We start from the raw sequence: 113,858 nt of genomic DNA on the forward strand, positions 1-113,858 counted from the left end.
CCCAGTCGGGCTCCTGCCCCTGGTTCCTGGCGTTCCTCGCAAGCGCGTCGGGCATCTCCTTCTGCATGTTCTCGTTCTTCTGCTGTTCTTTCCTGAGGCTGAGCTCGTTGTTCTCCTTACGCAGCTCGTTCAGCCGGAAGGAGTCCTTGGAGAGGACGACGTTCAGCAGCAGCAGGCTGACCAGGCCCCCGCACAGCAGGCCCACCACGAGCAGCACGAAGGGAGCGCGGGGTGCCCGCCCCTGCCGCGCCGCCGAACGCGTGGCCCTGGTGACGGGCGTGGCCCTGGTGGCGGATGCGGGCTTGGCGGCGGATGCGGGCTTGGTGCCAGGCGCGGGCTTGGTGACGGTCGCGGCCGCCGTGGCCGGCCTGGGCTTGTGCGCCTGCGACGCCGCGCGGGGGACGCGCACCGGTCGTCCGCCGCGGCTGGGCGCGGTACGGACGTTCGACTCACTCCTCGTCAACTGCCTCACGGATCCTCTCTGCCGCCCGGCACCGGGCAGAGGCCGCCCGCGGGTTGCGGGCCACCTCCTCTTCGCTCGGAAGTTCGGCCCCCCTTGTCAGGAGGGTGAACCGCGGCTGGTGAGCCGGCAAAGGGACAGGCAGCCCCGGCGGGCTGGTGTCCCTGGTTCGCTCCGCGAGGACCTGCTTGGTCAGCCGGTCCTCAAGGGAGTGGTATGCGAGCACGACCACGCGCCCGCCAAGCGTCAGTGCGTCGAGCGCGGCGGGGAGCGCGCGTTCCAGCGCCGTCAACTCCGCATTCACCTCGATTCGCAACGCCTGAAAAGTCCTTTTTGCGGGGTTTCCCCCGGTTCGTCGGGTAGCGGCAGGGATCGCCGTACGGACAATCTCCGCAAGCCGCTTGGTCGACGTTATGGCCTCGTTGCCCCGTTCCTTGACAATTAGGCGCGCGACACGCGGAGCAAATCGCTCTTCGCCGTAATCACGGAGGATCCGGACGAGTTCAGCGGCCGAGTAGGTGTTCACGACGATCTCGGCCGTCAGCTCCTGCTCCCGGTCCATGCGCATGTCCAGGGGCGCGTCATAGGAGTAGGCGAAACCGCGCTCGGCCTCGTCCAGCTGGGGTGAGGAGACGCCCAGGTCGAACAGGACGGCGTTGACGCGAGGACGGCCGGCCCGCGCCAGCACCTCGGCCAGCTCGTCGGAGACCGCCCGGACCAGCGTGATCCGGTCGGCGTACGGCGCCAGCCGGGCCGTGGAGCGCTCGATCGCGGTGGGATCACGGTCGATCCCGATCAGATGCAGCGAGGGGTGGGCGGCCAGCAGCGCCTCGGCATGGCCGCCGAGGCCGAGGTTGGCGTCGACCGCGACGGGGGCGGGCCCTGACAGCGCGGGGGCCAGGAGCTCAAGCACGCGGTCGAGCATCACGGGCACGTGACCGCCCGAAGCCTGAAGATCAGTCATATCGTTCTCGGCACGCATGAAGCGCGACCCCCCTCTCGCCGCCTCGCTCGCGAATGTGCGGCGGACGCTCATCGGTGTCTTTACTGGCCCCCACCCCGGGCCGCCCGGCCAGGTCCCCATCCGCACCCGCGTATCCGCTCGCCACCTGACACCGGGGAAGGTGCATCAGCTGACGGGCATGTGGTTGCGGGTGGAGACCTCGCCGAACGACTTTTTCACCGATGAGTCGACCGTGGAGTTACAGAATCCCTGGCAGCACCTCCTCCGACAGATCAGCAAAAACCTGTTCTTGGTCGGCCAGATAGGTGTCCCAGGCGTGTGCGTCCCAGATCTCCAGCCGGGTGTTGGCTCCGATGACCACGCAGTCACGGCGCAAGCTGGCGTATTCCCGCAGAGCCTGCGGGATGGTGACCCGGCCTTGTTTATCGGCGACCTCGTCAGAAGCACTGGCGAAGAAGACGCGGCTGTAGTCACGGACCGCCTTGGCGGTCACCGGCGCGGTGCGCAGAGCCTCGGTGATGCGCTGAAACTCCTCTACGGGAAACACGTAGAGGCAGCGCTCCTGGCCTTTGGTGATCACCAGACCCTCCGCCAGCTCCTCGCGGTACTTCGCCGGCAGGAACAGCCGTCCCTTGTCGTCGAGGCGCGGATGATGAGTGCCGAGAAACATCGGCTCCCCCTCCCGTGCCTAGCGGAGCGCCTGGCGCTTTCGTCCCTGCCCTCCACTGCGCACCACCATACTCCACTTCTCTCCACCGTCAACCGATTCCGCGCGTCCCAGCGATCGGTATCGCGGATATTTCCCCAGCTCAATAGGGGTGGGGCGGAGTGGAGGGGGGAGGGCGCCCCCGGCATGCCACGGGCGTGTCGACAAGGCGGCCGATAGCCGGGCGATCGACGAAATCGGCGGACCGGCGGCGGTGGGGGGTGGAAAGTGGAGCGCCCGGCGTCCTTGTCACGAGATCCGTACTTCTATCGCACGAAAACACCACGATTAGGGCACACACTATGGCTGTTCACCCGAAAACAGCCTTAATGCCCGCATAGAGTCGCCCGGGAACTCGCCTCGCCGTAGTGTCGGTACCCACAATGGAAAGGGGCCACAAAGGCCCCGGAATTACAACCCCTCCGGCGCGAAACCGCCGAACCCTCATGGAGGCCTGGTGGCAGTAACCCATGACGTCTCACCTCGGCTTGATGATCTGGTCGCCACCGCGCACCGGATCCGCCAGGCGATCGAGTCGGTGATCGAGGGCAAAAGCGACGTCGTCCGCCTGACCTTGACTGTCCTTCTCGCCGAGGGCCACCTGCTCATCGAGGATGTGCCCGGGGTCGGCAAGACCATGCTCGCCAAGGCATTGGCGCGATCCATCGACTGCCCGGTGCGCCGTGTCCAGTTCACTCCCGACCTGCTGCCCAGCGACATCACCGGGGTGAGCGCCTACAACCAGCAGACCCGGGAGTTCGAATTCAAGCCCGGCCCGGTGTTCGCCAACATCGTGGTGGGTGACGAGATCAACCGGGCCTCGCCGAAGACGCAGTCGGCGCTTTTGGAATGCATGGAGGAGCACCAGGTCACCGTCGACGGCACGACCTATCGGCTTGAAAGCCCGTTCATGGTGATCGCCACCCAGAACCCCATCGAGATGGAGGGCACCTATCCCCTGCCCGAGGCGCAACGCGACCGCTTCACCGCCCGGATCGCGATGGGCTATCCCGAGCCCTCCGCCGAGCTGGAGATGCTGGACGTGCACGGCGCCACCTCCCCGCTGGACAAGCTGGAGCCGGTGGCCACCACCGCCGAGGTCCAGGCGCTGATCGAGGCGGTACGCGCGGTATACGTCTCACAGCCGATCAAGAAGTACGCCATCGACCTGGTGACCGCCACCCGTCACTCCCCCGACCTGCGGCTCGGCGCCTCCCCGCGTTCGACCCTGCAGCTGGTCCGGGCCGCCCGCGCGCACGCGGCGCTCGCCGGCCGCGACTACGTCATCCCCGACGACCTGCAGGAGTTGTGCGTTCCCGTCCTCGCCCACCGGTTGCTGCCCAGCGTCGAGGCGCACGGCCAGCGCCGCACGCCCGAGCAGGTGATGACCGACCTCATCCGCCGCGTTCCCGTGCCCGAGGCCCAGGCGAAGTGACCTCAGGACTAAAGGCGCTCACCGCCCGCGGCCGGTCCTTCCTCGCATCCGGCGTCGCGGCGCTGCTGTGCGCCTTCATCCTCGGGGAACACGATCTTCTCAGGATCGGGGTGCTGATCGTCTCCATGCCGCTGCTGGCGGCCATGGTTGTGGCTCGCACCCGCTACCGGCTGAGCTGCGCGCGGCGCCTGGACCCGCCCAGGGCGGAGGTGGGCAGCGAGGCCACCGTGACGCTCCGGCTGGAGAACGTCACCCGGCTGCCGACCGGCCTGCTGATGATCGAGGACACCGTCCCCTACGCGCTCGGGGCACGCCCCAGGTTCATCCTGGACCAGGTGGAGCCAAACGGCGTCCGGGAGATCGACTACCGGGTCCGGTCCGACCTGCGCGGCCGCTTCGACATCGGCCCGCTCTCCGTCCGGATCAGCGACCCGTTCGGTCTGGTCGAGCTGACCAGGTCGTTCACCATCAGCGACACGCTCGTGGTGACCCCCCAGGTCGTGGCGCTGCCGCACGTCCGTCTCTCCGGAGAGTGGAGCGGCGGGGGCGACAGCCGTACCAGAAGTGTGGCGGCCGCGGGTGACGACGACATCGCGCCACGCGAGTACAGGCAGGGCGACGACCTGCGGCGGGTGCACTGGCGCTCGACGGCGAGGTACGGCGAGCTGATGGTGCGGCGCGAGGAGCAGCAGTGGCAGAGCCGGGGGGCACTGCTGCTGGACACCCGCCGGTACGCGCACCGGGGTGAGGGACCTCGTTCGTCGTTCGAGGTGGCGGTCTCCGCCGCGGCCTCCATCGGCGTGCATCTGGCTCACGAGGGACTCGGCCTGCGCCTGGTCACCGACCAGGGTGCCGAGCATCTCACCGACAGCGGGGTGAGCTGGTCGCTGCTGGACACCCTCGCCGTGGTGCGGCCCAGCTCGGCGCGATCGCTTGAGTACGGCATAAGCGCGCTGCGGCAGGGCGGCGGCGACGGCCTGATCGTGGCCGTGCTGGGCGGGATCGACGTGGAGCAGGCTCAGGCGCTGGCCAGGCTCAGACACGGCAGCGTGACCGGCGTGGCCGTGATGCTCGACGTGGCCGGCTGGGATCGGCCCGAACTCGGCCAGAACGAGGAGTACCAGGCGGTGCAGGCGATTCTCGCCGGGACGGGCTGGCGCACCCTGCGGCTGCCCCCGGGCACCTCGATCGCGAGCGTGTGGCCGGACGCCGCGCAGCGCGGGCGATTCGCACTCAACGGGGGTGGCGCATGAAACTTCCCATGGCGGCGGGCGCGGCCACGGGAGCGGCCGCGATCACGCTCTACCCGCTTTTCCAGGGCGGCGCCTGGTTCTGGACGAGCTTCGGGATCATCCTGGTGGTGACCGGCGTCGGCGTGCTGGCCAGCCGCTACACCCTGCCGAACTGGCTGGTGCCGCTGGCCCAGCTTCTCGCGGTGTGGATCTACCTGACGGCGGTGTTCACCGGCGGCAAGGCTTGGATCAGGGTGGTGCCCACCAAGGACTCGGTCAGCGGGCTGGCCAAGCTGCTGATCACCGGTTTCGCCGACATCCAGCGGTTCGCGGCGCCGGTGCCGGCCAGCGCCGGGATCGTCCTGCTGACCTGCGGCGGTGTCGGCCTGATCGCGATCCTCGTCGATCTGCTGGCCGCCCGGCTGCGCCGGGCCGCCCTCACCGGCCTGCCGCTGCTGGCGCTGTTCACCGTTCCCGCGGCGGTGCTGGCCGAGCCGGTCAGCTGGCCGGCCTTCATCATCGCGGCCCTGGGCTACATGGGACTGCTGGCCGCCGACGGACGGGAGCGGATCAGCCATTGGGGCCGGGCGGTGCTGGTGCGGCGGACCCCGTCCTTCATCGCCCCGAAGCCCACCTCCGACGCCGGGGTCCTGCACCTGTCGGGCAAGCGCATCGGCGTCACCGCGATCGTGCTGGCCATCCTGCTTCCCTCGCTGCTGCCCCCGCTGGAGCCGAACCCGCTGTTCGGGTTCGGCGTCGGCAACGGCAAGGGCCGCGGCGGCAACTCGATCAGCATCCCGAACCCGATGGTCAGTCTGCGGGGCCAGCTCTCGCTGCCGGCCAACTCCACCGTCCTGACCTACAACACGAGTGACAGCTCTTCGCGCTACCTGCGGATGTACTCGATGGACATCTTCGACGGCGAGCAGTGGACGATGTCGAACCTGGAGGGCCTCGCCAAGGACCTGGTCTCCGAGGCGCCGATGCCGCCGGCCCCCGGCCAGAACACGAGCGTGCCGACCACGCGGGCGACCCTCACGATCAAGGTGAGCGAAGAGGTCAGAAATCTGACATTCCTGCCGTTGCCGTACCCCGCCGGCCAGGTGGAGGCCGAGGGAGACTGGCGGCCCGACAGGGACACGCTCATGGTGTTCTCCGCCCGGGACACCGCCGGAGGACTGACCTACCGGGTCGTCACCAACGAGCCCAATCTCACCGCGGAGATGCTCAAGACGGCGCCGCCCCCGTCCGCGCAGATCAGCGAACGTTACCTGAAGCTGCCGGACGGCCTGCCGCGGGAGGTCAGGGAACTGGCCCGGCGGGTGACGAAGGAAGGCGCCAGCCAGTACGAGCAGGCGATCCAGCTCCAGGAGTTCTTCACCAAGAAGGGCGGATTCGTCTACAGCCTGTCCACCCAGGGGCACAGCGGCCAGGCGCTCACGGACTTCCTGATCCGGAACCGGGCGGGATACTGCGAGCAGTTCGCCTCCTCGATGGCGGTGCTGGCACGCATTCTGGGCATTCCCGCCCGGGTGGCCGTCGGCTACACGGGCGGCATCAACTCCGCCGACGAGTGGCAGGTGCGCACGCATGATTCGCATGCCTGGCCCGAGCTCTACTTCGAGGGCGCGGGATGGCTGCGGTTCGAGCCCACCCCGGCCGGTGGCGCCGGGCAGAGCACCGCGACGGTGCCCTCCTACAGCCGGCCGGAGACCACGACGACCGGCAACGACGAACCGGCCGTGTCCCCGAGCAGGGGATCCTCCGGCGCCGATCTGCCCAACCGGCCGGCGGGCAACCGCCGTGACCAGCTGCCCGACCGCGACTTCGGCGGAGCGTCGGTCGCGGTGGACGAGGGCATGCCGCTGGCCGCGCAGATCGGCATCGGACTCGCGGCCGTGTTGCTGGTCGCGCTGATCCCGGCGATGTTCCGCTGGAAGCTTCGTGCACGCCGGCGCAGGTCCTACTCCCGCGGGATCGAGGCCGCGGACGAGTCCGCCGTCACGGAGTCCACCGGCGTGGTGACGGTCAGGACCAACCGGCGGGAGGTGGCGGTGACGTCGGCCTGGGCCGAGCTCGACGACGCGTTGTGCGACTACGGCATGTCCCGGCAGCCGAGCGAGAGCCCCCGGGCGCTGGCGCGGCGGCTCAGCGGGCAGTACGAGTTCGACGAGGAGGCCACCGCCGCGATCACCAGGATCGCCACGGCGGTGGAGCGAATGCTCTTCGCCCGGACCCCCGGTGAGATCGGCTCGCTGCGTGAGGACCTCCGGCGGGTACGGCGGGCCCTGGCCGCCACCGTGACCCGGGGCCGGCGGATCCGCGCGGTGCTGCTGCCGCCCTCCACCCTCCTGCGGATGCGGGCCGCGGGCGGACGCGCGCTGGACGGCTTCGACCGGCTGGAGAACATCCTGCTCCGCAGGCCCGCCAGGAAGAACGCCTGACCGCCGTACGACCCGGCGGAAGAAAACCCCGACCGACTCATGTGGGTCGCCTCCGATGGAGGCGACCCACGATCGTCAGAAGATGCGGCTGGGGAGCGTCACGTCAGCGGTCGTCATGGCGACGACGCCAGCGCTCCTCCATCCGCTCCATGAAGCTGGGCCGGGGACCCGCACGGCGCCCGGTCTTACCCGGCGTCTGCCCGGACGGTGAGGCGTCACCGAATCCGTTCATCCGCTTCCAACTGGACAGACCCCACAAACACGCGGCGAGCATGACCACGAAACCGCCGACGCCGAGCGGGATGACCTGGATCACGACGCCGACCATCAGCAGGACGACACCCAGGACGAAGCCGATGGAGGCTTTCACCAGGCGGCGCTTGTAGTGGCTGCGCGGATCACTGATCCTGACGGTATTGGCCCACTTCGGGTCCTCGGCGTAGAGGGCCTGCTCGATCTGGTCGAGCAAGCGCTGCTCGTGCTCAGAGAGCGGCACGGCGCCTCCCAAGGACGGCCCCAAGACGGGGAAGACGGTGACGGACGACACGGGGTGTCCGAACCTCGCGGTCGGTTATCCCCAGAATACGAGGCTGTAGACGTAGACGAAAGAAAACGTCCAACGTAGTCCAAACCGGAGGCGGCGTCATGGGTCCATTCCATCAAACGGCGGGCGAACAAGCGACGCCGGGAGCACCGCATTACGACCGAATCTGCGGATCGCCTTGTCCATCGCCTGCTCGGCCTCCCGCCGGCCCGTCTCCCGCTCTCCGAGACTGAGCTGCCGGGTCGCCTCGCCGGCCGGGCTGAGGTTCTCCACCCGCACCCCGACCAGGCGGAGCCGCACTTCTTCCAGGCCGGCGGCGGCGTACAGGTCGCAGGCGGTCGTGTAGAGCACCTGGGCGACGTCTGTGGGCTCCCTGAGGGTCCGGGACCGGGAGATCGTGGTGAAGTCGGCACGGCGCAGCTTGACGCTGACGGTGCGGCCGACGTGGCCGCCCTCCCTGAGCCTGGCGGCGACCCGTTCCGAGAGGCGGAGCAACTCCCTGCGGATCTCCACCGGGTCGCCGACGTCTGTGGCGAAAGTCTCTTCGGCGCCGATGCTCTTGTCGGGCACGTGCGGCTGAACCGGGCGCTCGTCGCGCCCCCAGGCGAGCGCGGCCAGATGGGCGCCCGCGGCCTGTCCCAGCTCGCGCTGCAAGGTGGCGACCGGGATCCTGGCGAGATCGCCGACCGTCTTGACGCCGAACCGCACGAGGGACCGCTCCGTACGCTCTCCCACGCCCCACAGGGCCCCCACGGGGAGCGGATGGAGAAAATCAACCACTTTGTCCACGGGCACGACCAGAAGGCCGTCAGGCTTGCAATGCTGCGACGCGAGCTTTGCCACGAATTTACTGCTGGCCACCCCGACGGAGCAGGTGATCCCGTGTTCGCGCGCGACCCGCTCGCGGATCATCGCGGCGATCGCGGCCGGCGGGCCGAGGCGCTTGCGCGCCCCACCGACGTCGAGAAACGCCTCGTCGGAGGCGATCGGCTCCACCTCAGGGGTGAACGTGCCGAAGATCTCCATAATGCCCCGGGACACCTCCGAGTATTTCCTGCGGCTTGGCGGGATGACCACCGCCTGCGGGCACAGCCGGCGGGCCCTGGTCATCGGCATCGCCGAGTGCACCCCGAACCTCCTGGCCTCATAGGTGGCGCTGAGCACGACGCCCCGTGCGCCGGGATCGCCGATGATGACGGGCACGCCCTTGAGCTCCGGGCGCTCGCGCAACTCGACGCTGGCGTAGAAGGCGTCCATGTCCACGTGGAGGATCGGACAGCCGGTGTCATCGGTGCCCAGATCCGAACCCGGACGCGACAACTGCTGTTTTCTCGACACAACGCCATCCTATGGGAACGCGTGTTCGATTCAAGCCTCATCGATGGCCGAGAACGTGCAGTTGGGTGGCGATGTCGCGGAGCACCGGATGAGAGGCCGCCGCCTGCTCCAGGGCGACCAGTGCGCGCGCGGCCCCCGGCTCACCGTCGAGCAACCGGCTGGGCACCAGGTCGGCGAAGATCCGCACACCGTGGACCTCTCCGGGCTCGAACCCGGCCCCGGCGAGCAGCCGCGACAGGGTCTCACGGGTGAAGCGCCGAGGCGTGGGGTCGCGATCGCCCCAGCGGCCCTCGGGATCCTCAAGCACCTGGCGGGCCTCGTCGAAGCGGCCCGCGACCGAACGGTGCAGCGCGGCGGCGAGCGGGTTGGCGGCCAGCACGCTGATCACGCCGCCCTGGCGCAGCAGGCCGGCCATGGCCGCCAGCGCGCCGGCCGGATCTTCCACGTACTCCAGCACACTGTGGCACAGCACCAGGTCGGCGCCGTCGGCGGGAAGCAGCTCCCCCAGGTCGGCGGCGTCACCCTGGAGGGCGCGCACGCCCACCCCCGCCTCCGCGGCGCGGCGTTCCAGCGCGGCCAGAGAGTCGGGGCTGGGGTCGACGACCGTGACGGCATGCCCGAGGCCAGCCAGCGGTACGGCGAAGCCCCCCGTGCCGCCTCCGGCGTCGACGATGTCGAGTCGATCCCGACCGGTCGCGGACACCCGGTCGGCCAGCACCGCCCGCAGGACGTCCCAGACGACGGCGGTGCGGACCGCCGGGGTGCCTGCCTGCCGCGAGATGCCTACGGCGTGCAACTTCAGATCGCCTCCTTTTGCCGGTGACGAGCCCAGCCTACGCCGGACGGTCCGCGGGGCGCTCCAGGGGCGATCCGTACTCACGTTTGATCGAGTCTTTCCGTGCGGGCGGAGCACGACGCCCAGGAAGGCCGCGCCGTCCGCGGAAGGCCGGCGCCCGGCCCCCGCGGGACGCGTTACAGCGCCAGGGACGGCTTGAGCTGCTTGAAGCGGGCCATCAGGCCGTTGACGAACTGCGGCGACTCGTCGGTCGACAGCTCGGAGGCCAGACCCACCCACTCGCTGATGACGACGCCCTCGGGGACGTCGGGCATCCAGAGGAGCTCGTAGGTGCCACCACGCAGCAGGTTGCGGTCGACCGCGGGCATGCGGTCGAGCGTCCAGCCCTCGGCGTAGGTGGTGATCAGCTCGTCGATGCGCGCCCGGTGCCGGCACACGCCTTCGACGATCGTCGCGGTGTATTCGTTGACGGGCGGCTCGGCCCGCTCCAGACGCTCGGCGAGGACGCTCAGCGGATCCTGACCGCGCGCCTCCGCCTCGAACAGGATGTCCAGCGCGCGCCTGCGCGCCTTACCGCGTGCCGACATCAGGCCCGGCCGAGGTAATCGCCGGTGCGGGTGTCGACCTTGACCTTCTCGCCGGTCGTGATGAACAGCGGCACCTTGATCTCGGCGCCGGTCTCCAGCTTGGCGGGCTTGGTGCCGCCGGTGGAGCGGTCGCCCTGGAGGCCGGGCTCGGTCTCGGCGATGATCAGCTCCACGGCCGCGGGCAGCTCGACGTAGAGCACGTTGCCCTCGTTGATCGCCACGGTGGCGAGCATGTTCTCCAGCAGGTAGTTCGCGGCGTCACCGACGGCGACCCGGGAGACGTGAAGCATGTCGTAGGTCTCGGTGTCCATGAAGACGAAGTCGTCGCCGTCCATGTACGAGAACTGCATCTCGCGCTTGTCGACGTTGGCCACCTCGACCTTGACGCCCGCGTTGAAGGTCTTGTCCACGACCTTGCCCGACATGACGTTCTTCAGCTTGGTGCGGACGAACGCACCACCCTTGCCGGGCTTGACGTGCTGGAACTCCACAACCGTCCAGAGCTCACCGCCGTCGAGCTTGAGCACCAGGCCGTTCTTGAGGTCGTTCGTCGTCGCCACTAGTTTCTCCTGCGTACGGCCGCTCTTAAAGGACAAGCAGCTCTTTGGTCGTCCGTGTGAGAAGTTCCGATCCGTCATCACGGGTCACGAGCGTGTCCTCGATGCGGACACCGCCCCTGCCCGGCAGGTAAACCCCGGGCTCAATGGTGACCGGAACTCGATCCTCTAGTCTAGCGTGCTCGTGATGGGGCTCCGGCTTCGCCGGAGACAGGAACGGCACCTCGTGAATCTCCAGTCCGACGCCGTGGCCGAGCCCGTGCCCGAAGTAGTCTCCGTAGCCCATCTCCGCGATGAGGTCGCGGGCCGCGGCGTCCACCTCGTGGGTGGGCGCGCCGGGCCGTACGGCGTGCCGGCCGGCGCGCTGGGCCGCGCGGACCAGGTCGTACAGCTCGCGCTGCCACGAGGCGGGCTCGCCGATCGCCACCGTCCGGGTCATGTCGGCGTGGTAGCCCTCATAGAGCGCGCCGAAGTCCATGGTGACCAGGTCGCCGCGCTCGAACGGCCGGTCCGAGGGCGAGTGGTGGGGAACCGAACCGTTGGGGCCGCTCGCCACGATCGAGTCGAAGGCGGGTTTCTCCGCGCCCAGCTCGACCATCCGGCGCTCCAGCGCCCTGGCGACCTCCTTCTCGGTCAGCCCGGGGCGCAGCGTCGGCAGCACGTCGGCGAAGGCCTGATCGGTGAGCGCGCACGCGGTGCGGAGGAGGTCGATCTCCGCCTCGTCCTTGATCCGGCGCACCGACTCCACCAGCCCGGCCAGGCGCAGCAGGTTCTCGCCCAGACGGAAGTAGTCGGCCACGGGCATGTGGTGAGCCTCGACGGCCACCCTGTCGGCCATCGCGACCAGGCATCCGGCGACGTCGCGCTCCTGGACCACCTCGATGTCGGCGCAGACCCGCCGGGCGGTCTCGACGTAGCGGGAGTCGGTGGCCAGCGTGGCGCGGGCGTCGGCCCGGACCAGCACGGCCGCGTTGGAGCTGTCCAGGCCGGTCAGGTAGCGCACGTTGACGCCGCGGGTCACCAGGATCGCGTCCGCCTCGTGGGCGGGGAGCAGTGCGGCCAGGCGTTCGCGGCGCCGGGCATGGGTGTCGGTCATGCCCTGCATGCTACGGAAAAGGGCCCCGGCGAAACCGGGACCCTCCTCACCCCTCGACCGGAGATCGTCAGGACGCGAGGTCCCTGACCTTCTCGATGAGCCGGATGCGCTCGTCGTGCGTACGGCCCAGCGGGGTGACGTTGACGGTCGTGACGCCCGACTCCCTCATCGCCTGGAGCCGCTCGCGGACGTGGCCCTCGGAGCCGATCAGGGACATCTTCTCCAGGAGCTCCTGCGGGACGAGCGCGGCGGCCTCGTCCTTCTTGCCGTCGAGATAGAGGTTTTGGATCTGCTCGGCCTCCTTCTCGTAGCCGTAGCGGCGGGCGAGGTCGTTGTAGAAGTTCTTGCCCTTGGCGCCCATGCCCCCGATGTAGAGGGCCGCCATCGGACGGCCCAGCTCCATCAGGTACGACACGTCGTCGCCGATGGCCAGCGCCGCCTGGCCGATGACGTCCAGCTCGCCCAGAGCCGGGTCGCGCTTGGCCCTGCCCGCCGCCAGGGAGGCGCCCCAGACGTCGGCGGCCTTCTCCGGCATGTAGAAGATCGGCTCCCAGCCCTCGGCCACCTCCGCGGCGAGCTCCACGTTCTTGGGACCGATGGCGGCGATCACGATGGGGATGCGCTCGCGGACCGGGTGGTTGATGAGCTTCAGGGGCTTGCCCAGGCCGGTGCCCCGGTCGGCGGGGAGCGGGATCGTGTGGTGCTTGCCCTCGTAGGTCAGGCGCTCGCGCCTCCAGACCTGGCGGCAGATCTCGACGACCTCGCGTGTGCGGCCCAGCGGGGCGGTGTACGGCACGCCGTGGAAGCCCTCGATGACCTGCGGGCCCGAGGCGCCCAGGCCGAGGGTGAAGCGGCCGTCGGAGACGTAGTCCATGCCCGCGGCGGTCATGGCCAGCAGGGCGGGAGTCCGGGAGTAGATCGGCAGGATGCCGGAGGCGATCTGCAGGCGCTCGGTCTTGGCCGCGATGTAGCCCATCTGGCTGACCGCGTCGAAGCTGTAGGCCTCGGCGACGAAGACGATGTCGAGACCGGCCTTCTCGTAGTCGGCCAGTTCGGCCACCGTCTCCTTGAAGCCCCCCGAGTAGTTCAGGGCCATACCGATACGCATCCTGGGGTCGTCCTTCCGCACGCGCCTACGAAACCGAATGATGTTCCGTTACTTATGGGTAAAGGCTATCGACTCACCGCCGAAGCACCAAGCCCCGCACCTGCCGCCCGAGGCCGGTAGCGTACGCATTCCGGGACAGGAGAGGCCCTGGGAATCCGAGCGGGCGAGGAGCGGCGTGCTGAGACGAGTGATCATCGTGGTGGCGGGGGCACTGGCTCTGATCCTGGGCGGGCACCGGCTCCTGCCGGAGCTGGGCGGGTTCACACCCGTGCTGGAGAGCCTGCTCCCCTGGCTCGGTGCCGCCATACCGATCCTGCTCGTCGGCGCGCTGTTCACCCGCTCGTGGCGGGTGATCGTCGCGGCTCTGCTCCCGGCCGTCGTGTGGGGGGTCATGTTCGGCCCCGCGCTGCTGAACGCCCCGCCGGGCGGGCCGAGTGACATATCGGTCGCCACGATCAACGTGGGGGTGGCCAACTCCGCCTCGGGGCAGGCCGTGATGGCAGTCGCCAAGGACCGGGACCTGATCGCCGCGCAGGAGCTGACCGGCGGCGGCCCGGCGGCGAAGGCCCTCGACCAGCACTTCCCGTACCACTACCAGGTCTCCACGGTGGGCCTGTGGAGCCGGTTCCCGCTCGTCGGCGCCCGCAAGGTGGACATCGGCCTGGCCTGGACGCGGGCGTTGCGTGCCGTGGTCAAGACCCCCAAGGGGGAGCTGACCGTCTACGTCATGCATCTGGCCTCGGCCCGGCCCGGCCAGACGGCCCAGCGCGACGAGACCCTGAGGCACGCCCGGAAGATCATCGACAGGGACGACAGCGAGAACCTGCTCCTGCTCGGCGACCTCAACACCGCCACCACCGACCGCAAGCGCTCCGGCCTGGTCCCGCCGCTGTCCGACGCCCAGCAGGAGGCCGGCACCGGCTTCGGCTTCACGTGGCCGTCGTCCTTCCCCGTCACGCGTCCCGACCACATCCTCTACCGCGGCCTCACCGCCACCAGCGCCGGTGTCGAGCAGGCCACCGGCAGCGACCACCGCGCCGCAGTCGCCTCGCTGCGCCTCTGAGAGAACTCTGAGAGGCCTCTGAGAGGACCTCGGCGGGCAAGCCCTCATCGGCCGCGAGGACCTCAGCGCGCCCGCAGCGCCGACAGGTCCGCCGGGGTGTCGATGTCAGCGGGGTCGCCGATGTCGTCGCAGGGCACCTCGACAACCAGCTCGGGATGGGCTCGCAGGAACGGCCGGGCGCCGACGTCGCCGGTCGCGAGCGCGGCGACCTCCTCGAAGTGCTCCCTGCCGATCAGCACCGGGTTCCTCCGTTCCCCGTCATAGGTGGCGACGGCGACCGAGGCGCCGTCCCGGGCCGCCCCGATCAGCCGCTCCACCACCTGCGGGCCGATGAGCGGCTGGTCCACCAGGGCGATCACGACACGCTCCACGTCGTCCGGCAGCGCCCGCAGGCCGACGCGGAGCGAGGAGCCCATCCCGGTGCGCCACCGCGGGTTCCGCACGGCCACCGCCCCGCGCACCTGCACGGTCACGGCCCCGAGCACGACGACCACGGGATGGCAGCCGCCGTCGTGGAGAAGCCGGATCCCGCGGTCCACCAGCCGCTCCCCGTGGAAGTCCACCAGCGCCTTCGGCGTGCCGAGCCGCGAGCCCGATCCGGCCGCGAGCAGCAGCCCCGCGCTTGCCGATCTCATCGAGGCGTCCTTCCTGCGATCATCTCTGGGGCCCGTCCCCGTGAATCCGGCCGGAGCCGTCGGTGAGCGGCCGTCCGGAACCGCCCCAGCGGAGCTGGATCAGCTCGGCGGCGATGGAGACCGCGGTCTCCTCGGGGGTCCGCGCGCCAAGGTCCAGCCCGATCGGCGAGCGGAGCCGCTTCAGCTCGGCCTCCCCCAGGCCCGCCTCGCGCAGCCGTGCCAGCCGGTCCTCGTGCGTGCGGCGCGAGCCCATCGCGCCGACGTAGCCCGCCGGGGTGCGCAGGGCCACCTCCAGCAGCGGGACGTCGAACTTGGGGTCGTGGGTGAGCACGCAGATCGCGGTCCGCTCGTCCACGACGGTCGAGGTCAGATAGTCGTGCGGCCATTTGACGATCACCTCGTCGGCCTCCGGGAAACGCTTGGCCGTGGTGAAGACCGGCCGGGCGTCGCACACGACCACGTGGTAGCCGAGGAACTTGCCGATCCTGGCCACCGCGGCGGCGAAGTCGATCGCGCCGAAGACCAGCATCCGTGGCGGCGGGGCGAAGGAATGAACGAAGACCGACAGCTCGTCGAGCCGCCGCTCGCCGTGCGCGCCGTACCGCCTGACGCCGGTGAGTCCCTGCGCGAGCATGCCCCGCGCGTCGTCGTCCACCGCGTCGTCCAGCCGGGCCACACCCAGCGAGCCAGAGGAACGATCCGGCCAGACCACCCTCCGGGCGCCGATCGCGCCGGGGCCGGACAGCACGGTCGCCACCGCCACGGGCTCCCGCCTGTCCACCGACTCGGCGATCGCCCCCAGCTCGGGAAACGTCTCGCGCGACACCGGCTCGACGAACACGTCCAGGATGCCACCGCAGGTGAGGCCGACCGAGAAGGCGTCGTCGTCGCTCACGCCGTACCGCTGCAGGACCGGCGTGCCGGAGGCGGCCACCTCGCGGGCCAGTTCGTAGACGGCGCCCTCGACACAGCCGCCCGAAACGCTGCCCTCCGCCTCCTCGTCGAGCACGGCCATGGACGCGCCGGGCGGGCGCGGCGCGCTGCGGAAGGTGTTCACCACCGTGGCCAGGCCGAACGTCCGCCCGGACTCCCACCACCGCACGATCTGTGACAGCACGTCACGCATGTGCCCCTCCCAGCAATCCGGCAAGATTCTCGAAGGCGGCCAGGCTGTGCCCGGCCACGAAGTCGTCGATGTACGGCCAGGCCGCGCGCATCCCGCCGGTGAGCGGCTGATAGCCCTCCTGCCCCTTGTGCGGGTTCATCCAGACCACGCGGTTCGCCATCCGGGACAGCCGGGCCATCTGCGCGCCCAGCAGGGAGACGTCGCCGCGCTCCCACCCGTCGGAGGCGATCACCACCACCGCGCCCCGGGCGTCGTTGAACGCGAGGAACCTCCTGAGCTCTTCGCCCAGCCGGGTGCCGCCCTTCCAGTCGGGGATGGCCCGGGAGACGGCGTCCATCGCGGTGGCCGGGTCACGGTGGCGCAGTTCGGCGGTGAGCCGGGTGAGCCTGGTGCCCACGCTGAACACCTCGGTGGCCCGGGGCTCGGACCTGACCAGCGCGTGGGCGAGGCGGAGCAGGGTGTCGGCGTAGGCAGCCATGGAACCGCTGACGTCCACCAGCAGCACGACCCTGCGAGGCCTGGTCCGATGCAGGCGGTAACGGAGGCGGGCGGTCTCCCCGCCGCGCCGCAGGGTCTCCCGGATCGTCGCCCTGCTGTCCAGCCGTCCCCGGTGCGACGGCTGGAACCGCCGCGACCTGCGCTGCTCGCGCCCCGCCCGGAGCAGGGAGAGCAACCGGTGCACTTCGGCCAGCTCGGCCCGGGTCATCGTGGCCACGTCCCGGTTGCGCAGCACCTCCACCGCGCTCGCCCCGGCCGGTCGCACCGGGCCGTCGTCGCCGTCACCGGGTGCGCCGGAGGCGGTGGCGACATGCCGGGTGACGGTGACCACTGCGGGCTGCGCGCGGCCCGCGCGCAGCCCGCCGAAGTAGGCCTGGAAGACCCGGTCGTAGCGCGGCAGGTCGTCGGCCGAGGCGCACAGGGTGAACCGGCCGGCCCAGTAGACGTCCCGCGGCCTGGCCGCGTCCAGGTGAGACAGCGCGAGCAGCAGGCCCCGGGTCCTCTCGTGGTCGGCGGGGACCCCGGCGGCGCGCAGCGTCCTGGCGAACCCCGTCATGACGGCGACCAGGTCCTGTGCCGTCCCCGCACCGGGGGAACCGGACAGCCCCTCGGGCGCCGTCACGCCGGGCGGATCCTCCGGAGGCCGGTCGTGACCGTCAGTCGCGGAGGCCACCGAAGAACCCGTTCCCGAGTACGGCCTCGTGGTCCTCGCGGTGCTTGAGCAGGGCGCCCAGCGTGGCCGCGGCCAGGTCGGGGTCGAGCTCGCGCGCTCCGAGGGCCAGCAGGGCCTCGGCCCAGTCGATGCTCTCGGCGATCCCGGGCGGCTTGACCAGGCCGGCCTGGCGGAGCCGTCCGGTCGCCTTGGCCACCTGCTCGGCGAGCGTCTCGGAGCAGGCGGGCAGCCGCCGCAGCAGGATCGCGACCTCCCGCTCGAAGGAGGGGTGCTCCAGCCAGTGGTAGAGGCAGCGCCGCTTCAGCGCGTCGTGCACCTCGCGGGTGCGGTTGGAGGTCAGCACGACCACCGGAGGCTCCTCGGCTCGGATCGTGCCGAGTTCCGGAATGGAGATCGCGAAATCCGAGAGCACCTCCAGCAGGATCGCCTCGAACTCCACGTCGGCCCGGTCGATCTCGTCGACGAGCAGCACGCTGGGCTGGGTCTCCAGCGCCTTCAGCAGCGGCCGGGCGATCAGGAAGCGCCGGTCGTAGACCTCGCCCTCCAGCCGCGCCGGATCGGTGACCCCACCGGCCTCGGCCGCCTTGAGGTGCAGGAGCTGGCGGGCGAAGTCCCAGTCGTAGAGCACCTGGGGGCCGTCGAGTCCCTCGTAGCACTGCAGCCGGATCAGAGGAGCCTCCAGCACGGCCGCCAGCGTCCTGGCCAGCTCGGTCTTGCCGACCCCGGCCTCACCTTCGAGGAACAGCGGGCGGCCCATTCTCAGGGCGAGGAACGCCGCCGTGACCAGCCCTTCGTCGGCGAGATAGGCATGCCGGTCGAGCAGCTCCGCCAGCTGCCCCGGCGATTCCACATCCGATGCCTTGGTTGTCCGCCTCAACACCATCTCAGGCTACGCCCGGACGGCCGATCAGGGATTCGGTCAACAGTGACATGGGATCGGGCGTCGGCTGGCAACGACCACCCTGTTCACCATCGGTCACCGCCGGTCACCGCCGTCCCGGGACGGCACCGCTAGCGGGTCTCCTCGGCCTCGCCGCGCTCCCGGATGAGCGCGGAGAGCTCAAGGACCTGCCGGACGGTCCGTTCCTTCTCCGACCCCTGCAGTCCCACGGCTCCGATGGTGGCGCCGTCCGTGAAGTCGATCTTCGCCCAGGGCTCGTGCGGGGTCAGCGTGACCCCGAGCACCTCGGGCCACTCGTAACGGTGCACCCGCAGCGGGTTGACCACGGTGATCCCCTGCTCGTCCGCCTCCACCCGGCAGCGCCCCAGCAGGTGCAGCACCCCGGCGATCGCCCCGCCGAGCGCGACCATCGCGACCCGGTCGGCCAGGCCGAACGGGGGCGGCAGCAGGAACGCCATCAGCAGTGCCCCCAGCACGACCACCCCGGCGAAGCCGTACGGCACGATCCGCCCCTTCTTCGGCCGCCACACGACGGGCAGCTTGGGCGCGGGCACGCTCTCGGGGCTCACTGGAGATCACGATCCTTCGGGAAAACCGCCGGTCACAACGATTGCGACTGCCGACCACAACGCCCACGCAATCTACCCCACCACCGGGTCGGTCCCGATTCCACACAAGAGTCGCAAACTCCCCCTCGATCCGTCGCGGCACGCGATGGTCGTCGCGCGCCGCGACCGGAAGGATCGAAGCCCCGCGCTCCCCTAACCCTGGAGGTCCCGCAGCAGCAGAGCGGTCTCCAGGGCTGCGACGGTGGCCTCGTAGCCCTTGTCCTCGTGACTGCCGGGCAGCCCCGACCTGTCGAGGGCCTGGTCGAGGGAGTCGCAGGTCAGCACGCCGTTGCCGACCGGAGTCCGCTCGTCGAGGGAGACCCTGGTCAGACCCGAGGTCACCGAGTCGCAGACGTAGTCGAAGTGGGCGGTCTCCCCGCGGATCACGGCTCCCAGGGCGACGACCGCGTCGCACCGCCTGGCCAGGGCCTGGGCCACGACCGGGATCTCCAGGGACCCGGCCACGCGGACCACGGTCGCGGTGGCGCCGCTGTCCTGGCTGGCCTGTACGGCCCGGGCCACGAGCTGGTCGGTGATCTTCTCGTGCCAGCGGGCGGCCACGATGCCGACGGTCAGTCCTCCGGCCTCGACGGCCTCGGCCGTTGGGCGTCCGTCACCGCTCATGTGTTCTCCTCCTCGATGGCGTGACCCAGGCGGTCACGCTTGGCCGTCAGGTATTTCTCGTTGTGGGGGTTGATCGCCACCGGCATCGGCTCGCGGCCGAGCACCTTGATGCCGTATCCGTCCATACCCCGCAGCTTGGCCGGGTTGTTGGTCAGCAACCGGACCGACTTGACGCCGAGGTCGGCGAGGATCTGCCCGGCGTTGGAGAACTCCCGGGCGTCCACCGGCAGCCCGAGCTCCAGGTTGGCGTCCACGGTGTCGCTGCCGTTGTCCTGCAGGCTGTAGGCCTTGAGCTTGGCCATCAGCCCGATTCCGCGTCCCTCGTGCCCGCGCAGGTAGACGACCACGCCCCGGCCCTCAGCGGCGATCTCCGCCATCGCGTGCTCCAGCTGCACCCCGCAGTCGCACCGCAGCGACCCGAGCACGTCCCCGGTCAGGCACTCGGAGTGCGCCCGGACCAGGATGTTCTCCCCGTCTTCCAGGTCACCGTAGACCAGGGCCAGGTGCTCGCCCCCGTCCAGCGCGCTCACGTAGCCGTAGGCACGCCACATGCCGTGCTTGTTCGGCAGGCGCGTCTCGGCGGCCCGGGTCACCATCTGCTCGGTCCGCCGCCGGAACTCCACGAGCTGCTCGATCGAGACCAGCGCCAGGTCGTGCTCGTCGCAGAACTCGCGCAGCTCCGGCAGCCGCTTCATGCTCCCGTCGTCGTTGACGACCTCGGCGAGCGCCCCCGCCGGGCTCAGCCCGGCGAGCCTGGCCAGGTCCACGGCAGCCTCGGTGTGGCCGCGCCGGACCAGCACGCCGCCGTCGCGGTAGCGGAGCGGGAACACGTGGCCGGGCCGTACCAGCTCGAACGGCTCGGTCGCCGAGTCGCACAGGGTGCGGATGGTCTTGGCCCGGTCCGAGGCCGAGATGCCGGTGGTCACGCCGTCGCGGGCGTCCACACTGATCGTGTAGGCGGTGCGGAGGCGTTCCTTGTTGTCGTTCACCATCAGCGGCAGGCCGAGCCTGTCGAGGTCCTCACCGCGCATCGACACGCAGATCACGCCGCTGGTGTGCCGGATGGTGAAGGCGAGCAGCTGCGCCGTGGCCTTGGAGGCGGCGAAGATGATGTCACCTTCGTTCTCGCGGTTCTCGTCGTCCACGACCACCACGGGCTTGCCCTCGCGAATGTCAGCGATCGCCCGCTCGATCGGATCCAGCTTGATCACACCGCCTCCTTGGGGACGAGCACGGCCCGGGAGCGGTACTCCCTGAGCCAGTTGAAGAATCCGACCAGGACGAGCAGGAAGAACACCCCGTACACCGCCCCGGAGACGACGAGCCCCGAGCTGAAGGCCAGCGGCACGCCGACCAGGTCCACCGCCACCCAGATCAGCCAGAAGTCGACCAGCGCCCGGCCCTGGGCCCAGGTGGCGACCGCGCTGCCGACGAAGATGTAGGCGTCGGCGGCGACCAGCAGGTAGCCCTTGGGCGGCGGGACGAGCGCGCCCCAGGAGAGCTTGGTGACGAAGAAGAGGACGCCGACCGCGATCGTGCCCACGACCATGACTCCGACCAGCGTGAGCCGTTCGCGGCTCGTCGCGGGGCGCACGGCCAGCTCCTGGCCGTTCTGGGTGCCGCGCGACCACTTCCACCAGCCGTAGACGGCCAGCCCGGCGAACATGACCTGCTTGAGCGCGTTGCCGGTGATGTGCGCCCCGATGGAGGCGACGAACAGCAGCACGGAGCCGGTGAGCTGCACCGGCCAGGTCCAGACCGACTTGCGGATCGCCAGCAGCACGGTGGCCAGGGCCGCCACGTTTCCGATCAGGTCGGTCCACAGAACCTTGGTGCCGAAGACCTCGAATCCCACCTGAGCCCAGTTCACGACCCGGCCCCCGGAACGTAGGCGCCGACGAGCTTCTCGACGTGCTTGGCGATCACGTCGACCTCGAGGTTCACCGGGTCGCCCGGCTGCTTCGCGCCGAGGGTGGTGAGCCGCAGGGTGGTCGGGATCAGGCTGACGGCGAACCCCTCGCCGTCCACACCGGCCACGGTCAGGCTGACGCCGTCCACCGCGATCGAGCCCTTCTCGACCACGTAGCGGTTCAGCTCGGCCGGGAGCGAGATCCTGACGATCTCCCAGTGCTCGTCGGGCTCCCGCGAAAGCAGCACGCCGGTCCCGTCCACGTGACCCTGGACGATGTGGCCGCCCAGTCGCTGGTCGGCGCGGACCGCACGCTCAAGGTTGACCGGGGAGCCGGGCCTCAGCGCCCCGAGGCAACTGCGGTCCAAGGTCTCCTTCATCACGTCGGCGGTGAAAACCTCGTCGTTCACATCCACAACGGTCAGGCAGACGCCGTTGACGGCGATCGAGTCGCCGTGCCTGGCGTCGGCGGTGACGACCTTGCCGCGGATCGACATCCGGGCCGCCTCATGCAATGGCTCGATCTCCGCGATCTCGCCCAGTTCCTCAACGATTCCGGTAAACACTCACAGCTCCTTCACAGGTATCGGCCGGGCGGTCAGTCGCAGGTCCGGGCCGGTGGGGGTGACATCCTCGAATTCCAGGCGGTGGGTCTCGGCGATCGTGGTGACGCCCGCCGGGCCGAGCGCGGCGGCTCCCCCGCCCAGCAGCGCCGGGGCGAGGTAGCCGACGACCCGGTCGATCAGGCCCTCGTTCAGGAACGAGCCCGCGAGGGTCGGGCCGCCTTCCAGCAGCACGCTGACGATCTGGCGGCGGTGCAACTCGGCCAGGAGCGCGGCCAGGTCGACGCCGTACGGCTTCCGCCGCGGCAGCCGTACCACCTCGGTCCTGCCGGCGAGCGCACCGGCGTCGGCGTCGGCGGCGACCGCCACCAGCGTCGGCGCCTGGTCGTCCAGGACCCGGGCGGTGAGCGGGGTGCGGGCGTCGCTGTCCACGATCACGCGGAGCGGGGGCCTCACGGCGGGGGCCGCGGAAGGCGGGTGACCGCCGGCGGAGTCACGGACGGCGAGACGGGGACCGTCGGCAGGGTCGCGGACGGCGAGACGGGGATCGTCTCCGGCCGGCGAGGCGTCCGCGGGGGGACGGCGGACGGTGAGGCGGGGGTCGTCGGCGAGGACGGTGCCGATGCCCGCGACGATCGCGTCGACCTCGCCGCGCAGGCGGTGCACGTCGGCGCGGGACTCGGGTGAGGTGATCCACTGGCTGGTGCCGTCCGCGGCGGCCGAGCGGCCGTCCAGCGTCGCGGCGTACTTCCAGGTGACGTGCGGCCGGCCGAGCCGGACGAAGGTCAGCCACTCGGCGTTGCCCCGCTCGGCCTCCTCGGCGAGCACGCCGGTCTCGACGGCGACGCCGTGCCGCCTGAGCCGGTCGGCGCCTCCGGCCGCCGTGGGGTTGGGGTCGCTCACCGCGACGACGACGCGGGCGATCCCGGCCTCCAGCAGGGCGTCCGTGCAGGGGCCGGTGCGGCCGGTGTGGGCGCAGGGTTCGAGGGTCACGTACGCGGTGCCGCCCCTGGCCCGTTCTCCGGCGGCGCGTAGTGCGACCACCTCGGCGTGCGGGCCGCCGGCGTAGGCGTGGAAGCCCTCTCCCGCGACCTGGCCGGAGGCGTCGAGAACGACGCAGCCGACGACGGGGTTGGGGCTGGTGGTGCCGCGCCCGTGCGCGGCGAGCTCGATCGCCCGGCGCATGTGCACCCGATCCGTCACCCAGGGCCTCCTACTCGCCAGTAGCTTCTTGCCACGGCGGGCCCCGGGGGATCACAGGTGCGTGCACCCTCTTCAGCAGAGGGTGCCCGAAGACACTCTCCGCTCGCGCGCTTCCTCCCATCCGGACTTTAACCGTCGGTCCCGGAATTTCACCGGGTCAACCGGTCGATGGATTCGACCGGGTCGCGGACTGTAACCGCCGGTTCGGACTTTCACCGACCCCGGAGCACGCTGCTTTCACTTGGTGGGTCGCTCACCGCATCCGGCTCGCTCCCCATACATCAGTGTGCCATGCAAGACAAACCGAACGGAACACCCCTTCAGCATATGAACCAAGCGAGCGCTTGGTCAAGTCACGCGGCCCGCCCGACTGTCAGCTCAGCCGTCACCTTTCGCGCCCTGCGCGCGTCGGGGCCGTACCGGACCGGTGCGGGGACCAGGCTGATCCCGGCCTGCAGGGTTCTCAGCGTGGTCGTCGCCCACAGGTCCCCGAGTGGCGTCGCGGGCAGGCCGTACAGCCTCCGCGCCCAGCGCGGCAGGGTGGCGAAGGCCAGCACGGTGAGCATGGGAAGCACCGGTTTGAGCGGGATGAGGTACGGCGGCAGCGGCGCGTTGAGGGACTGGCGGAGCGGGTGGGGCACCTCGGGGGCGAGATAGAGGCCGGGACGGCAGCTCTCGATGTAGTCGCGCATCTCGCCGACCGAGCCGGGCACGTCGTCCGGGCACAGGCCGACGACCTCGGCGGCGCGCCGCCACTCGGCCACGAACCGGTCGGCGTCCTCCTCCGTCAGGCCCACCCCGGCCCGCCGGGCGACCGAAAGATAGGAATCGACCTCCCCGACGTGGACCCAGCGCAACGCGTCGGGATCGTCGAGGCGGAACCGCTCCCCGGTGTCGGGGTCGAACGCGGTGAGCCGCGAGTGGATCTTCCTGACCCGGGCGCCGGCGCGGGCGACCTCGGCACTCGTGCCGTAGGTGCGCACGCGGACGAACTCGGTGGTGCGCGTGAAACGCGACCACGCCTCGGACGGGTCCATCAACGCGGAGTTCTGCGCGACCCCCCGCATCGCCCGGGGATGCAGCCCCTGCATGAGCAACGCCCGGAAGCCCCCCACCAACAGGATCGGCTCCCCCATCACCCGCCAGGTCACCGAGCCCGGCCCGAACAGTCCGTGGTCCACGGGCCACCTCCCTTGTAAGTGACTGGTTACCCCATTAGCCCGGAACGACACGTATCAGGACCATGACATCACCGGAACGGCTCCGTGTCGCCACCGACGGTGCGCATCATCAGCGCGGGAATCGCCACGGCGCCGGACGGCCCAGCCGGCGGCGAGGAGGAGATCGGACGCGTCAACTCTGCGGCATGCCGTTCGGGCTGTTCAGTAAGGCGATGCCGAGGGGGGTGGTGCTGTGGAGCGCGGTGTTGCGGTACCGGGTGGTGAGAACGAGCCCGGCCTGCCGCAGAACCGCGGCGTGCTGGCTGGCGCCCGGCGACGTGGTGCCGGCCAACCTGGCGAGCTCTCTGGTCGTGCAGCCGGGATGTTCGGCGATGGCGTTCAACACGGCCGCGCGGGTGGTGCCCAGCAGCGCGGCCAGGGCCGCCATCGAGTCCGGCACCTGCTCGGGCACCAGGGCGGTCAATCGGTCGAGCGGCCGGGTCTGGCCGACCGGGTAGGTGACGGTGGGCTGCGGCCGGCAGGTGGCATCGGCATCGGACGGGCAGGGCATGGTGACCACGGACCGGGTGGCGAAGAGGGACGGCGTCAGCAGGATGCCCTGCCCCTCCAGGTACAGATCGCGGTCGAGATCGGTGACCGTCTGCACCTCCAGCACCGGCGGGTCCCAGCGCATCCACCGGGGGTTGGCCAACGTGAGCAGACGCTCGACCCCACCGGCGAGCAGGTGCCGCGTCCGAACGGCGCGATCGGCGGTGAAACAGGTGGCCAGCCGCTGCCAGTACGGGCTCAGCAGCTGGGCGTACAGGCACTCGAGCCCGTCGTAGAGGTGCCCGCGCAGCTGCGCGTCGTCGCCCAGGTGGCCGGCCCAGGCGGGCAGGGCCTGCTGGTGCGCGATGTAGGCCAGTTGCGCGCTCACTGTTGTGGATGGTGTCGCCCTGACCCGCTCAAACAGCTCCTGTGGCGTACCGGCCCGCGCGGGGCTGAGGAAGGTCGGTGCCCAGCCGGTCGTGGGGATCAGAGACAGCACCATGCGCGCGTGCTGGGGCAGCCGGGGCAGAACCCGTTGCCGCCAGCCGTCCAGCCATGCCGATTGGCCGCCGCTCTGCACCGTTCGTATCGCCAGTTGCAGTTCTGACAATGGCATCGGCGCCTCGGCCACCCGGGTACGGGCGAGGTCCTGGCTGGTGAAGTGAATGCGGTAAACCATGCTCTCCCCCGTAACTTGTCGCCCTGGGGAATTCTCCCCGAATGTCGTTGTTCAAGCCAGCCTGAATCAGCTGGAGAGGAGAGGCGCCAGTCGTAGACCCTGGGTCCCAGGTCGAAGCACACCCTGCGGAAACCGCCTTGCCGCCCGCTTCAGGCAGGCCGGCTCGACAAAGCCGTTTTCGTTCTTCACGCCCGCAGAGCGGAGCGAAACCGGCATCTGAAGAAAGGAAACCGTCAGAATGGTTCGCGCAGTTCAGAAAATGAGCGACAAACTTCTTTCCCTCTTCCTCCCCAGCTCGACCGCAGAAGCGGGATGCCCGCACATCTGTGAATGCGTTTCGGGTTGCGGAGCCGACGGTTGCATGCCCTGCCTCTACCGCTGCTGCCTGGTGCAGGACGGTGCCGGCGGTACGTGCCACTGGACCTGCTAGGAGACGCTTCGTGAACGGACTCCGCCCGCCCTAGGCGACCGGTCCGTCGACGCTCCATCGGTTCTGAGGGGCCTCGCATGCCTCCAGAACCGGTGGAGCCCCTTTCCTCCGATCCACCGTCCTGTGCATGGAGACCTCGAAATGCCTTACCTGGCAGCGGCAACGGCTCTTCTCGGCGTGCTCTGCGTCTTCAATCTCGTCCTTCTCCTCGGAGTGATCCGGCGCGTCCGGCAGCAGTCCGTCCCTTCCCGGCCGATTCCAGGGCCCGGCGTAGGGGACAAGATAGATCAGTTCTCGGCACTGACCACCAAGGACGAGAAGGTGACGGAGAACACCATTCAGGACGGCACCGTCGTCGCATTCTTCGCACCAGGCTGCGGGCCGTGCAAGGAGATCATGCCGCGCTTCATCGAGTACGCGAGGGATCCCGGCGTCTCCACCCTCACGGTGATGCTGGCGGCGGACAAGCACTCGATCGACAATCTCCCGCAACTCGAGTCGGTGACCGACGTGGTCGTCGAATCCGTCCTGGGACCGACCGCGACGGCCTTCAAGGTGAAGAGCACGCCCACATTCGTGACCGTCGCGGGCGGAAAGGTCGAGCGACTCGGCCTCCCCGAAATCAACGAGAACGTCCCCGCGTGATCCCATGGGGAAAAAGACTCGATACCGGCAGCGCGCCCTGGGATCTTTCCGTAACCTTCTGCCGGCCGCCCTGCTGGCGTGGCGCTCGGCATCGGGCTGGGCCACGGCGATCGTCGGCATCGCCATGGTCTCGGCACTCATACCGATCTCCACGGCCTGGCTGACCAAGTTCCTCCTCGATCACCTGAGTCGCAAAGCCGACCCGGCAACGGTGATCCTGCTCGCGGCGACGCTCGCGCTGCTGGGATTGCTGACGGCCGCATGCTCCGCCACCCGGCGTTACTGCGACGCGGAACTCGCCAGAAGAACAAGCCTCTTCGCCCAGGACACCATCTATCGCGCCGTCAACAAGATATCGGGGCTGTCGAAATTCGAAGACCCGACATTCATCGATCGGCTCCGCATCGCCGCGCAGACCGGCGGGACCACGCCGAGCCAGGTGTTCCAAGCCATGCTCGGACTGGCGGCCGGTGTTCTCACCATCGGCGGCTTCCTCGTCTCCCTGCTCGTCATCAATCCCGTCATGGCCATGGCCATGGTGCTGGGAGCCGTCCCGACGCTGGCAGCGGAAATAGCGCTGTCCAAGCGCCGCGCCCTCACGATCTGGCGGATGAGTCCCAGCGAGAGACGGGAGATGGCCTACAGCCAGCTGATCTCCAGCGCGACCGCCGCCAAGGAGGTGCGGCTGTTCGGCCTGGGAGATTTCTTCCACACGCGAATGCTTGACGAGCGCCGGGCGATCGACGACGAGAAACGCCGGATCGATCGCAGGACGCTGAAAGTCCAGTTCGGTCCGGGCGTCCTCTCGGCCCTGGTGTCCGGAGGCGGGCTGGTATGGGCGGCGATGCAGGCGCTCAACGGCCGCCTGACGGTCGGAGACGTCGCCATGTTCGTCGCCGCCGTCGCCGGCGCGCAGGGAGGCCTCACCGTCCTGGTGTCGCTGATCGCGTCCACGTCCCAGCAGCTCTCGCTCTTCGCGCACTACCAGGAGATCGTCGCCATTCCGGCGGCCCCTCCGGCCGGTGTACGGAGCCTGCCGACCACGCTGGGGCGGATCGAGCTCAAAAACGTGTGGTTCCGATATGGGCCGGATCACCCATGGGTTCTCCGCGGTGTCAACCTGACCATCCCGCTCGGCAAAAGCGTGGGGCTCGTCGGTGCGAACGGATCGGGGAAGAGCACGCTCGTCAAGCTGCTCTGCAGGTTCTACGATCCGACCGAAGGAAGCATCCTCTGGGACGGCGTGGACCTCCGGGACATCGATCCCGGCCTGCTGCGGTCACGGATCAGCGCGGTCTTCCAGGACTTCATGCAATACGACCTTTCTGCCGCCGAGAACATCGGCCTGGGAGACCTCGCCAAACTCGAAGACCGTGAGGCGATAGAGGAGTCCGCCGAGCGGGCGGGCATCCATCAGGCGCTGAGCGCCCTCCCCCAGGGATACGACACCCTGATCACGCGTTTCTTCCTGGCGGCCGACGACACCGAGGGCGTGATGCTCTCGGGCGGGCAGGCGCAACGGGTCGCGATCGCGCGGGGGCTGCTCCGGGACGACAGGGACCTGCTCATTCTGGACGAGCCGAGTTCGGGCCTGGACGCGGAGGCCGAACACGAGATCCACTCCAGCCTGCGAAACCTCCGCCGGGGACGGACGAGCGTCCTGATCTCCCACCGGCTGAGCGCCGTCCGCGACGCGGACATCCTCGTGGTGCTCGACGACGGCGTCATAGCCGAGCGGGGAGACCATGCCGAGCTGATGGGCTCGGGCGGAATCTACGCGCGGCTTTTCAACCTTCAGGCCTCCGGCTATCAGGAGACGGCCGCCCGATGATCATCCTGTTGGCCGCCGGGCTGGCGGCGCTCTCCCTGGCCCTGTGCACCGTGTATCTGCAACGGCGCATGGTCATCGCCGAGGTCTCCGGAACGAGCATGTTGCCCACCTACCGTGCCGGTGAGCGCTTACTCGCGCATCGGCGCAAGCCGCAGGAGCCTCTCCAGGTGGGCCAGGTCGTGCTCCTTCGGCATCCACGCCCGCAAGGGAGGATGAGCTGGCTGGTCAAGCGTGTCGTCGCCGTCGAGGGCGATGTCGTGCCCGACGGGATGCGGTGCGATGTCAGGCCTACAAGGCAGGTCATACTCCCGGGCGAGGTGGTGCCCGAGGGATACGCGCTCATTCTGGGTGACAACCCGGCGCACAGCATGGATTCACGGCAGCTCGGGTTCATTCCGGTGGAGAGCATGGCGGCGGTGGTGATCAGGCGGCTGGGATCATGACCGGTTATCTGTCCGCGTGCTTCGTGACGTTGCTGGTCGGCGTGTTCGGCATGTCGCTGGTGGGAAAGCTCCGCGGCTTCTCGGGGTTCGCTCGCACATTGGAACCGCTGTTCCATGTCTCCGGGCGACGTGCCCGGCTGCTGACCGTCGCCCTCCTGCTGAGCGAAGGGGGGACCGTGGCCCTCCTGACCGTCGGGTGGATCGCCTCACGGGGCCTGGCCACCGCCGGCTTCCTGATGGCGCTGGGCCTCCTCATCGTTTTCGAGCTGGTGATCCTCATCGAAATCGGCCGGGGGCGGCGGATGCGCTGTCTCTGCTTCGGCCGCGAGGAGGCCCCGTTCGGCCTGCGGCATGTTGCAAGGAATGCGATTCTCGGCGTCGCCTGCGGCGTGGGAATCGTCGGGCTGGAGGTGGCTCCCGATCTACATCCGGCCGGGATGGTCATATCGGTGCTCTGCGGCGTCGTCCTTACTTTGATCGTGGTGGCGATGGACGATCTGATCGCGCTCGTCCGCGAACCGAGCGACGCCTGATCCGCATATCCGAAGAAAACCTCCGGAAAAACATCCCCTTGACCGGGGACCTCATTTCCCTGGAGGAAGAATTCGCCCGCCTCGTCCCCGAAAAGGAGGGAACAAAAATTCATCGCGCATCAGCGACACTCTTTCAGCACTGGAGAAGGTGTGGCCCGCCAGAGTTCGGCGGGCGCCCGCTCTCCTCCGCTTTCCGGCCGCCCGCACGTGGTCACAGGCCGACTCGGCCGTCCCAGAGCGACGATCGCTCTCATGGCCGCGAAGGGAGATCCGTCGACGTCATGGCCGATCGCTCCAGTTCGTTCTTCGCCGGGATCGGCCACGAAAAGCGAGAAAACATTCGACCACCCCGCGGAAATGAATCGATAAATTCTCGGACCGAAATCAACCCTCAACCCCTTGACGCGAATACACATTCCCGGGAAGCCTTTCGAGGGCAAGGAACAAGAAAAGGAGAAACAATGGATCTCGCGACCGATCGCTCAGCCGAGCTCTATCGAATCCTCACGGAAATGTCCGCGGCGGAGAGCCCGGAGATGGCCTCATACGACGCGTTCCCCTACGACGTCCTCAACGGAGGGGTGAGCCGCATGACGTACAACATCATGTGGGGCACGGGCCATCCAGCCGTGGAGCACTGACCCAGGCCGGGTGGGACGGCGCGGAGTTCGACCGGCCGCGCCGCCCCGCTCGCGGGATCGTCCCGGCTGACGGTGGCGTCCCGCCACGGCGAACTCCGCCAACGAAAAACCGCATCAACGGAACAACTCTCGTTCGCGTTTATTTCACAGGCGTTTATTTCACAGGCGGCGTGGCGGCGGGTGACCCGTTCGCCTCCGCACGCCCGCTCATTCCGGCGACGTTTCCGGTTCGGCGGTCCGTTCATTTCCGCGAAGGCCCCCCGGACAGCGCCGTGGACGTCGGTGGGCACCGAGTCGCGCCGCCGTCTTCAAGCCCCTTCCGAGCCGATTCGGTTTCCGATGACAAGAGGTTTTCATGCCCGCTGAAGTTCGCGAGGACATATGGTCCGGCGTGTCGACGCTCCTCGACTCCTATCTGCATCTGTCCGGCGGCGACCGCCTGGCGATCCTCTACACGCCGGACTGCCGGGAACCGGCCGCCTGGGTGGCGACGGTCGCCGCCGAGCGGGGCGTCCATCCGACGATCGTCGCCATGGCCCCCATAGAGGACGACGAACTGCCCGCCCGGCTGGACGAGGCACTGCATCCGGCCGCGGTGGGGACGGGCCGGTTCGTCGTGCTCACGATCGAACGCCACAGCATGTCCCACTTCGCAGTGCTGCGTGATCTCCAGAACCGGATCGGCAGGGAACGCTGCGACGTCGCCCGCATCATCGGCGGCGGGGCCGACTTCTTCGCCATCGGGATGAACGCCACACCGGACGAGCTGTCCGGGTACAACGCCTCGATCCTCTCGCGCCTGCGGTCGAGCAAACGGATCACCGTGTCGACCGAACTCGGCACGTATCTGGAGATCGAATTCGATCACGACCGGTACACCTGGACCAGCAACCGCGGGAAACTGCGTAAGGGGTCCTTCCTCGTCCTGCCTGCGGGAGAGGTGGCGACCTACCCCGCGCGGATCAACGGCCGTCTGGTCGCCGATGCGGCCTTCAACGCCAACATCTACACGGAGATCGACGCGCGACTGGCCCGCAGCCCCGTCACCGTGGACGTCTCGGACAACGAGGCGGTCGACTATCACTGCGCGGACCCGCAGGTGAGCCGCCTCATCGAGCTGTGCTGGAGTGTTCCGAACGCGCGGCGGGTCGGGGAACTCGGATTCGGCACGAACGCCGGGGTGAACCGCCTTGTCGCCATGAACTCCCACATAAACGAGCGGGTCCCAGGCGTGCATCTCGGTTTCGGCCAGCACAACCAGCCCGTCAACCTGGTCGACTACTTCTGCGACATCCATCTGGATCTCATCGCCCAGGGCGGGACGATCAGCTCCACCGAATGGCTCGGGGAGACCATCGACCTGTCGCAGCCGGTGGACGACGGCACCCCTCATCCCGACGGGGTCAACGACGAGGACATCGACGGCGACTGCTGTTCGCTGAGCTTCGAGCAGTGCGCGTTTCTCGCGAACCCGGAAGGATGACGTCCCGGGGAGCCGGCGGAGCGGAGTCGCCTCCCTCCCGGGGGCTGCTCGGGAACCCGGGCTTTCTGAGGTTCCTCATCGCCCGGGCCCAGTCACACCTGGGCTCCGCGATGACGACGGCGACCGTTCCGCTCATCGCCGCCGTCTGGCTTCGCGCCACACCGGGCGAGGTGGCCCTGCTCGTCTCCGCCTCCTTCTCGTGCCTGACGGCCGGCCGTACGGTGACCGCCCTCGTGGCCGAACGCACGGGCATGCGGGTGAGGGCGATGATCACCATCGACGCGGCCTTGGCGGTCACCGTCGGAGCGATTCCCGTGCTCGCCGCCACGGGCATCCTCACAATGGGCCGGCTCACCGTCCTGACCGCGCTGTCGGCCCTGCTCGCGGGTGCCTACGGATCATTCTCCGGGCCGTTCATGTTCGACTTGATAGCGCCGGACCAGGTGACGAAGGCGAACAGCGCGATCAGCTTCATCGGCAGCGCGGCCGGCATCGCCGGTCCGGGGCTGGCCGGCGTGCTCATCCAACTGCTGAGCATGCCCCTCGTCTTGGTCGCCGACGCCTCGAGTTACCTGATCTCCATCGCCCTCACGCTGCCGTTCCGTGGCCGGGGCGCCTCTCGACCGCGGGACGGCGGCCCGGACGTCTCTCCCGTGGGGGGCGTCCGGGGTTTCCTTGTCGTGTTCGGCCGTGGTTCGCGAACGTTCGTGCTCAGTGGCGGCGTCGTGAGCCTGGTCAACGGCATGGCCCTCGCGCTGCTGCCGGTTTACGCCATCCGCGAGCTCGGCCTGCCGGCGAACGTGTACGCGGGCGTGCTCGGTGTCGGCGCGGTCGGAGGCCTGCTGGGCGCGGTCGCGGCGCCGTTCCTGGAGTCCAGGTTCGGGCGCGGGCAGGGCGCCGCCCTCTCCGGCGCCCTGGCATTGGGGGCGCTCTGCGCGCTGCCCGCCGCCCGGCCGGGCTGGGGCGCCGCGGCCGGGTGCCTGGCGTACGAACTGGTCGGCAGCTTCGGCGGCGCCGTCTACGTGGTCTTGATGATGTCCTCCGTCGCCTCCTCGGTGCCCCGTCGAGCACTGGCGAGATCCATCGCGTCCGCGGCTCTGGTGCTGGATCTCGGGACCGCCGTGGGCGCGGCCGCCGGAGGCTTCGTGGCGGGCTTCACGGGCGTCCGCGGGGCGTTGACCGCCGGCCTGCTCGCGGGGGCGACCGTCATCGCCGCCCTGTGCGCTCCACCCTTCCTCCGGCGGTAGCGGCGCGCCTGACCGCCTGCCACTTCCCCCAGCAGCCGACCGTTCACGGCGGGGACGTGGTGCTGGACCCCGCCCCGCGCCCCTGACCTGGCTCGACTCAAATCTGGCTGTTGATCTCGCTCGCTACCCGAAGTCCGGAGGCCACCGCGGCGTTCAGGGTGGAGTTGTCGACGTCGGTGTGTTCACCGGCGAAGTGGATGCGGCCTTCCTGGACCGCTTCGTATCCGGCGATCGAGGTGTACTGACCGACCTTGTAGTAGTGGTAGGCACCGAAGTGCCGGGGGTCGAGGGACCAGCGATCCTCGTACGCCTTGCCGGTGTAGGCGGCCGTGGTGCCCGGGTAGAGGTGCTCGATCTGGGAGAGGAAGGAGTTCACGTCGGCGGTCGGCGCCGGGCCGTGCGCCGCTCCGGTGAGAGCGTCGCGGGCGGTGTTCCCGCCGGGGAAGTTGACGAGCAGGGCCGGTGCTCCGTTCGCGCCTGAGGGGACCGAGCCGTCCCAGGCCGTCTGATAGCCGAGTGGCCCGGTGTTGGTGACGCCGTTGTACCCGAGTGCGGGCCAGGTCTTCTTCGAGAGCTGGGTGACGAGCTTCGCGTTCTGGCCGATCCCCTGCTGCGTGATCGCCTTGAGCTTCAGCGCGGACAGGTTGGCTCGGGAGAGATCGACGTTGCGGAGTGTGCTGAACGGCAGGGCCAGCACCACGTGGTCTGCCGGGACGGAGACTGTGCTGCCGGAGTGGTTGAAGGTGCAGGTGTAGCTGCCGTCGCCGTTCTGGCACAGGGCTATGAGCTCGTACCCCTGCCGAACGGTCCCGGCTGGAAGCTGTCCGATCATCCCGCTGACGAGCTGGTCGTTGCCGCCGACGATGTGGTACTTCTCGTCGAAGCCGCGCGCGCCGACGAAGGTGGAGGACGCGCCGAGGAAACCGATCATGCCCAGCGCGGAGGACTCGGCGGGTTCACCGCCCGACTGTAGCTGGATGGACTGGATCAGCTGACCGAGCGGCGAGCCGGAGGAGAGGCCGATCTCGGCGAGATAGTCCAGGCAGGACAGTTGGTCGAGCCGGTATGCCTCGGCGGTGTAGCTGTTGTACCGCGGCGTACCCATGGCCTGATATGAGGCATGGAAGGCGTCGTACGCCTCGGCGACCCAGTCGGCCTGCTGCTGGGTGCCGTTGTACACGGTGCTGTTGACCCAGGCGGTGTAGTCGCCGGAGGTGAGTTCCCCACCGTTCGCGAACTCGCGCTTGAGGCCCAAGCTGGTCGCCAGGTTGAGGATCTCGGAGTCGGACGAGCTGATGAAGGACCCGCCGTGCTCGCTGACCTGGCCATTGTCGAAGAAGCCGCGCAAGGACCAGCAACGGCCGCCGACGTGGCTGGTGTCCGCCTCATAGACCGTTGCGGCGACCGGCTTGCTCTGAGTCCACAGCCGGTGGGCGCAGCGGAGCCCCGCGAGGCCCGCCCCGATGATCACGATGCGGGGCGCGGTCGCCGCGGCGGCCCGGGATGGGGCGAGCAGTCCTGCGGGCAGGCTGGTGGCGGCGATCGCGCCCGCGGCGCCGAGGACCTGGCGGCGACTGAATACGCGTTCGGCGCGCTCACCGACGACCTCTTCGACGGGAATCCTGCGGCGTCGCGCCTCGGCATGGGCGGAGAACACGGCGCGCAGCGGATCGGGGATGCCCGCTCGGTTGACGGAGTTGGACGGGGACTGGGCTGAGCGCTGGCCGGGGGGGTTGTTGTGCACGGAGTTCCTCTTCTCGGGATGGTGGCAGCTGGTTCCCTCGCGGCCGTCCCGCAGGGGAAATGCGCATGCTCCCGCGCGGCTGACGGCAGGTCAGACAGGCTCGAGCGGCGGCATTGATGCCCGACGCCTTTTTCCGAGTTGGTGGGAGTGAAACCCTTGCGCATCGCTGTTGTCAACAGTGATGCGCAATGAGTGTGCCGATACCGTGCCCGGTGCTCCGTGGCCTCGCGCGGGGTCAGGCCCCGCGAACGGCCTCGGCTCGCCGCTCGATCGCGGTGATCAGAGCCTCGACCCTGGCGTGGAAGATCTGGTCGTGCGTCACCTCGGCCAGCTGCGCGCTCAGGCGGGTGATGTTGGGGAAACCTTGGGCGTCGACCAGCCGGTACTCACGACTCCACGAGGATTCGTCGCCGGCCCGGACGTCCGGATCGAAGAGCAGGTAGGCGGCGCGCTGGCCGACGTAGGCCAGCAGCGAGTCGCCGACCATACGGTAGTGGACGGCCGCCTCCGCGCCGTCGAGTCCGGCCTCCGTAACGGCTCCGAGGATGAGTTCGACGATGCGGAACTCGTTGGCGCGCCTGGTGGTCCGGCTGGCCATGGTCGAGCTGACCACCGGGTACTTGAGCGCGACCGCCAGCGAGGCGGCGGCGAGCGCCCGCAGCCGCCCCTTCCAGTCAAGGCCGTCGGGGATGCTGTCGAGCACCTCGCCCAAGGTCCGGTCCGCGACGGACAGCAGCAGCTCGTCCTTGTCGCGGAAGTGTCGGTAGATCGCGGTCGGGTCGGCGCCCAGCTCCTCGCCGAGGCGTCGGACCGTGAAAGCGTCCGCGCTGCCGCGGGCCGCGATGCACAGGCTCGCTTCGATGATCGCGTCGGGCGTCAGCTGGGTGCCGACGCGCTTCCTTCGGGCGGGGGTGACGGGTGGTTTCGACATGGTGTCACCAGTGTATCGATGTGAGAGCGAGATGGCGCAACACTGTTGACAACAGCGATGCGCTGACGTTCACTCCTCTTCAACAACACGCCGTGCGGGCCCGCCCGCCGAGTCGAGGGATGCGTCGATGGCAAACAGCAGGCAGCGAGCCGACATCGTCTTCGTGGGGGGCCGGGTCTTCACCGGCACCTCGTCGGAGCCGATCGAAGCCGCCGTCGCGACCGGCGGCGGCCGGATCCTTGCGGTCGGCGATGAGACGTCGGTTCGCTCGCTGACGGACGGTGCCAGCGAGGTGGTCGACCTCGCGGGCGGCCTGCTCGTCCCCGGTTTCCAGGACGCCCACGTCCACCCGGCGGTGGCCGGCGTCCAGATGCTGCGCTGCGACCTGTCCGGGCAGCGCTCCGTCGACGGCTACCTCACGGTGATCGCCGAATACGCCAAGGCCAACCCCGACGCGGCCTGGATCAGCGGCGGCGGCTGGTCGATGGACGTCTTCCCCGACGGCACCCCGACCCGCGCCATGCTCGACGTGGTGGTACCGGACCGGCCCGTGCTGCTCACCAACCGGGACGGCCACGGGGCCTGGGTGAACTCGCTGGCGCTCCGGCTGTCGGGCGTCGACCGGGACACCCCCGACCCGGCGGACGGAAGGATCGAGAGGGAGCCGGACGGCAGCCCGGCCGGCACCCTCCACGAGGGGGCGATGGACCTGGTCGGTGTCCATGTGCCCGTCGCGACACCGGACGAGGCGCACGCCGGTCTACTCGTGGCACAGCAGCACCTGTTCTCGCTCGGGGTGACCAGTTGGCAGGACGCCATGATCGGCGCCTTCCCCGGCAACCCCGACAACTTCGACGTCTACCTGCGCGCGGCAGGCGACGGCTCGCTCCAGGCCCGCGTCGTCGGCGCGCTGTGGTGGGACCGCGAACGCGGCCTGGAGCAGCTCCCCGAGTTGGAGGAGCGCCGCCGTACCGGACAGGTGGGCCGGTTCAAGGCCACCACGGTGAAGATCATGCAGGACGGTATCGCGGAGAACTTCACCGCGAGCATGCTGGAGCCCTACCTCGACCGCTGCGGCTGCCCCACCGGCAACTCCGGGCTCACCTTCGTCGCTCCTCAGCTGCTGACCGAGGCGGTGTGCGCGCTGGACCGGTCGGGCTTCCAGGTCCATTTCCACGCGCTGGGGGACCGCGCGGTCCGCGAGGCGCTCGACGCGCTGGCCGCAGCCCGCGCGGCCAACGGGACCAACGACAACCGCCACCATCTGGCCCATCTGCAGGTGGTCCACCCCGACGACCTCGGGCGCTTCGCTCAGCTGGGGGCCGCCGCGAACATCCAGGCGTTGTGGGCCGCGCACGAGCCGCAGATGGACGAACTGACGATCCCCTTCCTCGGGCCCGAGCGCTCCGCCCTGCAGTATCCGTTCGGGGATCTTCAGCGTGCCGGCGCGCGACTGGTCGCCGGCAGCGATTGGTCGGTGAGCAGCCCCAACCCGCTGTGGGGCATCCATGTCGCCGTCAACCGGGCCGTGCCCGTGGACGCGCCCAATGCCTCGGCCACCGGCAAGCCGCGCGAACCGTTCTACCCGGAGCAGGCGCTCACGCTGGCTCAGGCCGTCACCGCGTACACCGCTGGAAGCGCGTGGGTGAACCACCTCGACGACGTCACCGGGACCGTCGAGGTGGGCAAGTACGCGGACCTCGTCGTGCTGGACCGGGACCCGTTCGAGCGTCCGGCCGAAGAGATCGGCGAGACCCGGGTGCGCCGGACCTATGTCGACGGACGGCTGGTCTTCGCCTCGACCGATTGAGCAAGAACACGCACGACCTGGCGGTCATCCGCTACGTCTGCGACGAGGCCCTGGTGATGTACCGGGGACGAACCATAGAACACCAGCCCGTCGCGGATCTCCTCGCCGCGCCCCGACATCCCTGTACACGGCTGCTGCTCGCGTCCGTGCCACGCCCGGGATGAGACCCCGACGCCATCGGCCGCCAACGCCGCGAACTCGGGGCGCTCTCGACCGGCGGGCGGCCTACGCCCGCCCGCACGGGGTCCGGCATCTGTTCGCCGCCTCGCGAAACCCGGCCTGGCGCCGCCGCACCGGTCATGCGAACGGCGCCGCCACAAGTCTCACGCACGCCGGAAGAACGCTCCCGAAGGGTGACCGGCGCGGGCGGCCCACCCTGAAGAGATCAGTACTTCTCGGCCAGGGCCCGCAGGGCGTCCACCGCACGGGCCGGGTCGTCGGCGCCGTAGACGGCGTTACCCGCCACGAAGACGTCGGCCCCGGCCTCGGCGCAGCGCTCGATCGTCTGGTCCGACACCCCGCCGTCCACCTGCAGCCAGATCTGGCCGCCGTGCTTGTCGATCAGCGTGCGGGCCCGGCGGACCTTGGGCAGCACCATGTCGAGGAACTTCTGCCCGCCGAAACCGGGCTCGACCGTCATCAGCAGCAGCATGTCGATATCGCCGAGCAGGTCCTCGTACGGTTCGACGGGGGTCGCCGGGTTCAGCGCGAAGCCGGAGCGGGAGCCGAGCGCGCGGATCTGGCGCAGGGTCCGGACCGGCGCCTTGGCCGCCTCGGCGTGGATGGTCACGCTGCCCGCCCCGGCCTCGGCGTAAGCCGGGGCCCAGCGGTCCGGGTCTTCGATCATGAGATGGCAGTCGAGCGGCGTCGAGGTTGCCTTGAGCAGGGACTCCACGACAGGCAACCCGAGCGTCAGGTTGGGCACGAAGTGGTTGTCCATGACGTCGACGTGCAGCCAGTCGGCGTTGGGGACCGCCGCGGCCGCCTCTGCGAGGCGGGCGAAGTCGGCGGACAGGATGCTGGGCGAGATCTGTACGGCCATGATGCGGCCGAGTCTATTGTGCGGCCTCCGGCCGTCCGTCACCGGTGGGCGCTTCCACAGCCGGGTCCGGTCCCGGGAACGCGGCCACACACCGGACACCTGCCTGGCTGGTCCGGGCGGCCGCCCCGAGGCGCGGCCGCCTATCGGACGTGTGCCTGGCTGGTCCGGGCGGCCGCTCCGGAGACGCGGCCGCCCAGCGGAGAGGCCTGGGTTTCACCCCCGTCGGCGGCTCACCGAGGACGCTCCGGGTGCCTGCTCAGCGGCGGCGCAGCAGGGCCAGGAACATGGCGTCGGTGCCGTGACGGTGGGGCCAGAACTGGACGTAGGGGCCCTCCCCGAGGCCGTCGACCTCGGGGAGGTAGGAACGGGCGTCGAGGGTTTCCACGTCGTCACGGTCGCGCAGGACGTCGCCGATCACGGTGACGGTCTCGGCCAGGTGAGGCGAGCAGGTCACGTAGGCGACGACTCCCCCGGGGCGGACGGCCGCGAGGGCAGAGGACAACAGGTCACGCTGGAGCCTGCCCAGCTGGGGGAGGCTGCGGGGGTCACGCCGCCAGCGGGCTTCCGGGCGGCGGCGCAGCGCGCCCAGGCCGGTGCAGGGGGCGTCGACCATGACCCGGTCGAAGACCCCGGGCCGCCAGGCGGGGACCGTGCCGTCAGCGGTGATCACCGCGGCCTGGCGGGTGGCCTGCCGGACCAGGCGGGCGCGGTGATACTGGAGCTCGGCGGCGAGGAGGTTGGCCCCACCGGGGAAGCGCACCGGACCGGGCGCGCCGGACCGGGCGTCAGCAGACCGGGCGTCAGCAGACCGGGCGTCAGCGGACCCGGCATCGGCAGACCGGGCGTCAGCAGGCCCGGCGTCGGCGAAGGCGGCCGTGTCGCCGTGGGTGGCGATGGCGTCGAGCAGGCCCGCCTTGCCGCCGGGGCCCGCGCACAGGTCGAGCCAGCGCGAGTCGCCGCCGGTCACCGGAACGCGGGTCAGGGCCAGGGCGACGAGCTGGCTGGCCTCGTCCTGGACGGCGGCGCGCGCCTCGGCCACGGCCCGGATGGAGCCCGGGTCGCCCTCGGGCAGATAGGCCGCGTAGGGGGAGTATTCGGCGGGCTGGGCACCGGAGGCGAGAAGCTCCTCGACCGACGCGCGGCCCGGACGGGCGACCAGGGTGACCCGGGGGCGCTCGTTGTCGGCGGCCAGCAGGGCGGCGGCCTCGTCGAAGTCGCCGCCCACGGCGTCGCGCAGCGCGGTGACGATCCACCGGGGGTGGCTGTGCGCCACGGCCAGATGGCCGACCGGGTCGTCGGCGGGGTCGGGGGCCACGATCGGAAGCCACTCCTCCATGGAGCGGGTCGCGACCTTGCGCAGCACGGCGTTGGCGTACTTCGACGCGCCGGTTCCCACCCGCAGCCGTGCCAGGTCGACGGTCGTTCCCACGGCGGCGTGCGGAGGAATCCGGGTCTTGAGCAGCTGGTGCACGCCGAGGCGGATGACGTCGAGCAGCGGCGGGTCCAGGTCTTCGGGCGCCCGGTCGCTGCAGGCGGCGATGACCTCGTCGTAGGTGCCGAGGCCACGCAGGGTGCCGTAGGCGAGCTCGGTGGCCAGGCCCGCGTCACGCCCCGACAGGCGGCGCTCGCGCAGCAGCGCGGGCATCAGCAGGTTGGCGTAGGCGTCTCGCTCGTCCACCGCGCGCAGCAGGTCGTAGGCGGCGTTGCGCGCCTCGTCGCGGACCGGCTTGGGCACGACACGGCGGCCCCTGCCGCCTCCTCGGCCCCCGCCGGGCCTGCCCCCGCCGGACCCCTGACCCCGGCCGCCGGGCGCACCCGCCTGACCGCCGCGTGAGTGGCCGGAGCCACCGGCGCCACGACCTCCACGCGGAGCACCTCCGCCGCTCCCCCGATCACCCATGATCCCTAACCCAGCCGATCTTCGTCTGTGAGACGCACACCACGGGCCCACTCTCCCGCGCTCATCAGGCGCTTGCCCTGGGGCTGGACCTCACCCAGCTCGACCGGGTGCGTGGCCGTGCCGACCATGACGGAGTTCTTGGACGCCGCGATCTGTCCGGGGGCCAGCCCCGGGGCGTCGGGTGCGAGCCGTACGGGGCCGACCTTGACCCGCTGGCCGCGGAACTCCGTCCACGTGCCCGGGGCGGGGGTGCAGGCGCGGATCAGCCGGTCCACCCGCATGGCGGGCGCGGACCAGTCGATTCTGGCGTCATCCACATTGATCTTCGAGGTGTGGCTCACCCCGTCGGCGGACTGCGGCACGGCCTCCAGCTTGCCGTCCTCGATGCCGTCCATGGTCGCCAGCAGCAGCTCGGCGCCGGACTCCGCCAGCCGGGTGAGCAGGTCGCCGCTGGTGTCGGCGGGCCGGATCTCCTCGGTCACCATGCCGTAGACCGGGCCCGCGTCCAGCTCCTTGATGATCTGGAAAGTGGTCGCACCGGTGATCTCGTCACCGTGCAGCACGGCGTACTGCACCGGGGCGGCACCGCGCCAGGCGGGCAGCAGCGAGAAGTGGAGGTTGACCCAGCCGTGGCGCGGGATGTCCAGGGCGGCCTGCGGCAGGAGCGCGCCGTACGCCACCACCGGACAGCAGTCGGGGTCGATCTGCCGCAACCGCTCCAGGAACTCCGGGTCACCCGCCTTCTGCGGGCGGAGCACCTCGATGCCCGCCTCCTCGGCGAGCTCGGCGACGGGGCTCGGGTGGACCTTGCGGCCCCGGCCCGAGTGGGCGTCCGGCCGCGTGACGACGGCGACGACCTCGTGGCGCGGCGAGTCGAGCATGGCCCGCAGCGAGGGCAGAGCGGTGTCCGGAGTTCCGGCGAAGACCAGGCGCAAGGTTCCTACAGAGCCTTCCCGTGGGTGGCGTGCGGGGAGAACTTGAACGCGGGGGCCGACAGCCCGCTCCACTCGGCCTCGCGGATCTCCTTCATGGCGAGCTTGCGCTGCTTGGGGTCCATCCGGTCGATGAACAGCACCCCGTCCAGATGGTCGGTCTCGTGCTGGAAGCAGCGGGCCATCAGGTCGGTGCCCTCAAGGGTGACCGGCTCGCCGTACATGTTGAACCCCTTGGCCACGGCCCGGATGGCCCGGGGCGTGGGGAACGACAGGCCGGGGAAGGACAGGCAGCCCTCCTCGCCCTCCTCGTCCTTCTCCTCCGAGAGGTCGAGGTCGGGGTTGATCAGGTGGCCGAGCTGGTCGTCCACGTAGTAGGTGAAGACGCGGAGTCCCACCCCGATCTGCGGCGCGGCCAGTCCGGCCCCGGGGGCGTCCATCATCGTGTCGGTGAGGTCTTTGACGAGCTTGCGCAGCTCCTTGTCGAAGTCCTTCACCGGCACCGCTGGGGTGCGCAGCACCGGGTCGCCGAAAAGGCGGATCGGCTGAATGGACAACGGGGCTCTCCTCACGTCTTCGGGGATCCCCCCAGTCTAAGGGCCACGGGGAGTGACCCTCAGATCTTCCGCTCGCCCGTGGCGGGAGGCCCCTATCGGGACCGGACCTTCATGGCGGCTTTCCGCGCGGCCTTGGCCACCGCCGCGTCCCCGTGGCGGGCGCCCAGCAGGTCCAGCACGGCGATCGTGTCGGGGTGGTCCACCTGGGCCATCTCCTCGACCACGCGGACCAGGTCGTCGCCGGGTTCGAGCATGTCGAACTCGCACATCGCCCCGGGGGCGTTGCCGAGGTGGATCAGCGAGGCGAGCGTGTCGATCGCGATCCAGGTGCTGTCGGCGGGGGTGAGGGCGGGCGCGGGCAGGTCGCGGATGTGCAGCCAGGACGCGGCGTAGCGCCACATGGCGGGCTCGGCGAGCGCCTCCCTGAGCGGTTCCTCGGCTTCGGGGCCGAGCTCCTCCAAGATCTTGCCGACGGTGCCGCGCTGGCCGGCCGTACCGGATGCGGCGATCTTGACCAGCTCGCGGGCGGCGAATTCGGGGGGGCGGGACTCCAGCCAGACGGTGACGGCGCTGGGCGCGGCGGAGCGCTTCATGATCGCGTCGACCAACTCGGCCGCGTCGAGGCCGGCGAAGACGGCGACCTCGTCCTGGGTGGGCGCGTCGTGGCCCTCGCGTAACAGGTCCTGGCGGACCGCCCACATGCCGAGCGGGGTCAGCCTGGGCCGGCCCGCCTCTGACGGCTCGATGAGCCCGCAGTAGCCGAGAAGCGCGAGCGCCTCGTCCAGCTCTCCCGGGAGGGCGGCGGTCAGCGCCCTCATGTCGGCCGGGCGGGCCTCACAGGCCACCTCATGCGACTGGAGGATCCCCTTGACCAGGGTGGCGGTGGAGAGGCCCTCGCGCACGGCGTACATCGTGGCGAGCATCTCGGCGAGGTGATCGTCCACCACCGCCGAGCCGGTCAGGCTCTCGTCGGCGCGGTCGAGGACGTCCATGACCACGCCGTCCCAGAACTCCAGCAGCGCCCGCGGGGGGAGCTCGGCGGAGAGCGCCAGCGGACCGGCCGTCGCCGTGCCCCGGGAGATGCGGAGCATGCCGGTGTTGACCGCCACGACCCAGAGCAGGTGCAGCCGCGCCGGGCCGGGCAGCCCGAGCTCGGCGCACGGCAGGAAGGGGTCGGGCAGCAGGCCCTCCGGGGTCACCTGGCGGGTGCCGGTCCACGCGGCCAGCCTCTGGGCGTCGAGCACCAGCGGAACCTCGAGCACCGCCGCCGCGAGCTGCCCGTCCGGGGCGAGCGTGACCGGCGGGAAGCTCAGCACGTCGGTGTCGCAGCCAGGGCGTTCGCCGCTTTCGTCGGCGGCGCGGATCTCGTCGAGGAGTGCCGCGCGCGCCTCCTGAGCTCCCGATCCGAGGTCGTCCACGAGCCTGCGCAGCTCGCCGAGATCGAAGACGTTGCCGGTGTTCCCGCTCTTTGCCACCCGTGAAACTTACTCCACTCAAGCCCCACGGGTGTACGGCTAGCCGATAGCGCGGGAGCGTGCTTTGAAGGCGGCCTTGCGCGCCGCCTTGGCCACGTTCTGGTCGTGCAGGGAACGGCCGAGCAGCTCAAGAACCTCGACGACCTCCGGATGGTCCACCCGCCACATCTCCTCGATCACGTGCGCGGGCGGGCCGGAGGCCGCCATGTTCTCGGCGAACTCGTCCGGGTCGTTCTCGGCGGCGGAGATGGCCAGGGCGAGCATGTCCACGCTCATCCAGAGCACCTCCTCCTGGGTGAGCGCCGGGGCGGCCAGACCGCGCGAGGAGAGCCAGTGGATGGCGTGCGGGCGCAGTTCGGTCTCCTCCAGGTAGCGGCGGACCGCGTCCGCGGCGTCCGGGCCGAGCCGGTCGACGATCGTCACCGCGATGCCCCGCACGGCCGAGGGCGCTCCGGAGGCGGCGCCCAGCAGGTCGGTGGCGGCATCCTCGGGGGTCCGGTTGCGCAACCAGCCCTCGATGTCGGCCTCGGCCATCTCGGTGGGCATCCCGGACAGCAGGCCCTCGATGAGATCGGGCGCGTCCGCGGTGGTCAGGTCGGCGGCTTCCGGAGCCTCGATGCCCAGGCCGGTGTAGAGCTCCCGGAGACCCCAGACGGCCAGGTGGGTCAGCTCCAGCGTCTCCTCGCCGGGCTCGGCCATCCCGCAGTAGACCAGCCGTCGCAGGACCTCACCGATGTCGACCTCGCCCTCGTCCATCAGCCCGATCTCCTCCAGGTATTCCACGACCAGGGGGATCGGCACCGGCGCCTGCAGCCGGTACAGCATGTCGCACAGGCCGTAGAGCTCCTCGTCGAGAGCCCGGTTGCCGGTGACGGCGCCGTCGGTCTCCTTCTCCACGAGGAACTCCACCACGGCCGCCCACGTGTCGAGCGGGTCGAGGTCCTCGCCGTCGAAGATGGCGGTGCCCTCGACCGCGACCAGGCCGGTGTGCACCGCCAGGTTCCACAGGAGGCCGGGGTCGGCGACCGCGAGCTGGGCGGTGGCCTCGGCGGCGTCGCGGACCCTGAGCCGTCCTTTGACGGTCGGCGTGCGGCCTCCGGCCAGCATCCACTGGACCAGCCGGCGGACGTCGGTCACCAGGGGCACCCGCAGGGCGCCGTCGGCCAGCACCGCGCGGGGTGCGAGCCGTACGGCGGGAAGGGGGGCGCAGGCGGGGCAGTCGCAGAACTCGGCCGGCTCCTCGACCTCCTCGACCGTCGACAGCGCCAGGTCGTCCTGCTCCAGCGAGTCGGCGCCCATGGCGCTGAACAGGCTCTTGGCCATGCCGAACCGGGAGGTGTCGGCGAGCGCGATCGGCATCTCGGGTTCGATCCGGTCCAGGGTGGCTCGCATGCGGGCGGCCATCTTGCCGCCGATCTCTTCGGTCGCGAGCAGGAAGTCAACGAGAGTGCGGGCGGCGGCGACGGTTTCGGGGGCGCTTTCCGGTGGGGCGATGACCTTGCGCGGATAGATGTTGAGCAGCAGTTCCTCGAAAGTGACCTGGGTGAAATCCCCCAGCTCGTGCACGTCCAGGTAGTCGCTCGCGTAGTCGCAGAGCAGCCGCACCTCGTCCGCGTCAACGTCCAGGCCGTGCGCACGCCCCCAGGCACGCAGATCGTCCACGGCCCGATTCACCCATTCGATCGACACAGGGGAAAATTAACGGCTTATTGTCGGCACCGCGAATCGGGGAAACAACTCAAATCACATCCAGGGGGTCAATGCAGACTCTGACCACCTCAGGGATCTTGCGTGCGGATCTTACGCCGACGGCCCCTTTCAACGCGGCGGCCAGCGCCGGCCCCGCCCCCCACGGGACGCGCACCATGGCGCGTTCCCGCACCTGGTCGCCTCTGGAACCCTCGATCGGGACCGGCCCGAGAACCTGCGCCCCGTCCGGCAGCGCCGCTTCCCCGATCATTTCCCTGACCGCCGAGGGAGAGCCGGTCAGCGTGGCCATTCTTACCGCCGGGGGGAAACCGAGTTCTGTCCTGTCGGCCAGTTCACGCTCGGCGTGGGTGACGGGATCCCAGCGCAGCAGCGCCTGCACGGCGGGCACCGAGGAGTCGGCCAGCACGACCAGTTCGGCCTGGGGGCGCAGCAACGCCGCGGCGTTCATCCACCGGCGCAGCGTCTCCTCGGCGGCCCGCAGATCCGGTCTGCCGAGCAGGGCCCACCCGTCCAGCAGCACGCCGGCCGCGTAACCACCCTCCGCCACCGGTTCGGCGCCGGGAGTGGCCACGACCAGGACGGGGGCGGCACCCACCGTGGCGAGCACCCCGTCCTTGCCCGAGGTCTCGACCCGGACCGACGGGAAGGCCCGCCCCAGCTCCTCCGCCGTGCGGCGGGCCCCGATCACCTGCGCCCGCATCCGGAGGCCGCCGCAGGCCGGGCAGCGCCACTGCCCCGCGATCCGGCCGCACCAGCGGCAGTACGGCGCGGCGTGTCCGCTCCGCAGCGCGAGCGACCCGGCGCAGTGCCCGCAGCGGGCCGGTGCCCGGCAGGCCTGGCAGGCCAGCGCGGGCAGGTAACCCCGCCGGGGGACCTGCACCAGCACCGGTCCGGTCGTGAGCCCGGCCCGCAGCGCCCGCCAGGCGAGGCTCGGCAGCCGGGCCGCCCTCGCCGCCTCGTCCCTGGCCAGTTCGGAATCCTCCCCCGCCGGGCGGACCCGGGGGGCCCAGGCCCTGACCGTCTCGCGCGCGGCGGTGATCGCACCGGCCCAGCCGGTGGCCACGAGCCGGGTGGCCTCGGCCGTGCGCGCGTATCCCCCGATCAGCAGGCCCGCGCCGCCCTGGTGGGCGCGCAGCGCGAGGATCTCACGGGTGTGCGGGTACGGCGCGAGCCGCTCGGCGTGCAGGTCGTCCCCGTCGTCCCAGACGATCGCGAGCCCGAGGTCTTTGACCGGCGCGAACGCCGCCCCCCTGGTGCCGACGACGGCGCGCGCCCGCCCCCGGGCCACTCGCAGCCATCGCCGGTAGCGCTCGGCGGGTCCCAGGTCGGCGGTGAGCGCCACGTGCGTCCCGGGCCCCAGGACGGCCTTCAACGCCGCGTCGGCCAGCGTCACGTCCTTCCCGTCGGGAAGCACCACGAGCGCGCCCCTGCCGCCGCGGAGGGTCTCCCGTACGGCCACCGCCACCGCCGTCGCCCACCGTGGCCCGCCCTCCCCCGCCCCGGGCAGCGCGGTCCACACGGCGCGCGGCGAGCGTCCCTCCGCGAGAGCCCTCAGGAACGACTCACCGTCCGGATAGTCCGCCCACGGCCCCGGATCGTGCCCCCCGGTCCCCGGCCCCGGCGCGAGGTCGCCCGCCTCTCCCGCCGCCGCGTCCTGGGGGTCTTCGGCGTTTTCCGCCTCCACCTTGGCGTGGCGGGGCGGGACGGCCAGGCGGAGGACGTCGGCCAGGGTTCCGGCGTAGCGGTCGGCCACGGCGCGGGCCAGCCGGGCGATCTCGGGTTTGAGCACCGGCTCGGGAGAGACGACTCTCTCCAGCCGGGCCAGCCTGCCCTGGTGCTCGCTGGTCTCCAGCCGCTCCAGCAGGAAGCCGTCGACGAGTTTCCCCGCGAACCGGACGCGAACCCTGGATCCCGGCACCGCGTCGGCGTCCAGGGGGGCCGGGACGAGATAGTCGAACGGCCGGTCGAGATGGGGCAGCGGGGTGTCCACCGCGATACGGGCGACCGGAAGCACGGCCGCAGGTTCGGGCACCCCCCTGGCGGGAACGGGCACGGGCCGCTCACGCACGGCGTCGAGCGGGAGCAAGGCGTCGTCGTCAGGTGAGGGGCTCGCGTGAGTCACCCACTTGTCCTACCAGATGCGCGGGCTCCTCCTGCCAGAGGCGGAACGCCGAAGGTCGTCGGCCAGTGGGTCACGCCCGACACAGGCAGCACCCCGGCATCTGTTCGGGCAAGAGGGGACCCCTTCCCTCGGAACTGCCCAACGCTGCGGAAGCCGGAGTAATCGGTGTCCCCACTGGCCGCCTCCATCATGGCCGCCATTCCGGTCCTCCGCATCGGGTGATTTACCTACTCCAGGCCGACATTAATGATCTATATGGACGTCCGCGGATCGCTCTCCGCGACCCATGAGGCCACCTGGGTGCGGGAGACCAGGCCACCCTTGGCGAGAATGTTGCGGACATGCGCGTCCACGGTCCGTTTGGCGATGTCCAGCCTCGCGGCGATCTCCGGATTCGACAGGCCCTCGGTGATGAGCTCGGCCACCTGAAGCTCCCTGGCGCTCAGAGCGCCGGTGACCGCCCGCGCCTGGTGGCCGGCCTGGCGCGTGCCGGACGGCCGCCCCGCGCCTCCCAGCAGCCCCTGTACGGCCGGCCGCCACCGGCCCCCGGACGGTTCGAGGCCGACCTCCCGATAGGCCTCCAGCATCCGGTGGCGGCCCCCGGGCTCGCGGAGCACGACCGATCGTTCGACCAGCTCGGCCAGGACGGGCGCGACCCGCTCCGCCGCGAACGCGGTGCCGCAGGCCCGCTCGGCGCCCGCCAGGTCGAAGGATCCGGGCAACGCCGACAGCAGTGCCCACAGCTCGCGCTGCTCGTCATCGCAGAGCCGGTAGCTCCACTGGACGGACGCCCGCAGGTCACGGTGGCGCGGCAGCACGCTCCTGCTGACGCCGGTCAGCACCGTGAGCCGGTGCCGCAGCCGCTCCAGCAGGTCCCTGGCCGACATGGAGCGCATCCGGGCGGCGGCGAGCTCGATCGCCAGCGGCAGCCCGTCCAGCCTGCCGCAGATCTCGGCGACCACCGGCGAGAGGGCGGCGGTCAGCGTGAACCCGGGGTCGGCGGCCACGGCCCGATCCTCGAACAGCCGCACGGCCGACGGAAGCGGCAGCGGCGCGAGCTCCAGCACCCGCTCCCCCGGCAGGCCCAGCCGCCGCCGGCTGGTGGCCACCACCACGATCTCCGGCGCCCCGCCGAGCAGGGCACGCACCAGTTCGGCGACCTCGCCGAGAAGATGCTCGCAGGTGTCGAGCACGACCAGCAGCCGCCTGCCACGCAGCGTCGAGGCGATCTCCGAGGCCGAGGACGCCCCGCGCAGTTCGAGCGCGTCGGCGAGAGCGGCCACGGGGTCGGCCGTACCGGACAGTTCGGCCCGCCAGACCCCGTCGCCGAAACGGCGGCGCAACCTGTCGGCCAGACGCAGGACCAGGCGGGTCTTGCCCACACCGCCGGGGCCGGTGACGGTCAGGAACCTGGTGCCGATGAGGTGGCGCAGGCCCTCGGCCAGTTCGTCGGTCCGTCCCACAAAGCTGGACAGGTCCACCGGCAGATTCCCCGGCCGCCGTACCATCTCGTCCTCCGTCTCGTCCTCCGTGTCCGCCGGAACGCCGGCAGGTGATCCTCATCGACCCTCACGCGATCCCCGCCCCGCTGTTTCCCCGGCGCCGCCGGATCACCCATGCCGCGATCTGGGCGCGCGCCGAGAAGCCGAGTTTGGCCAGGATGTGCTCGACGTGGGAGTCGGCGGTCCGCTGGACGATCACCAGCCGGTGGGCGATCTGCCGGTTGGTCAGCCCTTCGGCGACCAGTTCGGCGACCTCCCGCTCCCTGCGGGTGAGCGGCGCCCAGTCAAGGCCGGGCCGCACGGCCAGGCCGTCGTCCGCCTCGTCCTCGCCGAGTGCGTAGGCGATCGCCTCCTTCAGGCCGAACGCGGCGCCCTCCCTGGCCACCTGCTCGAACTCCCGGAGCGGCAGGCCTCGCCTGACCAACTCGGCGCAGCGGGCGCCCTGCTCGGTCATGACCGGGTAGCCGCGCCCCACCAGGCCCTTGTCACGCCGTTCGGCGCGGGCCGCGACGAGCAGCCGCCCCGCCCTGGCCAGGTCGCCCTCGTCCGCCGCGGCGCAGGCCAGCAACTCCAGGCAGAAGATGATCCCCTTGACGTCGGAGAACTCCCTCTTGACCCGCAGGGAGTCCCTCGCGTGCGCGACCGCCCGGGCCATGTCGCCCTCCGCCCGGGCGACCAGGCCCAGCCCATAGTCGGCCTGGGCGCTCGCCCAGGCCTCCCCCAGCTCGTCGCAGAGCCGCCGGCAGTCCTTGAAGACCTGCCCCGCCGCCGCTGTGTCGCCGAGCCACACCAGGCTCGTCCCCAGCTCGGTCATCGCCGGCATGAGCACCTCGGGCAGCTCCCTGCCGGGGCTCAACCGCTCCACCACCTCGCGCAGCATGTGCTCCGCGCGGTGCGGCTCCCCCTCGACGAAAGCCAGTGTGCCGCTCATCTTGAGCAGCACGAGACGGATCAGATCACTGCCGGGCGAATCGGGCGGGGAACGGCGCTCGCAGCGCTCCAGCAGCAGCCGCGCCTGGTCCAGGTCACCCCGGGTGTTGGCGATGTGGACCAGCGTGAGCATCCCCCACGACCAGGCCGGCCTCCATGGCCCGGGACGCGCGAGCAGCCGCTCCAGGTGGTGGCGGCCCTCCCGGTGCATTCCGCAGGCGACCCAGAGGTACCACAGCGCCGCGGCCATCATCAGGCCCGTCTCCCGCAGGGCCGGGTCCTCGGCGCACAGGTCGAGGGCCGCCCGGATGTTGGGCCAGTCGCGCCGGACGCGTCTCCAGGTCTCCAGCTGGTCACCGTGCCGGCCGGACTCCTTGCCCCTGCGTGCCAGCTCGTAGTAGTGGCTCAGATGGCGGCGGCGCAGCCGTTCCCGGTCTCCGGTCTCCGCCAGTTTGGCGGCACCGTACTCCCGGATGATGTCCAGCAGCCGGTAGACCGTGCCCTCGTCCCGTTTGACCGGGATCACGATTGACTTGTCCACCAGGCCGAGAAGCGCGGGGAGGACCCGCTCGGCGGGCAGGGCCGCGTCGGCGCAGACGCCCTCGGCCGCGGCGGCGTCGAAGGAGGAGACGAAGACGGGCAGCCGCGACCAGAGCACCCGTTCGTCGGGGGTGCACAGCTCATGGCTCCATTCGAGGGTGGCGCCGACGGTCGGGTGCCGCCCGCCCGCCGTACGGCCCGACAGCAGCCAGAGGCGGTCGTCGAGGAGTCCGAGAACCTTGCTGAACGGAAGCGTGCGCATCCGGACGGCGACCAGCTCGATGGCCAGCGGTATGCCGTCGAGCCTGGCGCAGATCTCGGCGACCTGCGCCGCGTTCTCACCGGTGAGCGTGTAGTCCGGGTCGACGGCGGTGACCCGTTCCAGGAACAGCGCCACCGAGTCGCATCGGGCGAGTGCGGCCGTGGAGGTCACGGCGCGCGGGTCGGGCAGCACCATCGGGGGCAGGGCCACGATGTGCTCGCCCGGCACGCCGAGCGACTGCCTGCTGGTGGCCAGGATGCGCAACCCCGGGCTGCTCTCCAGCAGGGTCTGCGCCAGCCGCGCACAGGCGTCCACGAGATGTTCGCAGGTGTCGAGGATCAGCAGGGTCCGCCGGTCGCGCAGATGCTCGGCCAGGGCCTCGGCGTCCGGCCGGGTGGACAGGTCCGTCAGGTCCAGCGCGTGGGCCACGGCCTGCTCCAGACGGCCGGGGCCGCTCACCCCGGCCAGTTCCACGAACCTGACGTCGTCGGCGACGGCCCGGCGCACGCCCGAGGCGGCCTTGACCGCCACCCTGGACTTGCCGATGCCGGCGACGCCGGTGACGGTGACCAGCCTGGCCACCTGAAGCAGGCGCCTGATCTGGCGGACCTCCTCCTTACGCCCCACGAAGCTTGTGATCTCCTCGGGCAGCCCGCCCGCCCCCGACCGCCCGTCCACGTCTCTCCTTCAAGATCTCAAAAGAGAAGCTACACAGAGATTGACGTTTCAGGGACGGCGGATGGGGGTCAAGACCCTGGAACGGACAACCTGTATCCGGATATTCGGCCCGGGGCTCAGCCGAGGTCGAGGCGAGTGAGCTCGTGCCGGGACCTGATCCCGAGTTTGGGACAGGCCTTGCACAGCTCACACCGACCACCCTCATTGATCGCCGCACAACGATGATGGTCTGATCGGAAATCTTGGGCGCAGCCCCCCGGCTTCAGCCGTGGGATCAGCCCATCCCTCTCGATTCTCGATCATTAGCCAGCCCCTAGCCGTATATTGCAGTCGTGGCCGTGACCCTGCGGTCGCACAGCAACGTTGTCTTCCCGTGCGCGTTCCACGTCGTGTGGTGCCCGAAGTACCGAAGGCGCGAGCTGGGCGGCCCGATCGAAGAACGCTTGAAAGGCCTCATCCGTGAGGTGGTGAACGACAAGGGCGCGTGGCTGGTGGAGATGGACGTCATGCCCGACCACGTCCACCTGCTGGTCGAAGTCGACCCGCAGTACGGAGTTCACCGCCTGGTGAAGGCGATCAAGGGCCATTCCTCCCGCGTGCTGCGCGAGGAGTTCCCGCACCTGAAGTCCCGGCTCCCGACGTTGTGGACGAACTCCTCCTTCGTGGCCACGGCCGGCGGCGCGCCGCTTGCCGTGGTCAAGCGGTACGTGGAGCAGCAGAAGGGACGCTGAATGCTGACCGGCCGCCGCTACCTGCTGGCGTTCACCCCCGAGCAGGAGGAACTCGCCGAACTCATCGGCGACGCCTGCCGGATGGTGTGGAACATCGGCCTGGAGCAGCGGCGCGCCTACCGGCGGCGCGGCGCATACATCGGCTACGTGGAGCAGGCCCGGCAGATGGCCGAAGCCAAGAAGGACTTCCCGTGGCTGGCTGAAGCCCCCTCGCACACACTCCAGCAAACGCTCCGCGACCTGGAGCGGGCCTGCAAGACGCATGGCACGTTCAAGGTCCGCTGGCGGTCCAAGCGCAAGACTCGGCCGTCGTTCCGCTTCCCCGACCCCAAGCACATCGCCATGGAGCGCGTTTCGCGCCGGTGGGGCCGGGTGAGACTGCCCAAGCTGGGCTGGGTGCGGTTTCGCTGGACGCGACCGCTCGGTGGCCAGATGCGTAACGCGACGGTGCGCAAGGACGGCGGACGCTGGTATGTGTCGTTCTGTGTTGAGGACGGCCTGGTGGATTCGGTGCCGAACGGCAAGCCCCCGGTGGGGGTCGACCGTGGTGTGGCCGTCGCCGTGGCCACCTCCGGCGGGTGGCTGCGCGACCGCGAGTTCGTCACCCCTGGTGAGGCGGCCCGGCTGAAGCGGCTGCAGCAGAAGCTCGCCCGGCAGCGCAAGGGCTCCAACCGGCGCGCCGCCACCACGGCGAGGATCGGCAGGCTGAACGCCCGCGTCCGCCACCGGCGTACGGACTTTTTGGCGTGGACCGCGAACCGGCTCACCCGTGACCACGGCCTGGTCGTGGTGGAGGATCTGCAGGTCCGCACCATGACCGCCTCCGCCAGGGGCACGGTCGAGGTGCCCGGAACCAACGTGCGGGCCAAGGCCGGGCTGAACCGGGCGATCCTCGCCAAGGGCTGGGGCGGCCTCACGGTCGGCCTGGAACATAAGGCTCGTTACAACGGCTCCCGTATCGTGCGGGTGCCTGCCGCGTACACCTCGCAGCGTTGTTCGGCGTGCGGGCTGGTGGATGCGAAGTCCCGCGAGAGTCAAGCGGTCTTCGCCTGCACCTCCTGCGCCTATGCCGGCAACGCCGACGTGAACGCCGCGAAGAACATCCTCGCCGCGGGGCTTGCGGTGACAGGGCGTGGAGACCTCGCCGCTGGGCGGTCCGTGAAGCGCCAACCACCCGAGACGGAGGTCGTGTGAACGCGCCTCAGCCACGGGAATCCCCCGCCGTGAGGCGTGGGGAGGAAGTCAAGAAGCATCCCTTGCACCAGACCCTGGAGACGAGCGCCGGGTTCGCCCCGCTCCTGCTCGCCGGCCTGCCCACCGACGTCGCCACCGCCGCCGCCGTGGCCGCCGCCGTCCAGCTGCTGCTGCAGCACTCCAACGCCGACTACCGTATCGGCGCTCTGAAGTACGTGCTCGCCCTGAACGAGGGGCACCGCTTCCACCACCTCAAATGGGCGGGCATCGGCGACGTCAACTTCGGCCTGTTCACCCTCATCTGGGACCACCTGCTCGGCACCTTCTCCTACGACCCGGCCCGCCGCTTCACCTCCGACGACCTCGGCATGGCCGCCAAACCCCACTACCCCACCGCCTACCTCGCCCAGCTCGCCGAACCCTTCAAGGCCTCCGGCTCCTGCCACATCACCTCACCCGCGGCCGACGACACTCCCGCCGTCGGCGCCCGCGGCTAGCGGCTCCCCGGCCCTGACCCGCGGCTTATGGGGTGGGCAACGATCTGCACTCGCTGGAGGGTGGCTCGGTCTGGAGCGACTCGCCCGGGATGGCGAGGTTGTGCTCGGCTGGTTGCGGTTATCGCAAGCTCCCTGACAAAACACCTCAGGCCGGCCACAGCTGCGACTGTGCGGCCGCCCGGCGCAGGCTGCGCCGGATCCACGGCGGGCAGTCGGCGGCGCCTTCCGCCTCGTCCGCGGTCATCCAGACCAACGCCGCCACCTCCGTGGGAGAGACCGCGCCCGGCTGCCCGTCGACGGGCAGCCGGGCGGCGAACACCATGTTGATCGTCGGATCACCGTCATCGGTGACGAAGAACGCACTCTCCACATAGGACAGCGTCACACCGGACAGATCAACGCCGATCTCCTCGGCGACCTCCCGCCGCGCCGTCTCTTCCAGCACATCGATGTCGGCACCATCGAGTTCGACCACCCCGCCGACACCGCCCAGAGCACCCGGGGCGTGCTCCTCTCCGGCACCCCGCTGGATGAGCAGCCATCGCCCCTCACGCTCAAGGAAAACCTCGACATTCACCACGAAAGCCGGCCGGCCTGTCCCGGTCGCACGAACCGTGGTGCCGGAGATGTGCTCACTCGTCATACCCCGGAACTATAGGTGCTGATCACTCAAGCATGATCATCCACTGACTCCGGCCATGCGGGCCGGCCATGCGGGCCGGGCATGCGGGCCGGGCATGCGGGCCGGGCATGCGGGCCGGGCATGCGGGCCGGGCATGCGCTGCCCGCAGCCGCCTGCTGATGTCCGTCGCCTACGCCGGGCGATCAACGGCTCGGGACGCCTCCGCCCTGCCGTACCGGACCCGGCGAGCTCGAGCCCTGGCACCCCGGCTCGGCGACATGTGGAATACGGCGAAAGAACGGCACAGCCCCCGTGAGACATCTCACGGGGGCTGTGCCGTGATCGATCAGAGGCCGGCGGCGGCGCGCAGGGCCTCGGCGCGGCTGGTGGACTCCCAGGAGAAGTCCTCCCGGCCGAAGTGACCGTAGGCGGAGGTCGCCGAGTAGATCGGGCGCAGCAGGTCCAGGTCGCGGATGATCGCGGCCGGACGCAGGTCGAAGACCTGGAGCACGGCCTTCTGAATCATGGCGACCTCGACCTTCTCGGTGCCGAAGGTCTCGACGAACACGCCGACCGGGTGAGCCTTGCCGATGGCGTAGGCGACCTGGACCTCGGCGCGGTCGGCCAGACCGGCGGCCACGATGTTCTTGGCGACCCAGCGCATGGCGTAGGCGGCCGAGCGGTCCACCTTGGACGGGTCCTTGCCGGAGAAGGCGCCACCGCCGTGGCGGGCCATGCCACCGTAGGTGTCGACGATGATCTTGCGGCCGGTCAGTCCGGCGTCGCCCATCGGGCCGCCGATCTCGAATCGGCCGGTCGGGTTGACCAGCAGGCGGTAGCCGTCGGTGTCGATGTCCAGGCCGGCGATGACCGGGTCGACCACGTGCTCCTTGATGTCGGGCGCGAGCATCTCCTTGAGGTCGATCTCGGCCGCGTGCTGGGTGGAGACCACCACGGTGTCGAGGCGGACCGGACGGTCGCCGTCGTATTCGATGGTGACCTGGGTCTTGCCGTCGGGGCGCAGGTAGGGCACGGTGCCGTCCTTGCGGACCTGCGACAGGCGCTGGGCCAGGCGGTGCGCCAGCTGGATCGGCAGCGGCATCAGCTCAGGAGTCTCGCGGCAGGCGTAACCGAACATGAGGCCCTGGTCACCGGCGCCCTGGCGGTCGAACTCGTCGGCGCTCTCGCCCTCACGGTTCTCGTAGGCGTCGTCGACGCCCTGGGCGATGTCGGGCGACTGCGCGCCGATGGACACCGACACGCCACAGGAGGCGCCGTCGAAGCCCTTGTGCGAGGCGTCGTAGCCGATCTCGAGGATCTTCTCTCGGATGAGACCGGGAATGTCGACGTAGGTTTCCGTCGTCACCTCTCCGGCGACGTGGACCTGACCGGTGGTGATCAGCGTCTCGACCGCGACACGGCTCTTGGGGTCACCCTTGAGCATGGCGTCGAGAATCGCGTCACTGATCTGGTCGGCGATCTTGTCCGGGTGGCCCTCGGTGACCGACTCGGAGGTGAACAGGCGACGGGACAAGTCAGTGGCTCCTCATGCAGCGGCTGCTGGCGTCTGGGGGCTCTGGCGTCGGTATGACACCAGTAGCGCTCCGCCGAAGTCTAGCCGCACCAGGGGCAGAGCCGCGAAACCACATCACATACCGTCACGTCGCGTCGCTCTGGCGGGACCTGGCACTCGTTTCGATCAGGCGTGAGGTCAGAGGTCGGGAACGTGAGGTCAGAGGTCGGGAAGCGGGTCAGGAGGCAGCGTCTCAGGCGCGAAGACCTCGGCGTCGGCGGCGCGCACCACCGCCGCGTACTCCTCGTCGATCTCGAACACCATTCCGCCGAGCTCGATGGCCGAACCCGCGGCGAACTCCACCGGGCCGAGCCTGGTCCGGCGCGCGTGCGTGGCGTGGACCGAGGTCGGCATGTCCCGATCGAAGAACCTGGTGGACAGCACGAAGATCGACCGATCGGTGATCACGATCAGGAAGATCGCCGTTCCCGGCGAATCCGCCGACAGCGCGGGTAGGACATAACGTATGTCCTCTCCCGGAGGGAGCAGCGCCCGGCAGCGGGCTCTGACAGCGCCGGACACCGGCATGGCCGCACCCCTCCCTGACACAGCGTTCCAGCTCACCCCGGATGCAGTATCCGCCGGGAGAGGATCTCCGGCAAGCAGGTCAGGCAAGACGCTCGGCGACGAGGTCCCAGACCACGCCGGCCAGATCCTCCTTGGGACCGCGCGGGATCTCCACCGCCTCCCCGCCCGCGACCAGGACCACCGCCGCGTTGTCCGGCGTGCCGAAGGCGAGGTTCTCGCCCACCTGGTTGACGACGAGCAGATCGCAGCCCTTGCGGGCGAGCTTGGCCTGCCCGTTGGCGAGGACGTCGTCGGTCTCGGCCGCGAAGCCCACGATCACCTGCGGGTACGGCTTGAGCCCCTCACGGCGGCGCTCACCCAGCTCAGCGAGAATGTCTGGATTTTTCACCAGATGGATGGGGTCGGGCTCGGCCGAGGTTTTCTTGATCTTCGAGCCGCTCTGCGCCGAAGGCCGGAAGTCGGCGACGGCCGCGGCCATGACCACGGCGTCGGCGCCCTCCAGCGCGCCCAGCACGGCCTCACGCAGTTCCAGGGCCGACTCCACCCGGACCACTGTGACTCCGACGGGATCGGGCAGGGCGACGTTGGCCGCCACCAGGGTGACCCTGGCGCCCCTTGCGACAGCCGTGCGCGCCAGCGCGTAACCCTGCAGGCCCGAGGAGCGGTTGCCGATGAAACGGACCGGGTCGATGGCCTCGCGGGTGCCTCCCGCCGAGATCACCAGATGGCGGCCCGCCAGGTCGGCGGGGCGTCCGGCCAGGACCCCGCGGCAGATCTCGAAGATCTCTCCGGGGTCGGGCAACCGGCCACGGCCGGTGTCGGCGCCGGTCAGACGGCCCACGGCGGGGTCGATGACGATCGCGCCACGCTCACGGAGAATGGCCACGTTGGCCTGCGTCGCGGGGTGCTCCCACATCTCGGTGTGCATCGCGGGAGCGAACACCACCGGGCAGCGTGCGGTGAGCAGGGTGTTGGTGAGCAGGTCACCGGCCAGCCCGTGGGCGGCCCTGGCGAGCACGTCGGCGGTGGCCGGGGCGACCACCACCAGATCGGCGCCCTGCCCGATCCGGACGTGGGGCACCTCGTGCACGGAGTCCCAGACGTCGACGGTCACCGGGTTGCCCGACAGGGCCGCCCAGGTCGGCTCGCCGACGAAACGGAGCGCGTCCTTGGTCGGGACGACACGGACGTCGTGACCGGACTCGGTGAACAGGCGGAGCAACTCACAGGCCTTGTACGCGGCGATCCCCGCGCTCACGCCGAGAACGACGGAGGGCTTGCGACGATGCCCCTCCTCGCGCGGCTCGGCCGCCCGGAGCCGGTGGCTTTCCTCGTCGCCCGGTGTCGCTCGTCCCTCAGGCCTATCGGCGGCCTCGTCCTCGCCAGCCGTCCGCATCGACGGGACTAACCCTCGATCGGCTCGGAGGTGAGCAGACCCTCGCTGACCTCGCGCAGCGCGATGGACAGCGGCTTCTCCTGCGCGTGGGTCTCCACCAGCGGGCCGACGTACTCCAGCAGGCCCTCGCCGAGCTGGGAGTAGTAGGCGTTGATCTGGCGCGCCCGCTTCGAGCCGAAGATCACGAGGCTGTACTTGCTGTCGACGATGTCGAGCAGGGCGTCGATCGACGGGTTGGTGATGCCTTCGGAGTAGGCGGCGTTGGTTGCCACGTTGTGATTTCCCCTAGCTAGGTGAACGTCCGGGGCTCGAAGCCTCGGGAGCATCAGCCAACAAGGCTATCAGCCGATGGCATACGTCCTGGACCGACGTGTTCACCAGGGTCAGGTCGAATTCCTGCTCCGCCGCCATCTCGATCCGGCCGGCGGCGAGGCGGCGGGCGATGACGTCCTCCGGCTCGGTGCCCCGGCCGCGCAGGCGCTTTTCCAGCTCCTCCCAGCTCGGGGGGGCCAGGAAGATCAGCATGGCCTCGGGCATGGACTCCCGGACCTGACGCGCGCCCTGGAGGTCGATCTCCAGCAGCGTGGGCACCCCGGCGGCGAGTTTTTCGAGAACCGGGCCACGCGGCGTGCCGTACCTGTTGCCGGCGAACTCGGCCCACTCCAGCAACTCACCGGAGGCGGCGAGACGGTCGAACTCGTCATCGGCGGCGAAAAAGTATTCCACCCCGTGGGTCTCCCCCGGACGGGGCTTCCTGGTGGTCACCGAGACCGACAGCCACACCTCCGGGTGTGCCCGCCGAAGCTCGGCGACGACCGTGGACTTGCCGACGCCTGACGGCCCTGAGAGAACCGTCAGGCGGTTGCCGGCCGACTTGGCGAAGGCTCGCGCCCCCTGGCGGCCCGCAAGCGGGAATGCGGAGCCACCGGACCCGCTCTCAGCGGTTTCTTCCGAGGCCCGACTCTCGTCGGACCACGATGTTCCGGTCACTCCAACCCCCCGTAATGCGTTTCCCGCGGATGCGGGACGAACGTGTTCGTGTTGAACCGAGATTAGCTCTCGGCTCCGCCGAACTCGCGCTCAAGCGAAGCGCGCTGGTTGGCGCCGAGACCCCGCACGCGGCGGGATTCTGCGATGCCAAGCCGCTCCATCAGCTGCTTGGCGCGGACCTTGCCCACGCCGGGGAGCGACTCCAGAAGAGCCGACACCTTCATCTTGCCGATGACGTCGTCGACCTGCCCGTCTTTGAGCACCTCAGCCAGAGAGATCCCGCCGTGCTTCAGGCGGTTCTTAACCTCGGCACGCTCTCGGCGGGCCTTGGCAGCCTTCTCTAGGGCTGCGGCGCGCTGCTCAGGGGTAAGGGGAGGAAGAGCCACGCCGGGTCACCTCGAATTTCCTGTCGATGTACTCGGACGGGAAGGGAAACTAGCTGGTCATGACGCTCCAAGCAACGTCAAGACCAGTTTCTTCCCTTAGAAAATCTACTTTGTCACTTTGTGTAGCGCCAATGTCGCCGAACGTCGATGAAACTGCGCCCCACCCCGCGTTTTCAAGCGACGTAGATCACACACCCTGTCCGCCGCCCGCGACGGTGCGCCGAAGCGCCGCCGCGATTCCCGCGGCGGTCGCGCCGGGGTCGGCCGAGCCGGTGATCGGACGGCCGATCACCAGAAGATCGGCCCCGTCGGCGAAAGCCTGCTCGGGAGTCGCTACTCTGGCTTGATCCTGACTCTCGGCACCGGCGGGGCGGACGCCGGGAGTGATCAGGGTGATGTCCGGCCCGACCTCTGCCCGCACCGCGGCGACCTCGCGCGGCGAGCACACGAGGGCCTGGGCGCCCGCGCCGACGGCCATGACCGCCAGGCGGCGCACGGCGTCATCGGGGGAGCCGGCGATGCCGATCTGCTCCAGATCGGCCTCCGAGAGCGACGTGAGCAGCGTCACGGCCGCGATCTGGGTGTTCGGCAGGGCCTCCACGGCCGCTCTGATCATCGCGGGGCCACCGGCCGCGTGAACGGTCAGGATGGCCGGCTTGAGCCGCGCCACGGCCTTCGCGGCACCGGCGACGGTGTTCGGGATGTCGTGGAGCTTGAGGTCGAGGAACACCTGCACGCCGCTCGCCCCGCGAACCGAGGCGATCACCTCGGGGCCGTAGCGGAGGTAGAGTTCGAGGCCGACCTTGACCGTGCTGACATGTGGCGTCACCAGACTCGCCCAGTGGGCCGCGGTCTCCAGGTCGGGTGCGTCCAGGGCGACGGCGATGGGTGCGGGCGTCACAGGGAACTTTCCTCCAGATCTATCCGATGCCGGGTGGACGCCCCCGGCGGGCGATGGGCCAGCCCGACCGCGTCGGCGAGCCGGTGGAACCCCCGGGCCGCCAGGAGCTCCTCCAGCTCACGCAGGATGCGCAGGCAGGCGTAGGGGTCGTGGAACACCGCCGTGCCGACGGCGACGACGCAGGCCCCGGCAAGGATGAGCTCGAAGGCGTCCCTGCCCGTCAGCACGCCGCCCATGCCGATGATGGGCACGCTGGGCAACGCGGAGTGGACCTGCCATACGCAGCGTACGGCCAGCGGCCGGATGGCCGGGCCGGACAGCCCGCCGGTGACCGCCGCGAGCGAGGGGCGCATGGCCTCGGTGTCGATGCTCATGCCGAGCGGGTTGTTGATCATCGAGAGCGCGTCGGCGCCGCCGTCCACGCAGGCGCGGGCGATGCCCACGATGTCCACCACGTCCGGGGAGAGCTTGGCCACCACGGGCACGTCGTAGCGCATCACCGAGCGCACCGAGGCGATCACTTCGGCCGAGGCGGCACCGTCGCGGGCGAAGACCCGGCCCCGGTCCTCGATGTTGGGGCAGGACAGGTTGACCTCCACGGCGCTCACTCCCGGGGCGTCGGTGAGCCTGCGGGCCAGCGCGGTGTATTCGGCCACGGTGCCGCCTCCGATGGACACCACGGTCCTGACGCTGCGCTGGGCCAGCCAGGGCAGCTCACGCTCCAGGAAGGCGTCCACGCCTGGCCCCTGGAGGCCGACGGCGTTGAGCATGCCCGAGGGCGTCTCGGCCATCCTGGGGGACGGACGGCCCGCTCTGGGGGCCATCGTGATCGACCGCGTGGTCAGCGCGCCGATCCGGCTCAGGTCGAAGAACTGGGCGAGCTCGGAGCCCGACGCGGCGCACCCGGCGGCCGTGGTGATCGGATTGACCAGTTCCACGTGCCCCAGGTACGTCCGCATGTCAACCGGCATTCCGCGATCCCCCACCGGGCGCTCCCAGCGCGTCGAACGGGATCGTCCCCACGTCGTCGAAGCGGACACGCTCGCCCCGGAAGACCGGCCCTTCGACGCACGAGCGCACCATCCGGGTGACGCCATCGTCTCCGATGACCGGCAGCACGCACGTCATGCACACGCCGATCCCGCACGCCATCCGCTCCTCCACCGCCACCTGGACCGGGATGTCGAACTCGACCGCCACGGCGGTGACGCCGCGCAGCATCGGCATCGGGCCGCAAGCATAGACCGCGTCGGCCCGCACGTCGGCGATCACGCCGGGCAGCACGTCGGTCACCTTGCCCCGCAGGCCCAGGGAACCGTCCTCGGTGGTCAGCGTGGTGGTCTCGCCCATCCTGCGGGCGCGCAGGGCGCCGAACACCCGGTCGGCCGAGGCCGCGCCGAGCACGAAGTCGACACGGCAGCCGCGCTGCTGGAGGGCGTCGGCCACGGCGAACAGCGTCGCCGAGCCGTACTCTCCGCCGGCCAGGACACAGGTGACCGGGTCGCGCGGCAGCGGGAACGGGCGGCCGAGCGGCCCGACCAGGTCGAGCGTGTCGCGGGCGCGGCGCTCGGCCAGCCACGCCGTACCCGGGCCGCGCACGGTGAAGACGAACTCCACCGTGCCTCCGTAGTCGGGCTTGACGTCGTGGATGGAGAAGGCACGGCGGGTCAGCGTCGACGTCCGGGGCCCGCCGACGGCCACCGTCACGAAGTGGCCGGGCCGGAACCGCTCGGCGATGCCGGGCGCGACCACGGTCAGCGCATGGTAGGCGTCGACGCGGCGCGTCGTCAGCACCGTGCCCGTCACCTGTACCGGAGTAACAGGCGTCTCTCTCACCTCCGCTTAAGGCGTCAACCCCGCGGGCGCGCTGTCCCGGCGGACGCCTCCGGCTCCCTGCTCGCCACGCGGACGGCTCATCCCTCACCGGCCGCTTCGCTCACTCGTCCCCTCAACCGCACGTACCCATGGTCGCGCCCGGCTCCTCGCTCCCTACGCGGACGGCTCATCCCTCACCGGCCGCTTCGCTCACTCGTCCCCTCAACCGCTCCGCATGCTCCTGGAGCGACCGTACGCCGATGTCACCGCGGACGATCGCCTGGATGCCCTGTACGGCCGCGGCCAGGCCCTGGACGGTCGTGATGCAGGGGATGCCCCGCAGCACGGCCGCGGTGCGGATCTCGTAGCCGTCCAGCCGCGGCCCGGCCTGGCCGGGGCTGCCGAAGGGCGTGTTCACGATGAGATCCACCTCGCCGTCCAGAATGCGTCGGCCGATGGTCGGCTCGCCCTTGGGCCCCGGTCCATCGCTCTGCTTTCGCACGATCTTGGCATGGACGCCGTTGCGGCGCAGCACCTCGGCCGTGCCCTCTGTGGCCAGGATCTCGAAGCCGAGATCCGCGAGCGCCTTGACCGGGAAGACCATCGCGCGCTTGTCCCGGTTGGCCACCGAGACGAACGCCCGCCCCTTGACCGGCAGCGACCCGTAGGCGGCGGCCTGCGACTTGGCGTAGGCCGTACCGAAGAACTCGTCGATGCCCATGACCTCGCCGGTGGAGCGCATCTCCGGGCCCAGCACCGTGTCCACCGCGTCGTCCACGCTGCGTATGAACCGGTTGAACGGCAGCACCGCTTCCTTGACCGCGATCGGCGCGTCCAGCGGCAGGGTGCCGCCGTCGCCCTCGGCCGGAAGCATTCCCTCGGCGCGCAGCTCCGCCACCGTGGCGCCCATCATCACCCGGGCCGCCGCCTTGGCCAGCGGCACCGCCGTCGCCTTGGAGACGAACGGCACCGTACGGCTGGCACGCGGGTTGGCCTCCAGCACGTAGAGGATGTTGGCCGACATGGCGTACTGCACGTTGAGCAGGCCGCGCACGCCCACCCCTCGGGCGATGGCCTCGGTGGCGGTGCGGATGCGCTTGATGTCGTGGCTGCCGAGCGTCATCGGGGGCAGCGAGCACGCCGAGTCGCCGGAGTGGATGCCGGCCTCCTCGATGTGCTCCATCACGCCGCCGAGGTAGAGCTCCTCGCCGTCGAACAGGGCGTCCACGTCGATCTCGACGGCCTCGTCGAGGAACTTGTCCACCAGCACCGGATGGTCGCTGGCCGCGCCCGCCTTGGACATGTAGGTGATGAGCGTCTCGTCGTCGTAGACGATGGCCATGCCGGCGCCGCCGAGGACGTAGGAGGGCCGGACGAGGACCGGGTAGCCGATCTCCTCGGCGATCGCCAGGGCCTCGTCCACGGTCACCGCGGTGCCGTGCTTGGGCGCGGGAAGCCCCGCCTCGGCGAGGACCCGGCCGAACGCGCCCCGCTCCTCGGCGAGGTGGATCGACTCCGGCGAGGTGCCGACGATCGGGACCCCCGCGTCCTTGAGCGCCTGGGCCAGGCCGAGCGGGGTCTGGCCGCCGAGCTGGACGATGACGCCCGCGACCGGACCGGTCTGCTGCTCGGCGTGAACGACCTCCAGGACGTCCTCCAGGGTGAGCGGCTCGAAGTAGAGCCGGTCGGAGGTGTCGTAGTCGGTGGAGACCGTCTCCGGGTTGCAGTTGACCATGACGGTCTCGTAACCCGCCTTGGAGAGCTCGAAGGAGGCGTGCACGCACGCGTAGTCGAACTCGATGCCCTGGCCGATCCGGTTCGGCCCCGAGCCGAGGATGAGGACCTTGGGGCGCTCGCCGTACGGGACCTCGGTCTCCTCGTCATAGGTGGAGTAGAGGTAGGGCGTCTGGGCGGCGAACTCGGCGGCGCAGGTGTCCACGGTGTTGTAGACCGGCCGGACGCCGAGCGCGTGGCGCAGGTCGCGCACCCGGGGCTCGGTCATGCCGCGCAGTTCGGCGATCTGCACGTCGCTGAAGCCGTACCGCTTGGCCTTCGTCAGCACCTCGGCGGTGAGCTGGGGGGCCTCACGCAGCTCGGCGGCGACCTCGTCGATCGCGAACAGCTGGTCCAGGAACCACGGGTCCACCGCGGTGGCCTCGAAGAGCTCCTCGGCGGTGGCTCCGGCGCGGATGGCCTGCTGCATGGTGCGCAGGCGGCCGTCGTGCGGGACGCGGCAGGCCTCGAGCAGTTCGTTCTTGTCGCCCGGCTCCCCCGCCCAGGTGAAGGCGGCGCCCTTCTTCTCCAGCGAGCGCAGCGCCTTCTGCAGCGCCTCGGGGAAGGACCGGCCGATGGCCATGGCCTCGCCGACCGACTTCATGTGGGTCGTCAGGGTGTGGTCGGCTCCGGCGAACTTCTCGAAGGCGAAGCGCGGCACCTTGACCACGATGTAGTCGAGCGACGGCTCGAACGACGCCGGGGTCTCCCTGGTGATGTCGTTGGGGATCTCGTCCAGGGTGTAGCCGATGGCCAGCTTGGCGGCGATCTTCGCGATCGGGAACCCCGTGGCCTTGGAGGCGAGGGCGCTGGAGCGGGACACGCGCGGGTTCATCTCGATGACGACCATGCGGCCGGTGCGCGGGTCGACCGCGAACTGGATGTTGCAGCCGCCGGTGTCCACGCCGACCTCGCGGATGACCGCGATGGCGACGTCGCGCATGTTCTGGTATTCGCGGTCGGTGAGGGTCAGCGCGGGGGCCACGGTGACGCTGTCGCCGGTGTGCACGCCCATCGGGTCGAGGTTCTCGATGGAGCAGACGATGACGACGTTGTCGGCCTTGTCGCGCATGACCTCCAGCTCGTACTCCTTCCAGCCGAGGATCGACTCCTCCAGGAGCACCTCGGTGGTCGGCGAGGCGTCGAGGCCCGCTCCGGCGATGCGGCGCAGGTCGTCCTCGTCGTGGGCGAAACCGGAGCCGACGCCGCCCATGGTGAAGGAGGGCCGCACGACCAGCGGGTAGCCCAGCTCGCCCGCGGCGGCCAGGCATTCGTCCATGGTGTGGCAGACGAACGAGCGGGCCGACTCGGCGTTGAGGCCGTGCTCGGCGGCGACCTTGGCCACGATGTCCTTGAACAGCTCGCGGTTCTCGCCGGCCTGGATGGCGTCCACGTCGGCGCCGATCAGCTCGACGCCGTACTTCGCCAGGACCCCGGCCTCGTGCATGGCGATCGCGGTGTTGAGCGCGGTCTGGCCGCCGAGGGTGGGCAGCAGGGCGTCGGGACGCTCCTTGGCGATGATCTTCTCGACGATGTCCGGGGTGATCGGCTCGACGTAGGTGGCGTCGGCGAACTCGGGGTCCGTCATGATCGTCGCCGGGTTGCTGTTGACGAGGATCACGCGGAAGCCCTCGGCGCGCAGCACGCGGCAGGCCTGGGTGCCGGAGTAGTCGAACTCGCAGGCCTGTCCGATCACGATCGGCCCGGAGCCGATCACCATGACCGACTGGATATCCGTACGCTTAGGCACCGTCGTTCCCCCTCGTGCTCGTGCCCACGCTCTCTCGTCCCTTCGCCGATTCCGCGCCCATGGTCACGCTCGGCTCCTCGTTCGCTCCGCGGACGGCTGTCGTGCCGGAGGCGCGCCCGGCAAGAGGAGTCTCGCCGGCCACTGCGCTCACTCGTCCCCTCGCCGATTCCATCAGGGCGCAGAAATCGTCGAACAGGCCGGCGGAGTCGTGCGGGCCCGCCGCGGCCTCGGGGTGGTACTGAACGCTGAAGGCCGGCAGGTCGACCAGTCGCAGGCCCTCGACGCAGTCGTCGTTGAGGTTGACGTGGCTGACCTCCGCCGGGCCGTACGGCGTGTCGAAGCGCCCCTCCAGGGGGGCCTGTACGGCGAAGCCGTGGTTGTGCGCGGAGATCTCCACCTTGCCGGTCCGGCGGTCCTGGACCGGCTGGTTGACCCCGCGGTGACCGTAGCGCAGCTTGTAGGTGCCGAGCCCGAGGGCCCGGCCGAAGATCTGGTTGCCGAAGCAGATGCCGAAGAACGGCTTGCCCGCCGCCAGGATCCCGCGCAGCGCCTCGACCGGGCCGTCGGCGGTCGCCGGGTCACCGGGGCCGTTGGAGAAGAACACGCCGTCCGGGTTCAGCGCGAGGATGTCCTCGGCGGTGCTGAAGGCCGGCAGGACGTGCACCTCGCAGCCGCGCTCGGCCATCCGGTGCGGGGTCATCGCCTTGATCCCGAGATCCACGGCCGCCACGGTGAACCGCTTGCCGCCGATCGCCGGGATGACGTACGGCTCGGCGGCCGAGACCTGCTCGGCCAGGTCGGCCCCCTCCATCCGGGGGCTGCGCCGCACGCGCTCCAGGAGCTCCTCGACCGGGGCGAGGGCCTCGCCCGAGAAGACCCCGGCGCGCATGGCGCCGCGCTCGCGCAGGTGACGGGTGAGGGCGCGGGTGCCCGCGATGGCGATGCCGACGACGCCCTGCTCCTTGAGGTAGTCGTCGAGGGATCGGTTGGCGCGCCAGTTGGAGGAGACGCGCGCGGGCTCGCGGACCACGTAACCGGCGACCCAGACGCGCGAGGACTCGGGGTCCTCGTCGTTGACCCCGGTGTTGCCGATGTGCGGCGCGGTCATCGCGACGATCTGACGGTGGTACGAGGGGTCGGTGAGTGTCTCCTGGTAGCCGGTCATCCCGGTGTTGAAGACCATTTCGCCGAAGGTCTCGCCCTCGGCACCATAGGGGATCCCGTGGAAGACGCGACCGTCTTCCAGCACTAGCACAGCGGTCACTCGAACACCCCGATCATATCGGTCATTGCTCCGCAAAGTATGAAAAATCCGGCGCGCTGGAAGGGCGACGTCGTCACGCGAGCTTTCCGTCCAGGACGGTCGGCCTGCCGCGCAGGAAGGTGGCCACGACGCGACCGGGCAGGGTTCTGCCCTCGTACGGCGTGTTGCGGCTCTTGGAGGCGTAACCGGCCGGGTCCACCTCGGCGCGCACCGAGGCGTCGTAGAGGGTGATGTTGGCCGGGGCGCCGACCTCGATCGGCTGTCCGTGCCCCTGGAGGCGGCCGATCCTGGCCGGGGCGCAGGACATGCGCTCGGCGACGCCCGCCCAGTCGAGCAGCCCGGTGTCCACCATGGCCTCCTGCACCACCGACAGCGCCGTCTCCAGGCCGATCATGCCCATGGCCGCGGCGGCCCACTCGGTCTCCTTGTCCTCGACCGGGTGGGGGGCGTGGTCGGTGGCGACGCAGTCGATCGTGCCGTCGGCCAGGGCCGCGCGCAGCGCCTCGACGTCCGCGCGGGTGCGCAGCGGCGGGTTCACCTTGTAGATCGGGTTGTAGGAGCCCACCGGGGAGTCCTCGACGAGGTCGTCGGTGAGGAGCAGGTGGTGCGGGGTCACCTCGGCGGTGACGTCCCAGCCCTTCGACTTGGCCCAGCGGATGATCTCCACGGAGCCCGCGGTGGACACGTGGCAGATGTGCAGGCGGGAGCCGACGTGCGCGGCGAGGAGGCAGTCACGGGCGATGATCGCCTCTTCGGCGACCGCGGGCCAGCCGGTCAGGCCGAGCCTGCCGGAGACCGCGCCCTCGTTCATCTGCGCGTCCTTGGTCAGGCGCGGCTCCTGGGCGTGCTGGGCGACCACGCCGTCGAAGGCCTTGACGTACTCCAGCGCGCGGCGCATGAGCACCGCGTCGGAGACGCACTTGCCGTCGTCGGAGAAGACGCGGACCCGCGCGGCGGAGTCGGCCATCGCGCCGAGCTCGGCCAGCCGCTCACCCTCAAGGCCGACGGTGACGGCGCCGACCGGCCGCACGTCGCAGTGGCCGGCCTCCTGGCCGAGGCGCCAGACCTGCTCGACGACACCGGCGGTGTCGGCGACCGGGTCGGTGTTGGCCATGGCGTGCACGGCGGTGTAACCGCCCAGCGCGGCGGCGCGGGTGCCGCTGCCGACGGTCTCGGCGTCCTCGCGGCCGGGCTCGCGCAGGTGGGTGTGGAGGTCCACCAGGCCGGGCAGGGCGACGAGGCCCTGCGCGTCGACCGTCTGGTCGCCGCTCAGCCCCTGGCCCAGCTCGGCGACCACGCCGTCGCGGATGAGGATGTCGCACGGCTCGCCGCCGAGAATCCTCGCGCCCTTGATGACGACGGTGCCCTTGCCGGCGGTCGTGTCACGCTCGTTCATCAGATCTCTCCCCCGAGGTCGGCGCCGCCGAGCAGCAGGTACAGGACGGCCATGCGGGTGGTCACGCCATTGGCGACCTGCTCGACGATCGTCGAGCGTGACGAGTCGGCGACTTCCGCCGCGATCTCCATGCCCCGGTTCATCGGGCCGGGGTGCATCACGATGGCGTTGTCGTGCATCTTGGCGACGCGGTCGCGGTCGAGGCCGTAGCGGCGGCTGTATTCCCGCTCGGTGGGGAAGAAGGCGGCGTTCATCCGCTCGCGCTGCACGCGCAGCATCATCACCACGTCCGACTTGGGCAGCACGGCGTCGAGGTCGTAGGAGACCTCGCACGGCCAGGAGTCCACGTTCACCGGCAGCAGCGTCGGCGGGGCGACCAGGGTCACCTCGGCGCCGAGGGTGGCCAGCAGCAGCACGTTGGAGCGGGCCACCCGGCTGTGCAGCACGTCGCCGACGATGGTGATCTTCTTGCCGTCCAGCGGGCCGAGACGGCGGCGCATGGTGAAGGCGTCGAGCAGGGCCTGGGTGGGGTGCTCGTGAGTGCCGTCGCCGGCGTTGACGACGCTGCCGCGCACCCAGCCGGCCAGACGGTGCGGCGCACCGGAGGCGCCGTGCCTGATGACGACGGCGTCGGCGCCCATCGCCTCCAGGGTGAGCGCGGTGTCCTTGAGCGACTCGCCCTTGGAGACGCTGGAGCCCTTGGCGGAGAAGTTGATGACGTCGGCCGACAGGCGCTTGGCCGCGGCCTCGAAGGAGATCCGGGTCCGGGTGGAGTCTTCGAAGAAGAGGTTCACCACGGTACGGCCGCGCAGGGTCGGGAGCTTCTTGATGGATCGTTCCGAGATCTTCGCCAGCTCGTCGGCGGTGTCCAGGATGAGCAGGGCGTCGTCACGGCTCAGGTCTGCCGCCGAGATCAGGTGCCGCTTCACTTGTCGTCCTCCTTCAGGAGCAGGACCGCGTCGCGGCCGTCGTTCTCCTCCAGATAGACCCTGACGATCTCGGATTTGGAGGTCGGGAGATTCTTGCCCACGTAGTCGGCCCGGATGGGAAGCTCGCGGTGGCCGCGGTCGACCAGGGCGGCGAGCTGGACGGCCTGCGGACGGCCCAGGTCGTTGAGCGCGTCGAGCGCGGAGCGGACGGTGCGGCCGGAGTAGAGGACGTCGTCGACGAGGACGACGATCTTGCCGTCTATGCCGTCGGCCGGCAGCTCGGTGCGGCCCAGCGCGCGGGCGGGGCGCAGGCGGAGGTCGTCGCGGTACATCGTCACGTCGAGAGAGCCGACGGGCACCGAGCGGCCCTCGAACTGCCTGATGTGCTCGGCCAGACGACGGGCCAGGTGGACGCCCCGCGTGGGAATTCCCAGCAGAACGATGTCCTCGGCGCCCTTGGTGCGCTCAAGGATCTCGTGAGAGATGCGGATCAGCGCGCGATTGATGTCGGGTCCTTCGAGGACCGCGCGCGCGCCGTTGCGGGCATGCGGAACGGCATCAGCCAAAGAAAACACCACCTTTCCCGCCTCACAGGACGGGTCTTAAAGGAAGGCAACGCTCTCACGTTAGCAGCCGTGAGGCTCTTCGCAGAATCACCCCCTTGATCATCTAACATGCACAAAACATCAAATCTCCTGCTAGACAGCACTTTGACGCCTATATAGGCAGATTGATCGACAAACTTCCTTTACCACGGCCACGACGACGCGTCCCCCGCCGGACCGGCCGCCGCGGCCACGGCGGCCCCGGCCACCACGCCTTCCGCCACCACGCCTCCCGCCGTCGCGGGAACGGCTGCCCGGCCCCCTCCCGCCGAGCGCGCCCCGCCCTCAACAGAACCACGTCCACGCAGGTCACACGGGTTTTATCCGTTCACCCTTGGGGATCTCTTTTGATACCGCTCTTGAACTTGAGTGAGACGGGGATCTGCGCCGGGGGGCGCGGGCATGGAAACGGTCTTCACCGGCTTCCCGGTGCCGCTCGCGGGTATCCCGGTCTACATCCGGACCGCGGCGAGACACGGCGAGCGCGGCCCCGGAGGCGAGACCCCCACGGCGCCCTCCGGACGACCTCGCCGGCAACGACGAAGGGAAAGAGATGACCTTTCATGTCGATTCCGAGGTAGGCCGGCTCCACCGAGTCCTGCTGCACAAGCCCGACCTGGCCCTGAAGCGGCTCACCCCGTCGAACAAGGACGACTTCCTCTTCGACGACGTGCTGTGGGTGCAGCGCGCGCTGGAGGAGCACGAGCAGTTCCAGCAGGTGCTGCGCGACCGCGGCGTCACCGTCCACCTGCTGGCCGACCTGCTGCGCGAGACGATCGACATCCCCGAGGCGCGCAAGCACATCCTGGACGGCATCATCGACGAGCGATACTTCGGGCCGATGGCCATCGACGCCCTCCGTAACACGCTGGACGCGATGGACTCCAGCGAGCTCCAGCCGTACCTCACCGGCGGCATCACCAAACGCGAGCTGGTGGACAGGGGGACCGATCCCAAGAGCCTCGCCTTCCACACACTGGGTCCGGACGACTTCGTCCTGCCGCCGCTGCCCAACCACCTGTTCGCCCGCGACACCTCCTGCTGGATCTACGACGGCGTCTCCATCAACACCATGAAGAAGAAGGCCCGCCAGCGCGAGACCGTGAACTACGAGGCCATCTACCGCTACCACCCGATGTTCGCCTCCGGCTACGACAGGCCGGACCAGGGCGGCTACAACGTCTGGCTGCCGGGCATGGCCATCGCGCCGGCCACCATCGAGGGCGGCGACGTGCTCGCCATCGGCCGGGGTGCGGTGCTGGTCGGGATGAGCGAGCGCACCCAGCCGCAGGCGGTGGAGATGCTCGCGCGGAGCCTGTTCAGCAAGGGCTCAGCGAAGAAGATCGTCGCGCTGAACATGCCGAAGGCCCGGGCGTTCATGCATCTGGACACGGTGATGACGAACGTGGACGTCGGCGTGTTCACCAAGTACGCGGGCCTGGGCATGCTGCCCTCCTACACGGTCGAGCCCGGCGACACCGACAAGGAACTCAAAATCACCGACCATCCCCCGGAGGACATGCACAAGGCCATCGCCCGAGCCCTCGACCTGGACGACATCAAGATCCTCACCGCCACGCAGGACGTCTACGCCGCCGAACGCGAGCAGTGGGACGACGGCTGCAACGTGCTGGCCGTCGAACCCGGCGTCGTCATCGCCTACGAGCGCAACACCACCACCAACAACCACCTGCGCGACAACGGCATCGAGGTGATCACGACTCCGGGCAGCGAGCTGGGCCGCGGCCGTGGTGGCCCGCGCTGTATGAGCTGCCCGCTCGAACGCGAGGGCATCTGATCCGCGCGATCGTCACGGAGGACATCAATGGCACCCGACCTGCGCAACCGCAGCTTCCTCAGGGAGCTCGACCTCACTCCGGGCGAGTTCATGTTCCTGATCGAGCTGTCGGCCGACCTCAAGGCCGCCAAGTACGCCGGGAACGAGAGGCAGCGGCTCAGGGGCAAGAACATCGCCCTGATCTTCGAGAAGACCTCGACCCGCACCCGGTGCGCGTTCGAGGTCGGCGCCCACGACCAGGGGGCCCACGTCACCTACCTCGACCCCGGCGGCTCCCAGCTGGGCCACAAGGAATCGGTGAAGGACACCGCGCGGGTGCTGGGCCGGATGTTCGACGGCATCGAATACCGCGGAGGCGAGCAGGCCCGCGTCGAAGAGCTCGCCGCCCACTCCGGCGTGCCGGTCTGGAACGGCCTCACCGACCAGTGGCACCCGACACAGATGCTCGCCGACATGCTCACCATGCGGGAGCACGGCGGCAGGCCGTTGCGCGAGGTCTCCTACGCCTACCTCGGCGACGCCCGCAACAACATGGGCAACTCCCTGCTGGTCACCGGCGCGATGCTCGGCATGGACGTGCGGATCGTGGCGCCCGGGGACCTCTGGCCGGACGGGGAGACGGTCGTCAGGCCCGCCAGGGACCTCGCCGGGCGGACCGGCGCCAGGATCACCATCACCGACGACGTGGCCGATGGCGTCAAAGACGCCGACTTCCTCTACACCGACGTGTGGGTGTCCATGGGCGAGCCCGAGGAGGTGTGGGAGGAGCGCATCAAGCTGCTCATGCCGTACCAGGTCAACGCGGAGGTGGTGGAGGCCACCGGGAACCCGGGCGTGAAGTTCATGCACTGCCTGCCGGCGTTCCACAACCGGGAGACCGAAATCGGCGAGGAGCTGTTCCGCAAGACCGGCCACGAGGCGCTGGAGGTCACCGACGAGGTCTTCGAGTCGCCGCGCTCCATCGTCTTCGACCAGGCCGAGAACCGGCTCCACACCATCAAGGCCCTCATGGTCGCCACCCTGGGAGACTGACGCCGCCTGGCCGCCGGCCAGCACGCTCCGATCGAAGGTCCCGCCCGCTCCCGGTCGCGGGCAGGACCCGGTCAGCCCCCCGGCACAACGGATCATCACCACACAGACCCAGTCGAGGGGGACAACACATGGTTTCCGTGGTGCATCAACTGTTCCGCACCAAACCCGCTGAGGAGATCGTCGCCGAGGGCGGTCACGGCGTGGGCGGCGATCTGCGCCGGACTATGACCCTGTGGCAGCTCACCCTTTTCAGCGTCGGCGCCACGCTCGGCACCGGCATCTTCGTCATCCTGGGCCAGGCCGTCCCCAAGGCGGGCCCGGCGGTGGTGGCCGCGTTCCTGCTGGCGGCGCTCACGGCCCTGTTCTCGGCCCTGTCCTACGCCGAACTGGCCGGCACGATCCCGGTCTCCGGCTCGTCCTACTCCTACGCCTACGCGACGCTGGGCGAGCTCGTGGCCTGGGTGTGCGGCTGGTGCCTGATGCTGGAGTACGCCGTCTCCGTGGCGGCGGTCGCCGTCGGCTGGGGCGAGTACCTCAACCACTTCCTGCACGACCTGTTCGGCTGGACGCTGCCGGCGGCCATCATCCACTCCCCCGGCGACCAGGGCGGCGTGATCAACCTCACCGCGATCCTGATCGTCGTGCTGGCCACCTGGCTGCTGCTGCGGGGCGCCTCCGAGAGCGCCACCGCCAACGCGATCTTCGTGATGATCAAGATCGTGGTGCTGCTGTTCTTCTGCGTCGTCGCCTTCACCGCGTTCAACGCGGGCAACCTGACCCCGTTCGCCCCGCTGGGCGTCGCCGGCATCACCGCGGCCGCCTCGCAGGTGTTCTTCTCCTACATCGGCTTCGACGCGGCCTCCACCGCCGGCGAGGAGGCCAAGAACCCCAGGCGGGACCTCCCCCTGGCGATCATCCTGTCCCTCGGCATCGTCACCGTCCTCTACGTGCTCGTGGCGCTGGCCGCCGTGGGAGCCATGCCGTGGCAGGAGTTCGACCCGGAGAGGACCGAGGCCAGCCTCGCGATAATCGCCAACCGGGCCCTCGGCTCCACCTGGCCGGGCCTCATCATCTCCTTCGGCGCGGCCATCGCCATCGCCAGCGTGGTCCTCACCGTGCTGTACGGCCAGACCCGCATCCTGTTCGCGATGGCACGGGACGGCCTCATCCCGAAGATCTTCGAGAAGGTCGACCCGCGCCGCCAGGTCCCGGTGGCCAACACGCTCATCGTGTCCGTGTTCGTCTCCCTGCTCGCCGGTTTCATCCAGCTCGGCCAGCTCGCCGAGGCCACCAGCATCGGCACCCTGTTCGCCTTCGCCATCGTCAACCTCGGCGTGCTCGTGCTGCGCTACACCAAGCCCGACCTGCCGCGCAGCTTCAGGACACCGCTCTTCCCGATCACTCCGATCCTCGGCGTGATCTTCTGCGTCATCGTGATGCTCGGACTGGCCGGGATCACCTGGCTGGCCTTCATCCTCTGGTTGCTGGTCGGCCTGCTCGCCTACTTCCTGTACGGCTTTCGCCATTCCCGCCTCCACCGGAGAGTCCCATGAAGATCGAGCATGTTCTCGTCGGGTTCATCCCCGAGCCGCGCGGTAAGGACGCGCTGACGCTGGCCGCGACGGCGGCCAGGCAGGCCGGGGCCCGGCTGACGGTGGCCTACGTGCACGTGCCCGCCTGGACCACGCCGGGCCCCGGCAAGATCGACGCCGAGTGGCAGGCCTATGTGCTCGAACAGAGCGACCGGGCGCTCAACCAGGCACGGCGGCTGCTGGCGGACGTGCAGGACGTGCCGATCGACTACGTCACGAGCGGCAACCGGGGCAGCGGGCGCGGCCTGGCCCAGCTCGCCGTCAAGGCCAAGGCCGACGTGGTGGTCATCGGCTCGGCCCCCGGAGGCGGCCGGGGCCGCATCAGCCTCGGCAGCACGGCCGACCAGCTCCTGCACGCCTCCCCCGTGCCCGTCGTCCTCGTCCCCAAGGGATATGCCGACGAGCACCCGTTCAGGATCCAGCAGCTGATCGTGACCTACCGGCGTGATCCCGCCTCCGACGACGCGGTGAAGCAGTCCGCCGCGCTCGCCGCGCAAACGGGCGTGCCGCTGCGCCTGATCACCCTGGTCGTGAGCGGCGGGCGGGGGGCGAAGATGGCGGAGGAGATGCTCGACCGGCTGCGCGAGAAGGTCGCGGCCGACCTGGAGGTCGCCGCACGCGGGCACGGGCGCGTCCAGGTGGAGATGGAGGTTCTGGAGGGCAAGGACGTGGCCAGGGCGCTCGGCGGCGCCGACTGCGAGGGCGCGCTGTTGATCTGCGCTTCCAGCGAAACCGGGCCTCTGCGCCGGGTTTTCCTCGGCGACACCTCGCTGAAGATCATACGCTCAGCATCATGCCCGGTGATGATGTTGCCCAGAAACCCGGCAAAGAAGCCGTAATCACGCAGCAAAGCATGAGAAATCATGACGATTCACCGCGCATGGCGGGACAAGTGCGGCGTTTGAGGCGGACCACATCGGATCGGATTCGGCATCTTTTTTCCAATCAGCTTGACCTTAGGCGCCCACAGCTTTACCGTCACTGTCCGTAACCACACCTCGCGGCGTTATCGGGTAAACCCTGACGCTCCGGTCACCGAAGGTGCTACCCCAGGCACCAACCCGGTGGTTGGGGCATAAGTTGCGAGGGAGCACAATCAAGTAAAAGCAGTGCATTAGAGAGCCGGGGGGCCACACGATGCCGTCTGAGTACGCCAAGTCGCTGGGTGCAAGACTCCGCGCCATTCGCACCCAGCAGGGCCTGTCCCTGCATGGAGTCGAAGAGAAGTCCCGTGGACGGTGGAAGGCGGTTGTCGTCGGGTCCTACGAGCGTGGGGACCGCGCCGTCACGGTGCAGAAGCTTGCCGAGCTGGCCGATTTCTACGGGGTGCCGGTCTCGGAGTTGCTGCCGGGTGGGGCGGCGCCGAGCCCGCTTGGCCCGACGCCGAAGCTTGTGATCGACCTTGAGCGTCTTGCCCAGCTTCCCAAGGAGAAGGCAGGCGCGCTCGCCCGCTACGCGGCCACCATCCAGAGCCAGCGTGGCGACTACAACGGCAAGGTGCTGTCCATCCGCCAGGAGGACCTCCGTTCCCTTGCCGTGATCTATGACAAGTCCCCCACCGAGCTCACCGAGGAGCTCATCAACTGGGGCGTCCTTGACCCGGAGGCGCGTCGCGCCGTCGAGTCCTTCTGACAACCTGTCCGGTCACGGGTGCGCCGGCCGCCTCGGCGCACCCGTCCGCCGAAAACTTGCCGTCTCGTTAGAACATCGCCCGCATCTCGCCACGAATGACCATCGCTGTGGTAGGAAAAGGCAAACATGGCATTTAACGAGATGTGGTGGACATGGCAGGGGGAGAGGCTCGGCACGATCACCCTCAATCGCGTCCGAAAAATCGTCTCGACGCCGTCATGGCGTCGCTGGGGTCGACCAAGACCCGCGCCTTCCTGAGACTGCTGACCTCCGTCGGATCCAGCGGGACCCAGGACACCCTGAAACTCCTGCCCTTCATCGTCATGGGCGTGGTGGCCCTGATCGACTTCGGCTCCGGCCCGACGTCAGGCCTTCTTCCCCTGCTCGCCCTGGGCCCGGCCTTCGCCAGCGTGGCCTGCGGCCTGGGCAGGACGACGGTGATCGGCGTCGTCGCCCTGGCGCTGTGCGTCGCGCTCGGCGTCTACAACGACATCCTCTGGACACCTCGCACCAACATCACCATGCTCGCCATCCTCGGCGTCACCGTGGCCAGCGTGCTGGCCAGCGCCGGACGGCTCCGCCACGAGCGGCAGCTCGCCGACGTCCGCTCGGTGGCCGAGGCCGCCCAGAGAGTGCTGCTGCGTCCGGTGCCGCGCCGTGCCGGACCGGGAATCGGCGTGGCCGTCTCCTACACCTCGGCCACCGCCGAGGCCCGGATCGGCGGCGACCTGTATGAGGTGGTCACCACCCCGCACGGGGTCCGGGTCATCGTGGGAGACGTCCAGGGAAAGGGCCTGGAGGCCGTGGAGACCGCCGCGGTGGTGCTCGGGGCCTTCCGGGAGGCGGCCCACGACGAGGCCAAGCTGCAGGGCGTGGTGGCCCGGCTGGAGAACGCCCTGACCCGGGAGCTGTCCGGCGAGCAGTTCGTCACGGCCATTCTCGCCGAGATCACCGGCGGTGCCTCCATCACCGTCATCAACTGCGGTCACCCGTCGCCCATGGTGCTCGCCGCCGACGGCAAGCGCTGGTTCGCCGATCCTCCGGACGAGGCGCTTCCCCTGGGGATGGGCTCGCTGAAGGCCAACGAGCCGGTGCCGCACCAGGTCCCGTTCGCGCCGGGCGACCAGGTCCTCTTCTACACCGACGGGGTCATCGAGGCACGCAACGGAACGGGGCAGTTCTATCCGCTGCCCGCCAGGGCGCATCTGCTGAACGGCGCCGATCCGCAGCTCGCGCTGGACGCCCTCCGCGCCGACCTGCTCCGGCACGTGGGCCGCCCACTGGGCGACGACGCCGCCATGCTCCTGCTCCGCCACCGCGCCGCCCACCAGGCGACCCCCTCCGCCGCCGCCTAGGCTCTGCCCTCGGTCTTCTCACCGAGCCTCACGGGCGCGGGCGCAGTCCGTTGAGGGCGGTCTCGACGACGCTGTCGGCGTATTCGGGAGTGAGCGGTCCGCTGCGCTGCAGCCATCGGTTGAACAGCGGGCCCCACACCATCTCCACGGCCACGTCGAGATCGAGGTCCTCCGCCAGTTGCCCGGCTTGCTGGGCATCGCGCAGCCGCCGCTTCTTGAGCTCCTTCATCGGCCCGTCCAGCCGCTCGGCGTAGGCGGCGGCCAGTTCCGGGTCGTGCGCGATCTCGGTGGCGAGCGCGCGCATCGGCTCGTCGTAGCGCGGATCGTTCAGCTCCGCGACCGTGGCGCGCAGGACCACCTTCAGGTCGGCCTCCAGGTCGCCGGTGTCGGGCAGGCCGGCGTCGCCGGCCGGCCCCTCGCTCAACATGAGGAAGGCGTCGAAGAGCACCGTGCCTTTCGAGGGCCACCAGCGGTAGATCGTCTGCTTGCCGACGCCGGCCCGCGCGGCGATGCCCTCGATGCTCAGCTTGGCGTATCCGACCTCCTGGACCAGGTCGAACGCCGCGGTGAGGATGGCCCGCCGGGAGGCGTCGCTGCGGCGGGCCGCGTTGGGGGAGGTCTTGCGCTGCGTCGTCATGCCGCCAATCTAACAAGAACTAGACGAGACGGATCGTCTTGACGTGTTGAAGCAGACCGCATACAGTCGCCATCACAAATCGAGACGAACCGTCTCGCCTCGCCTGACTTCCGCCGAACGAACGGAGATCGCGTATGCGCACCCCGGCCACCACCTCCCCTCGCACCTGGTTCATCACCGGGGCCAGCCGCGGCCTGGGCCGCGCGTTCGCCCTGGCCGCGCTGGAACGCGGCGACCGGGTGGTCGCCGCCGCCCGCGGCATCACCCGGAAGGACTTCGACGACCGATACGGGGACCGGCTGCTGACCCTGACCCTGGACGTGACCGACCGTGCCGCGGTGTTCGCCGCCGTGTCCACCGCCGTCGAGCGCTTCGGCCGGCTCGACATCGTGGTCAACAACGCCGGAACCATGTCCTCGGGCATGATCGAGGAGTTCACCGAGGCCGAGGCCCGCGCCCAGATGGAGGTCAACCTCTTCGGGGCGATGTGGGTCTGCCAGGCCGTGCTACCGCATCTTCGGGCCCAGGGCTCGGGTCACATCGTGCAGATCTCCAGCATCGGCGCCCTCGGCGCTTTTCCGACCACCGGGATGTACAGCGCGAGCAAGTTCGCACTGGAGGGCATGAGCGAGGCGCTGGCGATGGAGGCCGCGCAGTTCGGAGTCAAGCTCACCATCGTCCAGCCCGGCGGCTACTGGACCGATCTGTACACCAGCATGACCTCGACCGTGCCGCTGGAACCGTACGGTCCCCTGCGCGCGGAGATGGAGCAGCAGTGGGCCGAGGGATCGATCGACAGCGAGCCGCGCCTGGCCGCCGAGGCGCTGCTGAAACTGGTCGACAGCGATGACCCGCCGCTGCGGCTGCTGCTCGGCAGCATGGTCTATGACCTGGCCTTCGACATCTCACGCCGGCGGATGGACACCTGGGCCGGCTGGGAGCAGGTCAGCCGCGCCGCCGAACACGCCGTGCCCGCCCCCGGAAGCGCCGGCTGACCCGCCCGGCACCTTCCACCGATCCCGCCGAAAATCAGGAGGACGCCTATGCGCATTGCCCATCCCGCACCCGATGCCCAGCTCGTCATGTCCGGGGTCACCAAACGGTATGACGACAAGGTCGTCCTGGACCAGGTCTGGCTCACCGTCAAGCCCGGCGAGAAGGTCGGCGTGATCGGCGACAACGGTTCCGGCAAGTCCACCCTGCTGCGCCTGCTGGCAGGACGGGAACGACCCGACGACGGCTCCCTCACCGTCGCGGCGCCCGGCGGCGTCGGATACCTGGCTCAGACCCTGGGTCTGCCCGGCACCGCCGTCGTCGGTGACGCCGTCGACCTCGCGCTCGCCGACCTGCGGGACCTCGAACGCCGGATACGGCAGGCCGAGGCCGGCCTGGGCGAGGCCACACCCGCCGAACTGGCCGCCTACGGCGAACTCCTCGCCCGGTTCGAGGCCCGCGGCGGCTACCAGGCCGACGCCCAGGTCGAGATCACGCTGAACGCGCTCGGCCAGCCGCCCCTGGATCGGAACCGCCCGCTCGGCACGCTGTCCGGCGGGCAGCGCTCCCGGCTCACGCTGGCCGCCACCCTGGCCGCGGCCCCGGAGCTGCTGCTCCTGGACGAGCCCACCAACGATCTCGACGATCACGCCGTCGCCTGGCTGGAGAACCACCTGCGCCGGCATCGGGGAACCGTGATGGCGGTTTCCCATGACCGGTTGTTCCTGGACCGGATCACCTCCGCCATCGTGGAGGTCGACCACGATCTGCGCACCGTGCGCCGTTACGGCAACGGCTACGCCGGGTTCGTGACGGCCAAGGCGGCTGCCAGGGCCCGCTGGGAACGCGAACACAAGGACTGGCTCGCCGAGATGGCCCGGCAGGCGGCAGTGGCCGAGTCCAACGCCGGGCGGCTGGCCGCCATCCCGCGCAAGGCTCCGGCCGCCTTCAGCGGCGCGGGCGCGTTCCGTGCCAGGTCACGGGCACACGGGGCGATGAGCCGAATCCGCGGCGCCCGCGAGCGGCTGCGACGGCTCACCCTGAACCCCGTCCCGCCGCCTCCCCGTCCCCTTCGGTTCACCTCGCGCGTCACGACCACCGGGAGCGGAGTCGGCGGCCCGGTCGCGGAGCTGTCCGGCCTGCGGGTCCACGGACGCCTGTACGTCGAGTCACTGCGCATCGAACCGGGCGCACGGCTGCTGGTCACCGGTCCCAACGGAGCCGGCAAGACCACGCTCCTTCAGGTCCTGTCCGGCGAGCTCGCTCCCGACGCCGGCACGGTGCGCCGGATGGCACGCGTGGGCCACTTGCGTCAGCAGGACGGCGCGGCGTACGGCGAGGGCACGGTCTTGGAGGCGTTCGCGGCCGGGCGGCCGGGAAGCCCTGCCGAACACGCCGATGCGCTGCTCACGCTGGGGCTGTTCCGCGCCGCCGATCTCGCCATGCCGATGAGGGCGCTCTCCCCCGGCCTGCGGCGCAGGCTCGAACTCGCCCGCCTGGTCAGCGAACCGGTCGATCTGCTGCTTCTCGACGAACCCACCAACCACCTGTCCCCGGCCCTGGTGGACGATCTGGAGCGCGCCCTGACCGAATATGAGGGCGCCCTCGTCATCGTCACCCACGACCGGCGCATGCGGGCCGCCTTCACCGGCTCACACCTGGAGCTCGAGGCCGGGGCGGTGACCGGGTCACAGACCCTGGCCGCGACCACGCCCGGATGACCGCGGCAGGCAGAAAATCGGACGATGCAAAAGATCCGGGGAGGGACCTAACCGGCGAGGGGGACGTGGCCCGGCAGCTTGCGCTGGGTGGGCACGCCGAGCAGGTTCTCCACCGTGGTGACGAAGCGCTCGGCCTCGGAGATCAGCTCTTCGGCGTCGCGCGCCGACACCATGCGCGTCAGCCCGGCCTCGGCCGAGGCTCGTTTGGTCGCGCTGACCTCGAAGTAGGGAGCCCAGTCGGCCAGCCGGGGCTCGGCCTCGGGCAGCAGCTCCCAGGCGCTGCGCAGCCGGCGCCTGCGGCCGTCCATGGGGCGTGGCCGGGCGGCCAGGACGGCGGCGGCCGCCTTGAGCGCGGCCAGGTGGGCGGCGACGTAACGGGTGGCGGGGGTTTGGGCGGCGGCCGCCTCTTCCAGGCAGTCGCGCGCATCGGTCAGATGCGCGTGCACCGTGGACGACAACCGGGGCCCGCCGGGCCGAGGGGTCATGCGCTTCAGCCTCCTTGGTCGCAAGCGGCTCCCGGCGAGTCGGCCGGTGAGGTCAACACTCGCAGACCCCACCGACAAATCCGCCGGGTGGCCGGACGAGGAGCTTCCCCTCTCCCCGTCCGCCCCGACCTGGTCCGTGCCGTCACCGACGGCACGAGCCGGATCGACCACCCTGGACGCGAGCCGCGAGTCCCACGTCATTGCATCGAACATAAATTCGATCACTGATAGTGTCAAGTAAAAGCGCGAACAAAAGTTCGACCGCTCCGTGGACGCGAAAGCCCCGGGAGACCAGAGGGTCTCCCGGGGCTCTCACCTGCGACTATCGGACGAACTTGCCCCGGACGTGGACCGGCACCCCCGTGCCGAGCAGATCCGGGAGGATCCCCGCCACGTGCATCGGCAGTCGCACGCAGCCGTGCGAGGCCGGGGCAAGCGGCACCGACAGCGCGCCGTGGAAGGCGATGCCGCCGTTGAAGAAGATCGGGTTGTAGAGCTGGCCCAGGTAGGACTTGTGCCATCCGCTCCTGCGCCAGGTCGTCTTGTAGTCGCCCGTCGGCGTGCGGGCGTTGCCGCAGAACCGCTGGGTCTTACCGTTCCAGGTGGCCGTCTCGCAGTACGGGATCCCGCTGCCGGAGGAGATGTGGCTGATCAGCTTCACCTGGCCTCCGACGTAGAGGACCATCACCTGCTTGGTGAGGTCCACCTCGACCCGGGTCGGCTTGCCGTTCGGCACGAGCACCTTCGGGTTCCGCGGAGCCTCCAGCGCGCTCCACGTCCTGCTCGCCACGGTGCTGGTCGGCGAGATGCCGTTGACCTTCTGGAAGGCCCAGAGCGCGGCCTGGGTCGCGCCGCCGTACTGACTGTCGATCTTGCCGGGTGCGTAGCCGAGCTCCTTCAACCGGTTCTGGAGCACCTTGACCTCGGTGCCCTTGGCACCGAGCCTGAGCGTCTTGCCCGGCGCGGCGAACGCGGGCGCCGCTGCCTGCGCCGCGACGGCCGGAGCCGCCGGGGTGGTGGCCTGAGCGTTCGCGGCACCGGCGGAAGAGAGGAGCACGACACCCGCCGTCATAAACGCAGCCACTCCTAGCTGCCGTCCAACCCCCACCTAAAATCATCCCTTCGTATCACCAATGCTCGGAACAAGGGACCATAGCGCACTGACCCTCCGTCCCAATCAGCGGTCACGAAGCGGCATTCAATGGTCAATCTGTTTAGAGTGGCCGCGTGCCAGAAAAGTTGCATCCGAACATCGAGAAGGTCGCCTCGGTCCTGGTCGAGCACAACGTCTCCGGTGAGATCGTCGTGTTCGAGGAGGCCACCCCGACCGCCGCGACCGCGGCCGCGCAGCTCGGCTGCGAGGTCGGCGCCATAGCCAACAGCCTGATCTTCGACGCCGACGGAGAGCCGCTCCTCGTGCTCACCAGCGGCGCCCATCGGGTGAACACCGACCTGATCGCCAAGACGGTCGGCGCGGCGAAGGTGAAGCGCGCCACTCCGGACTTCGTCCGCGCGGCCACCGGTCAGGTCATCGGCGGCGTCGCCCCGATCGGCCACCCCGCCCCGATCAGGACCCTGGTCGACACCTGGCTCGACAAGCACGAAGTGGTCTGGGCCGCGGCCGGCCATCCGCACACGGTCTTCCCCACGTCCTTCGCCGAGCTCGTCCGCATCACCGGCGGCGCCCCGGTCGAGGTGGAGTGACGGCCGGTCGAGGTGGGGACGCCCGCGAACTCCGCGAACACGGCACCCTGATCGCCGGACTCGGGGGCTCGGCGGAGTGATCTCGTAACAAAAGGCAGAGGAGGATAAATGACTACTGTTTGGCACAACCCGCGCTGTTCCAAGAGCCGCGCGGCCCTGGAGGCCTTCACCGGATCGGGCCGCGAGGTGAGGGTCCGCCGCTACCTGGACGATCCGCCGACGTCCGCCGAGCTGTCGGAGGTGCTGGACCTGCTCGGCCTGGAGCCGTGGGACATCACCCGCATGGGCGAAGATCGGGCCAGGGAGCTCGGCCTCGCCTCGGCGGAGCGGGAACGGGAGCGGTGGATCGCGATCCTGGTGGCCAACCCCGTGCTGATCGAGCGCCCGATCGTGCTGACCGAGGACGGCCGCGCCGCGGTCGCCCGCGACCCGGAGACGCTCAGAAGTCTGCTGTAGTCCGGAGCAGAGGCCGCCTCAGGTCCCGGTCCAGATCCAGGTCCGGGGAATAAAAGGCTTCCCAATATTTAATGGAAATTGCCAAACACCACATTCGCACCTTTCCTCGGACCGGATGGTGTCTGCCCTGCTAGGGTGCATTGGGTGATCGGACTGCGACGGGTCGCTCCCGATGAGTTCACCATTCGGCTGGACGCGGTCCTCGGCATCTACACCGCGGCGATGAACCCACCCGCCGACCAGCTCGCCGGCCGGAAGGTGATCATGGGAAACCACGCCACCCATCCGGGATTCACCTGCCTGTTCGCCGAGCGTCCCGACGGGACGCCGGTGGGCGTCGCCTACGGCTTCCACGGAGTCCCCGGGCAGTGGTGGCACGATGTCATCCACCGGGCCATCACCGATCAGAGCGGGGAAGGAAGCGCCCGTGGCTGGCTCGGCGACGCCCTGGAGCTCGCCGAGATCCATGTCCACCCCGACTACCAGGGCAAGGGCGTCGGCCGGGCGATGATCATGAACATATGCGCGGATCGCTCGGAGCGCACCGCCGTACTGTCCACGCGCGACCAGCCCACCGCCGCCCGGCACCTCTACCGCAGCGTCGGTTTCGTCGACCTGCTCACCCAGTTCGTCTTCCCGGGCGGCTACGAGCGCTACGCGATCCTCGGAGCCGTGCTCCCGCTGGCCAAGTAGGCCCCGAAGGGGGTGCCGGGAGACGGGGAGTCCGTACGCCCCCGGCCCCGGCGCCGCCGATCGCGCGCTAACCCGCCAGCGAGGCGGTCTTCGGCGCGACGTCGAGGGCCTGGAAGACCTCGCGGGTCGCGCTGGAGCGGTTGAAGGTGATGAAGTGGATGCCGGGCGCGCCTTCGTCGAGCAGGGTCTGGCAGAGCTCGGCGGCGTGCTCGACGCCCAGCCTGCGCACGGCCGCGGGGTCGTCGGCGACGGCCTCGAACCGCTCTGCCACCTCCGGCGGGAACGGCGCGCCGGACAGCTGCTCGGACCTGGCGATCGTGCTCATCTGCGTGACGGGCATGATGCCGGGGATGATCGGGGTGTCGCAGCCCTTGGCCGCGACCCGGTCACGCAGCCGCAGGTAGTCGTCCGCCCGGAAGAACATCTGGGTGATCGCGTAGTCGGCGCCCGCTCGGCACTTGCGCACGAAGTGCTCGGTGTCGGCCTCTACCGAGCTCGACCTGGGGTGCTTGTAGGGGAAGGCGGCCACTCCGACGCAGAAGTCGCCGTACAGGCGGATCAGCCGGACCAGCTCCTCGGCGTAGAGCACACCGTCGGGGTGGCGCACCCACTCGCCCATCGGGTCGCCGGGCGGGTCGCCCCGGACCGCGAGGATGTTGCGCACGCCCGCCCCCGCGAACCGGCCGACCAGATGGCGCAACTCACGAAGGGAGTGGTTGACGGCGGTGAAGTGGGCGACGGGAGTCAGCGTGGTCTCGTGGGCGAGCCGCTCCACGATCTCGACCGTGCGGTCGCGGGTGCTGCCGCCGGCGCCGTAGGTGACCGACACGAACGTGGGATGCAGCGCCTCCAGCTCGCGGATGACGCGCCAGAGCTGCCGCTCCCCCTCGTCGGTCTTCGGGGGGAAGAACTCGAAAGAGAAGGAACGGCCACCGGCGGCGAGAAGCTCGCGGACGGTGGGCACGCGATCGGGGAGAACTGACGGGCGACCCAGAGCCATGTCTCTAGGGTACTGGGCGCTCGGCCGGCCACCGCATTCTTGATTGCTGTAAGCCGTACCCACCTCTCCCGATATGCACCCTATGCCCGGGCCGATAACCTCAGTGCATGACCACTTCCGCAGCCGCGCTCGACACCATCCGCTTCGAAGTGGATCGCTCCCTCAGGGAGTTCGTCGACCGGCAGCGCCCCCAGGTCAGCGCCCCCGAGCTGGCTCCTCTCATCTCCGCCGCCGAGGAGTTCCTGGCGGGCGGCAAACGGCTGCGACCGGCGTTCTGCTACTGGGGATGGCGTGGCGCGGGTGGCTGCGACGACCCCGCGCTCTTCGCCGCCGCCGCCTCGCTCGAGCTCCTCCAGGCCAGCGCCCTCATCCACGACGACGTGATGGACGCCAGCGACCTGCGCCGCGGCATGCCCTCGGCGCATCGCAGGTTCCAGGCGCTGCACGAGAAGGCGGGCTGGCACGGCTCGGCCGAGCAGTTCGGTGAGGGCGCGGCGATCCTGCTGGGCAACCTGCTGCTCATCTGGTCCGGTGAGATGTGGCGGAGCAGCGGCCTGCCGCCGGCGTCGCTGGCTGCCGCCCAGCAGGTCCACGACCACATGCGCACCGAACTCATGTGCGGCCAGTACCTGGACCTGCTGGAGCAGGCCCACGGCGAGAGCACCTTCGAAAGCGCGTTGCGGGTCGCCCTCTTCAAGAGCGGCAAATACTCGGTGGAGCAGCCGCTCCGGCTCGGCCTGGTGCTGGCCACGCAGGGACACGAGCCGTGGATCGACCGGCTCTGCGAGGAGTACGGCCGGTGCGTGGGCATCGCCTTCCAGCTCCGCGACGACATCCTCGGCGTGTTCGGCGACCCGGCCGAGACCGGCAAACCGGCCGGCGACGACCTGCGGGAGGGCAAGCGGACGATGCTCATCGCCCGCGCGCTCGCCGCGGCCTCCCCCGCTCAGGCGCGGGTGGTGCGCGACACGCTCGGCGACCCGGCGCTGGACGAGGCCGGGGTGGGCCGGTTACGCCGGATCATCGAGGAGACCGGGGCGCTCGTCGCGTGCGAGAGCATGATCAAGAACTATCTCGAAGACGCCCTCGGCTCGCTGGACAAGGCCCCGATCACCCTGGAGGCCCGTACGGCCCTGGCCGACCTGGCCGTGGCCGCGACGTCCCGCCGCACCTGAGAACCCGGCCGCGAACCCGGCCGTCCCTGTCGCCCCCGGCTTCACCGCTCCGGATCCGTCCGCCGCGGAGAGGCCACGATCGGGCTCCGGGTCAGGCCGGAGCGGTCAGCCTCCGCCGGAACTCCCCCGCGGCCGCCTTCGGGTCGTCGGCCTCGGTTATGGCCCGCACGACCACGACCCGGCGCACGCCGTAGGACATGACCTCGTCCAGGTTGGTGAGGTCGATGCCGCCGATGCCGAACCAGGGCCGGTCGGTACCCAGGGCCGCGGCGTGCCGGAGCAGGCCGGGGCCCGGCGCGGGCCGTCCGGGTTTGGTCGGCGTCGGCCAGATCGGGCCGCAGCAGAAGTAGTCGACACCGGGCTCGACGGCCGCGGCGGACGCTTCCTCGGGGCTGTGGGTGGAACGCCCGATGAGGATGTCGTCGCCGAGGATGTCGCGCGCGACCGGCACCGGCAGATCGCCCTGGCCGAGATGGAGCACGTCCGGGCGGGCCGCGTAGGCGATGTCCGCCCGGTCGTTGACCGCCAGCAGCTTGCCGTGCCGATCGCAGGCGTCGCGGAAGACCTCCAGGAGCTCCAGCTCCTCACGCGCCTCGAGGCCCTTCTCCCTCAGCTGCACGATGTCGACGCCGCCCGCGAGAGCGGCGTCGAGGAAGTCCGCGAGATCTCCCCGGTCACGGCGACCGTCGGTGCACAGGTACAGACGGGCGTCAGAAACCGAGGGCTTGGGCACGTCTCTTGACCTCGGTGTGGCGGCCCGCGAGGATCGCGTCCACCGGTGACCCCGGCAGGGTCTCGTCAGGGGTGAACAGCCAGCGAAGCGACTCGACGTCGTCGTATCCGGCGTCGAGCAGCACGGTGAGAGTGCCCGGCAGTCCCTTGACGACGTCGCCGGCCGAGAGGAACGCGGCGGGGACCTGAGGCTCGCCGCCTCCCCGTCGCACTCCGATGAGCTTGCGGTCCTTGAGAAGTTGCTTTGCGCGACCGGCGCTGAGGTTGAGCCTTCTGGCCACCTCGCTCAGGGAGAGCCACTCTCCCACCAGCTGGTCGGTTTCCCGGTCGATCTGCGCAACAGAAAGCGTCACGAATCCACCACTACCACATCGAGCCCTTCGCCAAACACCCGGCGGCGAGGTTACGCCGCCGTGCAGTCGCGCAACGCTACCGCAGGGTCGGCCAGACGGCCGACTTCCAGGCGCTGCCCACCCTCGATGAGGCGGCGGCCCTGGAGCAGGTCGCGGGGACGGTTGACGGCGAGCACCGCGGTGAGCCTGTCGTCCTCGCCCACCCAGCAGGCCCCCCACTTGGTGTCGGTGGCGGGGTCGCCGCGCAGGATCAGGCGGCCGTCCGCGTGGTGGCCGGCGTACTGGACCATGTGGCCGAACTGCTCGGACCAGAAGTAGGGCACCGGGTCATAGACGGCGGAGTCGCCCAGGAGCGCGGCCACGGCCACGTCGGGGGCGCCGAGGGCGGTGTCCCAGTGCTCGACCCGCATGCGCCGGCCGTACCGGCGCGACCACCAGGCCGCGCAGTCGCCCACCGCGACCACGCCCGGCAGGGAGGTGCGCAGGTGCTCGTCGGTGACGACCCCGTTGTCGAGCTCGACGCCGGAGCCCGCCAGCCATTCGACCGACGGCCGCACGCCGACGCCCGTGACGACCACGTCGGCCTCGATCGCCGAGCCGTCGGCCAAGGTCAGCCCGCCCTGGTCCACGGAGGCGACCAGGGTGCCCAGGCGCAGGTCCACACCCGCCTGGCCGTACCAGGAGGCGGTGTGCGCGCCGACGGGGCCGAGCGCGGTGGCCAGGGGGAAGCCGGCGGCCTCCACGACGGTCACGGCACAGCCCGCCTTGCGGGCGGCGGTGGCGACCTCGGCGCCGATCCAGCCCGCGCCGATGACGGCGACCTTCGCCCCGGAGGTGAGCAGGGCGCGCAGTTCGAGCGCGTCGTCGATGGTGCGCAGCACGTGCTGCGCGCCGTCGCCGCGCAGCCTGACGGGATGCGCGCCGGTGGCGATGACCAGCCCGTCGTAGGCCAGCTCGCCCTCGGTGGTCTCCACCACGCCCGCGCGCAGCCCCTTGGCGGACACGCCCGCGCGGAAGTCGACCTCCAGCGCGTCCAGGTCGGAGTCGACGATCGTGGAGTCGATCTCGCCCAGCAGCACGGCCTTCGACAGCGGCGGGCGGTCGTAGGGCCGGTGCGGCTCTTCGCCGATCAACGTGATCGCACCGCCGAACCCGCGGGCCCTTAAGGCCTCGACACTCCGCACGCCGGCCAGGCCGGCGCCAACCACCACGACATGATTCACATCTACCGAGCCTAAGCGGCAGCGCCGAACCCCCCAACGGCTGTTTGATAACGAAAACGGTATTTAGCTCACATCCACCGCGATGAGCGTGTTGTTCGAGCCTTTAGGGTGGGACACATAAGACGCGCGGGAGCCCGGAACGCACCGGGCTGAGAGGAGGGCTACGGGACGGCGAGGACCGTGGTGAGCCAGTGCCGTGCGAAGGATGACGCGCCGTGCCGAGCACGCGCGACCCGGCACGACACGGGCGAGCGGCGATCCGAGCGTGACCGTAAGCGGGCCCTCGACCGCCACGAACCTGATCCGGGTCATGCCGGCGAAGGGAGCGGAGCAACATATGGCGCACCGGTTCGACATCCTCGTCATCGGCGGAGGCGTGGTCGGGCTCTCGGTGGCCTGGCGCGCGGCCAGGCAGGGGCTGAAGACGGCAGTGGTGGATCCCGCCCCGGCCTCGGGCGCGTCACACGCGGCGGCGGGCATGCTGGCGCCGGTCAGCGAGGTCACCTACACCGAGGAGCCCCTGCTGCGGCTGGGCCTGGCCTCTCTGGCGAGGTGGCCCGCGTTCGCCGCCGAGCTGACCGCCGACAGCGGCCACGACCTCGGCTACCGCGCCGACGGCACGATCGACGTCGCCTTCGACTCCGACGACCTGGAGGCGCTGGACGCGCTCGCCGCGTTCATGGACAAGCTCGGCCTGCCCGTCGAACGGCTCACCGGCCGCGAGTGCCGGCGTCTGGAGCCGATGCTGGCGCCGTCCGTCCGGGGCGGCCTGCTGGCGGGCGGAGACGCCTGGGTGGACCCCAGGCGGGTCACCAAGGCCCTCCTGGCCGCCCTGGAACGGTCGGGGTGCGCGCTGATGCGAACCCGGGTCACGGGGCTGGAGACGGCTTCTGAGACCGTCACGGGAGTACGGCTGGCGACCGGCGAGACCGTCGGGGCCGCCCGGGTGGTCCTGGCGGCCGGGGCCTGGTCGGGGGCGCTGGAGGGGTTGCCGCCCGCGGTGCTGCCGCCGGTGCGGCCGATCAAGGGCCAGATCATGCGGTTGCGCTCCCCCTCGCCGGTCCTCCAAAGGTGCGTGCGGGGTGTCGTGCACGGCACGCCCGTCTATCTGGTCCCGCGCCTCGACGGGGAGCTGGTGGTCGGAGCCACCCAGGAGGAGATGGGCTTCGACACCAGGGTGACCGCCGGAGGGTTGTGGGAGTTGCTGCGCGACGCGCGGGAACTCGTCCCCGGCGTGACCGAGCTGGAGGTCGCCGACGTGGTCGCGGGACTGCGCCCCGGCACCCCGGACAACCTGCCGCTGATCGGCCCCACATCCCTGCCCGGCATGTCCGTGGCCACGGGCCACCACCGGGGCGGGGTGCTGCTGGCCCCGCTCACCGCCGACCTCTGCGCCGGCGAGGCGGACCCGGAACTGTTGAAGATCTGCTCGCCGCTGCGCTTCCAGGAGCCCCGATGAACGTGACGATCAACGGCACCGCGTACGAGCTGCCCGCCGGGGCCACCGTGACGCAGGCCGTACAGAAGCTGACCGAGACCAGGAGCGGCGTGGCCGTCGCGGTGAACGACGAGGTCGTCTCGCGGGGCGCGTGGGACTCCACGCCGCTCGCGGAGGCCGACCGGGTCGAGGTGCTCACCGCGGTGCAGGGAGGGTGAAGAACGTGAGTGACGATCTGATCATCGGTGGGGAGAAGTTCTCCTCCCGGCTCATCATGGGCACGGGAGGCGCTCCCTCGCTGGAGGTCCTGGACCAGGCGCTCGTCGCCTCGGGCACCGAGCTGACCACGGTCGCGATGCGGCGGCTGGACCCGTCCGCGCGGGGTTCGGTGCTCGACGTGCTGCGCGAGCGCGGCATCAAGGTCCTGCCCAACACCGCGGGCTGCTTCACCGCCCAGGACGCGGTGCTGACCGCCAAGCTCGCCAGGGAGGCGCTGGAGACCGACTGGGTCAAACTGGAGGTCATCTCCGACGAGCGCACCCTGCTGCCCGACCCGATCGAGACCTTCGACGCGGCCGAACGGCTGGTCGCCGACGGATTCGTGGTGCTGCCGTACATCGGCGACGACCCGGCCCTGGCGCGCAGGATGGAACAGGCGGGCTGCGCGGCGGTGATGCCGCTGGGCGCGCCGATCGGCTCGGGGCTGGGCATCCGCAATCCGCACAACATCGAACTCATCGTGGAGTCCGCGAAGGTCCCGGTGATCCTGGACGCCGGGATCGGCACGGCCAGCGACGCGGCCCTGGCGATGGAGCTGGGCTGCGACGCGGTGCTGCTGGCCACGGCCGTCACCCGGGCCCAGCACCCGGATCTGATGGCACAGGCCATGCGCTCGGCGGTCACCGCGGGCCGCCTGGCCCGGCTGGCCGGGCGGATTCCCCGGCGCCGCCACGCGCAAGCGTCATCCCCCATGAATCCATAGAAATCAGCCAACTTCTCCGCATCGGTTTGGAACGCCGAGACCCTGCGAACGGTAAATCGCCCGTAAACTCAGCCGGGTGGACACGACGCTTACGGACCCCCTTGTCGGGAAGCTCCTCGACGGGCGTTACCGCGTTGAGTCCCGGATCGCCCGGGGCGGTATGGCGACCGTCTATCTGGCCATGGACATCCGGCTCGATCGCACGGTCGCCGTAAAGGTGATGCACCGCTCCCTGGCGGAGGACCCCTCGTTCGTGCGGCGGTTCATCGGCGAGGCCAAGTCGGTGGCGAGCCTTTCGCACCCCAACGTGGTGCATGTCTTCGACCAGGGCACCGACGGGGACAACGTCTACCTGTCAATGGAGTACGTGCCGGGACGCACCCTGCGCGACGTGCTCCGTGACAGGGAGAGGCTGCCCGCCCGTGAGGCCCTCGAGGTCATGATCCCGGTGCTCGCGGCACTGGGCGCCGCGCATCAGGCAGGGCTGATCCACCGGGACGTCAAACCGGAAAACGTCCTGATCGGCGGTGACGGACGGGTCAAGGTGGTCGACTTCGGCCTGGCCCGCGCGATCGAGGCGACCAACCAGACGCGAACCGGCGTCATGATCGGCACCATCGGCTACATGTCGCCCGAGCAGGTGACCTCCGGCGCCGCCGACGCCCGCAGCGACGTCTACGCGGCCGGGATCATGCTGTTCGAGCTCCTCACCGGCCGCCAGCCGTACGAGGGCGACACCCCGATGTCGGTGGCCTACCGGCACGTGCACGACACCGTGCCCGCGCCCTCGTCGCTGCTGCCGGGCTCTCCTCCGCTGCTGGACACGCTGGTGGCCCAGGCCACGGCCCGGGATCCCGCGGCTCGGCCGCCGGACGCCACCGCGCTGCTGGTCGCGGCGGTGGACGCGCACCGCATGCTGCCCAAGGAGAGCGGCCCGGTGCCGTCCGTCCCGGCCGCTCCCCCGCAGAGTTCCGGGCCGGCGCCGCAGCAGGTCAACCAGACCCTGATCCAGCCGCGCAACGAGCTGCTCACCAGTCCCGTCGACGACCGGGCCGCGCCCGCCGCCAAGGCACGCGCGGGCTTCAAGCCGAACTGGTTTCTGATCGCGCTGGCCGTCGTGATGGTGACCGGGGTCGCGCTGACCGGCTGGTGGTTCTCCCAGAGCCGCACCATCAAGGTGCCCGACCTGGTGGGCAAGAACATCACCATCGCCGAGAGTGAGGCCAAGCAGGGCGGCTTCACCGTCGAGATCGGCCCGCCCCAGAACGACGAGAAGGTGCCCAAGGGCAACGTGCTGCGGACCGACCCCGCGGCCGGCACGGAGACGGAACCCGGTAAGAAGCTGGTCCTCATCGCCTCGGCGGGCCCCAAGCGGATCGTCGTGCCGAACGTCGTGGGCATGAGCAAGGACGCCGCCGCCGCGAAGCTGGCCGAGGCCGGCCTCACCTTCGGAGGTGCCAGGAAGCAGGCCAGCGAGACCGTGCAGCGCGGTCAGGTCATGCGGACCCAGCCGGCCGTGGGCAACCTCGTCAAGGAAGGCAGCAAGGTCGACCTGGTGATCAGCGCGGGCCTGGTCATGCCGGACGTCATGGGCATGCCTCGCGACCAGGCCGACGCCATGCTGCGCGGCGCGGGCTTCACCCCCGAGTTCGTGGAGCAGACCGACTCCGCCCAGCCCTGCACGGTCATCGCCCAGGATCCGCTGCCCAAGGCCGAGATCGACAAGGGCGCCGTCGTCCGGCTGACCCTGTCGCAGTGCAGCAACGGCGAGTGGCGCTGGCCGTGGGATGACGGCGGTGACCCGAACGATCCCAACCGCAAGGTGATCGTCATCCCCAACGTGCTGTTCAAGGACGTCAGGGCGGCCCGTGAGGAGCTGCGTGCCGCGGGGGTCAGCGTGAAGATAAAAAAAGGCGTGGGCCGGGGTAGGGTCCTGGCCCAGATTCCGCCGGGCGGGCAACAGGTCCCGCCCGGCACCCGGGTGACCCTCTGGCACTGAGCAGTCCGTGAAAGGGCCCGGTCTCTGTGAAGACCGGGCCCTTCGCTCTGGAGAAGGTCGCGCGGGGTTCAGAACTGTTTGAGAAAACGCGGGCGAACGTGCGTGAACGCATGTTTCGATGAGGGGGTGAAGCTTGCCCAGTGGGCGCGGTCGCAGGGCATTCACCCGCAAACCGCTTACCGATGGTTCCGGGAGGGCAAGATGCCCGTCCCGACGCGCCGTCTGCCCACCGGCACGATCATCGTGGACGACCCCGGCCCAGCCGACTCTCGCGGGGCCGCGCCGTATGCCCGGGTGCCCTTGTGAAGGTTGCCCAGGCATACCGGTTCGCGCTCGACCCCACCCCCGCGCAGGCCACCGCGCTGGCGTCGCACTGCGGCGCGGCGCGGTTCGCGTTCAACTGGGGGCTTGCCCTGGTCAAGGACGCGCTCGACCAACGGGCGGCCGAGCAGTCCTCCGAGGTGCCGGAGGAGTTGCTGACCGAGGTGCCGTGGTCGCTGTACGCCCTGCGCCGGGCGTGGAACGCCACCAAGGGCCGCATCGCGCCGTGGTGGGCGGACAACTCCAAGGAGGCCTACAACACGGGCCTGGACGCTCTGGCGCGGGCGTTGAAGAACTGGGCCGCCTCCCGCAACGGCAGCCGGAAAGGAAACCCGGTCGGGTTTCCCCGGTTCAAGTCCAAGCATCGCGCCGCGCTGTCGTGCCGGTTCACCACCGGGACGATCCGGGTGGAGGCCGACCGCCGTCACGTCACGCTGCCCCGGCTGGGCACGATCCGCACCGCCGAATCCACCCGCAAACTGGCCCGGCACCTGGAACGCGGGACGGGCCGGATCCTGTCGGCCACCATCCGGTTCGAGGGCGGGCGCTGGTTCGTCGCGTTCACCTGCCAGATCGACCGCGACGACCGCGCCCTGGCCCAGCCGAACGCGGTGGTGGGGGTGGATCTCGGGGTGAGGGCGCTGGCGGTGCTGTCCACCGGCGAGACGGTCGACAACCCCAAACACCACCGGGCGGCGCTGCGCCGGTTGCGCCGGTTGAGTAAGGAGCTCGCCCGCCGCGCCGGGCCGCGCACCCCGGACGGGAGCAGCCGCGAGGCGTCGAAGCGCTGGCACAAAACCAAGGTTCACCTGGGCAAGACCCATGCCCGGGTGGCCGGCCGGCGACGCGACGGCCTGCACCAGCTCACCACCCGCCTGGCGGCGACCTATGGCACGGTCGTGGTCGAAGACCTGGACGTGGCCGGGATGCTGGCCAACCGCCGCCTGGCCCGCGCGGTCGCCGATGTCGGCATGGCCGAGGTGCGGCGGCAGCTCGCCTGCAAGACCGTCTGGCGCGGCGGCAGGCTTGTTGTGGCCGACCGCTGGTACCCCTCCAGCAAGACGTGTTCCGGCTGTGGCGCGGTGAAAGCCAAGCTCGCCCTGTCGGAGCGCACCTACGCATGTACCGCGTGCGGACTCGTCCTCGATCGGGATGAGAACGCCGCGCGCAACCTGGCCGCGCTGGCGGCCGGGTATGAGCACGACGTCGCCCAGAGTTGCGGGGAGACGGTAAACGCCCGTGGAGCCGGTGTGAGACCCGCCGATGGTGGGCGGTCGGCGGAGAAGCGGGAACTCCCTCCGGGAGAACGTTCGCGGCGTAAGTCGTGGGCTGCCTGATGTGTGCTCACATTCGATCACACTTCAGGTAACGGTCAGCTCTCCTGGAGGAAGCCGTGCAGGCGGATGCGGGCGAGGCCCCCGTCGGGGTAGACGTCCACCCTGACGTGGGTGGCCACCGGCGCGTCCTCGATGCGGAAGCGGTGGCGGGTGTCGGGCTGCAGGCGGGTCCTGGGGAGCAGCTCGAACCAGGTGCTCCCGTCGGCGGTGCCCTTGATCGAGACCTCTCCGGGGGCGTTGAACAGCAGGTTGCTCGTGTCGATCTCGGCGAGCTTGACGATCCCGGCCCCGGCGAGGCGGATCGTCAGCCAGTCGTTGCCGTCGTCGCGGCGGCGGGCGGTCTCCCAGCCCTCGTCCTGGTGCCGGGCGAGGCCGGGGGCGATGGCGTTGTTGGGCGAGGAGTAGAACTCGTTGGAGCAACCGGTGACCAGCGCGCCGTTCTCAAGCGCGGCCAGATCCAGACTGAGGCCGTCGTACAGGGACAGGTCAGGCCTGACCTCGCCGTGCACGCGCAACCGGGCGATTCCCCCGTCGGGGAACATGTTCAGCCGGACGTGCGTGTAGCGCCGCTCGTCGGCCACGTCGAAGAAGTGCTCGGCGTCGCCCTTGACCTCGCTCTTCGGAACGATCTCCGCCCACTCGGCGGCCTGCAGCTCAGCGACCGTGGGGTAGCCCTCGGCGGTGGTGGCCTCGACCGAGACGTGGGGCGGGTAGTTGCCCTTGAACCAGGCCGTGTCGATCACCACTCCGCGGATCACGCCGGGCAGGCCGAGCCGGACCAGCGCCCAGTCATGACCGGGCTCGCGCCGCCGCCGGGTCTCCCAGCCGTCGTACACCTGGCCCTTGGCCCCGAAGGTGTGGGCCTGGAAGGCGGGGCGGCCCGGGCGGATCAGGTTCTCCCGCTCGGCGAAGGACTCGTCGTTGGCCGCGACGACCGAGCCGCCGAGGGTGCGCAGCGCGAGGTCGGGCAGGGCGGTGAATGCGCTCAACGGGGAGGACCTTTCTTGTGCGTGATGTGCCCCGCCCGGCGCGAACCGCCGCCGGGCGGGCCGGTCAGAGGAGGTTCCCCGAGGGGACGTCCTCCACGGCGCGACCGCGCAGCCAGGTGGTGCGGACCACACCGGACAGGGCTCTGCCGTGGTACGGCGTGACCGGGTTCTTGTGGTGCAGGGCGGAGGCGTCCACGATGTGGCCCGAGGCGGCGTCGAACGCGACCAGGTCGGCGTCGTTGCCCACGGCGATGGCGCCCTTGCCGTCCAGCCCGGCCAGGGCCGCCGGCCCCTCGGCCATCCAGCGCACGACGTCGCGCAGGCCGTGCCCGCGCCGGGAGGCCTCGGTCCAGATCGCCGGCAGGCCGAGCTGAAGGGAGGAGATCCCGCCCCAGGCCGCGGCGAAGTCGGGCACCTTCAGATCCGGGGTGGACGGCGAGTGGTCGGAGACCACGCAGCTCAGCACTCCGTCGGCGAGGCCGCGCCAGAGCTCGTCACGGTTGCGCCGGGAGCGGATCGGCGGGCAGCACTTGAACTGGGTCGCCCCCTCCGGCACCTCCTCGGCGCTCAACGTGAGGTAGTGGGGACAGGTCTCGGCGGTGATCCTGACCCCGTCCCGGCGGGCCTCGGCCAGCGGTTCGAGGCAGAGCGCGGACGACACGTGCAGGATGTGCGCCCGCACCCCGGTCTCCCTCGCCAGGGCGACGACCCGCTCGACGGCGCGGCGCTCGGATTCGCCGGGCCGCGAGTCGAGGAACTCCGGGTACCCCGGCCCGGCCGGCTCGGCGAGCAGCGCCGGGTCCTCGGCGTGGACGATCAGCAGGCCGTCGAAGGAGGCGATCTCCGCCATGACCGCCCGCAGCCCGTTCGTGTCGAGCGGTGGGAACTCCTCCACGCCCGACGGGGACAGGAAGCACTTGAAGCCGTAGACCCCGGCCTCGTGCAGGGGCCGCAGGTCCTTGAGGTTCCCGGGGATCGCGCCGCCCCAGAACCCGACGTCGACCAGGCACTGCCCGGCCGCTGCCGCCCTCTTCACGGCCAGCGCGTCCACGTTCACGGTCGGGGGCAGCGAGTTGAGCGGCATGTCCACGATCGTGGTCACCCCACCGGCGGCGGCGGCCCGGGTGGCCGAGGCGAAGCCCTCCCAGTGCGTACGGCCGGGCTCGTTGACGTGCACGTGGGTGTCCACGAGCCCGGGCAGAAGCGCGGTGTCTCCCAGGTCGACCCACTCGGCCGCCTCAAGGCCGGCGTCGGGGGCGTGGACGCCGACGATCTTCCCGTCTCGCACGGCCACCGCCGCCGGGCCCTCCCCCTCGGGCAGCACGGCCCGGCGGGACGTGATGACCAGATCAATCACGGGCGTCCTCCTGCTTCCTGCCGTTTCCGCGGTTCCTACAGCCAGTCGGCCGCGAGCTTGGCGGCGACGCGTTCCAGAAGGGGGCCCGCCTCGGCCATGCGCCGCTCGGGGTCGGATTCGATGTCGGTGAGCGCGTAGGCGGCCCTGATGCCCGCCGCGTTCAGCTCCTCGTTCCCGAGGGTGCGGCGGCCGCAGACCGCGACGACCGGGACACCGGCCCCGGCGGCGGCGCGGGCGACCCCGGCGGGGGCCTTTCCCCGCAGCGTCTGCTCGTCCAGGGATCCCTCGCCGGTGACGACCAGGCGGGCGCCGTCGAGCCGCTCCCGGAAGCCGAGGAGGTCGAGCAGGTATTCGATGCCGGGGCGGATGTCGGCGCGCAGGAAGGCCAGGGCGGCGAAGCCCGTTCCCCCGGCCGCCCCGGCTCCCGGCTGGGCGGCGACGCCCATGGGGCGGACGACGCCGTCGTGCTCGATGGCGCCGACCAGGCCGTGGGTGTGCGCGGCGACGGCGGCCAGCCGGGCGAGCGCGCCGTCGAGGAGTTTGACGTCGCCGGGCGAGGCGCCTTTCTGCGGGCCGTAGACGGCGGCGGCGCCGTTCGGCCCGAGCAGCGGATTGTCCACGTCGCAGGCGACGACGAACTCGACGCCGGCGACGTCGAGGAGCCCGGAGGCGTCGATCTTTTCGAGCGCGCGGAGGGCGGCTCCGCCGGGCGGGAGCTCCTCTCCCCCGGCGTCCAGGAACCTGACGCCCAGCGCCCTCATCATCCCGGTGCCGCCGTCGGTGGAGGCGCTGCCTCCCAGGCCGAGGACGATCCGCTTCGCGCCGCGCCGTACGGCGTGGGCGATCAGCTCGCCGGTGCCGTGGCTGGTCGCGGTGAGCGCCGCGAGGCGCACCCCGCCGTGCGCGGACGGGTCCGCCTGGGCGGCGGAGGCGCCTTCGGCGGCCGGAAGCCGCCGCAGGCCGGACGCCTCGGCCAGCTCGATGACGGCCGTCGGCGTGTCCGGGGCGTCACGCCAGGCGTAGGCGGCACGGACCGGCTCGCCGACGGGGCCGGTGACCTCGACCTCCACGCGCTCGAATCCGCAGGCCACGACGGCGTCCACGGTGCCGTCGCCGCCGTCGGCCACCGGCATCGCGACCGTGGCGACGTCAGGCCCGAGGCCCGCGGCGACGTGGGCGGCGACCTCGGCCCCGGTCAGCGACCCCTTGAACTTGTCCGGGGCGATGACGACATGTCCCGGCGACTCAGACAACAACCTTGCTCCCTGATGGAGAATGGGCGGACACGCGCCCCCGCCCGGTGCGAGCGGGCGGGGGCGCGTGCCGGAACCCGTGAGACAGCTGGAAAACCATCATGTCTCGTGAGAGGACTGTCGGGTTTACCGGGCAGGGGAATCGCTTCCCTGTTATGGTTCCTTCGTTTGAAACGGTCAGGGCTTGGCCGTCGCCTACCTCTTTCGAGGGAAGCGAGAAGCCGCTCTCTTCAGGGAGCGGAGGAGTCACCATCACACCTGTCCGGGAACTGGCTCGAACTTCCCGGCGGCGTCGATGGCCGGGCCATGGGGGTGTTCGCCTCCCACCCGGTCATGATCTCGACGAGGACCGGGCGGGAGGCCTCCCTCACCGCCCGTTCCGGTCGGCGCGCGGATCGCCGCTCCTGCCGGCCCGCTCAGGAATGGACCTCCTTTCGGGCGACGAAGCCCTGCTCCTCTGCGAGGCGCATGAGGCGGCGGCCGGCCGCGCCGCCCGCGCGGCCGAGCTCGTCCTGGGCGACCGTGCGCAGCTCGTCGTCCTCCACGACGGTCTCACCGCCCACCAGGAGGCGGGCCAGCGGCGGCTGCCGGGTGCCGAAGACGAGGGTGGCGACCGGGTCGGCGACGGCCGAGGCGAAGGCGCCGTCGGTCTTCCACAGGGCGATGTCGGCGAGCTTGCCGGCCTCCAGGGAGCCGATCTCGTCCTGGCGGCCGAGGTTCCTCGCGCCGCCGAGGGTGGCGATCTCCAGAGCCTGCCGGGCGGTCAGCGCCGTGGGACCGTACTTGGCCCGCTGGAAGAGCAGGGCCTGGCGCATCTCGCCGGAGAGCGAGGTCAGCTCGGAGGAGGCGCTGCCGTCCACGCCGAGGCCGACGTTCGCGCCGCGCCGGAGCATGTCGGAGACCCGGGCGATGCCCGCGCCGAGCCGGCCGTTGGAGCTGGGGCAGTGCGCCGAGCCCGTGCCGGTCTGGGCGAAGGTGTCGATGTCGGAGTCGCTCAGGTGGATCGCGTGGGCGAACCACACGTCCGGGCCGAGCCAGCCGAGCTTTTCCATGTAGTCGACCGGGCGCAGGCCGACCTGCTCAAGGCAGTGCTCCTCCTCGTCGAGGGTCTCGGCGAGATGGGTGTGCAGCCGCACGCCCTTGGACCGGGCCAGCGCGGCGGCCTCGGTCATCAGGTCGGCGCTGACGGAGAACGGCGAGCAGGGGGCGACCGCGATGCGCAGCTTCGAGGAGAAGGACGGGTCGTGGTAGGTGTCGACGGCCTCGGCCGTCGCCGCGAGGATCGTGTCGAGCTTTTCGACCACGACGTCCGGCGGCAGGCCGCCCTGGGATCTGCCGCGGTCCATCGAGCCTCGCGCGGGGTGGAAGCGGACGCCCACGTCGCGGGCCGCCTCGATCTCCGCGGCGAGCAGGTCGCCCCGGCCGGAGGGGAAGACGTAGTGGTGGTCGCTGGAGGTGGTGCAGCCGGACAGTGCCAGGAAGCCCAGGCCGGCGCCCGCCGCGCCCTTGACGACCTCGGCGTCCATGGCGGCCCACACCTGGTAGAGCGCCACCAGCCACTCGAACAGCGTGGCGTCCTGGGCGAGCCCCTGGGAGGCCCACTGGTAGAGGTGGTGGTGGGTGTTGACCAGGCCGGGCGTGGCCAGGCAGCCGGTGCCGTCGATCCGTGTGGCTCCCGGGACGGCCGGGGCTGGACCGGCCCCGAGTGCCGCGATCCTGTCGCCTTCGACGTGGATGTGCCCGGAGGGGATCTCCGGGCCGGTCACCGGGGCGATGAAGACGTTGTCGATGACGATGGAGCTCATCCGGTCTCCTCGCCCGGCTGTCCGGCCCTGTCGCTCCGTCCGGTCACGAGGCGGCCGCCTTCCGCGTCGCTGCGAGCCGTACGGCGTCGAGGATCTTCTCGTAACCCGTGCACCGGCACAGGTTGCCCGCCAGGGCCTCGCGGATCTCGGCGTCCGAGGGCTGCGGGACGCGTTCGATCAGATCGTGGGCCTGGACGATGAGGCCGGGGGTGCAGAAGCCGCACTGGACCGCGCCGCATTCGACGAAGGCCTCCTGGACCGGGTCGAGCCGGTCGCCGTCGGCGAGGCCCTCGACCGTGCGGACCTCGCGCCCGGCGGCCTGCCCGGCCGCGACCAGGCAGGCGCAGACGGGGACGCCGTCGAGGTAGACCGTGCAGGAGCCGCATTCGCCCTGCTCGCAGGCGTTCTTGGAGCCGGGCAGGCCCACCCGCTCGCGCAGGACGTACAGCAGGCTCTCCCCCTCCCAGACGTCGTCCACCGTCTCCTCGCGGCCGTTCACGGTGAAGTTGACGCGCATCAGCCGACCCTCCTTTCGAAGTGCCCGGACCGGAACTCGTTCCACGCCCAGGTCAGGGTGCGGCGGGCCATCACGCCGATGGCGTGCCTGCGGTAGTCGGCGGTGCCGCGCACGTCGTCGATGGGCGAGGCGGCCTCGGACGCCAGCTCGCCGAAGCGCTTGAGCACGGCGGGGTCGAGCCGGGCGTCCCAGTCGAGCTCGGCGGCGAGGAACTCCTCGGCGGCGATCGCCCGCCGGGGCGTCGGGGCGGCCGAGCCGACGCCGGTGCCCACGCGGCGCTCGCCGGGATGGAGCGCGACGGCGAACGAGCAGACCGCGATCACCATCGCGTTGCGGGTGCCGACCTTGGAGAAGTACTGCGGGCCGGTGGCGGGGCTCATCCAGAACGCCCGGATCAGCTCGTCGGGCTGGAGCGCGCTGCGCTTGACCCCGACGAAGAAGTCGGCGGCGGGGATCATCCGCACCCCGCGGGCCCGGGACTCGACCTCGACGATCGCGTCACCGGCGAGCAGCGCGGGATGGCTGTCCCCGGCGGGCGAGGCCGCGCCGAGGTTGCCGCCCACGGTGCCCCGGTTGCGGATCTGGGGCGAGCCGACCGTGCGCGCGGCCTGGGCGAGACCGGGCAGCCGGTCCCCCAGCTCGGTGATCACTCGCACGTACGGCACGCCCGCGCCGACACGGAGCCGGCCGTCCTCCTCCAGGGTCCACTCGGTGAGCTCTGCGATCTTGTTCAGGTCCAGGAGCGCGGCCGGGCGGTGGATGTCGAAGTTGAGCTCGACCATCACGTCGGTGCCCCCCTGGATGGGCATCGCCTCCGGCAGGTCGGCCTTGGCGGCCAGTGCCTCCGCCCAGGTGGCAGGTTGCAGGAAATCCATGGTCGTCACTCCCAGGCGAAGTGGGCGGCCGGGGCGTCGTCGTTGAGGACGGTGCCCTCGATCAGCCCGTAGGGACGGTCGGCGGCGTAGAAGACCTCGCCCGGGTTGTCCAGCCCGAAGGGCGCCAGGTCGACCAGGAAGTGATGTTTGTTCGGCATGGCGAGACGCACCTCGCAGATCTCCCGGCGGGTGTTCAGCGCCTGCTCGCCCATGGCGTAAAGCGTCTGCTGGAGGGAGAGGCTGTGGGTCCTGGCGAAGGCGTCGAGCAGGCAGCGCCGTACTTCATCGTAGGACTCCCCGAACGACGACTCCTCCGAGACGTGTCGCCACCGGGCCGCCACCGCGGTGGCCAGGACGCGGTCGGTGGCCGGCTGGAGGGTGGTGTACTCGTCCTGGATGTAGCCGGTGAACTCCGAGCCGGTCGAGTTGAGGACCACCAGGTCCTTCAGTCCGGAGACCACGGTGGTCCGGCCGTCCCGGTCGTGGTGCACGACGCAGGTGCGCACCTCCCTGCCCGAGCGGACGAAGGAGTGCTGCTCGTCGCGGAGCCCGCGGCCGGGTCCCTTCTCGACCGGTATGCGGTCCCAGAAATACTCCTCGATCTCCACGCGGGCATGGTGGATCGAGGGCTGGGAGTCCACGAAGTGCCGGGCCAGCAGGAGCGCGAAGTCCTCGATCTGGTCCACGCCATGCTTTTTCGCGAAGGCGTAGACGGTGTTCTTCTGCGTGTCCGTCGGCAGCACGGCGGCGTTGTCCCCGGTCAGGTGCGCGTCGCGCATGTCACCTGACAGGGCGGAGCTGACGTTGAGGTCCTTGATGGAGTGGACCGCGCCGTCCCTGACGACACGGACCACACGGGTCTCCGCCTTGCCGTAGCGGTTGGGCCCGAGAACGACGGGCATGTGCTAACTCCCTCGGTACGTCGAATAGGCGAACGGGCTGAGCAGCAACGGCACGTGGTAGTGCTCGTCCGGGTCGTCGATCGTGAAGGCGACGGTGACCTCCGGGTAGAAGGCGTCCACGCCTCGCGCGGCGAAGTAGGCTCCGGTGTCGAACACCAGCCGGTGCACGCCCGCCCCGGGCGACCAGCCCTTGAGCCGGCCGTCGGCGTCGGTGTGCCCTTCGGCGACCACCGCCCCGCCGCTTTCGAGCCGTACGGCGACGCCCGCCGCGGGCCTGCCGAGCGCGGCGTCCAGCACATGTGTGGAGAGGCTCACGGCCGCTCCCCCATGAGCTTCGCCACGCGCAGCCGGGTGATCTTGGCCAGCTCGGCGCGGACGACCTCCCGTTCCGCCTCGTCCTCGTTCCCCAGCCGCTCCCGCAGGCGGGTCAGCATCTCCTCGGCCGACAGGCCGGTGGCGCAGATCAGGTAGATGTGACCGAACCGCTCCTCGTAGGCGCGGTTGCCCTCGGCGAGCTCGTCCAGCACCGCCTGGCCGGCGCCGATCACACCGGACTGCTCCTGACGGGACCAGGACGATTCCCGGCCGGCTCCGCCCGCGCGCTCCGCGCCGCGGTCGCCGGTGGAAGGCGACGGGCGGCTCGCCGGCGGCGCCTCGCCGATCCGCGCGTGTGCCGACAGCGCCTCCCGCACATCCGGCCAGTCCAGGTCTCTCACGGCGGCAGCGGCGGCCGCGCCCAGCTGGTCGAGGTCACGGCAGGGACGCAGCGCCGCCACGTTGCGGGCGAAGGTCCGGGACGCGCAGCACGTCAGCAGCTGGGCTTCGGCCTCGGCGGTGCTCAGCGCGTTGAAGCCGGCCAGCCCCGCCGTCGGCACCGCGGATTTCACGTTCGGCATGAAAGCAGTACACACACCGGCACGGCGCATGGTCCAGCAGCAAGAACTCCGAAGTGGAATAAAGCTTTGGCCTGGGTTTTCGTGTCATGCTCCAAGTCCTCCGAATCCGGCGGGCACCACTCCCCGGCTCCTTGGCCACCCTCACCGCCAGGGGAGGGAAGATCGGGCCGGAACGGGAGGCTTCTTCCTCACCACAAAGCGGGATCGGGAGGGTTCCGTCGCCTTTCGGGTAGCCCTCTGGGCCGATGGAACAGGGCCTAAACTGTCGGCACCATGACTTCTCTTTCCCTCATCGGCGGACACGTCTCCGTCACGGGCGGCCTGGCCAAGGGCGGCCTGCAGTACGCCTCCGACATCGGCGCCGAGATGATCCAGGTGTTCGTCAGCAACCCCCGGGGCTGGACGCTCGCCGCGGGCGACCCCGGCCAGGACGCCAAGCTGCGCGAGTCGGGGATGCTGTCCTTCGTGCACACGCCCTACCTCGTCAACATGGGCTCCCCGAGCGCCGACACGCTGGAGAAGTCCGTGGCCACCGTACGGCACAGCCTGCAGCGCGCCTACGCGATCGGCGCCGTGGGCTCGGTGGTCCACACGGGATCGGCGGTGAGCCAGCCCCGCGACGACGCGATGCGCCAGTTGCGCGACCGGCTCCTCCCCCTTCTTGAGGAGATCCCCGAGGACGGCCCCGACCTGCTGCTGGAGCCGATGGCCGGGCAGGGGGCGATGCTCTGCGCGACCGTCCAGGATCTGGAGCCCTATCTGGCCGCCCTCGACTGGCATCCGAAGGCGGGTGTCTGCCTGGACACCTGTCACGCCTTCGCCGCCGGGCACGACCTGTCCACCCCCGACGGCGTCAAGGAGACCCTGGACGCCCTGCACGCCATCGCTCCGGGGCGGCTCAAACTGGTCCACGCCAACGACTCCAAGGACGTGTGCGGCTCCAAGAAGGACCGGCACGAGAACATCGGCGCGGGCCACATCGGCGCCCAGTCCTTCGCCGACCTGATGCGCCATCCGGCGGTCGCCGGGGTGCCGCTCTGCATCGAGACCCCCGGCGGTGCCGACAAGCACCGCGAGGACATCGAGACGCTGAAGAAGCTCCGGGACACCTGCCCCGCCGACGACGATCAGGGGTGAGACGGGACGCCCGCTCTCGTGATCCAGCCGCCCCCGTGTGGGCCGGATCACGGTCCGCCTCGCGGGCTGGCGCGGGCGTCCCGTCACACCGGAGATCGCCGGGCCCCACCCCCCGGTATCCAGGGCCCGGCAATCAGGCGATCAGTCATCGACGATCGCCTGAGGGTTCCGCGCATCAGGTCTGTCCGAACCTTCCGGCTCTGTCCCCCCCGATGCGGCGGGTGTGGCTCTCCGATGAGTGAACACTAGAGGGCCCTCCCGGCCGGCGAACTCCGGTTTCGGGCCAGCGCGATTAACGGTTAGTAGTTGTCGATGTGCGGAGAGTGTTCGGACGACGAGCGGCGGGTCGCGAGCGACGAGCGGTCGTTTCCCACCGGCGAGCCCCGGTCCGCCCCTCTCACGTCCGAGATCGGCCGCCGCCGGGAAGTGCCAGAAGGTGCTGGGAAATGCCGGGAAATACGGCACGGTGCGGGGCGGAAAACGCAGCGAGGGTGGACGGGCGGCACTCGGCCGCCTGTCCACCCTCGCTCCACCCCGCCTGGCCTGCCTGACCGTGCCAGAGGGCAGCGGCCCGCCTGACCGTGCCGGAGGGCAGCGGCCTACCTGGCCGCGCCCGAAGGCAGCGGCCGGTCCTGGAACTGGCGGACGAGCTGTTCGCGGACCTGGCGGGTGTGACGGCGGCTGACCGGCAGCGTCTCCGCGCCCACCTGCAGCATCACCCGGCCGCCGTCGAAGCGCATCTCGCTCACGTGACGCACCGAGACCAGCGTGCTCCGGTGCACGCGGATGAACCCCGATCCGGCCCAGCGCCGCTCCAGCGCGGCCAGCGACATGCGCACGAGATAGCTGCCGTCCACGGTGTGCAGCCGCACGTAGTCGCCCTTCGCCTCGACGAACTGGACCGACTGCTGGGCCACGAAGCGGGTCCGCCCTCCGAGCTCGACCGGGATGACGTCCTCCGGCGCCGAGTCGCCCGCGGGCGACGTCATGGACTCCAGGCGCCGTACGGCCTCCGCCAGCCGGTCGACCCGGACCGGCTTGAGCAGGTAGTCCACCGCTTCCAGCTCGAAGGCCTGGATCGCGCAGTCTTCGTGGGCGGTGACGAACACCAGGCGCGGCGGACTGGGGAACCCGCCGATGAGCCGGGCCAGATCGAGGCCGCCGAGACCGGGCATCCGGATGTCGAGGAAGACCCCGTCCAGCCGCTCTCCCGTGCCGATCATCTGGACCATGTCCTGTAGCGCCGTGACTCCGCCGTGAGCGGTGGAGACGTGTTCGATGCGGGGGTCCTGGCGGAGGAGATAGGCCAGTTCCTCCAGCGCGGGGACCTCGTCGTCAACGGCCAGGACTCGCAACATGGGCCCCACGCTGCCCTCGAACCAGGTTCATCGCAAGAGTTACGTCAATTTTAGGTAAAGCTATGACTACAAATAGCTATTCATCGAGAAGAGGGTTTGGGCACGCGCAGCCGCACCTTGGTGCCCACGCCCAGCGCGGTCTCCACGACCAGCCCGTAGTTCTCGCCGTAGATCTGGCGGAGCCGTACGTCGACGTTGGCCAGGCCTATCCCGCTCTCGGACCGCCCGTGGCACGGATCGTCGGCGAGCAGCAGCCTGGCTCGCGCGGGGTCCATGCCCAGCCCGTCGTCCTCCACGCTGATGTGAGCCTCGGCACCGGTGTCCCGGACCACCACCCGCACCTCGCCGGGGCCGTCGCTGTCGGCCATGCCGTGCTTGATGGCGTTCTCGACCAGCGGCTGCAGGCACAGGAACGGCACGGGCAGCGGCAGCGCCTCCGGCGCGACCTGGACCGTGAAGCGGAGCCGGTCGCCGAACCGGGCGCGCTCCAGCAGCAGATACCGGTCCACGCAGTGAAGCTCGTCGGCCAGGGTGGTGAAGTCCCGTCCCCGGCGCAGCGCGTATCTGGCGAAGTCGGCGAAGTCCATCAGCAGTTCCCGCGCCCGCTCGGGATCGGTGCGGATGAACGAGGCGATGGTGGTCAGGCAGTTGTAGACGAAGTGCGGGGAGATCTGCGCGCGCAGCGCCCGCGTCTCGGCCTCCAGCGCGCGCCGCCGGGAGGAGTCGAGCTCGGCCAGCTCCAGCTGGGCGGAGACCCAGCGGGCGACCTCGGTGACGGTCCGGACCAGCGCCGCGTTCACCTCGGCGTCGTAGGCGGCCAGCGCGCCGACCACCCTGCCGTCCACGGTGAGCGGCACGACCGCCGCGCCCCGGATCGCGCAGCCCGGCGTGTCGCAGGCCAGCATGTCCTCGCCCACCACCTGCGGGCGCCCCGACGCGAGCACGGTGCGGGCGTGCTCGGGCGCGTGATCCCGGTGGCAGTCCACCGCGCCGTCCCAGGCGAGGACGCCGTCGATGTCCGTCACCGCGATGGCCCTGGTCCCCAGCAGCGTGCGCAGATGGCGGATCGCCTTGCGGGCGGAGTCGCGCGTCAGGCCGGCCCGCAGTGACGGAGCCGCCATCGCCGCGACGTGCAGGGTGGCGAAGGCGGCCTCGTCCGGCAGGCCGTCCGGATGGCGGGAAGACGCCGGCCGCCGGCGGGACAGCGCGAACCCGAGAAGAATGCTGACGGCGCAGAGCAGCACCCAGCCACTGGTCGACATGCGGGAAACCGTAGTCAACCTCCCCGGCCGATCAGGGGAGAACGGCTATCACGGTGGCCCTTCGCCCGGTTCCTCCTGATAGGAGTAGCGCTGCTCACGCCATGGGTCGGCGATGTTGTGGTAGCCGCGCTCCTCCCAGAAGCCGCGCCTGTCCTCCAGCAAATACTCCACGGCGCGCACCCATTTGACGCTTTTCCAGGCATACAGATGGGGAACGACCACCCGGACCGGGAACCCACGCTCCGGGGAGATGGGCTTGTCGTCCAGTTCGAGGGCGAACAACGTCTGGCCGCGGGTGAAGTCGCTCATCCGCAGGTTGGCGCTGTAGCCGTACTCGGCCCAGATCATCACATGCTTCACGCCCGGAGCGGGCGGGGCCAGTTTCATCAACGTCGCCGGGGACACCCCGCTCCACTCGTTCCCCATGATCGAGAACTTGGTGACGCAGTGGAAGTCGGCGATGACCGTGGTGCGCGGCAGCGTGGAGAACTCCGGCCAGGTGAACCGGTACTGCTCCCCCGACGCGGTCGCCCCCATGACGTGGAACTCCCATGTCGCCGGGCGGAACGTGGGCACCCGGCCGTAGTGAATCACCGGACGTCCCCGGGGCACGTACTGGCCTGGAGGCAGGCGAGTCTCCTCCCGTGGAGGTTCGGACTGCTCCACCATCACTCCCCTCGCCGTTCTCCCCGATGGCACGGGGCAATCCTGCCATCGCGGGTCCGCCGCCGCCGCAGCGGCCACCGGATAACGCCTCTTCCCCGTGCCGGCGGCGGGACGGCACGTCACCACGCGGGCGCCCGCGCCCGCCGTCCCATGCCGGATCATCGACACGTTCTCACGATGCGCTACTATGGGCCGCGATGCGTACTGCGTTCTGGTTTTGGTATGGCGACGGACCCTTAGGTCGGACCGTTCGCCGCCGGATGCTGCGCTGACAGCCAGGCGAACAGAAGGCCCCGGGTCCGAATCACGGACCCGGGGCCTTCTGCATTTTGCGGACTTTTTCATCGAAGGAGAGACATGGTCATCGTCATGAGCCCCGACGCCACGCAGGCGGACGTCGAGGCGATCGTGGAGATCATCGGCACCGCGGGGGGCGACGCGTTCGTCAGCCGGGGCGTGAGCCGTACGATCATCGGCCTGGTCGGCGACATCGCCCAGTTCAGTGCGCTCGACCTGCGCGGTATGCGCGGGGTGGCCGACGTGATGCGGGTGAGCACCCCGTACAAGCTGGTGAGCCGGGACAACCACCCCGAGCGGTCCACGGTCCGGGTCGGCGGCGTGCCGATCGGCCCCGGCACGGTGACCCTGATCGCCGGCCCGTGCGCGGTGGAAACCCCGCAGCAGACCCTCCAGGCCGCCGAGATGGCCAAGGCGGCAGGGGCCACCCTGCTGCGCGGCGGCGCCTACAAGCCGCGCACCTCCCCCTACGCCTTCCAGGGGCTGGGTGAGGCCGGTCTGCGCATCCTCGCCGACGTGCGCGAGCAGACCGGCCTGCCCATCGTGACCGAGGTCGTGGACGCCCACGACGTCGAGCTGGTCGCCTCCTACGCGGACATGTTGCAGATCGGCACCCGGAACGCGCAGAACTTCGCGCTGCTCCAGGCGGTCGGCGGGATCGGCAAGCCGGTCATGCTCAAGCGCGGCATGAACGCCACCATCGAGGAGTGGCTGATGGCCGCCGAGTACATCGCCCAGCGCGGCAACCTCGACATCGTGCTGTGCGAGCGCGGCATCCGCACCTTCGAGACCGCCACCCGCAACACCCTGGACGTCTCCGCGGTCCCGGTCGCCCAGCGCCTGTCCCACCTGCCGGTCATCGTCGACCCCTCCCACTCCGGTGGCCGGCGCGACCTGGTTCTTCCGCTCACCCGGGCGGCCATCGCGGTCGGCGCCGACGGCGTGATCATCGACGTCCACCCGCATCCCGAGCTGGCCCTGTGCGACGGTCCTCAGGCGCTGGTCGACGGCGACCTGGACGAGCTCGCCCGGGTGATGCGCCAGTTCCCGCCGCTGGTGGGCAAGAGCACGACCGGCGACGCCCTGGCGTCCGCCTGACCGTCGCCCGTGTCCGACCCCGCGTTCACCCACGCCAGAACACCCTCGACGCCCGGGTACGGCCGGCGCCACAAGCGGCCGGCCGTACCCGCGAGCGAGACGGGTCCAGGACTCCCCGAACACCGCGGCGCGAGCCTCGGGTCGCGCCGGGCGGACCCTGGGGGAGGCCTCGGGATCTCAGCCCTCCAGCTTGTATTCCTGGAGGGAGTCGGCCAGCTGGACGGCGAGCTCTTCGGCGTCGAGGCGCCTCTCGATCTGCTTCAGGTCGGCGATCTTGGCTGCGGTTTCGGCCCGGCGGGGAGCCAGGAGCGTGCAGCAGTCTTCGTCGGGCAGCTCGGAGATCTCCAGCGTGCCGATGCGACGGGCCTCCGCCATGATCTCGGTCTTGTCGAGGCCGATGAGCGGGCGCAGGATCGGCAGGTCCACCGCGTCGTCCTGGGCCGTGATGTTCTGCAGGGTCTGGGAGGAGACCTGGCCGAGGGAGTCACCGGTGATCAAAGCCCCGGCGTGCAGGCGGTGGGCGACCTCCTCGGCGGTCTTGAGCATCAGACGGCGCTGGGAGATGACGGCGAGGCGATCTTGACCGGAGGCCTTGATGGACTGCTGGGCCTTGCCGAACGGGACGACCCACAGCCGGGACCTGCCCTGGAACTTGTCCAACGCCCGGACCAGCGCATAGGCCTTGTAGATCGACTCCGACGTCGTGAACGGGATGCCGGAGAAGTGCAGGAAGTCGACCCGCAGGCCGCGGCGCATCATCCGGTAGGCCGCCACCGGGGAGTCGATGCCGCCGGACATCAGGACCAGGGCCCGGCCGCTGGCGCCGACCGGCAGGCCGCCCTGGCCGGGCAGACCGCCGGTGAAGACGAAGACCTCGTCACGGTCCACTTCGATGGAGACGACCAGCCCGGGGTTCTTCAGGTCGACCGGCAGGCCATAGGTGTCGTTGAGCTCTCCGCCGACCAGGCGGTCGAGCTGCATGGACGTCAGCGGGAAGCGCTTGTCGCGGCGGCGGGAGCGGACCGCGAAGGAGACGCCGCGCTTGACGTCCTCCCGGTCGGCGAGCAGCTCGATCGCGGCCTTGGTGACCGCTGACGGGTCTTTGGCGACCCGCCAGGCCCGGTGGATCCAGACCAGCCCGGGGACATAGGAGACGCGCTCGGCGACCGCGTCGGCGACCTCGACACCGGTGCCGTCGGGCAGGAAGATCGCGATGACGCCGTGCCGCTGGCGCACGTCCACCTTGAAGCCGAAGTCCTTCAGGGCCGCCTTGATGTTGGCCTGCAGCCTCCGCTCGAAGAGCTCACGGTTGTTTCCCTTGAGGACGACCTCGCCCAGTTTGAGCAGAACGCAGGGCTCGCCCAAGGCGGACATGGTCATGATGCAACCTCCGGTGGAGCTTCGCGTGGAATGTACGGCTATCGCCAAGTGTCGCGCGTGGCCATGCAAAGACAACGGCCCGACCGTGCCACTTTAGTCCGCTCCGGACCCCGCCCATCCTTGCTCGACGGCGAAACGGACAGTCCGGCACGGTTCAGCTGCCGGACGCGCCGGACCCCGCCGGCGAACGGTGTTCGCCGGCGGGGTCCGGACATCCGGCGTTTCCGCAGGACGACCTTCTCCTCAGGATCGAGGCCGGGTCTCCGCACTCAAGGGGTGACCTGTATCCGTGACCATGCCCAAGTCGCCGCAGGCGGCCGATTCGAGGTCACCACTCGCTGGCCCGGAGTCCCGGATATCTAGAACGGGGCCTTGATGCGGCCCTGAACCTCAGTGTCAGGCATACCACCACCGCCGCCGCCGTCGCTAGGGCCGTAGGCGCCGCCGCCGTTGCCTCCGCTGCCGTATCCGCCGTAGTCGCTGCCGCCACCGCCATCGTTGCCGCCACCGCCACCGTGGCCCCTGCGACGGCATCTAGCAGGGTTCCTGTGCTTCCAGCAAGGGTGCTCGGCGGAAGTGAGGGTGGACGCGGCGGCACTCTTCGCCACGGTTTCGGCGCCGGCGAACTGGCCCGGCATTGTCGCGGGAACGATGAGGGCGGAAGCCACCATCGTCCCGGCGGCCAGAGCGTTCCTGACCTTGATCATGAGAGATCACTCCATCATGTCCAGCGATTCCCCTGCCGGGTTTGCCCGGAAGGTGAATCGCTTCCTGTCACGGGTTTCTTGCTTGAAACGGTCAGGGCTCGGCCGTCGCCTACCTCAGCCGAGGGAAGCGAGAAGCCGCTCTCTTCAGGGAGCAGAGGAGTCACGTCGAATTGCCTGCGCTCGGGGCGATACCCGGGCTGACGAAACGCCGAGTCGGCTTCTGACTTTCCTGGACGGTTTCCCGCTTCCCGCAGGGGCGGGACGGATGGCGAACGGCCCCGGCCTGCCACAGGCTGCTCCCGATCCGGCCCATGGACCGGATCGGGAGAGCGTCCCGGCCGTTCAGCGGGTCTTCGGCGCTGCTGCCGGTGACGGCGGATCAGCCGCCACCACCACCGCCGCCGCCGCCACCGCCGCCGCCACCGCCGCCACCACCTCCGCCGCCACCGCCACCGCCACCGCCACCACCGCCTCCGCCGCCGCCGCCCCATCTGGCCCAGCACCTAGCGGGGTTCCTGTGCCTCCAGCAGGGGTGCTCAGCGGATATGAGGGTGGATGTGGTGACGTTCTCGGCCGTGGTCTCGGCGCCGGCGGGCTGGCCCGGCATTGTCACGGGGACGATGAGGGCGGAGGCCACCATCGTCCCGGCGGCCAGAGCGTTCCTGAGCTTGATCATGAGAGATCACTCCATGTCGAATGCTTGCGCCCTGGGCGATACCCGGGCTGACGAAACGCCGAATCGGCATCCCGACGACGCCGACACGGCGTAAACCTGAACTCCACGTTAGCCGGAAAGAACTCGGGCGGTCATTCTAGAGAGATCAAAAGCATCAACCGGTTCGGATTACTCTCCACTTCAGCGCCATAACCAAAAGTTATTTTTGATTACAAAAAGTTATGAACTTTGACACGAGCCTCTTTCCGACCAAAGAGCTGCGCAGCCCAGAACCGTAATAATTCAGTAGGTCATCACGATGCCGTCAGGTTTCCCGGAGAAACACTCGGACATGAAAGGGACACCACCGGATCCACCGAAAGCCCGTAATCGTCGATACGCGTTTCGCGTGCTTCACGCGACGGCGGGCGGCGTACGGCCAAGCGCGCCAAAGGGCGGCCGCAGGCCGTCAAAGCAGATCCCGGCAATCGCGCCTCAGGCATGCGCCATACCGGCGATCACGCCTTGGCACCGGATCCGGCCTCGATATACCGCACGGCCGCCCTTTTTCACGTCGAAGCTGACGACGGCACCTCTCTCTGACTTCCGGACGGTTTCCCGCTCCCCGCAGGGGCGGGGCGGATGACGAACGTTTCCCCACAGGGGGTGGATGGCGAACGGCGACGTGGGCACGGGCCCGGATCGTCCGTGTTTCGGAGCGGATCTCACGGACATCGCCTTTCTCGGCGAGCCCGCCTCGACGTCCTCACCACGGGCGACCCTGGCCTGTCACAGGCCGTTCCCGATCCGGCCCATGGACCGGATCGGGAGAGCGTCCCGGCCGTTCAGCGGGTTCTCGGCAGTACTGCCGGTGATGGCGGATCAGCCGCCGCCACCGCCACCACCACCGCCACCGCCGCCGCCACCGCCACCGCCGCCGCCACCGCCGCCGCCGCCACCGCCGCCGCCACCGCCACCGCCACCGCCACCGCCACCGCCGCCACCGGCGGTGTTGGTGTTGATGTTGGTGTTGTTGATGTTGGCGCCGCCGCCACCACCGCCGCCTCCACCACCGCCACCGCCACCGCCGCCGCCGCCACCGCCGCCGTGGCCCCTGCGACGGCACCTAGCAGGGTTCTTGTGCCTCCAGCAGGGGTGCTCGGCAGAGGTGAGCGTGATGGGTGCGGTGGGTTGGGTCACAGCTTCGGCGCTGGCGAACTGGCCCTGCATTGCCACAGGGGCGACGAGGGCGGAGGCCACCATCGCCCCGGCGGCCAGAGCGTTCCTGAGCTTGATCATGAGAGATCACTCCATGTCGAATGCTTGCGCCCTGGGCGATACCCGGGCTGATGACGGAACGCCGAATCGGCATCCCGACGACGCCGACACGGCGTAAACCTGAATTCCACGTTAGAGGGGAAGAACTTAGGCGGTCATTCTAGGGAGACCAAAAGCCTTTGTTCACTCAGATTACTCTCCACTTCAGGCAATAACCAACAGTTATTAATTGATTACGCTCAGCCATATCGGCCTGCTGGAAGCCCTTCTCCGCAAGGGGTTTTCCCAGCCCTGAAGTTCAATGTCCCGGTAGATCATCACAGTGTCACCGGGCATCTTCGCGGAAACCCTCGCCCGGAAAACGGTTCCGCCGATCGTCCAGCACCTGCGATTATCAGTGCGTATTTCACGCGCTCGGGTGCGCCCGGACCTCCCTGGCATCGGTGCTCAGGACGCGGGCATCGGCGACGGATGATGTACGGCTTGCGCCACCGTAGGCCGCCTGCGGGGCGCAAGCCGTACATGGAGGGGATCCGCGGGCGGTCACCCGCCCGAGGTGTGAAGGCTACGGCCGACCGCTTGCAAACCGCTTACAAAGCCGAAGGGACCGCCCCCTGGAGGCGGTCCCTTCGTCGCGGGCGCGTCAGCCGAAGAAGACCTCGGCCTCCTCGTAGCGGCTCACCGGCACGGTCTTCAGTTCCTTGGTCGCCTCGTCGAGGCCGACTCTGACGATCTCGGTGCCTCGCAGCGCGACCATGACGCCGAAGCGGCCCTCGTGCACGGTGTCGATGGCCTGCAGACCGAACCGGGTGGCCAGCACCCGGTCGAAGGCCGTGGGCGTGCCGCCGCGCTGGATGTGGCCGAGCACGGTGGTGCGGGCCTCCTTGCCGGTCCGCTTCTCGATCTCCTTGGCGAGGATCTCACCGATGCCGCCCAGCCGGACATGGCCGAAGGAGTCGAGCTCGCCCGCCTGCAGCGTCATCTGGCCCTCGATCGGGTGGGCGCCCTCGGCGACCACGATGATGGGCGCGTAGCGGGTCTTGAAGCGGGATTCGACATAGGCGCAGACCCGGTCGATGTCGAAGGGCTTCTCCGGGATGAGGATGACGTTGGCGCCTCCGGCCATTCCCGCGTGCAGGGCGATCCAGCCCGCGTGACGGCCCATGACCTCGCAGATCAGCGCGCGGTGGTGGGATTCGGCGGTGGTGTGCAGCCGGTCGATCGCCTCGACGGCGATGTTGACGGCGGTGTCGAAGCCGAAGGTGTAGTCGGTGGCGTTGAGGTCGTTGTCGATCGTCTTCGGCACGCCGACGACCTTCACGCCCTTGTCGAAGAGCTGCTTGGCGACGCCGAGGGTGTCTTCGCCGCCGATCGCGATCAGCGCGTCGACCCCGGCCTCCGCCAGGTTGTTCTTGATCTTCTCAACGCCACCCTCGATCTTCATCGGATTCGTCCGCGACGAACCGAGGATCGTGCCGCCCCGCGGCAGGATGCCCCGCACGGCCTGGATGTCCAATGGCATGGTGTCGTCTTCAAGTGGGCCACGCCAGCCGTCACGGAATCCGATGAACT

Annotated in this window: 107 protein-coding genes and 1 riboswitch (2 of these 108 running past the window's edge); of the genes, 35 read left to right on the top strand and 72 right to left on the bottom strand. The window is 70.2% G+C overall.

Annotation, left to right across the window (positions count from 1 at the left end; all coding sequences use genetic code 11):
• The 3 genes from ACFY2X_RS01250 to mraZ form a co-directional block, all read right to left on the bottom strand.
• On the bottom strand, positions 1-409 hold the 5' portion of the coding sequence (locus tag ACFY2X_RS01250) for a hypothetical protein (RefSeq protein WP_389930744.1). The gene continues 101 nt to the left of window position 1, outside the view; only the first 409 of its 510 coding nucleotides appear in the window; its start codon is at positions 407-409; its stop codon lies off the left edge, out of view.
• Positions 410-449: 40 nt separating this feature from the next.
• Positions 450-1,442, bottom strand: a complete 993-nt coding sequence (gene rsmH, locus ACFY2X_RS01255; RefSeq protein ID WP_389930748.1) for a 16S rRNA (cytosine(1402)-N(4))-methyltransferase RsmH — start codon at positions 1,440-1,442, stop codon at positions 450-452.
• 220 nt (positions 1,443-1,662) lie between these two features.
• Entirely contained in the window at positions 1,663-2,094 is a 432-nt protein-coding gene (gene mraZ, locus ACFY2X_RS01260) for a division/cell wall cluster transcriptional repressor MraZ (protein ID WP_389930751.1), read from the bottom strand.
• Between the two features lie 493 nt (positions 2,095-2,587).
• Between mraZ and ACFY2X_RS01265 the strand changes: the two genes are divergently transcribed.
• The 3 genes from ACFY2X_RS01265 to ACFY2X_RS01275 are packed head-to-tail and all read left to right on the top strand — an operon-like array spanning position 2,588 to position 7,241.
• Complete coding sequence (locus tag ACFY2X_RS01265; protein ID WP_389930753.1) at positions 2,588-3,565, top strand: AAA family ATPase; 978 nt, start codon at positions 2,588-2,590, stop codon at positions 3,563-3,565.
• Positions 3,562-4,818: a DUF58 domain-containing protein gene (locus ACFY2X_RS01270; RefSeq protein WP_389930755.1), complete on the top strand. Its 1,257-nt coding sequence runs from the start codon at positions 3,562-3,564 to the stop codon at positions 4,816-4,818. Before ACFY2X_RS01265 ends, ACFY2X_RS01270 begins: the two co-directional genes overlap by 4 nt.
• A complete protein-coding gene (locus ACFY2X_RS01275) occupies positions 4,815-7,241 on the top strand; it encodes a DUF3488 and DUF4129 domain-containing transglutaminase family protein (RefSeq protein ID WP_389930757.1) in 2,427 nt (808 codons plus the stop codon). The genes ACFY2X_RS01270 and ACFY2X_RS01275 overlap by 4 nt, the downstream gene beginning before the upstream one ends.
• 103 nt (positions 7,242-7,344) lie before the next feature.
• Here ACFY2X_RS01275 and ACFY2X_RS01280 read toward each other — a convergent pair whose 3' ends face one another.
• From ACFY2X_RS01280 to ACFY2X_RS01310, 7 genes are all read right to left on the bottom strand, one after another.
• Positions 7,345-7,737 carry a DUF3040 domain-containing protein gene (locus ACFY2X_RS01280; protein WP_389930760.1) on the bottom strand — a complete coding sequence of 131 codons (393 nt, stop codon included), beginning with the start codon at positions 7,735-7,737 and terminating at the stop codon, positions 7,345-7,347.
• A gap of 147 nt (positions 7,738-7,884) precedes the next feature.
• Positions 7,885-9,123: a DNA polymerase IV gene (locus tag ACFY2X_RS01285; protein ID WP_389930761.1), complete on the bottom strand. Its 1,239-nt coding sequence runs from the start codon at positions 9,121-9,123 to the stop codon at positions 7,885-7,887.
• Positions 9,124-9,160: 37 nt separating this feature from the next.
• Positions 9,161-9,919: a methyltransferase domain-containing protein gene (locus ACFY2X_RS01290; protein ID WP_389930763.1), complete on the bottom strand. Its 759-nt coding sequence runs from the start codon at positions 9,917-9,919 to the stop codon at positions 9,161-9,163.
• Positions 9,920-10,095: 176 nt separating this feature from the next.
• Positions 10,096-10,506: a transcription antitermination factor NusB gene (gene nusB / locus ACFY2X_RS01295; protein WP_389930765.1), complete on the bottom strand. Its 411-nt coding sequence runs from the start codon at positions 10,504-10,506 to the stop codon at positions 10,096-10,098.
• Entirely contained in the window at positions 10,506-11,066 is a 561-nt protein-coding gene (gene efp, locus ACFY2X_RS01300) for an elongation factor P (protein WP_389930767.1), read from the bottom strand. The genes nusB and efp overlap by 1 nt, the downstream gene beginning before the upstream one ends.
• A 25-nt stretch (positions 11,067-11,091) precedes the next feature.
• Complete coding sequence (locus ACFY2X_RS01305; RefSeq protein ID WP_389930769.1) at positions 11,092-12,159, bottom strand: M24 family metallopeptidase; 1,068 nt, start codon at positions 12,157-12,159, stop codon at positions 11,092-11,094.
• A gap of 67 nt (positions 12,160-12,226) precedes the next feature.
• Positions 12,227-13,267 carry an LLM class F420-dependent oxidoreductase gene (locus ACFY2X_RS01310; RefSeq protein ID WP_389930771.1) on the bottom strand — a complete coding sequence of 347 codons (1,041 nt, stop codon included), beginning with the start codon at positions 13,265-13,267 and terminating at the stop codon, positions 12,227-12,229.
• A 175-nt stretch (positions 13,268-13,442) separates the two neighbouring features.
• Between ACFY2X_RS01310 and ACFY2X_RS01315 the strand changes: the two genes are divergently transcribed.
• A complete protein-coding gene (locus tag ACFY2X_RS01315; protein WP_389930772.1) occupies positions 13,443-14,330 on the top strand; it encodes an endonuclease/exonuclease/phosphatase family protein in 888 nt (295 codons plus the stop codon).
• Between the two features lie 62 nt (positions 14,331-14,392).
• Here ACFY2X_RS01315 and ACFY2X_RS01320 read toward each other — a convergent pair whose 3' ends face one another.
• From ACFY2X_RS01320 to ACFY2X_RS01375, 12 genes are all read right to left on the bottom strand, one after another.
• Positions 14,393-14,965 carry an NTP transferase domain-containing protein gene (locus ACFY2X_RS01320; protein WP_389930774.1) on the bottom strand — a complete coding sequence of 191 codons (573 nt, stop codon included), beginning with the start codon at positions 14,963-14,965 and terminating at the stop codon, positions 14,393-14,395.
• Positions 14,966-14,984: 19 nt separating this feature from the next.
• Positions 14,985-16,091 (bottom strand): XdhC family protein, encoded by a 1,107-nt coding sequence (locus tag ACFY2X_RS01325; RefSeq protein WP_389930776.1) that lies wholly within the window; start codon positions 16,089-16,091, stop codon positions 14,985-14,987.
• Positions 16,084-17,211, bottom strand: a complete 1,128-nt coding sequence (locus ACFY2X_RS01330) for a VWA domain-containing protein (RefSeq protein ID WP_389930777.1) — start codon at positions 17,209-17,211, stop codon at positions 16,084-16,086. Before ACFY2X_RS01330 ends, ACFY2X_RS01325 begins: the two co-directional genes overlap by 8 nt.
• A gap of 34 nt (positions 17,212-17,245) precedes the next feature.
• A complete protein-coding gene (locus tag ACFY2X_RS01335; RefSeq protein ID WP_389930779.1) occupies positions 17,246-18,145 on the bottom strand; it encodes an AAA family ATPase in 900 nt (299 codons plus the stop codon).
• A 128-nt stretch (positions 18,146-18,273) separates the two neighbouring features.
• Positions 18,274-18,732 carry a PH domain-containing protein gene (locus tag ACFY2X_RS01340; RefSeq protein ID WP_389930782.1) on the bottom strand — a complete coding sequence of 153 codons (459 nt, stop codon included), beginning with the start codon at positions 18,730-18,732 and terminating at the stop codon, positions 18,274-18,276.
• A 192-nt stretch (positions 18,733-18,924) separates the two neighbouring features.
• A complete protein-coding gene (gene ribH / locus ACFY2X_RS01345; RefSeq protein WP_389930784.1) occupies positions 18,925-19,395 on the bottom strand; it encodes a 6,7-dimethyl-8-ribityllumazine synthase in 471 nt (156 codons plus the stop codon).
• Positions 19,392-20,606 (bottom strand): bifunctional 3,4-dihydroxy-2-butanone-4-phosphate synthase/GTP cyclohydrolase II, encoded by a 1,215-nt coding sequence (locus ACFY2X_RS01350; RefSeq protein WP_389930786.1) that lies wholly within the window; start codon positions 20,604-20,606, stop codon positions 19,392-19,394. Before ACFY2X_RS01350 ends, ribH begins: the two co-directional genes overlap by 4 nt.
• Positions 20,603-21,265: a nicotinamide riboside transporter PnuC gene (locus ACFY2X_RS01355; RefSeq protein ID WP_389930788.1), complete on the bottom strand. Its 663-nt coding sequence runs from the start codon at positions 21,263-21,265 to the stop codon at positions 20,603-20,605. The genes ACFY2X_RS01350 and ACFY2X_RS01355 overlap by 4 nt, the downstream gene beginning before the upstream one ends.
• On the bottom strand, positions 21,262-21,870 hold the full coding sequence (locus tag ACFY2X_RS01360) for a riboflavin synthase (RefSeq protein ID WP_389930790.1): 609 nt from the start codon (positions 21,868-21,870) through the stop codon (positions 21,262-21,264). The genes ACFY2X_RS01355 and ACFY2X_RS01360 overlap by 4 nt, the downstream gene beginning before the upstream one ends.
• Positions 21,871-23,070 (bottom strand): bifunctional diaminohydroxyphosphoribosylaminopyrimidine deaminase/5-amino-6-(5-phosphoribosylamino)uracil reductase RibD, encoded by a 1,200-nt coding sequence (gene ribD, locus ACFY2X_RS01365; RefSeq protein WP_389930792.1) that lies wholly within the window; start codon positions 23,068-23,070, stop codon positions 21,871-21,873.
• Positions 23,071-23,173: 103 nt separating this feature from the next.
• Positions 23,174-23,304: riboswitch (FMN riboswitch) on the bottom strand.
• 119 nt (positions 23,305-23,423) lie between these two features.
• Positions 23,424-24,251 (bottom strand): oxygenase MpaB family protein, encoded by an 828-nt coding sequence (locus ACFY2X_RS01370; RefSeq protein ID WP_389930793.1) that lies wholly within the window; start codon positions 24,249-24,251, stop codon positions 23,424-23,426.
• A gap of 172 nt (positions 24,252-24,423) precedes the next feature.
• Positions 24,424-25,458, bottom strand: a complete 1,035-nt coding sequence (locus ACFY2X_RS01375; RefSeq protein ID WP_389930795.1) for a winged helix-turn-helix domain-containing protein — start codon at positions 25,456-25,458, stop codon at positions 24,424-24,426.
• A 571-nt stretch (positions 25,459-26,029) separates the two neighbouring features.
• On the opposite strand from ACFY2X_RS01375, the gene ACFY2X_RS01380 reads away from it, so the two are divergent.
• The 7 genes from ACFY2X_RS01380 (at position 26,030) to ACFY2X_RS01410 (ending at position 32,711) form a co-directional block, all read left to right on the top strand.
• Positions 26,030-26,533 (top strand): thioredoxin family protein, encoded by a 504-nt coding sequence (locus ACFY2X_RS01380; RefSeq protein WP_389930797.1) that lies wholly within the window; start codon positions 26,030-26,032, stop codon positions 26,531-26,533.
• A gap of 4 nt (positions 26,534-26,537) precedes the next feature.
• A complete protein-coding gene (locus ACFY2X_RS01385) occupies positions 26,538-28,364 on the top strand; it encodes an ABC transporter ATP-binding protein (RefSeq protein ID WP_389930799.1) in 1,827 nt (608 codons plus the stop codon).
• Positions 28,361-28,807 (top strand): S26 family signal peptidase, encoded by a 447-nt coding sequence (locus ACFY2X_RS01390; RefSeq protein WP_389930801.1) that lies wholly within the window; start codon positions 28,361-28,363, stop codon positions 28,805-28,807. The genes ACFY2X_RS01385 and ACFY2X_RS01390 overlap by 4 nt, the downstream gene beginning before the upstream one ends.
• The gene (locus ACFY2X_RS01395; protein WP_389930803.1) at positions 28,804-29,340 is read left to right on the top strand and encodes a MauE/DoxX family redox-associated membrane protein; all 537 of its coding nucleotides are present in this window, start codon (positions 28,804-28,806) and stop codon (positions 29,338-29,340) included. Before ACFY2X_RS01390 ends, ACFY2X_RS01395 begins: the two co-directional genes overlap by 4 nt.
• 461 nt (positions 29,341-29,801) lie before the next feature.
• Positions 29,802-29,981 carry a hypothetical protein gene (locus ACFY2X_RS01400; protein WP_389930805.1) on the top strand — a complete coding sequence of 60 codons (180 nt, stop codon included), beginning with the start codon at positions 29,802-29,804 and terminating at the stop codon, positions 29,979-29,981.
• A gap of 355 nt (positions 29,982-30,336) precedes the next feature.
• Entirely contained in the window at positions 30,337-31,464 is a 1,128-nt protein-coding gene (locus tag ACFY2X_RS01405) for a hypothetical protein (RefSeq protein WP_389930807.1), read from the top strand.
• Positions 31,461-32,711, top strand: a complete 1,251-nt coding sequence (locus ACFY2X_RS01410) for an MFS transporter (protein WP_389930809.1) — start codon at positions 31,461-31,463, stop codon at positions 32,709-32,711. Before ACFY2X_RS01405 ends, ACFY2X_RS01410 begins: the two co-directional genes overlap by 4 nt.
• Positions 32,712-32,808: 97 nt before the next feature.
• Here the strand turns inward: ACFY2X_RS01410 and ACFY2X_RS01415 are convergent, their stop codons facing one another.
• Both ACFY2X_RS01415 and ACFY2X_RS01420 read right to left on the bottom strand, forming a co-directional pair.
• Complete coding sequence (locus ACFY2X_RS01415; protein WP_389930811.1) at positions 32,809-34,455, bottom strand: flavin monoamine oxidase family protein; 1,647 nt, start codon at positions 34,453-34,455, stop codon at positions 32,809-32,811.
• 235 nt (positions 34,456-34,690) lie between these two features.
• Positions 34,691-35,386 carry a TetR/AcrR family transcriptional regulator gene (locus ACFY2X_RS01420; protein WP_389930814.1) on the bottom strand — a complete coding sequence of 232 codons (696 nt, stop codon included), beginning with the start codon at positions 35,384-35,386 and terminating at the stop codon, positions 34,691-34,693.
• Positions 35,387-35,513: 127 nt separating this feature from the next.
• On the opposite strand from ACFY2X_RS01420, the gene ACFY2X_RS01425 reads away from it, so the two are divergent.
• Together ACFY2X_RS01425 and ACFY2X_RS01430 are read left to right on the top strand one after the other, a co-directional pair.
• Entirely contained in the window at positions 35,514-37,196 is a 1,683-nt protein-coding gene (locus ACFY2X_RS01425; RefSeq protein WP_389930816.1) for an amidohydrolase, read from the top strand.
• The gene (locus tag ACFY2X_RS01430) at positions 37,193-37,360 is read left to right on the top strand and encodes a hypothetical protein (protein ID WP_389930818.1); all 168 of its coding nucleotides are present in this window, start codon (positions 37,193-37,195) and stop codon (positions 37,358-37,360) included. The genes ACFY2X_RS01425 and ACFY2X_RS01430 overlap by 4 nt, the downstream gene beginning before the upstream one ends.
• Before the next feature lie 221 nt (positions 37,361-37,581).
• On the opposite strand, the gene rpe is transcribed toward ACFY2X_RS01430, so the two are convergent.
• The 9 genes from rpe to ACFY2X_RS01475 all read right to left on the bottom strand — a co-directional run bounded on the left by rpe (position 37,582) and on the right by ACFY2X_RS01475 (position 50,846).
• A complete protein-coding gene (rpe, locus tag ACFY2X_RS01435) occupies positions 37,582-38,238 on the bottom strand; it encodes a ribulose-phosphate 3-epimerase (protein ID WP_389930820.1) in 657 nt (218 codons plus the stop codon).
• 256 nt (positions 38,239-38,494) lie between these two features.
• Positions 38,495-40,138 (bottom strand): RsmB/NOP family class I SAM-dependent RNA methyltransferase, encoded by a 1,644-nt coding sequence (locus tag ACFY2X_RS01440; protein WP_389930823.1) that lies wholly within the window; start codon positions 40,136-40,138, stop codon positions 38,495-38,497.
• 5 nt (positions 40,139-40,143) lie between these two features.
• Positions 40,144-41,073, bottom strand: coding sequence for a methionyl-tRNA formyltransferase (gene fmt, locus ACFY2X_RS01445; RefSeq protein ID WP_389930826.1), 930 nt, complete (start codon positions 41,071-41,073; stop codon positions 40,144-40,146).
• Positions 41,074-41,078: 5 nt separating this feature from the next.
• A complete protein-coding gene (def, locus tag ACFY2X_RS01450) occupies positions 41,079-41,627 on the bottom strand; it encodes a peptide deformylase (RefSeq protein WP_389930828.1) in 549 nt (182 codons plus the stop codon).
• 92 nt (positions 41,628-41,719) lie between these two features.
• Positions 41,720-43,102, bottom strand: coding sequence for a hypothetical protein (locus tag ACFY2X_RS01455; protein WP_389930830.1), 1,383 nt, complete (start codon positions 43,100-43,102; stop codon positions 41,720-41,722).
• 39 nt (positions 43,103-43,141) lie between these two features.
• Complete coding sequence (locus tag ACFY2X_RS01460) at positions 43,142-44,791, bottom strand: hypothetical protein (RefSeq protein ID WP_389930831.1); 1,650 nt, start codon at positions 44,789-44,791, stop codon at positions 43,142-43,144.
• A gap of 49 nt (positions 44,792-44,840) precedes the next feature.
• Positions 44,841-46,934 carry a primosomal protein N' gene (locus tag ACFY2X_RS01465; protein WP_389930833.1) on the bottom strand — a complete coding sequence of 698 codons (2,094 nt, stop codon included), beginning with the start codon at positions 46,932-46,934 and terminating at the stop codon, positions 44,841-44,843.
• Between the two features lie 251 nt (positions 46,935-47,185).
• Positions 47,186-48,442, bottom strand: coding sequence for a LuxR C-terminal-related transcriptional regulator (locus tag ACFY2X_RS01470; RefSeq protein ID WP_389930836.1), 1,257 nt, complete (start codon positions 48,440-48,442; stop codon positions 47,186-47,188).
• A 61-nt stretch (positions 48,443-48,503) separates the two neighbouring features.
• Positions 48,504-50,846 carry an ATP-binding protein gene (locus tag ACFY2X_RS01475; protein ID WP_389930838.1) on the bottom strand — a complete coding sequence of 781 codons (2,343 nt, stop codon included), beginning with the start codon at positions 50,844-50,846 and terminating at the stop codon, positions 48,504-48,506.
• Positions 50,847-51,178: 332 nt separating this feature from the next.
• Between ACFY2X_RS01475 and tnpA the strand changes: the two genes are divergently transcribed.
• From tnpA to ACFY2X_RS01490, 3 genes are read left to right on the top strand one after another with little or no spacing between them, the layout of a single operon-like run.
• Entirely contained in the window at positions 51,179-51,577 is a 399-nt protein-coding gene (gene tnpA / locus ACFY2X_RS01480) for an IS200/IS605 family transposase (protein ID WP_389930840.1), read from the top strand.
• A complete protein-coding gene (locus tag ACFY2X_RS01485; RefSeq protein ID WP_389930842.1) occupies positions 51,578-52,771 on the top strand; it encodes an RNA-guided endonuclease InsQ/TnpB family protein in 1,194 nt (397 codons plus the stop codon).
• 29 nt (positions 52,772-52,800) lie between these two features.
• The gene (locus tag ACFY2X_RS01490) at positions 52,801-53,268 is read left to right on the top strand and encodes a sterol desaturase family protein (RefSeq protein ID WP_389930844.1); all 468 of its coding nucleotides are present in this window, start codon (positions 52,801-52,803) and stop codon (positions 53,266-53,268) included.
• A gap of 145 nt (positions 53,269-53,413) precedes the next feature.
• On the opposite strand, the gene ACFY2X_RS01495 is transcribed toward ACFY2X_RS01490, so the two are convergent.
• The 15 genes from ACFY2X_RS01495 to pyrR all read right to left on the bottom strand — a co-directional run bounded on the left by ACFY2X_RS01495 (position 53,414) and on the right by pyrR (position 69,157).
• Positions 53,414-53,911: an NUDIX domain-containing protein gene (locus tag ACFY2X_RS01495; protein WP_389930847.1), complete on the bottom strand. Its 498-nt coding sequence runs from the start codon at positions 53,909-53,911 to the stop codon at positions 53,414-53,416.
• 325 nt (positions 53,912-54,236) lie between these two features.
• Positions 54,237-55,424, bottom strand: coding sequence for a methionine adenosyltransferase (gene metK, locus ACFY2X_RS01500; RefSeq protein WP_389930849.1), 1,188 nt, complete (start codon positions 55,422-55,424; stop codon positions 54,237-54,239).
• A gap of 198 nt (positions 55,425-55,622) precedes the next feature.
• Positions 55,623-55,991, bottom strand: a complete 369-nt coding sequence (locus tag ACFY2X_RS01505) for a hypothetical protein (RefSeq protein ID WP_389930852.1) — start codon at positions 55,989-55,991, stop codon at positions 55,623-55,625.
• Positions 55,992-56,070: 79 nt separating this feature from the next.
• The gene (gene coaBC / locus ACFY2X_RS01510) at positions 56,071-57,387 is read right to left on the bottom strand and encodes a bifunctional phosphopantothenoylcysteine decarboxylase/phosphopantothenate--cysteine ligase CoaBC (protein ID WP_389930855.1); all 1,317 of its coding nucleotides are present in this window, start codon (positions 57,385-57,387) and stop codon (positions 56,071-56,073) included.
• Between the two features lie 8 nt (positions 57,388-57,395).
• Positions 57,396-57,659, bottom strand: a complete 264-nt coding sequence (rpoZ, locus tag ACFY2X_RS01515; RefSeq protein WP_012889517.1) for a DNA-directed RNA polymerase subunit omega — start codon at positions 57,657-57,659, stop codon at positions 57,396-57,398.
• Between the two features lie 13 nt (positions 57,660-57,672).
• Entirely contained in the window at positions 57,673-58,245 is a 573-nt protein-coding gene (gene gmk / locus ACFY2X_RS01520) for a guanylate kinase (protein WP_389931274.1), read from the bottom strand.
• 194 nt (positions 58,246-58,439) lie between these two features.
• Positions 58,440-58,763, bottom strand: a complete 324-nt coding sequence (mihF, locus tag ACFY2X_RS01525; protein ID WP_389930857.1) for an integration host factor, actinobacterial type — start codon at positions 58,761-58,763, stop codon at positions 58,440-58,442.
• 187 nt (positions 58,764-58,950) lie between these two features.
• The gene (pyrF, locus tag ACFY2X_RS01530; protein WP_389930860.1) at positions 58,951-59,664 is read right to left on the bottom strand and encodes an orotidine-5'-phosphate decarboxylase; all 714 of its coding nucleotides are present in this window, start codon (positions 59,662-59,664) and stop codon (positions 58,951-58,953) included.
• Complete coding sequence (locus tag ACFY2X_RS01535) at positions 59,661-60,635, bottom strand: dihydroorotate dehydrogenase (RefSeq protein WP_389930862.1); 975 nt, start codon at positions 60,633-60,635, stop codon at positions 59,661-59,663. Before ACFY2X_RS01535 ends, pyrF begins: the two co-directional genes overlap by 4 nt.
• Positions 60,625-61,470 carry a dihydroorotate dehydrogenase electron transfer subunit gene (locus ACFY2X_RS01540; RefSeq protein WP_389930864.1) on the bottom strand — a complete coding sequence of 282 codons (846 nt, stop codon included), beginning with the start codon at positions 61,468-61,470 and terminating at the stop codon, positions 60,625-60,627. Before ACFY2X_RS01540 ends, ACFY2X_RS01535 begins: the two co-directional genes overlap by 11 nt.
• A gap of 196 nt (positions 61,471-61,666) precedes the next feature.
• Positions 61,667-65,002 (bottom strand): carbamoyl-phosphate synthase large subunit, encoded by a 3,336-nt coding sequence (gene carB / locus ACFY2X_RS01545; RefSeq protein ID WP_389930867.1) that lies wholly within the window; start codon positions 65,000-65,002, stop codon positions 61,667-61,669.
• A complete protein-coding gene (gene carA, locus ACFY2X_RS01550; protein WP_389930870.1) occupies positions 64,995-66,266 on the bottom strand; it encodes a glutamine-hydrolyzing carbamoyl-phosphate synthase small subunit in 1,272 nt (423 codons plus the stop codon). The genes carB and carA overlap by 8 nt, the downstream gene beginning before the upstream one ends.
• A gap of 73 nt (positions 66,267-66,339) precedes the next feature.
• Positions 66,340-67,662 (bottom strand): dihydroorotase, encoded by a 1,323-nt coding sequence (locus ACFY2X_RS01555; RefSeq protein ID WP_389930872.1) that lies wholly within the window; start codon positions 67,660-67,662, stop codon positions 66,340-66,342.
• Entirely contained in the window at positions 67,662-68,591 is a 930-nt protein-coding gene (locus ACFY2X_RS01560; RefSeq protein ID WP_389930875.1) for an aspartate carbamoyltransferase catalytic subunit, read from the bottom strand. Before ACFY2X_RS01560 ends, ACFY2X_RS01555 begins: the two co-directional genes overlap by 1 nt.
• A complete protein-coding gene (pyrR, locus tag ACFY2X_RS01565; protein ID WP_389930878.1) occupies positions 68,588-69,157 on the bottom strand; it encodes a bifunctional pyr operon transcriptional regulator/uracil phosphoribosyltransferase PyrR in 570 nt (189 codons plus the stop codon). Before pyrR ends, ACFY2X_RS01560 begins: the two co-directional genes overlap by 4 nt.
• Positions 69,158-69,749: 592 nt before the next feature.
• Here pyrR and ACFY2X_RS01570 point away from each other — a divergent pair.
• The 6 genes from ACFY2X_RS01570 (at position 69,750) to ACFY2X_RS01595 (ending at position 76,605) form a co-directional block, all read left to right on the top strand.
• Positions 69,750-70,994: an arginine deiminase gene (locus ACFY2X_RS01570; protein WP_389930881.1), complete on the top strand. Its 1,245-nt coding sequence runs from the start codon at positions 69,750-69,752 to the stop codon at positions 70,992-70,994.
• A 27-nt stretch (positions 70,995-71,021) separates the two neighbouring features.
• Positions 71,022-72,026 (top strand): ornithine carbamoyltransferase, encoded by a 1,005-nt coding sequence (gene argF, locus ACFY2X_RS01575; protein WP_389930884.1) that lies wholly within the window; start codon positions 71,022-71,024, stop codon positions 72,024-72,026.
• A 128-nt stretch (positions 72,027-72,154) separates the two neighbouring features.
• Positions 72,155-73,579 carry an amino acid permease gene (locus ACFY2X_RS01580; protein ID WP_389930887.1) on the top strand — a complete coding sequence of 475 codons (1,425 nt, stop codon included), beginning with the start codon at positions 72,155-72,157 and terminating at the stop codon, positions 73,577-73,579.
• A complete protein-coding gene (locus ACFY2X_RS01585) occupies positions 73,576-74,457 on the top strand; it encodes a universal stress protein (RefSeq protein WP_389930890.1) in 882 nt (293 codons plus the stop codon). Before ACFY2X_RS01580 ends, ACFY2X_RS01585 begins: the two co-directional genes overlap by 4 nt.
• Before the next feature lie 298 nt (positions 74,458-74,755).
• Positions 74,756-75,250 carry a transcriptional regulator gene (locus tag ACFY2X_RS01590; RefSeq protein WP_012889498.1) on the top strand — a complete coding sequence of 165 codons (495 nt, stop codon included), beginning with the start codon at positions 74,756-74,758 and terminating at the stop codon, positions 75,248-75,250.
• A gap of 218 nt (positions 75,251-75,468) precedes the next feature.
• Positions 75,469-76,605: a PP2C family protein-serine/threonine phosphatase gene (locus tag ACFY2X_RS01595; protein WP_389930895.1), complete on the top strand. Its 1,137-nt coding sequence runs from the start codon at positions 75,469-75,471 to the stop codon at positions 76,603-76,605.
• Positions 76,606-76,633: 28 nt separating this feature from the next.
• On the opposite strand, the gene ACFY2X_RS01600 is transcribed toward ACFY2X_RS01595, so the two are convergent.
• Positions 76,634-77,242 carry a TetR/AcrR family transcriptional regulator gene (locus tag ACFY2X_RS01600; protein WP_389930897.1) on the bottom strand — a complete coding sequence of 203 codons (609 nt, stop codon included), beginning with the start codon at positions 77,240-77,242 and terminating at the stop codon, positions 76,634-76,636.
• 134 nt (positions 77,243-77,376) lie between these two features.
• On the opposite strand from ACFY2X_RS01600, the gene ACFY2X_RS01605 reads away from it, so the two are divergent.
• Positions 77,377-78,237: an SDR family oxidoreductase gene (locus ACFY2X_RS01605; RefSeq protein WP_389930900.1), complete on the top strand. Its 861-nt coding sequence runs from the start codon at positions 77,377-77,379 to the stop codon at positions 78,235-78,237.
• Positions 78,238-78,285: 48 nt separating this feature from the next.
• On the top strand, positions 78,286-79,956 hold the full coding sequence (gene abc-f, locus ACFY2X_RS01610) for a ribosomal protection-like ABC-F family protein (protein WP_389930903.1): 1,671 nt from the start codon (positions 78,286-78,288) through the stop codon (positions 79,954-79,956).
• Between the two features lie 47 nt (positions 79,957-80,003).
• On the opposite strand, the gene ACFY2X_RS01615 is transcribed toward abc-f, so the two are convergent.
• Positions 80,004-80,441 (bottom strand): SAV_6107 family HEPN domain-containing protein, encoded by a 438-nt coding sequence (locus ACFY2X_RS01615; protein WP_389930905.1) that lies wholly within the window; start codon positions 80,439-80,441, stop codon positions 80,004-80,006.
• Between the two features lie 322 nt (positions 80,442-80,763).
• Positions 80,764-81,513, bottom strand: coding sequence for a L,D-transpeptidase family protein (locus tag ACFY2X_RS01620; protein ID WP_389930906.1), 750 nt, complete (start codon positions 81,511-81,513; stop codon positions 80,764-80,766).
• 155 nt (positions 81,514-81,668) lie between these two features.
• Here ACFY2X_RS01620 and ACFY2X_RS01625 point away from each other — a divergent pair, with 155 nt between their 5' ends.
• From ACFY2X_RS01625 to ACFY2X_RS01635, 3 genes are all read left to right on the top strand, one after another.
• Positions 81,669-82,145: a YbaK/EbsC family protein gene (locus tag ACFY2X_RS01625; RefSeq protein ID WP_389930909.1), complete on the top strand. Its 477-nt coding sequence runs from the start codon at positions 81,669-81,671 to the stop codon at positions 82,143-82,145.
• A gap of 108 nt (positions 82,146-82,253) precedes the next feature.
• On the top strand, positions 82,254-82,601 hold the full coding sequence (locus tag ACFY2X_RS01630) for an arsenate reductase family protein (protein WP_389930912.1): 348 nt from the start codon (positions 82,254-82,256) through the stop codon (positions 82,599-82,601).
• Positions 82,602-82,745: 144 nt separating this feature from the next.
• Entirely contained in the window at positions 82,746-83,294 is a 549-nt protein-coding gene (locus ACFY2X_RS01635; RefSeq protein WP_389930914.1) for a GNAT family N-acetyltransferase, read from the top strand.
• 67 nt (positions 83,295-83,361) lie between these two features.
• On the opposite strand, the gene metF is transcribed toward ACFY2X_RS01635, so the two are convergent.
• Positions 83,362-84,294, bottom strand: coding sequence for a methylenetetrahydrofolate reductase [NAD(P)H] (metF, locus tag ACFY2X_RS01640; RefSeq protein ID WP_389930916.1), 933 nt, complete (start codon positions 84,292-84,294; stop codon positions 83,362-83,364).
• A 107-nt stretch (positions 84,295-84,401) separates the two neighbouring features.
• Here metF and ACFY2X_RS01645 point away from each other — a divergent pair, with 107 nt between their 5' ends.
• Positions 84,402-85,469 carry a polyprenyl synthetase family protein gene (locus ACFY2X_RS01645; protein ID WP_389930918.1) on the top strand — a complete coding sequence of 356 codons (1,068 nt, stop codon included), beginning with the start codon at positions 84,402-84,404 and terminating at the stop codon, positions 85,467-85,469.
• A gap of 91 nt (positions 85,470-85,560) precedes the next feature.
• Here ACFY2X_RS01645 and thiE read toward each other — a convergent pair whose 3' ends face one another.
• Genes thiE through ACFY2X_RS01660 form a run of 3 tightly spaced genes read right to left on the bottom strand, consistent with a single transcriptional unit; the run spans position 85,561 to position 87,777 of the window.
• On the bottom strand, positions 85,561-86,202 hold the full coding sequence (thiE, locus tag ACFY2X_RS01650) for a thiamine phosphate synthase (protein WP_389930922.1): 642 nt from the start codon (positions 86,200-86,202) through the stop codon (positions 85,561-85,563).
• Positions 86,180-86,554: an Rv2175c family DNA-binding protein gene (locus ACFY2X_RS01655; protein ID WP_389930924.1), complete on the bottom strand. Its 375-nt coding sequence runs from the start codon at positions 86,552-86,554 to the stop codon at positions 86,180-86,182. The genes thiE and ACFY2X_RS01655 overlap by 23 nt, the downstream gene beginning before the upstream one ends.
• Before the next feature lie 50 nt (positions 86,555-86,604).
• Positions 86,605-87,777, bottom strand: a complete 1,173-nt coding sequence (locus ACFY2X_RS01660; protein ID WP_389930926.1) for an NAD(P)/FAD-dependent oxidoreductase — start codon at positions 87,775-87,777, stop codon at positions 86,605-86,607.
• 337 nt (positions 87,778-88,114) lie between these two features.
• Here ACFY2X_RS01660 and thiO point away from each other — a divergent pair, with 337 nt between their 5' ends.
• The 5 genes from thiO (at position 88,115) to tnpB (ending at position 93,854) form a co-directional block, all read left to right on the top strand.
• Positions 88,115-89,236: a glycine oxidase ThiO gene (gene thiO, locus ACFY2X_RS01665; protein ID WP_389930929.1), complete on the top strand. Its 1,122-nt coding sequence runs from the start codon at positions 88,115-88,117 to the stop codon at positions 89,234-89,236.
• Complete coding sequence (thiS, locus tag ACFY2X_RS01670; RefSeq protein ID WP_389930932.1) at positions 89,233-89,433, top strand: sulfur carrier protein ThiS; 201 nt, start codon at positions 89,233-89,235, stop codon at positions 89,431-89,433. The genes thiO and thiS overlap by 4 nt, the downstream gene beginning before the upstream one ends.
• Positions 89,434-89,438: 5 nt before the next feature.
• Positions 89,439-90,197 carry a thiazole synthase gene (locus ACFY2X_RS01675; RefSeq protein ID WP_389930934.1) on the top strand — a complete coding sequence of 253 codons (759 nt, stop codon included), beginning with the start codon at positions 89,439-89,441 and terminating at the stop codon, positions 90,195-90,197.
• A gap of 76 nt (positions 90,198-90,273) precedes the next feature.
• Entirely contained in the window at positions 90,274-92,196 is a 1,923-nt protein-coding gene (pknB, locus tag ACFY2X_RS01680; RefSeq protein ID WP_389930936.1) for a Stk1 family PASTA domain-containing Ser/Thr kinase, read from the top strand.
• Positions 92,197-92,498: 302 nt separating this feature from the next.
• Positions 92,499-93,854, top strand: coding sequence for an IS607 family element RNA-guided endonuclease TnpB (gene tnpB / locus ACFY2X_RS01685; RefSeq protein WP_389930938.1), 1,356 nt, complete (start codon positions 92,499-92,501; stop codon positions 93,852-93,854).
• Positions 93,855-93,889: 35 nt separating this feature from the next.
• Here the strand turns inward: tnpB and alc are convergent, their stop codons facing one another.
• The 9 genes from alc to uraD form a co-directional block, all read right to left on the bottom strand.
• Complete coding sequence (gene alc, locus ACFY2X_RS01690; RefSeq protein WP_389930940.1) at positions 93,890-94,843, bottom strand: allantoicase; 954 nt, start codon at positions 94,841-94,843, stop codon at positions 93,890-93,892.
• 64 nt (positions 94,844-94,907) lie between these two features.
• Positions 94,908-96,200, bottom strand: a complete 1,293-nt coding sequence (gene allB / locus ACFY2X_RS01695) for an allantoinase AllB (RefSeq protein ID WP_389930943.1) — start codon at positions 96,198-96,200, stop codon at positions 94,908-94,910.
• A 35-nt stretch (positions 96,201-96,235) separates the two neighbouring features.
• Positions 96,236-97,453, bottom strand: a complete 1,218-nt coding sequence (locus ACFY2X_RS01700; protein WP_389930945.1) for a glycerate kinase — start codon at positions 97,451-97,453, stop codon at positions 96,236-96,238.
• A gap of 416 nt (positions 97,454-97,869) precedes the next feature.
• Positions 97,870-99,258, bottom strand: a complete 1,389-nt coding sequence (locus ACFY2X_RS01705; protein WP_389930948.1) for an 8-oxoguanine deaminase — start codon at positions 99,256-99,258, stop codon at positions 97,870-97,872.
• Between the two features lie 43 nt (positions 99,259-99,301).
• Positions 99,302-99,775 (bottom strand): (2Fe-2S)-binding protein, encoded by a 474-nt coding sequence (locus ACFY2X_RS01710; RefSeq protein ID WP_389930950.1) that lies wholly within the window; start codon positions 99,773-99,775, stop codon positions 99,302-99,304.
• The gene (locus ACFY2X_RS01715; protein WP_389930952.1) at positions 99,775-100,650 is read right to left on the bottom strand and encodes an FAD binding domain-containing protein; all 876 of its coding nucleotides are present in this window, start codon (positions 100,648-100,650) and stop codon (positions 99,775-99,777) included. The genes ACFY2X_RS01710 and ACFY2X_RS01715 overlap by 1 nt, the downstream gene beginning before the upstream one ends.
• A gap of 5 nt (positions 100,651-100,655) precedes the next feature.
• Positions 100,656-101,552, bottom strand: coding sequence for a factor-independent urate hydroxylase (pucL, locus tag ACFY2X_RS01720; protein ID WP_389930955.1), 897 nt, complete (start codon positions 101,550-101,552; stop codon positions 100,656-100,658).
• 3 nt (positions 101,553-101,555) lie between these two features.
• Positions 101,556-101,867, bottom strand: coding sequence for a hydroxyisourate hydrolase (gene uraH, locus ACFY2X_RS01725; protein WP_389930957.1), 312 nt, complete (start codon positions 101,865-101,867; stop codon positions 101,556-101,558).
• Positions 101,864-102,448, bottom strand: a complete 585-nt coding sequence (gene uraD / locus ACFY2X_RS01730) for a 2-oxo-4-hydroxy-4-carboxy-5-ureidoimidazoline decarboxylase (RefSeq protein ID WP_389930960.1) — start codon at positions 102,446-102,448, stop codon at positions 101,864-101,866. The genes uraH and uraD overlap by 4 nt, the downstream gene beginning before the upstream one ends.
• A 273-nt stretch (positions 102,449-102,721) precedes the next feature.
• Here uraD and ACFY2X_RS01735 point away from each other — a divergent pair, with 273 nt between their 5' ends.
• Complete coding sequence (locus ACFY2X_RS01735; RefSeq protein ID WP_389930963.1) at positions 102,722-103,585, top strand: deoxyribonuclease IV; 864 nt, start codon at positions 102,722-102,724, stop codon at positions 103,583-103,585.
• 599 nt (positions 103,586-104,184) lie between these two features.
• On the opposite strand, the gene ACFY2X_RS01740 is transcribed toward ACFY2X_RS01735, so the two are convergent.
• The 3 genes from ACFY2X_RS01740 to ACFY2X_RS01750 form a co-directional block, all read right to left on the bottom strand.
• Entirely contained in the window at positions 104,185-104,943 is a 759-nt protein-coding gene (locus ACFY2X_RS01740) for a LytR/AlgR family response regulator transcription factor (RefSeq protein WP_389930966.1), read from the bottom strand.
• An 80-nt stretch (positions 104,944-105,023) separates the two neighbouring features.
• On the bottom strand, positions 105,024-106,205 hold the full coding sequence (locus tag ACFY2X_RS01745) for a histidine kinase (protein WP_389930968.1): 1,182 nt from the start codon (positions 106,203-106,205) through the stop codon (positions 105,024-105,026).
• 48 nt (positions 106,206-106,253) lie between these two features.
• Entirely contained in the window at positions 106,254-106,874 is a 621-nt protein-coding gene (locus tag ACFY2X_RS01750; RefSeq protein WP_389930970.1) for a molybdopterin-dependent oxidoreductase, read from the bottom strand.
• Positions 106,875-107,228: 354 nt separating this feature from the next.
• Between ACFY2X_RS01750 and aroF the strand changes: the two genes are divergently transcribed.
• The gene (gene aroF / locus ACFY2X_RS01755; RefSeq protein ID WP_389930973.1) at positions 107,229-108,266 is read left to right on the top strand and encodes a 3-deoxy-7-phosphoheptulonate synthase; all 1,038 of its coding nucleotides are present in this window, start codon (positions 107,229-107,231) and stop codon (positions 108,264-108,266) included.
• Between the two features lie 177 nt (positions 108,267-108,443).
• Here aroF and thiI read toward each other — a convergent pair whose 3' ends face one another.
• The 5 genes from thiI to ACFY2X_RS01780 form a co-directional block, all read right to left on the bottom strand.
• Positions 108,444-109,646, bottom strand: a complete 1,203-nt coding sequence (gene thiI / locus ACFY2X_RS01760; protein WP_389930976.1) for a tRNA uracil 4-sulfurtransferase ThiI — start codon at positions 109,644-109,646, stop codon at positions 108,444-108,446.
• A gap of 359 nt (positions 109,647-110,005) precedes the next feature.
• The gene (locus tag ACFY2X_RS01765; protein WP_389930977.1) at positions 110,006-110,353 is read right to left on the bottom strand and encodes a hypothetical protein; all 348 of its coding nucleotides are present in this window, start codon (positions 110,351-110,353) and stop codon (positions 110,006-110,008) included.
• 379 nt (positions 110,354-110,732) lie between these two features.
• Positions 110,733-111,029, bottom strand: coding sequence for a hypothetical protein (locus ACFY2X_RS01770; RefSeq protein ID WP_389930980.1), 297 nt, complete (start codon positions 111,027-111,029; stop codon positions 110,733-110,735).
• Positions 111,030-111,890: 861 nt separating this feature from the next.
• Positions 111,891-112,307: a hypothetical protein gene (locus tag ACFY2X_RS01775; protein ID WP_389930983.1), complete on the bottom strand. Its 417-nt coding sequence runs from the start codon at positions 112,305-112,307 to the stop codon at positions 111,891-111,893.
• Between the two features lie 622 nt (positions 112,308-112,929).
• Positions 112,930-113,858: the 3' portion of a 6-phosphofructokinase gene (locus tag ACFY2X_RS01780; RefSeq protein WP_389930985.1), read on the bottom strand. The gene runs 97 nt beyond the window's last position; only the last 929 of its 1,026 coding nucleotides appear in the window; the start codon falls outside the window, past its right edge; it ends in the stop codon at positions 112,930-112,932.

The organism is Streptosporangium sp. NPDC000396, assembly GCF_042898655.1.
Taxonomy (GTDB): domain Bacteria; phylum Actinomycetota; class Actinomycetes; order Streptosporangiales; family Streptosporangiaceae; genus Streptosporangium.

What these genes read in the sequence shown, in the direction of transcription:
- rsmH (WP_389930748.1), bottom strand. Translation starts at nt 1,442, where the DNA reads ATGCGTGCCGAGAACGATATGACTGATCTTCAGGCTTCGGGCGGTCAC.
- mraZ (WP_389930751.1), bottom strand. Translation starts at nt 2,094, where the DNA reads ATGTTTCTCGGCACTCATCATCCGCGCCTCGACGACAAGGGACGGCTG.
- ACFY2X_RS01275 (WP_389930757.1), top strand. Translation starts at nt 4,815, where the DNA reads ATGAAACTTCCCATGGCGGCGGGCGCGGCCACGGGAGCGGCCGCGATC.
- nusB (WP_389930765.1), bottom strand. Translation starts at nt 10,506, where the DNA reads ATGTCGGCACGCGGTAAGGCGCGCAGGCGCGCGCTGGACATCCTGTTC.
- ACFY2X_RS01305 (WP_389930769.1), bottom strand. Translation starts at nt 12,159, where the DNA reads ATGACCGACACCCATGCCCGGCGCCGCGAACGCCTGGCCGCACTGCTC.
- ACFY2X_RS01310 (WP_389930771.1), bottom strand. Translation starts at nt 13,267, where the DNA reads ATGCGTATCGGTATGGCCCTGAACTACTCGGGGGGCTTCAAGGAGACG.
- ACFY2X_RS01320 (WP_389930774.1), bottom strand. Translation starts at nt 14,965, where the DNA reads ATGAGATCGGCAAGCGCGGGGCTGCTGCTCGCGGCCGGATCGGGCTCG.
- ACFY2X_RS01325 (WP_389930776.1), bottom strand. Translation starts at nt 16,091, where the DNA reads ATGCGTGACGTGCTGTCACAGATCGTGCGGTGGTGGGAGTCCGGGCGG.
- ACFY2X_RS01335 (WP_389930779.1), bottom strand. Translation starts at nt 18,145, where the DNA reads ATGGTGTTGAGGCGGACAACCAAGGCATCGGATGTGGAATCGCCGGGG.
- ribH (WP_389930784.1), bottom strand. Translation starts at nt 19,395, where the DNA reads ATGAGCGGTGACGGACGCCCAACGGCCGAGGCCGTCGAGGCCGGAGGA.
- ACFY2X_RS01375 (WP_389930795.1), bottom strand. Translation starts at nt 25,458, where the DNA reads ATGGTTTACCGCATTCACTTCACCAGCCAGGACCTCGCCCGTACCCGG.
- ACFY2X_RS01380 (WP_389930797.1), top strand. Translation starts at nt 26,030, where the DNA reads ATGCCTTACCTGGCAGCGGCAACGGCTCTTCTCGGCGTGCTCTGCGTC.
- ACFY2X_RS01385 (WP_389930799.1), top strand. Translation starts at nt 26,538, where the DNA reads ATGGGGAAAAAGACTCGATACCGGCAGCGCGCCCTGGGATCTTTCCGT.
- ACFY2X_RS01390 (WP_389930801.1), top strand. Translation starts at nt 28,361, where the DNA reads ATGATCATCCTGTTGGCCGCCGGGCTGGCGGCGCTCTCCCTGGCCCTG.
- ACFY2X_RS01395 (WP_389930803.1), top strand. Translation starts at nt 28,804, where the DNA reads ATGACCGGTTATCTGTCCGCGTGCTTCGTGACGTTGCTGGTCGGCGTG.
- ACFY2X_RS01400 (WP_389930805.1), top strand. Translation starts at nt 29,802, where the DNA reads ATGGATCTCGCGACCGATCGCTCAGCCGAGCTCTATCGAATCCTCACG.
- ACFY2X_RS01405 (WP_389930807.1), top strand. Translation starts at nt 30,337, where the DNA reads ATGCCCGCTGAAGTTCGCGAGGACATATGGTCCGGCGTGTCGACGCTC.
- ACFY2X_RS01410 (WP_389930809.1), top strand. Translation starts at nt 31,461, where the DNA reads ATGACGTCCCGGGGAGCCGGCGGAGCGGAGTCGCCTCCCTCCCGGGGG.
- ACFY2X_RS01420 (WP_389930814.1), bottom strand. Translation starts at nt 35,386, where the DNA reads ATGTCGAAACCACCCGTCACCCCCGCCCGAAGGAAGCGCGTCGGCACC.
- ACFY2X_RS01425 (WP_389930816.1), top strand. Translation starts at nt 35,514, where the DNA reads ATGGCAAACAGCAGGCAGCGAGCCGACATCGTCTTCGTGGGGGGCCGG.
- rpe (WP_389930820.1), bottom strand. Translation starts at nt 38,238, where the DNA reads ATGGCCGTACAGATCTCGCCCAGCATCCTGTCCGCCGACTTCGCCCGC.
- ACFY2X_RS01440 (WP_389930823.1), bottom strand. Translation starts at nt 40,138, where the DNA reads ATGGGTGATCGGGGGAGCGGCGGAGGTGCTCCGCGTGGAGGTCGTGGC.
- ACFY2X_RS01470 (WP_389930836.1), bottom strand. Translation starts at nt 48,442, where the DNA reads ATGGTACGGCGGCCGGGGAATCTGCCGGTGGACCTGTCCAGCTTTGTG.
- ACFY2X_RS01485 (WP_389930842.1), top strand. Translation starts at nt 51,578, where the DNA reads ATGCTGACCGGCCGCCGCTACCTGCTGGCGTTCACCCCCGAGCAGGAG.
- ACFY2X_RS01495 (WP_389930847.1), bottom strand. Translation starts at nt 53,911, where the DNA reads ATGACGAGTGAGCACATCTCCGGCACCACGGTTCGTGCGACCGGGACA.
- ACFY2X_RS01505 (WP_389930852.1), bottom strand. Translation starts at nt 55,991, where the DNA reads ATGCCGGTGTCCGGCGCTGTCAGAGCCCGCTGCCGGGCGCTGCTCCCT.
- coaBC (WP_389930855.1), bottom strand. Translation starts at nt 57,387, where the DNA reads ATGCGGACGGCTGGCGAGGACGAGGCCGCCGATAGGCCTGAGGGACGA.
- ACFY2X_RS01535 (WP_389930862.1), bottom strand. Translation starts at nt 60,635, where the DNA reads ATGCCGGTTGACATGCGGACGTACCTGGGGCACGTGGAACTGGTCAAT.
- ACFY2X_RS01555 (WP_389930872.1), bottom strand. Translation starts at nt 67,662, where the DNA reads ATGAACGAGCGTGACACGACCGCCGGCAAGGGCACCGTCGTCATCAAG.
- ACFY2X_RS01570 (WP_389930881.1), top strand. Translation starts at nt 69,750, where the DNA reads ATGACCTTTCATGTCGATTCCGAGGTAGGCCGGCTCCACCGAGTCCTG.
- argF (WP_389930884.1), top strand. Translation starts at nt 71,022, where the DNA reads ATGGCACCCGACCTGCGCAACCGCAGCTTCCTCAGGGAGCTCGACCTC.
- ACFY2X_RS01580 (WP_389930887.1), top strand. Translation starts at nt 72,155, where the DNA reads ATGGTTTCCGTGGTGCATCAACTGTTCCGCACCAAACCCGCTGAGGAG.
- ACFY2X_RS01585 (WP_389930890.1), top strand. Translation starts at nt 73,576, where the DNA reads ATGAAGATCGAGCATGTTCTCGTCGGGTTCATCCCCGAGCCGCGCGGT.
- ACFY2X_RS01590 (WP_012889498.1), top strand. Translation starts at nt 74,756, where the DNA reads ATGCCGTCTGAGTACGCCAAGTCGCTGGGTGCAAGACTCCGCGCCATT.
- ACFY2X_RS01595 (WP_389930895.1), top strand. Translation starts at nt 75,469, where the DNA reads ATGGCGTCGCTGGGGTCGACCAAGACCCGCGCCTTCCTGAGACTGCTG.
- ACFY2X_RS01600 (WP_389930897.1), bottom strand. Translation starts at nt 77,242, where the DNA reads ATGACGACGCAGCGCAAGACCTCCCCCAACGCGGCCCGCCGCAGCGAC.
- ACFY2X_RS01605 (WP_389930900.1), top strand. Translation starts at nt 77,377, where the DNA reads ATGCGCACCCCGGCCACCACCTCCCCTCGCACCTGGTTCATCACCGGG.
- abc-f (WP_389930903.1), top strand. Translation starts at nt 78,286, where the DNA reads ATGCGCATTGCCCATCCCGCACCCGATGCCCAGCTCGTCATGTCCGGG.
- ACFY2X_RS01615 (WP_389930905.1), bottom strand. Translation starts at nt 80,441, where the DNA reads ATGACCCCTCGGCCCGGCGGGCCCCGGTTGTCGTCCACGGTGCACGCG.
- ACFY2X_RS01620 (WP_389930906.1), bottom strand. Translation starts at nt 81,513, where the DNA reads ATGACGGCGGGTGTCGTGCTCCTCTCTTCCGCCGGTGCCGCGAACGCT.
- ACFY2X_RS01630 (WP_389930912.1), top strand. Translation starts at nt 82,254, where the DNA reads ATGACTACTGTTTGGCACAACCCGCGCTGTTCCAAGAGCCGCGCGGCC.
- metF (WP_389930916.1), bottom strand. Translation starts at nt 84,294, where the DNA reads ATGGCTCTGGGTCGCCCGTCAGTTCTCCCCGATCGCGTGCCCACCGTC.
- ACFY2X_RS01645 (WP_389930918.1), top strand. Translation starts at nt 84,402, where the DNA reads ATGACCACTTCCGCAGCCGCGCTCGACACCATCCGCTTCGAAGTGGAT.
- thiO (WP_389930929.1), top strand. Translation starts at nt 88,115, where the DNA reads ATGGCGCACCGGTTCGACATCCTCGTCATCGGCGGAGGCGTGGTCGGG.
- thiS (WP_389930932.1), top strand. Translation starts at nt 89,233, where the DNA reads ATGAACGTGACGATCAACGGCACCGCGTACGAGCTGCCCGCCGGGGCC.
- ACFY2X_RS01705 (WP_389930948.1), bottom strand. Translation starts at nt 99,258, where the DNA reads ATGAGCTCCATCGTCATCGACAACGTCTTCATCGCCCCGGTGACCGGC.
- ACFY2X_RS01710 (WP_389930950.1), bottom strand. Translation starts at nt 99,775, where the DNA reads ATGCGCGTCAACTTCACCGTGAACGGCCGCGAGGAGACGGTGGACGAC.
- ACFY2X_RS01715 (WP_389930952.1), bottom strand. Translation starts at nt 100,650, where the DNA reads ATGGATTTCCTGCAACCTGCCACCTGGGCGGAGGCACTGGCCGCCAAG.
- pucL (WP_389930955.1), bottom strand. Translation starts at nt 101,552, where the DNA reads ATGCCCGTCGTTCTCGGGCCCAACCGCTACGGCAAGGCGGAGACCCGT.
- uraD (WP_389930960.1), bottom strand. Translation starts at nt 102,448, where the DNA reads ATGCCGAACGTGAAATCCGCGGTGCCGACGGCGGGGCTGGCCGGCTTC.
- ACFY2X_RS01735 (WP_389930963.1), top strand. Translation starts at nt 102,722, where the DNA reads ATGACTTCTCTTTCCCTCATCGGCGGACACGTCTCCGTCACGGGCGGC.
- ACFY2X_RS01740 (WP_389930966.1), bottom strand. Translation starts at nt 104,943, where the DNA reads ATGTTGCGAGTCCTGGCCGTTGACGACGAGGTCCCCGCGCTGGAGGAA.
- ACFY2X_RS01745 (WP_389930968.1), bottom strand. Translation starts at nt 106,205, where the DNA reads ATGTCGACCAGTGGCTGGGTGCTGCTCTGCGCCGTCAGCATTCTTCTC.
- ACFY2X_RS01750 (WP_389930970.1), bottom strand. Translation starts at nt 106,874, where the DNA reads ATGGTGGAGCAGTCCGAACCTCCACGGGAGGAGACTCGCCTGCCTCCA.
- aroF (WP_389930973.1), top strand. Translation starts at nt 107,229, where the DNA reads ATGGTCATCGTCATGAGCCCCGACGCCACGCAGGCGGACGTCGAGGCG.
- thiI (WP_389930976.1), bottom strand. Translation starts at nt 109,646, where the DNA reads ATGACCATGTCCGCCTTGGGCGAGCCCTGCGTTCTGCTCAAACTGGGC.
- ACFY2X_RS01765 (WP_389930977.1), bottom strand. Translation starts at nt 110,353, where the DNA reads ATGATCAAGGTCAGGAACGCTCTGGCCGCCGGGACGATGGTGGCTTCC.
- ACFY2X_RS01770 (WP_389930980.1), bottom strand. Translation starts at nt 111,029, where the DNA reads ATGATCAAGCTCAGGAACGCTCTGGCCGCCGGGACGATGGTGGCCTCC.
- ACFY2X_RS01775 (WP_389930983.1), bottom strand. Translation starts at nt 112,307, where the DNA reads ATGATCAAGCTCAGGAACGCTCTGGCCGCCGGGGCGATGGTGGCCTCC.